Consider the following 115,343-nt stretch of genomic DNA (forward strand, 5'->3'; position numbering starts at 1 on the left):
AGGTCGTCTCGCCGCGGCGGGTGCGCTGGAAGCTCATCACGATGCCGCGGATCATCGGGAACCACATGAAGAGGGCGAAGCAGACGACCGCCCCGATCAGGAACGCGTGCCCGGTGAGGTTGTCTTTTAAGCGGCGGCCTCGTTTTGAGGGTGCTTTGGCGGCGGCGGGGCTCTGCTGCCTGGTCTTACTCGGCGCAGTCATGATCGCCAAGGAAAGCTCCTGCTTGGTCGGTGTACGGGGGCCTCGCGGCCCCCGTACACGGTGGATCAACTACCGGCGGCCTGGAGCTGGTTGACCTTGGTCTCGGCCGTCTTGAGCAGCTCGTCGATGTTGGCGTTCGGGTTGGTCAGCACGCCCGACATCGCCGAGTCGAGCACCGCGTAGATCGCCTGCGCGTTGCGCGGCTCACCCTTGATCGCGACCGGGTTCTCCTCGAAGGGCGCGAAGTTGGCCGTGTCGAGGTTGGCGTTGGCCTTACGCAGATCGAGCTCCTGCTTCTGGGCCTCGCTGCCGTTGGTGAACAGCAGCGGCTGGGGCAGGCCGACCGGGTAGTTCTGCGGCTTGGCCCGGGCGTAGTCGAACTGGCCCTTGCCCGGGGTCAGCTTCTGGTACGCCAGCCACTTCAGACCGGCCTTGACCTGGTCGTCGGTGAGGCCCTTCTTGAAGAAGTAGCCCTCGCCGCCGCCGAGCGTCGCCTTGGCCGCGCCGTCCTGGCCGGGCATCGGGCCCATGGCCCAGTCCTCGTACTTGCCCTGGAACTGGCTGACGATGGCCTGGGTCGAGTCGGGCGCGCCGATGAACATGCCGACCTTGCCGGCGCCGGCGTTGGTCAGCAGGTCGCCCCACTGGAGCAGCTGGCGGCTGCCCATGCTGTTGTCGCCGTAGCGCATGTCCTTGAGGTTCTGCAGGACCTGCTTGCCCTGGGCGTTGTTGAAGTCGGCCTTCTTGCCGTCCTCGCTCAGGACCTGGCCACCCTGCGAGTAGATCTCGGCGGTGAAGTGCCAGCCGCCGGTGTTGCCGGCGCTGTACTCGGAGAAGCCGGCGATGCCGCCGCCGAGAGCGGAGATCTTCTTGGCCGCCGTACGCACCTCGGCCCACGTCTTGGGCGGAGCCGCCGGGTCGAGGCCCGCCTTCTTGAACAGCGCCTTGTTGTAGACCAGGCCCATCGAGTAGTTCTTCACCGGCACGGCGTACAGCTTGCCGCCGTCGGTGAAGACCTCCTTGAGCGCCGGGTCGACGCTGTCCCAGGTCGGAATGGTGTCCTTGTTCGCCAGCGACGTGATCTCCATGGCCTGACCGGAGTCGAGCACCTGCGACAGGTCGGTCATATATCCGTAGAAGACGTCCGTCATCGTGCCGCCGGCCAGGCGGGCGGTGAAGTCCGGCGGGTTGTTGCACTGCTCGCCGACGCTGACGCTCTTGATGGTGATGTCGGGGTTGTCCTTCTCGAACGCCGCGACATCCGCGTTCCAGTTGGCCAGCAGCTCCTTCTGGGCGCCGACGGGCTGGCAGTCGACGGTGATCGTGGTCTTGCCGGCGGCGTCGGTCCCGGAGTCGTCGTCGCCCTTCGTGGAGCAACCCACCAGACTGCTGAGCCCCAGGCCGGTCGCGAGCGCCAGGGCCGCGACCTTCCGGTACTGCGGTGTGGACATCTGTCCATCCCTTCGGGAACGGGTGTATCCATGGCTATCGATAAGTTGCATGTGCGGGAAGTGAGTGGAGTCACTGTAACTAGGCCGACCTGTTTCGGCAAGGTTTCGATCGTTCACTGAAAAAACACGACTGCAAGACCGGCAGATGTCGAGATTGTGAGCCCAGACACTTCCGGGCACACAAAAGGGCGAGCCCTCACGGGCTCGCCCTTCTCAGTTCTCGAGTTTCAGCGCTTGGCCGGCGCCGTCGACCCCCGCACGACCAGCTCGGGCTCGAAGAGCAGCTCGTCCGGCTCGACGCCGCTGCCCTCGATCTGGTTGACCAGCAGGTCGACCGCGGCCTGCCCCATCATCTCGATCGGCTGGCGCACCGTCGTCAGCGGCGGATCGGTGCAGGTCATCAGGGCCGAATCATCGAAGCCGACCACCGACACGTCGGCCGGCACGTCGAGCCCCAGCCGGCGCGCGGCCCGGATCGACCCGAGCGCCAGCACGTCGCTCGCGCAGATCATGCCGGTCACGCCGCGCTCGATCAGCTTGGCCGCGGCCAGGCGGGCGCTCTCCATCGAGAAGTTGGTGCGCTCGACGAACCAGTCCTCACCCTCGGACCCGGCGATCTTCACCAGCGCCCCCAGCTTGCGGCGCGACGGCATGTGGTCCTCCGGCCCCATCACCATGCCCACGCGCTCGTGACCCAGGGACTTCAGATGGCCGTACGCCTGCTCGACCGCCACCGCGTCGTCGGTGGAGATGTGCGGGAAGCCCAGGTCGTTGACGCCGGCGTTGACCATGACGACGGGCATCCGCCGGTCGGTCAGCGCCTTGTAGTGCCCGTGCTCGGCCTCGGCCAGCGCATAGGACCCACCGGCGAACACCACACCGGAGACCTGGTGGTCGAGGAGCATCTCGATGTAGTCACGCTCGGGCACGCCACCGATGGTCCGGGCACACAGGGCCGGGGTGAACCCGCGCTGAGCGAGCGAGGCGGTCACCACCTCGGCCAGCGCCGGGAAGATCGGGTTCTGCAGTTCGGGCAGCACCAGCCCGACTAGCCGCCCCCGCTCCCCCCGCAGCTTGGTGGGCCGCTCATAGCCCAGGACATCGAGCGCCGTCAGCACCGACGCGCGGGTGGCCTCGGAGACGCCGCTGCGCCCGTTGAGCACCCGGCTGACGGTCGCCTCGCTGACGCCCGCCTTCTTGGCCACTTCGGCCAGACGTTTGGTCACGCCCGACAGCCTACGTCAGCAGCCTGCAATTTCTGAACGGGCGCTTGCAGATTTTTCAGCCCATGACGTCGAGAATTTCAGATCCCGTCATCGAACGAGTCGATCATGTTTCGAGATTGTTGCGCCGCGTATCGGCTTCTTCCGACGTGAAGCGGTTAAGTGATCGCTCTCCGCGACGAATGAGCAGTCATCTCTTACACCACGGTTCCATAACGCCCGTCCGCCGAAAACCAGCGCACGGCCACCTCGCCCATGCGCCACCATGGCGCGGTGACCGAGACCGCGCTCTCCTCCGACGAGATCATGCGCCGAGCCGCGAACCGGGGCGGCGAGGCCCTCGACGCCCTCCTGCCGGCCCTGGCCGACGGGCGGGTCGAGCCGGCCGAGCTCGTCCACCGCCCAAGGCTGCTGGCCGACCTCGACATCCGTTCCCGCCGGGCGTATGGGCACTCACCGGTTCTCGTCCCCGAGTCCTTTTTCCTCGACCGTCCGTCTCCGCTCACCGCCGCCCTGGCCACCATGAGCCGCGACGGCCGAGTCCGAGAGCGCGCGGTCGTCGCACTGGCCCGGCCGGGCGCCGCGGCCGTGTTCCTGTCCTTCATCGTGCTGCGTTGCGGCGATTGGGTTTCCCAGGTCCGGGAGCCCGCCCGAGTCGCCGTCGCGGAGCTCCTCGCGTCGGATCTCGCTCGTCATCTGCCCCTCGCGCTGCCCATGGCCGCCTATACAGCCGCGCGCCATCGGGGCGGCTGGGTGATGACGCGCCTGCGGCAGGCGCTCGCTGAACGCTTCGACGAGCTCGGGCGCGTCCTGGTCCGGTCGCGCGACCAGCGCGAGCGACGTCTCGCCTTCGAGGTGGGGGCCGACCTCGGGCGTTGGACCCACGACGAGCTCGTGCACTTCGCCGTGCACGCGAAGGACCCGCTCATCCGGCTGCGCGGCGTCGACGCCGTCAGCGCCACCGCCGACGTCGCCGCGCTCCGGCTCCTCGTGCGGTCGCGTTACTCCGGCGTGCGCCTCAGCGCGCTGGTGGGCCTGGCCCGGCTAAGCCTCGACGACGAGGTGGCCGCCCTCGTGGACGACCCGGCCCCATTGGTCCGGGCCTACGCTCGGAGCCGGGCCACCGACCCCGTCGCCCACTACCGCGCCGCGGTCGCCGCCGGCCCCACCCCCGCGACCGTCGCCGGCCTCGGCGAGGTGGGCCACTACGCCGACGAGGCCCGGCTGACGCCGCTGCTCTCGCACCACGACCCGCGCATCCGGGCCGCCGCCGTGCGGGCCCTGGCCGCCGTCGACAGCCTGCCCGTCCCGGCGGTCACCGCCCTTCTGCGCGACCTGTCACCGACGGTCGTCCGGGAGGCTGCGAACGCCCTGCGCGGACGCCACCTGTCCGGGGACCTCTGGCTCCTGCTCGCAGAACCCCGCGTGGAGGTGCGCCGCGGCGCCTACCGCGTGCTGACCGGGGGCGACCTCCGCACCCGGCTGCGCGCCGCCCTGCTGCTGGCTGCCGACGCCGACCCCGGCCTGGCCCGCCGCGGCCATGCCGACGCCGGCCGCTTGGTCCGCCACGGCCTGGCCGGGCTCGGCCACTACCAGCATGACCTCTCCGCCGGCGACCGCGCCGAACTGGCCGGCCTGGCCGCCCGCCTCTCCCCATACCTGGCCGACGGTGTCCGCGCCCTGCGCTGAACGCAGGGGGCCGTCGGAAGACGCCGATCACGCGGAATGACGGACGGACCGGGGCCGACGATGAGACCGTGGAGGTGCAAGGGGAGGCGCGATGACCGATGCGGATCAGCGGCTCGCCGGAGATCTGGCGAGCGCCACCGAGGCGGCGGTGCGTGCTGCGCGGGCCGCCGCCTCGGTGATCGAGCGGCTGGCCGCCGGCAGCGCCGAGATCGAGCAGGTCGTGCAGCTCATCGCCACCATAGCCAAGCAGACCAACCTTCTCGCCCTCAACGCCACCATCGAGGCCGCCCGGGCCGGCGAGGCCGGTAAGGGCTTCGCTGTCGTCGCCGGCGAGGTGCAGCAGCTGGCCAGCCAGACCGCCACCGCCACCAACCGGATCGACGCCGAGGTCGAGGGCATCCGCACCGGCACCGCGACCGCGGTCGAAGCTGTCGAGAAGACGATCGCCGAGCTGGAACGTTGCCGGAAAATGATCAGCGGTTAAATGGAGCCATGGCGAAGAAGACGACCACCGCGTGCCCGTGCGGGCGCGGCCTGCCGTACGCGGAATGCTGCGAGCCGATCCACCGGGGCGGCAAGCCGGCCACGGCCGAGGCGTTGATGCGGTCACGGTTCTCCGCTTTCGCCCGCGACGACGAGGCGTACGTGCTCAGCTCCTGGCATCCCAAGACCCGCCCGGAGCGCATCGATCCCGACCGGCACCTGCGCTGGACCGGCCTGGAGATCCTCGAGACGGAGCGGGGCGGCATGTTCGACGCCGAGGGGATCGTCGAGTTCCGGGCCCACTACACCGATCGCGGCAAGCCCGGCGACATGGTCGAGCGGAGCCGTTTCGTCCGCCACGACGGTCAGTGGGTGTACTGGGGTCCGATCCTTACCAACGGGTCACTCGCCAATGTCTGAGGTCGTGTGATTCCCTTCAGGGATGGCACCTGACCAGCGACCGATGGAGGACGGCATCGTCCGTGACTTCAAGGTCAACCTTTCGTACGGCCGCTATCTGCACCTGGACGAGATCCTCGGCGCTCAGCACCCGGTCAGCGTCCCCGAGCACCACGACGAGCTGCTGTTCATCCTGCAGCACCAGACCTCCGAGCTCTGGCTCAAGCTGGTGCTGCACGAGCTGCGCGCCGTCCAGCGCCATCTGGCCAAGGACGATCTGCGCCCGGCCCTGAAGGGCCTGGCCCGGGTCAAACACATCCAGCGCACCCTCACCGAGCAGTGGTCGGTGCTGGCCACGCTCACCCCGAGCGAATACTCCGAGTTCCGTTCCTTCCTCGGCACGTCGTCGGGCTTCCAGTCGTACCAGTACCGCGCGGTCGAGTTCATGCTCGGCAACAAGGACCGCCGCATGCTGTCGCTCTTCGACGACGACCAGACGGCCCGCGACCTGCTCGTCGAGGCCCTCGAGACCCCCAGCGTGTACGACGAGTTCCTGCGCTACCTGTCGCGTCACGGCCACGACATCCCGGCCGAGCAGCTGCACCGCGACGTCGCCGACCCGCACCACTTCGACGAGGACCTCGTGCCGGTCTTCGTGCGCATCTACAGCGACCCGGAGCGCTTCTGGGAGGCGTACGAGGCCTGCGAAGAACTTGTCGATCTGGAGGAGAACTTCCAGCTCTGGCGTTTCCGCCACCTCAAGACGGTCGAGCGCACGATCGGCTTCAAACGGGGCACGGGCGGGTCCAGCGGCGTCGATTTCCTGCGCAAGGCGCTGGATCTGACGTTCTTTCCCGAGCTGTACGCCGTACGTACCGAGATCGGAGCCACAAGTTGACCGACCCTCTCCCCCTGGACGCGGCCGACCCGCTGGCGCACTTCCGCGACCGCTTCCTCCCGGCCGACGGCCTGGCCTCCTATCTGGACGGCAACTCGCTCGGCCGGCCGCTGGCGGCCACGGCCGAGTTGATGGACGAGTTCATCCGTACGCAATGGGCGAACCGCTTGATCCAGGGTTGGACCGACGGCTGGCTGGAGTGGCCGATCACGCTGGGCGACCGCCTGGGCGCGATCGCCCTGGGCGCCGCCCCGGGCCAGGTGGTGGTGGCCGACTCGACGACGGTGCTGATCTACAAGCTGGCCCGGGCCGCGGTGGACGCCCGCCCCGGCCGCCGCCGGGTGGTGCTGGACACGGACAACTTCCCCACCGACCGGTACGTGCTGGAGGGCATAGCGGCCGAGCGTGGCCTGGAGCTGGTGTGGATTCCGACGGATCCCGTTGCCGGTGTCGAGCCGGCGCAGGTTGCGGAGGTGGTCGACGAGCGCACGGCCCTGGTCCTGTTCAGCCACGTGGCGTACCGCTCGGGCTGGCTGGCCGACATCGAGGAGATCAACCGGATCGCCCACGAGGCGGGCGCCCTGACCATGTGGGACCTGTGCCATTCGGCCGGCTCGGTGCCGATCGCCCTGGACGCGTGGGGCGTCGACCTGGCCGTGGGCTGCACGTACAAATACCTGAACGGCGGACCGGGCGCGCCCGCGTTCGCTTTCATGAGGGCCGACCTGCTCGACGAGCTCCACCAACCGATCCAGGGCTGGATGGGCCACCGGGCGTCGTTCGAGATGGGCCCGGGTTACGAGCCCGCGAAGGGTTCGAGATCCCTGCTCAGCGGCACCCCGCCCATCTTGGCCATGGTCCCGCTGCACGCCAACCTGGACGTCCTGGAGGAGGCCGGTATAGAGGCCGTACGGGAAAAGTCCCTGCTCCTGACCTCGTACGTCCTAGACCTGGCCGACGAGTGGCTGACGCCGAGGGGCGTCGAGGTGGTCAGCCCGCGTACCCCTGCCCGCCGGGGCGGCCACATCACGTTGAAGCGCCCCGGCTTCGAACAGCTCCTGGAGCCCCTCTGGTCGGCGGGAGTGATCCCCGACTACCGCCGCCCCGACGGCTTGCGCATCGGCCCGGCCCCGCTGAGCACCAGCTTCGCCGAGGTCCACCACGGCCTGTCAGTCCTGCGCGACCTCCTGTGACCCGCCCTCTGACCGCCGACTCCATCTGGTGGGCGGGCCACCTCCACATCGGAGCCGCCCTCCACCGGTGCGGCACCATGCGGCCGCCCCAAGACGGCGCCATCCCGCGCTCCGCCACGGCCCCACATCCAGACATTTACGATTTGCGCCCAGCCCCTTCTCCTTCCGATCCATCCCGCCCCACTCCATCCCGCCCCACTCCACCCCGTTCCCCCCAACCGGATATTTCGGATTTGTCGCCTGGAAGGAGCACTGGCGCGGCGCACGAAGCCGGCGCAGCACACGAAGCCGGCTCAGCACACGAACCCGGCGCAGCACACGAACCCGGCACGGCGCACGAACCCGGCGCGGCGCACAAAGCCGGCGCGGCACACAAAGCCGGCGCGGCGCACGAACCCGGCGCGGCACACAAAGCCGGCGCGGCGCACAAAGCCGGCGCGGCGCACGAAGCCGATGAGGTTCGGCGGTTGCCAGGGACGCTGTTGCCAGGGCTTGTCGACGCGCATGTGCACTCTGCGCTGGTTGATCTCGCTACGGTGCGGGCCGGGGGCATCGCCGGCGTCTGGGATCTCGGTGGTGAGCCGTCCACTGTGGCCGCCCTCGCCCAGGAATCCGAGCGTCGCAAAATGCCTCATATCCGATATGCCGGAGCGTTCCTTATCGCGCCGGGGGGCTATCCGAGCGATCGCTCATGGGCGCCCCGGGGCAGCTGGCGTGAGCTCCGCTCCCCCGCCGACGCCGTCGAGGCGGTGGCCGAGGCCAAGGCGCTCGGCGCCACGCTCGTCAAGGTCACCGCCCACGCCGGCGGGCCGCTGCTCTCGCCCGCGATCATGGCTGCCGTCGCCGAGCAGGGTCTTCCGATGGTCGTTCATGCCGAAGGGCCCGGCACCGTTCGCCTCGCCCTCGACGCCGGCGCCTCCTTTCTCGCGCACACCCCCTGGACCGAGCCGCTCGACCCCGGGCTCGCCCGTGACTGTGCCGCCCGCATGACCTGGATCAGCACCCTCGACATCCACGGCTGGGGACAACCAACCCCCGCGTCGGTCACCGCCGTCGCCAACTTGCGGCTCTTCCGGTCGTACGGAGGTCAGGTGCGCTACGGCACCGACCTCGGCAACGGTCCTCTGCCACCCGCGATCAACCCCCGGGAGGTACGCCTCCTCCAGTCGGCCGGCATGACCCCGGACGAGATCCTGTCCGCCATGGCCGGGCCCGGCCTCTCCTGGGTTCCCGGCGGGCTCGACCTCGACCCCGCCCGCTTCGCCGACTCGCTGGCCACCGCCCGGGTCCTCGACGACTCCGTACACCCTGCGGTTTTCCCCAGGTAAGACGAGGGCCGCCCTCATGGTCCGGGGGCTGCCCGATTTCTACGGTCGTTCCATGACTTCTTTCGTCACCGACCTGGTCGAACGGTTCGGCGGGCCCGGCGCGGGCCTCGCCGTCGCCTTGGAGAACCTGTTCCCGCCGATCCCCAGCGAGGTGATCCTGCCCCTGGCCGGCTTCATCGCCGGGCAAGGGCGCATGAACGTGGTCGCCGCGATCGCCTGGACCACGCTCGGCTCCGTCGTCGGGGCCGTCGCCCTCTACTCCATCGGGGCCGCGCTCGGCCGCGACCGCGTCCGGGCCGTCGCCGCCCGGCTGCCGCTGGTCAAGGTCGGTGACCTCGACCGTACGGAAGCCTGGTTCGCCCGCCACGGCGCCAAGGCCGTCTTCTTCGGACGGATGATCCCGATCTTCCGCAGTCTCGTCTCGGTGCCGGCCGGCGTCGAACGGATGCGGATGCCCACCTTCCTGCTCTGCACCACGCTCGGCAGCCTCGTCTGGAACGCCACCTTCGTGCTGGCCGGCTACGCGCTCGGCGCCAACTGGACCGCCGTCGAGTCCTATGTGGGCATCCTTCAGAACCTGGTGATCGCCGCCTGCGTCCTCCTGGTCGTCTGTTTCGCCGGCAGTCGATGGCGGCGCGGGCAGAATGGCTGACGTGGCTCTCGTCCGACTGATCCGCACCGTCACCGCCGGGGCGCTGAGCGGGGTCGTCGAGGCCCTGTTCCTCGCGGTGGCGGTGGTCTCGGGTTTTCGGCCGGCTCTTCACCCGTACGCCGGAAGGCTTGCCGATTTTGAACGCCGGCGCCTCGGCGCCGGACCGGTCCGCTTCGACGCGCGGCACGCCTTCCGGTTTCTCGCGGCGCGGCTGCTGCCGGCGGTCCTCGGCGTGCTGACCGTCGGCATGCTGCTGGTCGGCGTGGTGCTGGCCGGCATCGTGGTGCGCGCGGTGGCCACCGGCGAGATGTCGCTCGTGGAGCTGCTGGAGCAGATCCTGTTCGGCTCGGCGCTGCTGCTGCTCGACCTGCAGGCGATGGCCAGCACGGTGGCGCTGGACCGGCGGCTGCTCCGCACGCTGCTGGCCGCGGGCACCCGGGAGGAGCTGGAACAGCGCATCACCGAGCTGACGGTCAGCCGGGCCGGCGTGATCGCCGCGGTCGACGCCGAGCGCCGACGCATCGAGCGCGACCTGCACGACGGCCTCCAGCAGCGGCTGGTCGCCCTCGGCATGCTGCTGGGCCGGGCCCGGCGTTCCCCCGGCCGCGCCGCCGAGCTGCTCGCGCAGGCCCACGACGACGCCCAGCGGGCCATCGACGAGCTGCGCGAGGTGGCCTGGCGGGTCTATCCGTCCGCTTTGGAGCACGGCACCCTCGACGACGTGCTGACCATGGTGGCCCAGCGCTCCCCGGTGCCCGTCCGTGTCACGTACGACCTGGCCGAACGCCCGCCGCGCCCGATCGAGACCGTCCTGTACTTCGTGGCGTGCGAGGCCATCACGAACACGGCCAAGCACGCCGGCGCTACGGTGATCACCGTGCGGCTGACCCCGGGCGTGGAGATGGTGATCGTCGACGACGGCGTGGGCGGCGCCTCGCTCGACGGCTCCGGCCTGCGCGGCCTGGCCGACCGGGTGGCCGCGCTGGACGGCCGTTTCGAGCTCGACAGCCCGCCCGGCGGCGGCACCACGATCCGGGTCACGCTGCCGTGCGCATAGTGCTCGCCGAGGACTCCACGCTGCTGCGCGAGGGCCTGATCCGTCTCCTGGCCGACGAGGGTCACGTCGTGGTGGCCGCCGTGGCCGACGCGCCGGCGCTGATCGACGCCGTGGCCGCCGAGCAACCGGACGTGGTGATCACCGACGTCCGCATGCCGCCCACCGACACCGACGACGGACTGCGCGCGGCCCTGGAGATCCGGCGGCGCTGGCCGTCGACCGGGGTGCTGGTCCTTTCCCAGTACGTCGAGAAGCGCTACGCCTCCCAGTTGCTGGCCGACCGCTCCGACGGTGTCGGCTACGTGCTGAAGGACCGGGTGGCCCAGGTCGAGGATTTCCTGGACGCCCTGGACCGGGTCGCGGCCGGCTCGACCGCGCTCGACCCCGAGGTCGTACGGCAGCTCATGTCCCGGTCTTCGGGTCTGACCCGCCTCACCCCGCGCGAGAACGACGTCCTGCGCCTGATGGCGGCGGGCTGCACGAACGCCGCGGTGGCCGAGCGCCTGCACGTCTCGCTGAGCGCCGTCGAGAAGCACGTGAACGCCATCTTCGACAAACTCGACCTGGCCGCCGCCTCCGACTACAACCGCCGGGTCCTGGCCATCCTGCGCTACCTGGACTCGTAGGCTGACCCCATGATCGTGGTGACGGGAGCAACCGGCCGCCTCGGCGGCCGAGTGGTGCGGCGCTTGACCAACACTCCCCTGCGCCTGCTGGTGCGGGACGCCTCCCGAGCTCCGGCCGGCCACGAGGTCGCGGTAGCCACCTACGACGACGGCGAGGCCGTCCGGCGCGCGCTGACCGGCGCCGGCACGGTCCTGATGGTCTCGGCCGCCGAGACCCCCGGCCGGGTCGCCGAGCACATCGCCTTCGTCGACGCGGCGGCCGCGGCCGGCATCGGCCACCTGGTCTACATCTCGTTCGCCGGCGCCTCACCGACGGCCACATTCACCCTGGCCCGCGACCATTGGGCAACCGAGGAGCACATCCGCGAAAGCGGCCTGCCCTTCACATTCCTGCGCGACAGCCTCTACGCCGACTTCCTCCCGTTCATGGTCGGCGACGACGGCGTCATCCGCGGCCCCGCCGGCAACGGAAGGGCCGCTTTCGTGGCCCAGGACGACATCGCCGACGCCGCGGCGGCCATCCTGAACGACCCCACCGGCCACGCCGGCCACACGTACACCTTGACCGGCCCCGAATCCCTGACCATGACCGAGGCCGCCGCCGCCCTGACCGCCGCCGGCCATCCGGCCCGCTTCCACAACGAGACGATCGAGGAGGCGTACGAGTCGAGGCGCCCCTACAACGCCCCCGACTGGCAGCTCGACGCGTGGGTGAGCACGTACACCGCCATCGCCGCCGGCGAGCTGGCCGAAGTCACCACGGACATCCCCACCTTGACCGGCCACCCCGCGACTTCCCTGGCCACCCTGCTCGGCCGGCCTACTCGTACTGGTACCGACAGGAAATGATCGTGAGCTCCTTCGGCTCCACCGCGTAGATCAGGCGGTGCTCGTCGTCGATGCGACGGGACCTCAGGCCGGCGAGGTAGTTCCGGAGAATCTCGGGCTTGCCGATTCCCTGACCTTCTGGATCTCGCTTGATGTCGGCAATCAGCACGTTGATCCGCTTGAGTGTCTTGCGGTCCTGAGTCTGCCAGTAGAGATAGTCATCCCAGCCGCGGTCGGTCCAGCTGAGTTTCACTCGTCAGGACTCAGCTCGTGCTCTGTCGCCCGACCGGCCCGCCACTGCTCGACGCTCTCCGCCAGCCACTTGGCATTCGCCGGTGATCGGAGCAGGTAGTTGGTCTCCACCATCGCGTCCCAATCCTCCTTGCTCACCAGGACGGCGTTGCCACGCTTGGAAACGATCTCGATGGGGGTGTGGTCTGCGTTGACCCGCTCGATCAAGGGGAACAAGGTCTTTCGTGCCTCGCTGGCGCTGATGGCGGCGGTCACGGAGCCTCCCAGGAATTGTACTCAATACGGTACCACTCGACGTCTCACGTCACCGCTCCTCCGTGACGCGACTACAGGGCCGGCGGCCTACCGGCTCGGCCGAAAGTCGTAGAGGGGTGGGGAGGTTTCCGGCTCTGAGCGGATGTGCGGGCCGGTGGCCGTGCGGGACTCTCGAACACGATCACGGAGAGAGAGGGTCGCGATGACCATCGAGGATGACAATCTGCCCAGCCGGAGCCGGGTCGTGCTGACGGGGATCAGTTCGCGGGCCTGGGAGCATCCGGCCGACCGGGGGGCTCTCACCGCCCTGCGGGAGCTTCGCGGGTTCGATGATGTGGTTCGTGGGCTGTTCGGCATGTGGAACGAGCGGGGGTTCCGCCTGTCGTATCTGGCCGGGGCCATCCGGGTCGGTCAGGGGCAATACCCGCGGGTTCACGCGCTTTTCGGGGAGGCCGCGGCTTCGCTCGACGTCGAAGAGCTTCCCGAGGTGTACGTCAGTCAGTCGCCCATCATCACCAGCAAGGCGATCGGCATGGACCGGCCGTTCGTCGTGATCAGCACGGCGGCCGTGGAGAAGCTCGACGACGAGGAGCTCCGCACCCTGCTCGGGCGGGAGATCGGGCATGTGCGCAGCGGGCACGCCGTCTACCAGACGATCATGACCGTGCTGACCCGGTGGGTGACCAGCGTGAGCTGGCTGCCGGTCGGGGCCATCGCCCTGCGGGCGATCATCGCGGCCATGTACGAGTGGTGGCGTAAGGCCGAGCTGTCGGCCGACCGGGCGGCGCTGCTCGCGGCGCAGGATCCGGCCGCCTCTCTGCGGCTGTTCATGAAGCAGGCCGGTGGTGGCGACCTCTCCCAGATCGACACCGCGGCGTTCCTGGCGCAGGCCGCCGAGTACGAGGGCGGCGGCGACCTGCGGGACAGCATCCACAAGATCGGCATGACGGCGTTCAGCGCCGAGCCGGTTCCGGTGGCCCGGGCCGCCGAGCTGCAGAAGTGGGTCGACTCGGGCGACTACGGACGGATCCTGGGCGGCGACTACCCGCGCCGCGACGACGACCGGGACGCCTCGGTCACGGCCGACGTCAAGGCGGCGGCGGCCAGCTACCGCGACGGCTTCCGGGACTCCAGCGACCCGCTCGTCACCTTCGCCCGCAAGGCCGCCAACGGCGCCGCCGACCTGGTCGGTTCGGCCGCCCGCGGCGCCCGGGGCTGGGCGCGGGGCAGCGACAACTGAGATCGTCCGGGCGGCGGGGAATCGAGGCCGCGCCGCCCGGTCATCACAAAAGCCCGGTCAGAACAGATAGGTGGTCAGCCAGTCGACCGTCTCACGCAGGTAGTCGGCGCGCGACGAGCGGTGCAGCAGCTCATGACCTTCGTCGGGGAAGAGCAGGAACTTATGGGGTACGCCCCGGGCCGCCAGCGCCTGCACCACCTGCTCCGCCTCGATGAGCGGGACGTTGCTGTCGTTCTCGCCGTGCACGACCATCAGCGGGGTGCGCAGCCGGTCGATCCGGGTGATCGGCGACAGGTCGGCCAGCAGGTCGCGGTCGGCCACCGGGTCGCCGTACTTGGAGACGGCGGCGGCCGCGATCCACGGCTCGGTGTGCTCGTAGAACGTGGCGAAGTTCGACATGCCGCAGACGTCGATGCCGGCCTCGAACAGGTCGGGGAACCTCACCAGCGCGGCCAGGGTCAGATAGCCGCCGTACGACCGGCCCATGATGCCCAGGCGTGAGGCGACGCCCGCGCCGGTCAGGTACGTCGCGCAGGTGCGGACGTCCTCGATCGCGTCGTGGCGGAGCCCGAGGTTGTCGGCGTTGACGAAGGCGCGCCCGAAACCGGAGGAGCCGCGGACGTTGGGGGCGAAGACCGCGATGCCCCGGGCCACCAGCGACTGGAAGAGCGGCCCGTGTCCGGGCCGCTCCTGGGCTTCGGGACCGCCGTGGAACCACAGGACTGTCGGGTGCGGCCCCGGGCCGGCCGGGCGGAACAGCCAGCCGGTGAGCGTGAGCCCGTCGTGGGCGGCGAAGGTCTCGAGCGTCGGCCGGACCGCGTCGGGTGCCGCCGGTTCGGCCGAGACGGGGACGAGGCCATCGGTGGAGGAAACCCAGACTCCGTGCGGCTGCCCGGGTCCTTCCGCCGTGAAGGCCAGCGCCGAGCCGTCGTGACTCCAAGCGAGGCCGCCGACCACCGAACCGGGAAGCGGGGCCAGCCGCTGCCACGATATTTCCGTCAGATCGACCAGGGACACCTCGGACTCGCCGCCCCGCACGTTCCACAACACCGCGGCCCGCAGGCCGTCCGAGGTGATCGTGAACGACTCCGCCTCGGCGTTGGCGGAGGTGGCGATGACCTCGACCGCGCCGTCGACGACCCGGATCAGCACCGGGAACTCGCCGGTCTCGCTCCGCGCGTAGATCGTCGTGCCGTCCGGCCCGAAGACCGCCTGTTCCCCCGCCGTCACGTACGAGTCGACGCCGGTGGCCAGGTCGCGGACCGCGATGTGCCGGCTCCCGCGCGGGCCCACCCGGAGCAGCGCGCGGTCACCCGCGACGTCGAGCAGCGAGATCAGCTCGCCCGTGCCGACGACCGCCCGGTCGCCGGTGACCGGGTCGACGAGCAGGGCGGTGGTCAGGTTCTCGGTGAGCGCCAGCAGCGAGCGCCCGGGCAGCCACCGCATGTTGTCGGCCGTGTCCGCGCCGAACCCGGCCACCTGGTGCAGCTGGGAGCCGTCCGGCCGGACCAGCCACACCTCGTGCCGGGGCGCGCCGCCGGGCGCGACCGAGCAGGCCAGCCAGCCGCCGCCGGTCGACCACTGGACGGCCGCGACCGGCGCCTCGCCGGTGTCGACGAGGAACGCCAGGTCGCTGCCGACCGGCTGCACCCACACCTGCGGGCGGCCGCCGCGGTCGGAGACGTACGCGCAGTGCCGCCCGTCCGGCGACAGCGTGGGTGACCAGCTGCCGGACACTTCCGACGGGAACGGTTTCGCCAGGGGAGAGAACCCAACGGGTAGCACAGTGACGTCGACACGGTTGAGCTGACCGGTCATACGGTTCCTCCCTCGAATGGCTAGATTCCCTTGTCCTGCAACCACATCTCCAGCAGTGCGAGCTGCCACAGCTGGTTGGCCCCGAGTGTGGTGCGCGGGGTGTTCGGATCGGCCAGCAGGTGGTCGACGTACTCCTGCCGGAACAGCCCCCGTTCCCGGGCTGCTTGCGCTGTGAGCGCTTCACGTACCTTGTCGAGCATCGCTCCCTCGAGGTGCCGGATGCCCGGTACCGGGAAATATCCCTTGGTCCGGTCGATCACCTCGTCGGGCACGACCCCGCGGGCCGCCTCTTTCAGAACCCCCTTGCCACCGTGCGCCAACTTCAGAGCGGGCGGGCAGGCCGCGGCCAGCTCGACCAACTCGTGGTCCAGGAACGGTACGCGGGCTTCGAGGCCCCACGCCATAGTCATGTTGTCGACCCGTTTGACCGGATCGTCGACCAGCATCACCTGCGAGTCGAGCCGCAACGCCGCGTCGACCGCGGTGTCGGCCCCGGGCCGTCCGAAACTGGCCGCCACGAAGTCACGGCTGACGTCCGCGCCGACCAGCCAGTCCGGGTTGAGCTGCTGGGCCAGGACGCTGTGCGGACGATCGAAGAACTCTCCGGCGTACGCGTCCACAGCTCGATCGAGAGGCACGTCCGCGAGTGGCGGATACCAGCTGTAGCCGGCCAGGATCTCGTCCGCGCCCTGCCCCGATTGTACGACCTTGACCGACTTCGACACATCTTCGCTGAGCAGGTTGAACGCGACACAGTCGTGGCTCACCATCGGCTCGGACATCGCCGACACCGTCCGGTCGACCGCGGGCAGGAACCGGTCCCGGCCGATGCGGATCTGGTGGTGCTCGGTGTCGAACTGCTTGGCGATGATGTCGGAGTACGCGAACTCGTCGCCGGTCTCGCCGCCCGCGGCCTCGAAACCGATGCTGAACGTGGTCAGGCCGCGCTGACCCTGCTCGGCCAGCAGCGCCACGATGTAGCTGGAGTCGATGCCGCCCGAGAGCAGCACGCCGACCGGCACGTCGGCCACCATCCGGCGCTCGACCGCCACCTTGAGCTTCTCGTGGATCAGCTCCGGCCACTCGCCGTCGGCGATGTCCGGGCGGCGGGTGTGCGACGCCTCCCAGTAGACCCGGTCGGTCGACGACCCGTCGGCGCGGATGACGCGCACCGTGGCCGGCGGGAGTTTCCGTACACCCGAAACGATGGTCCTGGGGGCCGGCACGACAGAATGGAACGTCATGTAGTGCTGGAGCGCGACCTTGTCGATCGACTTGTCGACGTCGCCCGCGGCCAGCAGCGCCGGCAGCGTCGAGGCGAACCGCACCCGGCCCGGCTTCTCGGCCAGATAGAGCGGCTTGATCCCGAGCCGGTCGCGGGCCATCATCACGGTCCCCGAGTCGTGCTCGACGATCACGAAGGCGAACATGCCGAGGAAGCGCGTCACGCAGTCGGCGCCCCAGCGGTGGTACGCCTTGATGATCACTTCCGTGTCCGACGTGGAGAAGAACTTGTAGCCCTCGTCGATCAACGCCGACCGCAACTGCTTGTAGTTGTAGATGCAGCCGTTGAAGACCAGGGTCAGCCCGAGGTCCTCGTCGGTCATCGGCTGCCCGCCGGCCTCCGACAAGTCGATGATCTTCAGGCGGCGGTGGCCGAAGGCGACCGGCCCGCGGGCCCACAGCCCCTCGCCGTCCGGACCGCGCGACTCCAGGCACGGCAACATCCGCCGGACGGCCTCGACCTCCGCCGCCCGGCCGTCGTACCGGAGCTCACCGGCGATCCCACACATAAATTCCTCCCCTGTCGTTAGCTGAGCAGCCACGTGTCCTTGGAGCCGCCGCCCCGCGACGAGTTGACGATCATGCTGCCGGCCGGGGCCACCCGGGTCAGAGCGGCCGGGGCGACCACCGATTCGCGGCCGGTGAAGATGAAGGCGCGCAGGTCGACGTGGCGCGGCGCCAGCTGGTGGCCGTCGAAGACCGGATGCGTCGAGAGCTGCACGACCTCCTGGGCCACCCATCGGTGCGGCGCGGTGCGGATCTGACGCCGTACGGCCGAAAGATCGTCGGCCGTCGCATGGGGACCGATCACGATCCGGTCGCCGCCGTAGCCGTCCACCGGCTTGCACACCAGCTGGTCGAGCCGGTCGAGGACCTCGGCCCGCTGCTCCGGGATGCCGCACAGATAGGTCGGTACGTCGGCCAGCAGCGGCTTCTCCCCCAGGTAGTACTCGATCAGCTTGGGCACGTAGGCGTACACGGCCTTGTCGTCGCCGATGCCGTTGCCGAGCGCGTTGGCCAGCACCACGGTGTCCGCGTGCAGCGCCGTGATCAGGCTCGGGCCCAGCGGCATCCCGTCCGCGCCGGGCGAGTGCACCAGGCTGTCCTCGCCCATCCGCAGATAGATGACGTCGACCCGGCGCCGCTTGCCGTCGCGCATCCGGTAGACGAAGCCCTCGTCCACGAACAGCTCGGTGCTGCGGACCACCGGCACGCCCATCTCCTCGGCCAGCATCCGGTGCTCGAACCAGGCCGAGTCGTCCGGCCCCTGGCTCAGCACGACGACCTGGGGATCGTCGCCCGCGGCGGGCCGGGCCGACTCGATCAGCGCCCGCTTGAGCAGCGCCGGCGTGTCCTCGACCGAGATCAGACCGGGCGGCTCGGGCAGCTCCGGGAGCACGCTGTGGGTGAGGCGGCGGTTCTGCATGGCGTACGCGATCCCCGACGGCACCCGCAGGTTGTCCTCGAGGACGCACCACTCGCCGCTCTCGTTCCGTACCAGGTCGACGCCGGCGACCTGGGCGCGAACGCCCGCGTGGGCGACCAGGGCGCCGCTGGGCCGCAGCTCCGGCGACCCGTCGATCACCCACTCGGGAACCACACCGTCGCGGACGACCTCCCTGTCGCCGTACACATCCTGAATGAAGAGATCGAGAGCCCGCACCCGCTGGACCAGCCCGCCACGCAGCGCGCTCCAGTCCTCGGCCGGCACGATCCGCGGCACCAGGTCGAACGGGAACAGCCGGGTCGCCGCCTCGCCGGCCACACTGAACGTGATGCCCCGCTGGCGCTGCTCGTCGTCGCGCGCGTCCTCGCGGCGCCGCAGACCCGCCGAGCCGAGGGCTTTCAAGACATTGACCACTCCGGCGTACGCCTGCGTGGGCTCACCGTCCGCGAAAGCCTCATCGCCCGTACGGGCGTACGGGAAGAGTCCCGCCGGAACCGACTGGCCCTCCGGCCCGATGCCGGTGGCCCCGCCCCGCGTGTCGGCCACGAGCAGGTCGACCACGTCGGAGATCCGGCCGCGCCGTGTCATGGCCCGGCGCTGGCGCGCGGCCGAGCTGCCCCGGCTCAGCGCGCGCACCGACAGATCGAAGACCTGCTCCCAGTCGCCCAGCCGCTCCAGCTCGGGACGCAGCTCGCCGACCAGCCGCTCCACGGCCAGCGCGGCCGGCACCGGCTCCGGCCCTCGGCGCAGGTCGAGCAGATCGCCCTCCAGGCCGGAGCGCGCGGCCCGCCACATCGCGGCCCGGTGCAGCGGCGGCTGGGGTTTCTCATTTTCAAGGCCGGCCCGGTAGTCCTCGCGGGCGCGCAGCACCAGCGCCCGGAACAGCCCGGCCAGCAGCACGACGGTGTCCACGTCCGGGCTGGAGTCGGTGACGCGCAGCTCCACGGTCGGCACGTGAGCCGACGGGCGCACGTCGAAATAGACCATCTTGGGGTCGGTGATGGTGCCGGAGGCGATCAGGTCGGCCACGAGCTGGTCATGCTCGGCGGCCGAGTTCAGCACGCCCGGGTCGCCGGCCGTCGGCCAGCGCAGCCACACCAGCGAGCGCACGCTGGCGTACCCCGAGTCCTCACCCATCCAGTACGGCGAACTGGTCGACAACGCGAGCAGCGTGGGCAGCGCCGAGGTGACCCGCTGGGTCACGGCGACCGCCTCGTCCCGGTCCGGGACGCCCACGTGCACCTGGGCCCCGCAGATCAACTGCTCCCGGGCCAGCAGCTGGTAGTCGTCCAGCATCCGCCGATAACGCGACGTCGGCGTCACGGGGAGTGACTCCAGATCGACCAGCGGAACCGTGCCCGCCGCGACCAGGCCCAGCCCGAGCGACTCGGCGACCGTGATCGCCTCGCGCCGGCGGCCCGCGATGCCCTCGCGCAGATCGTCCAGAGTGTCGCTGACCGGGGTGTTCGTCTCGACCACGGAACGATGCAGCTCGGCCGAGAACTTCGACGGGTCGAGCTGGTCGAGCACCTCCTGCGCCCGCGGCACCAGCTCCCGGGTGACCAGGTCGACGACGTGCAGCTCTTCCTCGGCGCCGAGAGTGAGCTCCCCGGACCGGGGCGCCTCGCTCGCCGTGACGCTCAGAGATTCTGTCATGAGACCGCCTTGTTCCTAGCCCGACTTGACCCCGAGCCTCGCCATCACATGTGCCGATCCTGTTCCGTGCCCATTTCCAGCTCGCGCCGAACATCCCCCGGGCGGTGCCCTCAGGTGATGCGCACACCCTGTAACCTCGGGCCGTTCTCACACCGGGAGGTTTTGATGAGCAATGTCGTCGTGGTGACCGGCTCCGCCGGCCTGATCGGCTCCGAGTCCGTCCGGCACTTCGCCGGTCTCGGCATGGACGTGGTCGGCATCGACAACGACATGCGGCAGTACTTCTTCGGCACCGACGGCTCCACCCGGTGGAACCTCGACCGCCTGGTCAAAGAGGTCGGCGAGCGCTACACGCACCACAACATCGACATCCGCGACCGCGACGGCATCGCCGCCCTGCTGGCGCGATACGGCAAGAACATCGGCCTGGTGATCCACGCGGCCGCCCAGCCCAGCCACGACTGGGCCGCCAAGGAGCCGTTCACCGACTTCGACGTCAACGCCGGCGGCACGCTGAACATGCTCGAGGCGCTCCGGCAGCACGCACCGACCGCGCCGTTCATCTTCACGTCGACCAACAAGGTGTACGGCGACACGCCCAACCGCCTGCCGCTGGTCGAGCTCTCCTCTCGCTACGAGCTGCCTGAGGACCATACTTTTTATGACGGCATCACCGAGGAGATGTCGATCGACCAGACGCTGCACTCGGTTTTCGGCGCCTCCAAGGTCGCGGCCGACGTGATGGTCCAGGAGTACGGCCGCTACTTCGACATGCCGACGGCCATCTTCCGGGGCGGCACGCTGACCGGCCCCGGCCACTCGGCGGCGGAGCTGCACGGCTTCCTGGCGTACGTGATGCGCTGCGTCATGGAACAGCGGACGTACCACATCTACGGCTACAAGGGGAAAATGGTCCGCGACGCCATCCACTCCCACGACCTGGTCACGGCGTTCGAGGCGTTCCACAAGGCTCCGCGGGTGGCCGAGGTCTACAACATGGGCGGCGGCCGCTTCTCGAACTGCAGCCACATCGAGGCCTTCCAGATCGCCTCCGAGATCACCGGCCTCGAGGCGAAGACGGACTACGTCGACCAGGCCCGCACGGGCGACCACCAGTGGTGGATCAGCAGCACGGCCCGGTTCGAGCAGCACTACCCGGACTGGAAGCTCACGTACGACGTCCCGGCCATCCTCCGCGAGATGTACGAGGCGAACCAGGACGTCTGGAAGCCCACCGCCTGACGCGCTCACCCACAGAGCCCGCTCACCCACAGAGCCCGCTCACCCACAGAGCCCGCCCTCCCAGGGGGACCCCCGTCCAGCTCCAGTCTGACGGAAAGCGCAAGATCTCGCGGATGGCCTGTGGACGACGGCGCGCGCTGTGGATAACTCACGCGGCTGAGCGCTCCCGGGCAAGTTCCTGTGGCTTACCTGGGGGTGCTCGTGCCGTAACGGCGGGTTAACCATTCGTCGGTACATTTCCGGCATGTCCGTCTTGAAGGTAATCCGTCATGACGTGCCGGCGTCGATCGTGGTCTTTCTCATCGCGATTCCGCTGTCCCTGGGTATCGCCGCGGCCTCCGGGGCCCCGCTCCTCGCCGGCCTGGTGGCCGCCGTGGTCGGCGGGGTCGTCGTGGGGGCGCTCGGCGGGGCTCCGCTCCAGGTCAGCGGGCCCGCCGCGGGACTCACCGTGATCGTCGCGGGCACCATCGCGAACTACGGGTTCGCCGCCACCGCCGCCATCGTGGCGCTGGCCGGAGGCGTACAGGTCCTGCTCGGCCTGGCCCGTCTCGGCCGTGCCGCCCTGGCCCTCTCGCCGGCGGTGGTGCACGGCATGCTCGCCGGCATCGGGCTGGTCATCGCGCTCAGCCAGATCCATGTCGTGCTCGGCGGGGCGCCGCAGAGCGACGCCTGGCACAACCTGCGGGAACTGCCGGCCCAGATCGCCGGCATACACGGCGCCTCGGTGCTGCTCGGCCTGCTCACCATCGGGCTGCTGCTGCTCTGGCCTCGCCTCGTCCGCACGTCGCTGCTGCCCGCCGCCCTGGTCGCCGTCGTCGTCACCACCGTGGTGGCCTCGCTGATCGGCGCCGACGTGCAACGGGTCGACCTGCCCGGGAACCCGCTGTCCGAGCTGGTCCTCCCCCACTGGCCCGACGCCGGCCTCGGCGAGATCGCCCTGGCCGTGCTGACCATCGCCCTCGTGGCCAGCGTCGAGTCCCTGCTCTCGGCCGTGGCCGTCGACCGCATGCACGACGGGCCGCGAGCCGACCTCAACCGCGAACTGGTCGCCCAGGGCGCCGGCAACACCGTCTCCGGCCTGCTCGGCGGCCTGCCGATCACCGGTGTGATCGTCCGCAGCTCCACGAACGTCGGCGCCGGGGCCCGCACTCGCGCCTCGGCCATCCTGCACGGCGTGTGGGTCGCCCTCTGCGTGCTGCTGCTGGCCGGCATGCTCGAGATGATTCCGATGGCCGCTCTCGCGGCGGTGCTGGTGGTGGTCGGTCTCCGGCTGGTCAGTCTCGCTCAGATCAAGACTTATGTACGCCATCGCGAGCTGCCCACCTACCTCATCACCGCGGCCGGCGTGGTCGCCACCGACCTGCTCACCGGGGTGGCGCTGGGCCTGGCCGCCGCGGTCGTGGTGATGCTGTGGCGGGTCGCGCGCTGCGAGATCCGTACGGCCGAGCCCGGCCCCGGCGAAACGGTCGTCACGATCACCGGCACGCTCGCGTTCGTCGGCTCGGGGCGGGTCGCACGGGCCCTGTCCGCGATTCCCGCGGGCCGGTCGGTGGCGGTCGAGCTGCACCTCGACTATCTGGACCACGGCGCGTTCCAGGTCATCGACGACTGGCGCGAGGCGTACGGGAAAGCGGGCGGAACCGTCAGTGTCAGAGAGACCCACGACGGCTGGTTCCACCGGGCCACGAGCGGCCGCCTGGGCGACGGCAAGACCACGCCGCGGCGCTTCGGCTCGTGGAAGCAGTGGCAGGACCTCGACCGGCAGAAGCGCGACGCCATGGCCGCCGGCATTCAGGAGTTCGAGCGCAGCGTGGCCCCGCTCGTGCGCCCGCAGCTGGCCGGCCTGGCCCGTGACGGCCAGTCCCCGGAGCAGCTCTTCATCACGTGCGCCGACTCCCGCCTGGTCCCGAACCTGATCACCACGAGCGGGCCCGGCGACCTGTTCTGCGTACGGAACGTCGGAAATATCGTGCCACCGCACGGTAAGGGCGACGCGTCGGTCGGCGCGGCCATCGAGTTCGCCGTCGGGGCACTGAACGTCGGCAGGATCACCGTGTGCGGCCATTCCAGCTGCGGCGCCGTCCGAGCCCTGATGAGCGGGGGTTTCCCGGCCGAGAGTTCCCTGGGCCGCTGGCTGCGCCAGTCCGGCGCCGACTTCACCGACTGCGACGACGAGGAGCACTGCGTCACCGCCAACGTCGCCCAGCAGCTGGCCAACCTGCGCACCTACCCGGTCGTCCGTGAGGCCGAGGCCGCCGGCCGCCTGACCCTGACCGGCATGTACTTCGACCTGGCCGAGGCCCGCATGTACGCCGTCGACGAGTCGGGCCACGCCCGCGCCCCGGTGCCGGCCACGACCTGAAAACTGTCGTACCCGGCTGGGACCATCCCGGGATGAGGCCCTTGCTGGGCAGAGTGGCCCTGGTGGCCGGCGCGACCCGGGCCGCCGGCCGGGGCATCGCCGTGGAGCTCGGCGCGCTCGGCGCGACCGTCTACGCCACCGGCCGGAGCACTGCGGCGGCCCGGTCCGAGTTGGACCGGCCCGAGACGATCGAGCAGACCGCCGAGGCGGTCACCGCCGCCGGGGGCGATGGCATAGCGGTGCGGGTCGACCACAGCGACCCGGCCCAGGTCGCCGCCCTCGCTCGGCGGATCGAGGCCGAACAGGGCCGGCTCGACCTGCTCGTCAACGACGTGTGGGGCGGTGACATGTTCACCGAGTGGGGCCGGCCGGCCTGGGAGCACGACCTGGACAAGGGCCTCCGCCTGCTTCACCAGGGCGTCGACACCCACCTGATCACCAACCACTACGCCCTGCCGCTGCTGATCCGCCGGCCGGGCGGTCTCGTCGTGGAGATGACCGACGGAAAGGACGACGAATACCGCGGTTCGCTCTACTACGACCTGGTGAAATCGTCGGTGATCCGCGTGGCCCGGGCCCTGCACGCCGAGCTCCGCCCTCACGGCTGCGTGGCTGTGGCGGTCAGCCCGGGCTGGTTGCGTTCCGAGCGCATCCTCGACGGCTTCGGCGTCACCGAGGCGAACTGGCGAGCGGCCATCGCCCGAGATCCGCATTTCCGGGCGAGCGAGTCACCCCGTTACGTCGGCCGGGGAATCGCCGCGCTGGCCGCCGACCCCGGCGCCGCCCGGTTCGGCGGCCGGGCCCTTTCCAGCGCCGACCTGGCCGTCGAATACGACCTCACCGACGTCGACGGCAGCCGGCCCGACTTCCCGCGCTACTACCGGGAGAAGATGGCCGGCGGCCGAAGCTGACGCCGAAAAATCGGCGGTGGTCGCTGCAGTCCCCGCCTTAGTCTCACGATCGTGGACCGCCTGGATGAACAGCGTGAGTACTACCGTCAGCGTGCCCCCGAATACGACGAGTGGTGGCAGGCTCGGGGCCAGTACGCGAAATCCCCCGAGGACGAGGCGCGCTGGTTCGCCGACGTGGCCGAGGTCGAGCGGGCACTGGACGATTTCGGGCCGGCCGGAAACGTCCTCGAGCTGGCGGCGGGCACAGGGTGGTGGACACGGCGGCTGGCCCGGCACGCGCGGCAGGTGACCGCCGTGGACGCGGCCCCGGAGACGCTCGCGATCAATGAAGCCTCGGGGCATTCCGGGAACGTACGGTACGTGACCGCCGACATCTTCTCGTGGGAGCCACCGGCCGCCGCCTTCGACGTGGTCTTCTTCGGTTACTGGCTCTCGCATGTGCCCGCGGACCGGCTGTCCGGCTTCCAACAGCAGGTCACGGCCGCGCTGCGGCCGGGTGGACGGGTCTTCATGGTCGACAGCTACCGCGCCGAACGCCTTCCCGGCGACGTGCAGCAGCGTGTCCTCAACGACGGCCGGCGCTTCGAGGTGATCAAGCGGTTCTGGCAACCCGAGGAGCTCGAGGCGATCCCGGAATGGCGGCTGGCCGCGCGGGTGACGACCGGCCGGTCCATCGTCTACGGCTGGACGAACTTCTGAAGCTGCTGGTAAAGGACCTTGTCGGAGACGGCGCTGGGGATGGTGGGGCCGGCTCCCACGGGGACGACGTTGGGGCAGGTGGCGGCGTCGCCGAACAGCTGTTTCCGCAGGAGGCGTCGGCCGGTCGCCACCTCGTACAGGGAAAGGGTGTAGACGCCCCGGGCCAGCTCGTGGGTGTCGCACTTCCTGATCGGGGTGCCGTTCTTCGTCAGGGTCAGGCAGGCGACCAGCTGGGACTTCGTGGGATCGCTGGGCAGCCAGGCGTCACGGACGGGCTTGGTCAGGCTGTACGGGATGTCCAGCGCGGCCCTGATCCGATGAGACCCGCCGGTCGTCGTGTCGGTGACCCCGACGCTGATCTGGTGGGGTGCGCGGCCGGTGTACCGCGGGGACTTCGGGTAGTACAGGCCCTCGCAGACCAGGGCCAGGTCGTCGGCGCGCCTGACCGGGGAGGCGCTCGGGTGCGGGCCGGCCGGGGAGGCCGAGGCCGTGGCCGGCGGGCTGGTCCAGGTGGCGGGGAGCGCGTCGCCGCCACGGCCGCCGAGGACCTTCCCGCCGGCGATGACCGCGACCAGGACGACGGCGACGGCCGAGACCGGGATGACCCAGCGTGGCGGGTTCGCCCACATGCGTGCCGTCGCCTGCGCCGGTGGTGAGGCCGCCGCCCGGCGGCCGGCTTCGAAAGCGCCGGTCTGCCACCGCGCCCACAGGGGCTCACCGGGCGCCGCCGCCGGGGTGGCCGGCGGCGGCGCTTGCTTGTCGTCCATGCGCGTCCCGTCCTGGTTACTACCGAGTAGGACGGTGACTGTACCTAATTCAGTGACGCACGTCTCAGAACGGGGTCAGGGTGATGCCGGCCTGGCGCGGGTCGCCGTCGTGGACCAGGGACTCCTGGTTCTGCACGTCGTCGAAGGCGAACGCGTACGCCTTGCCGTCCACCATGTTCTCGTGGATCACCTTGGCGTACAGGTTGGCCGGGCTGCCCTGGTAGAAGTCGGCCGCCGTGCCGCTCGGCTGGGTGTCGAGGCGGCCCAGCGTGGTGCGGGTCAGCGCCGCGCACAGGGTGCGGGCGATCGGGCCCACGACCTGGTCGTTCGGGGCGGCCAGGGCGCCGTCGCACCCCCACACGTTGGCCGTGGAGGGCTTGGTGAACGACGCGACCGTCTTGCCCGAGGTGTCGGTGAAGTTCATGACGTTTCCGCTGGTCCGGCCGGTGAAGCGCACCGACGGCTGGTCGGTGAAGGGCACGACGGTCAAATTCTTCGAGGTGTACGCCGCCCAGGCGCCCGAGATGTAGGAGTCCAGATACGTGGGGCTCATCAGGCCCGCGTCGGCCGCCTTGCCGGGCGCCAGCACGCGCAGGACGGTGCCGTCGGCGCGGGTGACGACGCTCTTGGCGAAGTCGGGGGACGCCTTGACCGCGTTGATGACCGCCTGCCGGCCGCCGCTCTTGAGCTCGCCGGTCTTCGAGGTGACCCCGCTGCCGCCGGTGACGCTGACGATGTGCGGGACGGCGAACATGTCGACCTGCGAGCTGTTGAGCCACAGGCCGGAGTCGTTGAGGGTGAACTCGCTCCAGTCGAACAGGATGTCCTTGTTGGGGTCGCCGCCCGCCCACGGCGCCGGCTGGACCAGGCCGTCGGTGGTGAGCCGGAAGTCGAGCTTCTGCCCGAAGGACATGTAGAGCCGGCCCGACAAGTTCTTCGGGACCTTGATCGTGGTGCTGGCGCCGTTGCCGGGTCCGGTGATGGCCACGTCGGGCGCGGGCACCGGAACGGTGCCGCCCCCGGTCCAGGCGGTGAAGGCGCCGGCGCCGTTGACGTAGCCGAGCTTGCCGGTCGTCAGGTTCACGCCGAGCACGTACAGGAACACCGAGTCGCCGCGCCCGGTCTTGTTGCTGACCGTGACCGGAAGGAGGTTGCTCGCCGGGGGCACAGCCGGGACCGACGTCGGCGCGCTCGCCGAATCTCCACCCGCAGAATTCGTATTTGTCGGATTTGTCGAGGTGGTGGAGGTGGCGGAGGGAGCGGAGGTGGAGGGCGAGGTGGGGGCGGTGCCGCCGGGGACGGTGCCGTCGGGGGCAGCGTCGCCGGAGGCGGTGCCGCACGGCAGACCGTTCAACTTGCAGTTGACCGGCTTGCCGCCCGCGCCGACGAAGCCGAACGTCACCTTCGCGTCGACCGCCACGCTGCCGTTCCAGGAGCGGTTCGTGAAGGTGCGGTGGCTGCCCGACGCCGTCATGTCGGCGTCCCAGTAGCTGCCGATCGTGGCGCCGGCCGGCAGGTCGAACTCGACCTTCCACGAGGACAGGGCGGACGCGCCGGTGTTGCTGATCGTCACCTCGCTCTGCCATCCGGTGCCCCAGTCGGACACCGTCTTCACGGCGGCCGTGGGGGCGGCCGCCGAGGCGGGCAGGGCGAACCATGCCGTCGCCGTGGCCGCCACCACGGCGACGGTGGTCAGGATCAACGTTCTCGTGCGGCGCATCGTCGGACTTGCCTCCGTCATCGGGGGAATGGGGACGATGCCCATCCTGGGAAGGGGCGCCGCGATCCGCCCGTACGCCCAAGATCTTTATGGTTCCTTTAAGGGTCTTCTGCCCTTTTTTCGCGAGGCGGTTACCCGCGACGCCATTTCTGGTTGGCGCCGCCCGTGCAGTCCCAGAGGATCAGCCGGGCGCCGTCGTTCGCGTTCCAGGCGTCGATGTCCACGCACTTGTTGGCCTGCGGATTGACCAGGTCACCGGCGGCCGACAGGACGAACTGCTGTGCCGCGTTGCCGCTGCAGTTGGCGATCTGGATGACCGCCCCGTTCGCGGTCGAGCCCCACGCGACGTCGAGGCACTTGTTGTTCGACGTCTGGAGGGTGCCGTTCACGAAGTTCCACTTCTGGGCGCCGGTGCCGTTGCAGCCCCACATCTGCACCGGCACGCCGTCCGAGAAGTTCGAGTTCGGCACGTCGACGCACTTGTTGTTGAGACTGCTGATCAGCGAGGACCCGGAACTGCCGCCGGTGGTGGTCAGCGACAACCCGTACACCGAAAGAATCTCGTTGACCGGCTGGAACCACATGGTGCCGCCGCTGGAGCAGTTGCCCGTTCCGCCCGACGTGACGCCCTGGGCCTGGTTGCCCGAGATCCACGAACCGCCGGAGTCGCCCGGCTCGGCACACGCGTTGCTGCGGGCCAGACCGGAGACCGCGCCCTGGGAGTACACGATCGTCTCGTCGCGGTCGAGGATCGTGCCGCAACGCCAGCCGGTGGTACGCCCGGAGCGGCAGACCGAGCTGCCGATGGCCGCCTCCTGCGAGCCGGCCACGGTCACGTTGCCGCCCGAGTAGTTGTTGACCCACGGCTGCGAGGTCCAGTTCCCGTTCGTCCGGATCCAGGCGTAGTCGTTGCCCGGGAAGGACGAGCCGGCGAAGGTGCCCTGGGCGACGTTGTTGTAGCCGAGCGTCGGGCTGCCCGTGCCGCCGCAGTGACCGGCGCTGACGAAGCCGCCGGCCACGGCGAAGCCGACCGAGCAGAGCGTGTTGCCGTTGATCACGTACTGGTCGCCGCCCCGGGTGTCGTAGAGGGGCTTCGGCTGCTCGGCTTCGACGATCGTGACACTGCCGGCGCCACTGCCGGCGGCGAATTTCGAGGCGGCCGAGGAGGCGCCGGGCGCGGCCATCACGACGACCCGGTTGGCGGCCGTGTCGACGTACCACCCGCGGACGACCGACGGCCGGGCCGAGGAGGCGTGCCGGTCCAGGGCGGCGCGCGAGGAGGACAGGTCAGCGGCGCTGCGGGACACGAGCGCCGGGTTCGCGCCCTCCGCCCGTACGGCCGAATAGGCGGAAGAATCGGTCACCGCGACCGTCAGACGGTCCGAACCGGCCGGAATCCAGGCACCGGCGAAGGCGGAACCGAGGCGGGTCCTCAGGCGGCGCTCGATCACCGGCGCCGCGGCCTCCGTGCGCAACCGGACCGCGATCTGGGCGTCGGTGAGCTTCAGATCCCGCTTCATCGCGGCCACCATGTCCGGCGGCAGGTTCGGGTCGTCGGCGGGCGCGGCCTGGGCCGGCACGGGGGTGAGCAGCGTGATCGCCGAGGCGGCCACGGCGAGCCAGCGTTTACGCATAGCAGGCTTCCTTTCGCATGGGGATAGATCGGAGGCTGTCTATGCATGACAACGCTGTCAAGAAACAATGAAGAAACCTGCCCGTATGAACCACGTGGCCTCCGTCGCCTCCTCTCGCCGACTCCGCCCCGGTCGTGCAAGGCTGTGTTCTTCAGGAGTCGTTCGCAGCAGACGGGGTGTACGGGCAAATGGGCATGGTCAAGGTGGTCGGCCTGGTGCTGCACCCGCGGCGCGACTGCGGCTCCGCGATCGACGCGATCACGCGATGGGCACAGCGGCGCGACGTCACCGTGCTGGGGCTGCACGAGGAGATCGACCGGATCGACTGCCAGGCCGAGGCGGTGAGCCCCGAGGAGATGGTCGAGCGGGCCGGTCTGCTGGTCAGCCTGGGCGGCGACGGCACCATGCTGCGCACCATGCGGCTGGTCGAGGGGCGCAAGACGCCCGTCCTGGGGGTGAACGTCGGCCGGCTCGGCTTCCTGGCCGAGGTCGACCTGCCCGATCTGCCCGAGGCGCTCTCCGCGATCGACGAGCACCGGTTCACCATCGAGTCGCGCACCGCGGTGCGCACGGTGCTGCCCGACGGCAAGGCCGTATCGGCCTTCAACGACATCGCCATGGTCCGGGTGCCCGGCGACGGCCTGGCCGCGATCGGCATCTCGGTCGAGGGCAAGAACTTCGTCAATTACGCGGCCGACGCCGTCATCGTCTCCACGCCGACCGGCTCCACGGCGTACAGCTTCTCGGCCGGCGGCCCGATCGTCTCGCCGAACGTCGAGGGGCTGATCGTCACCGCCGCCGCCGCGCACTCCTCGTTCAACCGCCCGCTGATGCTCGCCCTCACCGAGCGGCTCGAGCTCGACGTGCTGGCCACCAGCGGCCGCCTGGCCATCGAGGTCGACGGCATCATCGAGGGCTACGCCCGCCCCGACGACCGGCTGGCCATCGAGCCCGTCCCGTCCGCGGCCAACGTCATCCGCCTCGGCGGCACCTCGTTCTACGAGCGGGCCCGGCGCAAGCTGCGGGTCGAGGGCAGCGCCCAGGTCGGCGTGCCCGACTCGGCCGACGCCGTCGTGGTCGACAGCTTCGAGCGCCAGCGCTACGAGGTGCTGCTCGGCGGCGAGGTGGCCGGCGTGCTCAACTACCGCCGCCACGGCGACAAGATCGAGCTGATGCACACCGAGATCGAGCAGTCGTTCTCCGGGCGCGGGCTGGCCAGCCGGCTCGCCTCGGCCGCGCTCGAGGACGCCCGCGGCCGCGCCACCCCGGTGGTCGTCTCCTGCCCCTTCGTCATCGGATATCTGGACCGCCACCCCGAATACGCCGACCTGCTTAGCCAGAGCTGAGGTACCGACTCATGGGCCATCCCACGATCCTCACCGTCGACGACGACCCCTCGGTCTCCCGGGCCATCGCCCGCGACCTGCGCCGCCGTTACGGCGACCGCTACCGGATCCTGCGCGCCTCGTCGGCCTCCGACGCCCTCGACGCGCTCAAGGAGCTCAAGCTGCGCGGCGGGCGGGTCGCCGTGATGCTCGCCGACTACCGGATGCCGCAGATCAACGGCATCGAGTTCCTGGAGCAGGCGATGGACCTGTTCCCGAACGCCCGGCGGGCCCTGCTGACCGCGTACGCCGACACGGACGCCGCCATCTCGGCCATCAACGTCGTCGACGTCGACCACTACCTGCTCAAGCCGTGGGATCCGCCGGAGGAGAAGCTCTACCCGGTGATCGACGCCCTGCTCGACGCGTGGCAGGCCACCGGCGACCGCGAGATCGAGGACATCCGGGTCGTCGGCCACCGCTGGAGCGAGCCGTCCTATCAGATCCGCGACTTCCTGGCCCGCAACCTGGTGCCGTACAAGTGGTACGGCGCCGACGAGGCCGAGGGCCGCCGCCTGCTCGAGGCGGCCGGGGTCGGCCCCGAGGCCATCCCGCTGGTGGTGACGACCGACGGCCGGGCCCTGGCCCAGCCCAGCACCACCGAGGTGGCCGAGGCGGCCGGCCTGTCCACCGCGCCCAACCGCGACTTCTACGACCTGATCATCGTGGGCGGCGGTCCGGCCGGGCTCGGCGCCGCGGTCTACGGCGCCTCCGAGGGCCTGCGGACCCTGATGGTCGAGCGCTCGGCCGTCGGCGGCCAGGCCGGCCAGAGCTCCCGCATCGAGAACTACCTGGGCTTCCCCGACGGCATCTCGGGCGCCCAGCTCACCGATCGGGCCCGGCGGCAGGCCGGCAAGTTCGAGGCCGAGGTGCTCAACACCCGCGAGGTCACCGGCCTGCGCGCCGACGGCTCGGCCCGCACCCTGACCTTCGCCGACGGCGGCGAGGTGTCGGCCCACTCGATAGTGCTCGCCACCGGTGTCGCCTATCGCCCGCTGGTGGCCGACGGCATCGCCGACTTCACCGGCTCCGGCGTCTACTACGGCTCGGCCTCGACCGAGGGCCCGTCCTGCGCCGGCACCGACGTCTACATCGTGGGCGGGGCCAACTCGGCCGGTCAGGCCGCGCTCTTCTTTTCCCGGTACGCCCGGACGGTCACCCTGCTCGTGCGCGGCGACTCGCTCGAGGCGTCGATGTCGTACTACCTGATCCAGCAGCTCAACCAGGTCGAGAACATCCGGGTGCGCACCCGCTGCGAGGTGATCGGCGCCCAGGGCAACGGCCATCTCCAGGCGATCACGATCTGCGACAGCAAAGAGGGCATGAGCACCACCGTCGAGTGCGGCTACCTGTTCGTCTTCATCGGCGCCGAGCCGCGCACCGACTGGCTCGGCACGGCCGTCGCCCGTGATGAGAAGGGCTTCGTCTACACCGGGCCCGACCTGCTCTCAAATGGGTCCCGCCCGAAGGGATGGGATCGGGACCGCGATCCGTTCTACCTGGAGTGCAGTGTTCCCGGCATCTTCGCCGCCGGCGACGTCCGGGCCAACTCGGTCAAGCGGGTGGCCTCGGCGGTCGGCGAGGGCGCGATGGCCGTCACGCTGGTCCATCGCTACCTGGAGGCGCAGTGAGATGACCGAACCCCTTCTCGTGCCCTGCGATCCCGGCGCCCTGTCGCCGGACGAGCTCCGCACCCTCTTCCTGTTCGAGAAGCTGACCGGCGAGCAGCTTCAGTGGATCGCCGATCACGGCTGCACCATGCACATGCCCGCGGGCGGCGTGGTGATCCAGGAGGGCGATCCCGCCGAGAAGTTCTTCATGCTGCTCAGCGGCACCATCGCGCTCAGCCGCAAGGTCGGCCAGGACGACGTGCAGACCTCCCGTACGGAGCAGCGCGGCGTGTACATGGGCGCCACCAACGCCTACCTGCGCGACGACGGCGTCCCCCGCCGCTACATGGCGAGCATGCGGGCCCTCGACGACTCGGACTTCTTCGTGATGAGCGCCGAGGACTTCGGCCACATCATGCGCGAGTGGTTCCCGATGGCCGTACACCTGCTCGAGGGTCTGACCCTGGGCATGCGCAGCTCCCAGGCGGCCATCAGCGAGCGGCAGCGGCTGACCGCGCTCGGCGCGCTCTCGGCCGGCCTCATGCACGAGCTGAACAACCCGGCCGCGGCCGCCTCCCGGGCCACCGCCTCGCTGCGCCAGCGGGTGGCGGGCATGCGCCACAAACTGGGCATGCTGGCCGCCGGCAAGGTGCCGCCGGACCGCCTGGTGGAGCTGGTCGCGCTCCAGGAGGACGTGATCGAGCGGGCCGCGAAGGCGCCCGTGCTGACCGCCATGCAGGTGGCCGACCGCGAGGACGAGCTCGGCGACTGGATGGACGAGCGCAACGTGACCGGCGCCTGGGATCTGGCCGCGGTCTTCGCCCAGGGCGGCCTCGACCTCGACTGCCTCAACGACATGGAGGCCCGGGTCGGCTCGCCCGAGCTGCTTGACCAGGCCATCCACTGGATCGGCTACGCGCTCGAGACCGAGCAGCTGATGACCGACATCGAGGACGCCACGAGCCGGGTGTCGTCGCTGGTGGCCTCGGCCAAGCAGTATTCACAGATGGACCGGGCGGCCCACCAGTGGATCGACGTGCACACCGGCCTCGACAGCACCCTGGTCATGCTCACCCACAAGATCGGCACGGGCGTCAAGGTCATCAAGGAGTACGACCGTACGCTCCCGCAGATCCCGGCCCACCCGGCCGAGCTCAACCAGGTCTGGACCAACCTGATCGACAACGCGGTGCAGGCCATGAACGGCGCCGGCACCCTGACGATCAAGACCTACCGCGAGGACGACCACGTGATCGTCGCGGTCGGCGACACCGGCCCGGGGGTGCCCGACGAGCTGAAGAAGCGGGTCTTCGAGCCGTTCTTCACCACGAAGCCGGTCGGTGAGGGAACGGGCCTGGGCCTGGACATCTCGTACCGCATCGTGGTGAACGGCCACGGCGGCGACATCAAGCTCGACTCGAAGCCGGGCGACACGAAGTTCAAGGTGCGGCTCCCGCTGAACGAGCCCGCCTCCGCTTAACTCGGATAGCGCAGGCCGTTGACGGTCAGATCGATGATCGTGGCGGCCTGCGCCTCCAGACCGGCCGCGTCGTTGGCCAGGCTGATGCCGCTCAGCGCGTTGGCCAGCACGGCCGCCTCGACCCGCGAGGCGAAGATCCCGTCCCGGTAGCCGGCGTCGAGGAACTTCTGCAGGGCGGCGTAGACCTCGTCGTGCGAGGCGGCGAGCCCTTCGGCGTCGGTGGCTTTGACGACGGCTTTGAGCGCCAGCGCGATGCCCGGCTTTCCTTGCGTGTTGCCGATGAACCGCCTCATCCAGGCCTTCAGCGCCTCATCGGCCGGCAGGGCGGCCAGCAGCTCGCCGGCGCCGGCGCACAGTCGCCCGATCTCGTGCAGATAGGCCCCCGTGATCAGCGCTTCCCGAGTCGGAAAGTGCCGATAGAGCGTGGCGATGCCGACATTCGCGCGCCGAGCCACCTCATCCAGCGCGATCTCGACCCCACGCTCCCCGAAGACCTCGACAGCGGCGGCGATGACCGCCTCCCGCTTACGGCGAGCATCCGCCCGCATCGGCTTCTCTTGCGTCACTCTCGCCCCCTTCCCGCCCGGCACTGGCTGAGACGGCTCTCAGGCAATCTTGCGAATCGGAGGAATCCTCCATATCTTAGGTGGAGTAATCCTCCACTTACCCTAGCAGGCAGGTTGCGATGTCTTTGCTGTCGGAATTTCTCCGTCGCCCGTGGGAAGTCGGCGCCGTCGCGCCGAGCGGGGCCGCCCTCTCCGAACTGGCCGTCGCGCCGATCCCCAGCACGGGCGACCCGGTCGTGGTGGAGCTCGGTCCCGGCACCGGGCCGTTCACCGAGGCGATCCAGCGCCGCCTGGGCGGCCGTGGGCGGCACCTGGCCATCGAGATCAACCCGCGCCTGGCCGAGCAGCTGGCCGCCCGCCATCCCAAAGTCGAAGTGATCACGGCCGACGCCGCCGCTCTGCCCGACCTGCTGGCCGAGCGGGGCCTGGCCGGCGCCGACGTGATCGTCAGCGGGCTGCCCTGGGCCGCCTTCGCCCCCGACCGTCAGCGCGACATCCTGGCCTCCGCCGTCCAGGCCCTCGCCCCGGGCGGCGCGTTCACCACGTTCGCCTACGTCCACCTGCGCTGGGCGGCCCCGGCCCGCCGCCTGCGGGGCGCGCTCGATAGCTGGTTCGACGAGGTCCTGCTCGGCCGCACCGTGTGGGCCAACCTGCCACCGGCCCTCGTCTACTACTGCCGCCGCCCGGCGCTCGCCCCGGTCGTCCGCTCCGCGCCCCCGGCCCGGCGCCGCTGCCGCCAGCTGGCCCCGATCGGCATCTGACGGCCGCGCCGCTCCACCAGGCCGCGCCGCGCCCATCAGGCCGCACCACGCCCACCAGCCCGAGCCGAACCCGACGGCCCGAGCCGAATCCGACGGCCAAGCCGAGCCCACCAGCGGAACCCGGCCGCCGATCGAGCCGGGCCAGCCGGCGGTGCGGGTCAGCGTCAGAGGAGGCCGCGGACGTAGGCGGCCTGGCCCGCGTGCTGGGCGTCGTCGTCGTAGACGCTCACCAGGCGTACGCCCAAAGTCACCGGAGGGTCCCAGCGCTCGTCGACCACCCGGTCGAGGTCGGCCTCGGAGAGGCCGGCGAGATAGCCGATCGTCCGCTCGTGCACCGCCGTGTAGTAGTCCACCAAGGTCTGTACGCTCTCCGGCGCCACCGCGGCCACCTGCACCGCGTCGTGGCCGTAGCCCGTGTCCTCCGCGTCCTTGAGACCGAAGCGCGGGGCCCAGTCGCCCGTGGCGTAGATCTGGCCGGCGCCCATCACCTCGGCCACGTGGTCGTCCTGGACGCGGGTGAGGTGCCAGATCAGCCAGCCGATCGAGTTGGCCTCCCCGGCCGGACGATGGCGCAACTGCTCGGGGGTGAGGCCGTCGACCGCCGTGTGCACGAGCTCGGGCAGGCGCCCGAAAGCCTCGGTGAGGATGTCCTTGGCGTCCATCTACTCTCCCTGTGAGGTGGAGGTGTCGCCCTGCTGCTGCGGGGCCTGACCGTCCTGCTGAGTCTCCCCGTCCTGGGGCTGCTCGTCAGCGGGGGCCGGCGCCTCGGTCGTGGGCGCGTCGGTCGTCGGGGTGTCCGTGGGCTCCTCCGTGGACCCGTCGGCCGGCGCCGGCGACTCGGTGGGGGTGCTTGTCTCCGACTGTTCCGGCGCCGGCGACTCCTGGTCCTTCTGATCCGGCGACTCGGAGGGCGACGACGACGCCGTCGGCGCCGGTGCCTCATCCGACTTGTCAGATTTGTCGGAGTGGGTCGAGCGGAGCGGGATGCCGATGGTCGAGCTCGAACTGGCCTTGTTCTGCACCACGTCGGCGGCGCTCCGGCCGGCGATCACCTCGAAGGCGGTCAGCGAACCGATCGCCAGCACGAAGAACGCGCCCGCGATCATGGCCACCCGCTGCCAGCGGATCTTCGGCGGCGGGCCCGACGGGCTCTCCTCGGCCGCGGCGGCGACCTCGGGCGTGCCTATCGCGGCCGGGGCCGTCACGAAGCTCGACTTGATCTTCTCGGTGCCCCGGTTGAGCCAGCGCTGGTAGAGCTCCGTTCCCACGGAGCCGACGATGCTGGCCACGGCGGCCCCGATCAGGGTGCCGGCCACGCCCAGGAACGATCCCAGGAAAGCCGCGGAGACCGCGGCCAGCGTGCCGGCGATGGTCTTGGTGACGTCGATGCCGGGCCGGTGGCCCGGTGCGTGCTCAGTCATATCCTCCTCAGTCCGTCTCTCTCCTGCTTTGTCAGGTCTTCGCCTTTACCTCTCGGCCGATCGCTAAACCCCGGCGCTCGGCGATCACCTGACGGAGCGGACGGACCACGATGCCTTCCTCGGCCATCCGCAAGCGCGCCAGCCTGCGCGTACGCAGGATGCCGGCGAGACCGACCGCGATGAATACGTACTGCACCGACATGGCGATTTTGAAGTCGGCGATGTCATAGTTCGCGGACCCGCCGGTGCGGGCGTCCAGGATCAACCCGATCAGCTCGATCGAGAGCAGCGAGGCAACGAAGCCGCCCACGTTCACCACGCCGGTCGCCGTGCCGAGGCGGTGCGGCGGGTTGAACGTACGGGCGTAGTCGAATCCGATCATCGAACCCGGGCCGCCGATGCCCAGCGCCAGCACGAGCAGCACCAGCACGGCCATCGGCGCGTGCCCCGGCCAGGCCAGCACCAGACCCCAGCCGGCCGCGTTCACGAAGACGATGCCGAGCACCAGGTTGGACCGGCGCAGCGGGTAACGCTGCACCAGCACCCCCAGCAGGGGTCCGGCCGCCATCCCGACCAGCACGAACAGCGTGAGCAGGGCGCTCGCCGTCTCGCGGGCCAGGCCCTGACCGGCGATCAGGAACGGAAAGCCCCACATGAGGGCGAACACCGTGCCGGTGAACTGGGTCGTGAAGTGCGTCCATAGCCCGAGCCGGGTCCCCGGGTGCCGCCAGGCGCTGCTCAGGTCGGCCCGCAGCTGACCGAGGGTGAGCGCCTCACCGCTGTTTATCTTGCGTTCGGGGGTGTCGTGCAGGGCCGCGAAGGCGACCACCGCGACGAACAGGCCCAGCCCGGCCGCCGACAGGAACGCCGTGGCCCAGCCCGGACCGGCCAGCAGGGCGGCCAGCGGCACGGCCGAGAGCACCTGCCCCGCCTGCCCGACGATGCCGGTGAGCTGGGTGACCACCGGCACCCGCTTGGCCGGGAACCACTGCGGCACCAGCCGCAGCACGCTGATGAAGGTCATCGCGTCGCCCGCGCCGACCAGGACGCGGGCCGTGATGGCTCCGCCCACGCTGTCGGTGGTGGCCATCAGGGCCTGGCCGGCCGCCATCAGCACGCCGCCGGTGACGATCAGCCGCAGCGAGCCGAAGCGGTCGAGCAGCAGTCCGACCGGCACCTGGAGGCCGGCGTAGACGAGAAGCTGGAGCACGGCGAACGAGGCGAGCGCGCCCGCGCCGATGTGGAAGCGGTCCTGCGCGTCGAGGCCGGCGACACCGAGCGACGTACGGTTGAGGACCGCGAGAACGTACGCGGCGAGGCCGACGGCCCACACCGCCCAGGCCCGGGCTCCGGGACGCAGGGCCATGGTCCGCCTTTCATTCGCTACCTTGCACGTACGTCATCAAGACAACTCCGCTCCAGCCGCATCGACAACGTGTGACCCGTCACTAGCAGCACGAACGTCAAATGCATTTCCAGCATTCGGTCCTTCTGTGAGCACTATTACGGGGCGGAAGAATTGGTGTCCCGGGCAACTTGTCACTAGTCATGCACTCTCCTGGTGATCTCCTGCCCGCCGGCCGCAGGCTCCGGATCGTTCTCGTTCTCGGATTCCTGTCCGCGCTCGGGCCGCTGACCATCGACATGTACCTCCCGTCCCTGCCGACGATCACCACCGACCTGCACACGACCGAGGCCGCCGTGCAGCTCACGCTCACCGGCACCCTGCTCGGCCTGGCGCTCGGGCAGCTGGTCGTGGGCCCGCTCTCCGATGCCATCGGCCGCCGCATGCCGCTGCTGGCCGGCGTCGCCGTGCACATCCTGGCCTCGGTGCTCTGCGTGATCGCGCCCAACCTGGCCGTCCTCGGCACGCTGCGCGTCCTGCAGGGTCTGGGCGCCGCGGCCGCCGCCGTCATCGGCATGGCGATCGTGCGCGACCTGTTCACCGGCCTGGCCGCGGCCAAGCTCTTCTCCCGCCTGATGCTGGTGATCGGCGTCGCGCCGATCCTGGCACCGACGATCGGCGGCACGGTCCTCAACTGGACCTCGTGGCGCGGCGTCTTCGTCGTGCTCACCCTGGCCGGCGCGGCCATCATGACGGCCACCGCGCTGGTGCTGCCCGAGACCCTGCCCGTCGAGCGCCGCCGCAACGGCGGCCTGACCGGCACGCTGCGCGACTACGGACGGCTGTTCACCGACCGGGCGTACGTCGGCCTCATCCTTGTCGCCGGGCTCGCGTTCTCCGCGCTGTTCGCCTACGTGAGCGGCTCCTCCTTCGTGGAGCGCTGTAAAGTGCACAGGTTCGCTTAACAACCAAGGCAGTAGCTTTCTGGGTGGATGAGCAGCGAAAACACAGCTGGCCCCTGCCGAGTTTGCCACTGAGGCCGCCGTGGCGAGCGCTACCGCGTCAGTCGTCGCCCCACTCGGATGGCCTCCAACCGTCCAGGTACTTGTCGGCGAGTTCGATCGTTGGCTTGAGGTCGTCGTCCGCGATGGCGCGGAGCGCATCGACGGCTTCCTTGACAGCTGGTTCACCGCCGAACACTTCTACGAGGGCGTCCCAGCGCAATCGCACTGATTTGTGAACCGCCCGTGCGCCCATCTGCTGCATGCGGACGAGGGATTGCGCATCAAGCAGTAGCGAACGAGTGAGCTGGGTATCCTGCGGGTCCACATGCACAGCCTCCCCGTCTCCCCCGAAGAACTTGGGTGAGTAAAGGAGTCGGAGCAGGTTCTTCTCACCGGCGAGCTCGCTGGACGGCGCCGCGGCCAGCTGCTCTCGGAACTGTTTCTCAAGCCCCGTCGCGTCGGCCTCTGTGACTAGGCGGTGGCCGGCGCCCTCTCGGTGGCCGACGATGGTGATGAGCTCGAACCTGGACGCGAAGGACGGCACCTCGTTCAAAATCTGACCGGCTGCCTCCATCACCGAATCAGGCGATTCGAGTCGGCGTAGGAGGCGTAGGACGACGCGCAACACGACCAGTCTGGCATCAACAAAGGTCATCATGCCGCGTGGCCGTTCCGGCATATCGGGCAAGAGGTTCAGCAGAACTCGTGATGCTGGCACGACTGCGTCTGTCGGGAATTCGGTTTCGAACGCTTCAAGGGCGTTAACGACATCCTCAAGTTCGCTGATTTCGCAGGTGCGGAGCAGAGCGTTCAGTGCAGTCTCGTCATCGAGCACGGCGAATGCCTTCTCGGCGTTGCTGAAAGCGCGCATGCTGTCGTTGCTGACCTGTTCGAGGTAGAGCGCGAGCACGTCTGGGTGGGCGACTCGACGTGCCCTGAGCCAGCTGGGCTGCCACGACGAGTCATACGTGTTGGAACCTATATGCCGCCGCGCGGCCGGGAAAACTCGTTCGATGAGGGCTTTGACTACGTCGGGCTTGCGGCTACCCGCTGCCACGATGGCCTCGATCTGCTCTTTCAAACGAGAGTCCTCGTATCGCTGGTCGAAGCTTGCTGACGCCGCGGCGGTCAGTCCGTCGCGGCCTGCCACGATCAGCTGGAAGAGGTCAGGGAGAAAGACTCTGACGGCCTCGAGCGCCAGTACGTCCACGAGCTCAACCTGGTTGCCTAGCGTGTGGGATGTAGCGCGAACCGCGGCGCAGTATCGGGCGACGTCGCGCATGTTGTTCACGAGTGGCCTGACGATCTCCATGAGCACGTCCGGCCAGGCATGTTCGTTGAACCTCTCCGGTATGTCCAGATCGGCTAGGGCATCCTGGAGTGACTCGCCCAACAGCCGCAGCAGAACAGAGTTTGGGACCGACGGCACGTCGATGCCGAGTTGGACGATCTTCTCCAGATAGGCGCGGCCATCGAATCCGGATTGGGTCAGAGCGACCTCTACACGGGTGCGGTCGAAGGCGAGGACGTAGACCACGTTCGGGAAGCTCGCTGTGAGCCGCACGAGCTTGAAGATGTCACGGATCTCAGTTGACTCAAGCCGGTCGATGTCATCGATGATGACAACGATGGGCTGGTCGAGCTCCGCGAGCTGGGCGGATAGCTTGTGGCGTTGCTCAGCGATACTGCCCTTACGCTTCTCCTGATACTCCGTGATGGCCTTCGTGGCACCCCTGAACCGGGCGAACCATGCTCCGACAACGGGCAGCGCTTCGAGAGGGCTGAGGAGGTCGGCGTAGGTGTTCACCGACTCAGCGATGGCCGCCACTCTTGGTTCTTTCAAGCGCATCTGAGCGGCCAGCTCGCGGAAGAATGTCTGGACCAGCTCGTTGGTGCCCGAGAACATCCAGGGGTTGAACTCGATGATCGGCACAGCCGGCTCCCGGCGGAGGGCTTCGCTGATCATGTTGACAATCGAGGTTTTGCCCGATCCCCACGGGCCGATGATCCCAACGACGTATCCCGCGGATGCGTCGACGGCGCGGATGCCGTCCGCGACGTTCGCCGCGCCCATGCTGCGCTGGAGTAGATCTCGTTCGGCGCGATCGATCGGATTGTCGTTGAGACTCACCATAGGTTCACTGTGCCAGCGGGCCCCGACAGTCCTCCGACGACACACGCTGCCACTTCGCGAATTTCACTCAGTTCCCCAGCACGCTGACGCCGGCCGTACACATCTCACGGTGGTTGAGAGGCTTGAGTCGCATGGTTGTGAACCTTTTGCCAAACGGGCCAGGGCGGTCAATCGACCAATCGATGGACCGCCCTGCAAAACAGCATTAGTGCGCGACGGAGACGACAGCATCCAGCTTCTGGACTGGGAGGCGGTGCGGTTGGACGACGAGGAAGCAGACGAGGGTAGCGGCGAGCATGCCGCCGAAGACCACGATGGCCATAGCAACGGCTCCAACGCCGAGGATGCCGACCAGGGGTGCGGCCAGGGCGCCGACGCCGAACTGCACGGCACCGAGCAGGGCGGCGGCGGTGCCGGCCGCCTCACCGTGGCGGGACAGCGCGAGGGCGGGGGCGTTCGGCATGGCGAGCCCGACCATGGCCAGGACCAGCCAGAGCGGGATCAGGATGCCAGCCAGACCACCGGTCTCGGTCACGGCGAGGAGGAGCAAGACGAGGCCGAAGCCGAGCCCAGCGACGAGGGAGGCGGCCAGGATTTGCTGGGGTGTCCACCGGCGTAGCAACCGCACGTTGAACTGGGTGGCGCCGATCAGGCCGACCGCGCCGCCGGCGAAGACGAACGCGAACTGTTGTTCGCTGAGGCCGAAGTCGTCCTGCAGAACATAAGAAGAGCCACTGACGTAGGCGAACAAGGCCGCCATCGCCAGGCCGGCGACCAGGATCAGGCCGACGTATACCCGGTCGCTGAACAGACGGCCGTAGTCGCGGATGGTGCCGGCGATGCCGCCGTTGCGGCGGCGTTCGGCAGCCAAGGTCTCGGGCAGCACGATCGCGGTGGCTGTCATGATCGCGGCGGCGGCGAGGGTGAGCACGACGAACACGCCACGCCACGAGGTGAACTGCAGGGTTTGCCCGCCGATGGTCGGGGCGAGGATCGGCGCGACGCCGACCACGAGCATGAGCCGGGAGAACAGCCGTGCGGCGGCGAACCCGGAGAACAGGTCACGGACGATCGCCATCGCCACCACCGCGGCGGCGGCCGCGCCGAGGCCTTGCAGCACCCGCAGCGTGCCGAGGATCGCCAGGTTGGGTGCGATCACGCACAGCAGGGAGGCGATCAGGTGGACGCCGACGCCGGCGAGCAGCGGAACCTTCCGTCCAACCGCGTCGGACAGAGGGCCGATCAGCAACTGTCCGAGGGCGAGGCCGACCAGGGTGCCGGTCAGGGTGAGCTGGACGGCGGCGGCGGTGGCGCCGAAGTCGTCGGTGATGGTTGGCAGGGCAGGCAGGTACATGTCGATGGTGAGCGGACCGAGCGCGGTCAGGAAACCGAGCACGAGAACAATCCGGAAACGCCGGCCCGAGGGCAGCAGCTCTCCAGGAGAGAGGTCGTCTTCGGGCGGGGTTACAGTGCGAGTTTCGGCCACAACTGCGACAAGCCGCCGGGCGCCCCGGATCTTCCGCCTGAAGCCCGGTTGGTAATAACGGTCACAAGACCGGGATTTAGCCTCCTAGCAGCTGATATTCCGCTTGCGCTCGTGCCGCGTAACCGGTCGTCTCGCGCTGTCGAACGCTCCGCTGTTAGGGCGCAAGGTCGATCTCAGGCTGAGCCCACCTTCCGACCGGCTGGATCTTGCCCGGCGCGTACGGGCCGGGCATGACGAGCACGTGGTGCAGCACGGCGGCCAGGGCGTCGCGGTGCTCTGCCGGTGGCAGCTGGTCCCAGTCGGCTTGCAGCCGTATGAGTGCCTGGTCGAGGTTATCGGCGGCGGCTGGTTGCTGTTCGAGGACGGCGACCGCACGCTGGCCGAGGTGCTGGATCGCGGCTTCGATCTCGTCTTTGATCGCCCGGAACTCGGTGCGGGTGATGTCGCCGTCGGTGTAGACGTCGGTCAGCCGGTACCGCTCCTGCCTGAGCCGCTCGATCTGCGCGTCGAGGTCCTCCACCGTTTTCGCGGCGTCGCGGTAGACGGTCAGCGCACTGTTCTGCTGGGTGATCAGCCACGCGCGTACGGCAGTCATCGCCCGCCGGTTCGAAATCGAGTTGAACGCGTGGGCCCGTTGGTCTCGAGCGCGGGGACACACCCACGAGTGGGTCTTGTTCCGGCCCGCGCGTGTGGTGACCATCCGGGTACCGCATCCGTCGAACCCGCAGCGCAGCAGCCCGGACAACGGATACGTCACCGCCGCGGCCCATACGGCCACCGCAGGCCGGGCGGAACGGCGTTGCTGGTATCGCTGCCACAGGGCGAGGTCGATGATCGGCTCGTGCACTCCGATCCGCCAGGCGAACGCGGCGATACCCCGGCGCGCGTCCGTGCTCGTGCCCGGGTCGGCGCGTTCACGGATGAGGCCGGCAGCGAATCCGGTGTCCATCATCCGCGCCAGCGACTGGCCGGTCCACAGGTTGCCGGCGACGGTGCGCAAGCCGGTCTCGTTCCATCGCTGGGCGAGGGCCCGGTGAGACACCCCGTCGGCGTAGCAGGTGTAGGCGTCGAACAGGTGCACCACCGCGGTTGGGTCGATCTCGTACCGGCCGTTGCGGTAGTGGTAGCCCCAGCGCGGGCCGCCGGTGTGCGGCAGACCGGCCCGGCGGCGCCGCTCATGGACTTCCTTCCAGCCGTCCGCGATCAGATCTGATTGCAGCTCAGCGATCGACAGCAACTCATCGCGGGTGAACCGGCCGAACCCGCCGCGTTGATCGACGTCCTCCGTCACGGCCCGCACGACACCACCGGCCGTCTCGACCCGGTCCAGGTAGACCAGACTGTCACGCAGGTTGCGGCCCCACCGCGACCACTTCCAAAGCAGCACACACGACCACCGCCCCGCCGAGACACCATCGACGATGGCATCGACCCGGCGGTTCGGAACACCCGGCCGGACACGTCGAGCTCGACGACCGTGGTCCCGTGTCGGGCCGCGTACTGCTCGATCGCGTAGCGCTCAGCTCGGGCGACAGCAACCCATCGCCACGACCACGGACATCTGATACCCGCACGTAGCCGAGCGCCGCCGTCATGTCGTCGACGGGATAGCATTCGTGTTTTTTGGGCTGCTCAGCGCCGGCAACAACGGCAGCGGCTTCAAGACACTCGAGTCGATGCATCGGGCCCGTCTTCAGCTTAAGAAGGGTAAACCAACAGAGCCCGTGATCGCGGTGCGTAGCGACATCAGGATTCCGGCTGATCCCGTGGCCAGGTCGGTTGAGAGACGGAGTAGACGCCGGCCTGGGAAGATCAGCTGATTTTCTCGCCACAGGGCATGTCGGCCGAGCCAGGCGATATTTTGTTTCAGAGATTCCGGGCTGGGCTTGCCGCTTCTTGCGCGAGCGGACAGGTAGTAGATCATACCTGCGCGCCCTTCGAAGAGACCTGGTGCGAAGGTGAATTCGACGTCGCAAATCCGGTCGGTCATATCGAGGATGCCTTGCAAACGGGCGTCGGTGCGGTGGTGAAGGTATCGCTGAGCGACCAGCGCTAGTCCGATGGTGCCTTCCGCGAGGTAGGGCAATAGTCGGCCGGCGCCGTCGGGCAAGGCCATCAGGCCGTGCTGATACTGGGCGAGATCCACATCTTGGTGAAGAGCCTTGACTGCCGTGTCCAGCCACCGCTCGTCTGCGGTTCGCTCGTACATGTGGGTGAAAAGAAGTGCCGTTCCGGCGCCTCCGGCCATGAGGCCGGCGCGGCGTGGGGAGATTCTGTCTTGCTCGAAGCCGTCGCGTAGTCGGTGAGCGATCTGCGTTCCTCGGCGTCGGAAGTCGTCGTCGTTGTGGATGTCGGAGAAGTGTAGGAGATTCAGCGCGATGCCGCTCAGTCCGTTGCTGAAAGCGGGGCTTCGGACCGTATCATCGGTTGCGGCGTGGCTTTTCATGAGCGTGTACGCGTGTTCGGTCTGGCCGAGCTCCTGCATCGCCCAGGCGACGCCGTGTATCCCGTCGATGAGTCCTCGTGCCGGCCCGTTCGGTTCGGTGGACCGGGCGTGCAGCCAGTTGAGGTGTACGGGGTCGATTTGCCGGCCGAGGGTTTGTAGTACCCACAGCACGCCGGCGGCGCCGTGGGCCAGGTTGATCTGGCCCATCCCGGTGAATTGCCGGGGGTCTCCGGGGAAGAGTCTGTCGGTGCGGTGTGGGGTGGCGGCGGCGAGGATGCCGTCGGCGATGGAACCGAAGGCCCGGTGCCAGGCGGTTACCGAAGCGTCCATGCTGGGCCAGCGATGCCTCGTGTCCGGGTTTGAGGACACCGTTCCGTTGAGCGGCGAGCCGCCCGAAGCCCGGCGAAGCAACGCGATGGTGTCCTGGGTGAATGTGGCGGGCAACGGGAATCGCTGCTCGATGATTTTCGTCAGGTCATCGAGGCGGCTCGCATCCATGCTGATGAGGTCATGATAGGGAAGAAACAAATAGATTCGCAGCATCGCGAGGGCATATTCGTCGACTTCTCGTCCATGTTTCACGTTGGAGGATGTAAATCCTGGCGCGCCCAAGGCTACCGGTGTCGAATCCTCTGTCGCCTGCGACACCTCGAAGTCCACGAGCACGATCCGGCCGTTGGGCTGGACGATGATGTTGTTTGGGTGCAGGTCTGCGTAGACGATGCCCATATCATGCAGGCGGGACAGTAGATTCGTGACTTGCGTAATGACATCAAGGGCCCACGTCGTGTATTGACGGATTACTTCAGACGAGGGATGGTGCCGGGCTAGGGGGTAGCGAGCGGTGAATTCTTCATCGAGAGTTCTGCCGTCGATGTGCTCTTCGATCAAGAAATGGTGTTCCCAGGCGGTGCGATACTCGATCAGCTTCGGTCCGATGTCGTGCCCGTTGATTTTGGTGAGTGTCGCTTGTTCTGCGAGGAGACGTTCGACCGCGTCCTTTCCGGACCGGTCGAGGCCTGCGTACGGACGGGCTTCTCGGAGCACGACGGAGCGTCCGTTGCGCTGGTCCGTGGCGCGGTATAACCCTCCACCGTTCGAGAATTGTAAGGCTTTGTCGACCGTGAACGGAAATTCGACTTCAGCCTCGGGCTGCCCTATTGCCGCTGCGATGAAGTTGGGCACGTGGACCCAGTCGGGGACTCGGAATTGGACGCCACGTTCGTCCGGGACAAGACTTCCATTCGGGTGCTCGATGGCGGGAACATGGTCGCCGGATTCATCGATGCACCAGCGTTCGACGAAACCTCCGTATCTGAGGTAGAGCGGGCCGTTGCGCCAGCGAAGGTCGCTGAGGATGTACGGCCCTCGGGCGCCATCGAGGGTGTCGCCGAGTTCGTGGAGCAGGTTCTCGAGTACCTCTTCGCTGCTGGGGTAGATGGCGACGAGTTTTCCGCTCGATCGCCGGTCCGCGTACTTGGCGTTCATATGGAAAGCAACGCGCGGGCTTCGGGCGTACTTGAATGCTATGCCGCGCGGGATGCAGTGGTCCCATACTTTTTCTATGGTTAACGGCGCGTCTTCCATCGTGGCGGATACATGCACTTTCCACCCTTGTTTGCTGAGCGGGATATTTAAGGGCCGAAGCACGGCCCACGGTCCTTGCGCGTGCCGAGTCCAGCCTTCAGGTGTCGAACGGGCGACCGGGTGGTATGCGGGCTCCTCGGCATCGCCCCTCAACGGATCTTCGTAAAACTCGAGACCCGGAAACGCATAAAACTCGGGACGATCCGTCATGTCAACCTCTGTTCTGTGCAGTGCAGTGAAGGCGTTTCAGCTAGCACGACGGGGCGATGCAGAAGTTCCGCATCGCCCCGCCTTTCGCGCGGAGGGTGGCATTCTTACCCAAGATCGACGTTGATCATGGGTATCTCTTGCCGCATCAGTGAATGATGCTGCTGACCCAGCTGTTCCGCACGGACTTCGGCTCCTCCATGATGGTCTGGAGTGACAAGATGCGATTCATGACTGCTCCTTTCTCAATGAGGGGCGGGACACGCACGACGCTGCGGCATCCCTATCAACGACGACGACGCGCGCCCGCGGAAGTTCACTCTGCGATGGCATGGCGTCGGCACCGACCGCGCCTTGCAAGCCATTTAAGCGGCGGATATCAGCGGTAGAGGCGGTTTGCTGCTGTGTTGCCCTGTCGTTGCCGGCCCGTCATCACATATGCGGAGAGGGCAGAACTGCCAGTCCTGTCGGCAGTACGACAGAGCCGAGCTATCTGGCGGCATTCGTGATGTGCGCCGCGGTCCGCCGAGGTCAGAAATCAGCCGCGACATTTCGGTGAACTTGAGCGACCTTATCGCGTCGACTCCTATTGAGACCTAGGAAAGGACTGCCAATGCGACGTAACAGAAGAACCACGCAGGCGCACCACGGCGGAGCCGCGACGGTAGCTGTACGGGAAGAGGCCGAGCACGACAGGTCGCGGCCGGCGCCGCCTGGTGGCGAGCGGGACGATCAACCGTCGCGTCCGCCACGCGCTTCGACGTCAGCTAACGCCGTTGGCGGGTTTGTCAACAGAGGGCGCCGAGAATCGGCCTTTTACTACTGGCATGAGGTCAATATCCGGCGTGGTACCAACATCTGAGCTGCATGGCACGCCAGCCTGCGCATGGCGATTCGAGCGGTACGTCAGCGGCCGGGTGGCGGCGACCCGTCGCGCTAGTCGGCATGGCCGGCGTACGGCAGAAGTGGACGCTGGAGCCGTCGTACCGCCTCGACGACAGTCGCGCGTTGCGTTTCCAGGACGGGGCCGGAGCTCGGCGGCCAGGCCGAGACCACGGCGGCGATGATGGTCAGCAAGGCGGCGGGAGGCATGCGCTCGTCGGGCGGAATAGTTGCTTCAATGGCGGCGTGCTTCGCTTCGGTGGAAGCGATTTCTTCCGCGGTTACGGTGGGGCCTTCGAGTTGGCGCCACAATGCGAGCCGTCGTCGTTCCGGATGTGCCACGAGGTAGTCGAAGAGCCGTCCGGCGTAGCCCGGAAGGTCGCCCGGGGTGATGGGGACTGTGTCGACGAGCTGGACAAGCGAGTCGTGGATCACTCTCTCGAAGAGTTGCTCCTTGCCTCCGAAGTAGGCGTAGATCATCCGTTTGTTGATGCCCGCTCGCTCGGCGATGTGGTCGATGCGGGTCGCACCGAAGCCGTGTTCGACGAACTCCGCGGTCGCTGCTTCCAGCAGCTTCGCCTTGGTGCGCTCGGGATCCCTGACCATGCCGCCAGCATAAGTAACGGCATCGTTATTGACGTCAGCGCACCCGGATTCTAAAGTAACGCCACCGTTACTAACGGAACCGTTACTTACTGGAAGGACATCATGAGCAAGGTTTGGTTCATCACCGGCACCTCGCGAGGCTTCGGGCGGCAGTGGGCCGAGGCCGCCCTGGAGCGGGGCGATCGTGTGGCCGCAACGGCTCGGGACATCGATACGCTGCGCCCGCTCGCTGCGCGGTTCGGCGACCGCGTCCTACCGATTGCCTTGGATGTCACTGATCGCAACGCCGTGTTTGCCGTGGTCGCGAAGGCGCAGGAGCGTTGGGGCGCGCTCGATGTCGTCGTCAACAACGCGGGCTACGGGCTCTTCGGCATGGTCGAGGAAGTCGATGAAGCGCAGGCGCGCGCCCAGATGGAGGTGAACTTCTTCGGCGCGCTGTGGGTAACGCAGGCGGTGTTGCCCGTCATGAGATCGCAGCGTTCCGGCCACATTATCCAGGTCTCCTCGGTCGCTGGTGTCTTCTCGCTGCCCGGCCAAGGTCTCTACCACGCGTCCAAGTTCGCGCTCGAGGGCCTCAGCGGCAGTCTCGCCATGGAGGTCAGAGACTTCGGCATCGCCGTCACCCTGCTTGAGCCCGTTGGCTACGCGACCGACTGGATGGGTTCCTCCGCCGTCCACTCGGCCGAGTTGTCCGAGTACGGCGATTTCCGGGCGGGCATGCTGCGGCCGTCCGCCAAGCGAGGTGACCCGGCGGCCACCAAAGAGGCGATCCTGACGATCGTGGACGCGGACACTCCACCGCTGCGCGTCTTCTTCGGCGCTGCGGCCCTACCGCTGATGCGCCGTGACTACGAGAACCGCATCGCCGAGTGGGAGCGCTGGGACCACGTCGCGAAGGCTGCCGCCGGCGCGTAAGGCGGTCATCGTTCATGCCGGCCGCCGGGCGCGCGCCAGGCGCGTTCCTGCGGCCGGCAGCGAACTTTTTCCGCTGCCATGCATCAAGCAAGTGCACAAGCCGCGCGCTGTAGGCGTCGGCACGAACCGGGAGACCCGCATGAGCATGATCTTCACACCGTCGGACGGCAGCGATCACAGGATCGTGCACACACAGGTGGTTGCGTGAGCACTCCATCGGATCGAACCGCAGTCGTCATCGGCGCCTCCATGGCCGGGCTGATGGCTGCGCAGGCGCTGCACTCGTCGTTCGACCACGTCGTCGTACTCGATCGGGACTCGCTGCCCGACGAACCGGTGCCGCGGCACAGCGTCCCGCAGAGCGCTCAAGTGCACGGTCTCCTGGCTCGCGGCAAGATCGAACTCGATCGACTCTTCGCCGGTCTCAGCGACGAGCTGTCGCAGCTGGGGGCGCCGAACTTCGACATTCAAGATGATCTGCAATGGTGGGTCGACGGTCGCCCCCTGATGAAGGCGCTTTCTGGGGTGAGTGCTCTGGGTGTCAGCCGGCCCCTGCTCGAGGTGGCGATCCGCCGCCGCGTTCGAGGGCTGCCGAACCTTGAGGTCCTGCCCGAGCATGTCGCGCTGGAACTGCTGACGACTGCCGACAACCGGCGGGTGACCGGGGTCCGGGCTTCGAGCGGTGACGGGATGACCACAACGTTCAACGATGTCGATCTGGTGGTGGACGCATCGGGTCGCAGCTCGCGCAGCCGGCATTGGCTGCGAGCCATGGGGTACCCCGAGGTCGAACAGGAGACTGTCGAAAGCCAGGTCACGTACGTGTCCAGGCGGTACCGGCGCGAGCCGGATCAGCTCGACGGCTGGACCGGTATCGCCGCCTCGGTGCACCCGGGCACCGATCGCAGCGGCTTCGCCCTGGCCCAGGAGGACGACTCCTGGATCGTCGGAATCACCGGCTGGTTCGGCATCGTGCCACCGACCGACGACGAGGGCATGGCCGCCTACGCTGACACGCTTGTCAGCCCTGCTCTTGCTGCGTTGATCCGCACTGCCACGCCTCTCGGTGAGCCCCGCAAGATGCGATTCCCGTCCAGCACACGACTGCGCTTCGACCGGCTGGCGCGAGTCCCGCAAGGACTTGTGATCATCGGCGATGCGATGTGTTCGTTCAACCCGGTCTACGCGCAGGGCATCACCGTGGCTGCATTGCAGGCCATCGCCTTGCGTCAGCTCGCGCAGACCGCTGACGACGACGTCAGCGAGCGTTACTTCGCCGAGACAGTCGGCGTCGTTGATCAACCGTGGACGACGATGCTCTCCAGCGATCTACGCTTCCCACAGGCGATCGGCGATCGGTCGATGCTGGACCCCGTCCGCGGCGCCTACATGGCCCGGCTGCGCGCGGCCGCCGCCGAGGACGCGAAGCTAGCAACCGCGTTCCTTCGTGTGGCCCACATGATCGATCCGCTGAGCGCACTCACCGCCCCGGAGGCCGCCGCCCGCGTTCCCCGCTGAGACCGGGATGCGGGGCTCGGCACGACGTCGGTCCTCGCCGGCCGGTGAACACCTGCGCATCGCCGCCGTCGACATTGATGTGGGCAAAAAGATATCGCTGGTCGTCTCCCGCGTCATTGAAACGGGACTCATCATTCTCGGCATCTCCATCATTCTTTCCGACACCAACAAGATGGACGATCCGCTGTTCTGGTGGGACAACCTCGCCGTGATCTATCTGCTGATTCGCATCACACGGTTGCGGCGCAGCAAAAGCGCCGAGCGTACCGAGTGGTTGGATCACGGACTGGGCGGGCCAGCCGGCCTGATCTTCACCGTGTTCACCAGCGTGGTCGGTATTCTCGCAGGCCTGTCCATCGCGATGGCTGAAGACCCTGCGGTCAGATACGACCTGTCGTTCACCGGCCTGCCGACGGTCTTGTTTGCGTGGGCAATCCTGCACTTCGGGTATGCGGAGCGTTACGCCAGGACGTACTACTCGCGGACCTCGGGTCGACCTCTGTCATTCCCGGAGACGGATAGACCGACCTTCATCGATTTTGCATACTTCTCGTTCACACTGGGCACCACATTCTCGGTTTCTGACGTCGACACACTGACTTCCAAGATTCGCCTGCAGATCCTGTCCCACTCCATTCTCAGCTTCATTTACAACACGGCAACCATCGGCATTGCGGTAAGCGTCATAACAGGCTGACAATCCTGGACGTCAGCCGTGCTCAACATCCGTTCCCGGCTCCGTGGAAACTGAACTCGCTGCCACGCCTCACGTCGTCTTAGGTATGGTCTTGGAAGCGGTCATTGTTGGCGCCGGCGCGGCTGGTCTCGCCTCGGCCCGGGAGCTGCAACGGGTCGGCGCGGATTTCGCTGTGCTCGACGCCGCAGAATCACTTGGGCAGTCCTGGCAGCGCCGTTACGACGTATTGAAACTGTTCACCCCAGCGCGCGACTGCGCCCTTCCGGGGATGGCCTTGCCATGTCCTTCGGGCTCGTACCCGAGTAAGAATGACATGGCCCGCTACCTCGCGGCCTATGCCCAGCGGTTCGCTATCGCCGTGCGTACCCGGGCGACGGTGCTGCGGCACGAGACCGTCGCCGGTATGCACGTCCTGGAAACCACGGCGGGACCGGTCACCGCCCGGAACCTGATCGTCGCCACCGGCACCTGTCACTACCCGTCGCTGCCCGACTTCGCCGCGAAAGTGACACCGGCGGTTCACCAGGTGCACTCGGCTCGATATCAAAGGCCGAGCGATCTGCCCGCAGGGCCTGTCCTTGTTGTTGGGGCGGGCGCGACCGGCGCCGACATCGCACAGCAGCTTGCGGCCGACCGTGACACCTGGTTGGCGGGCGCGTCCACCGGTCACGTTCCCTCGTCCATCGTCCGCAATCGGCTGGTCCGATCGGGAATCTATCGCCTACCGGTTCCGGGCGGCGCAATCGGCCGGACGCTCGTGGACCGTTGGGGACGACACGGAGGGCCGCTCATCTGGCAGAAAGAGCAAGATCTGCTCGACCGCGGTGTGCGCCGAGTGCCAAAAGTCGTAGGCACCGACCGCGTCGGCTGGCCACTACTCGCTGACGGGCGCACTCTTCGCGTCGCGGCGATCGTCTGGTGCACCGGGTTCGACGAGCGGATTCCCTGGCTCTCACGTGCGGTGCTCGATGTGGAGGGCCGTCCACGGCACCGCCGGGGGATCTCCACGCAAGCCCGTGGACTGGCGTACGTTGGCCGGCGGTGGCAGCGGGCCTGGAACTCGGGGTTCCTGGGCGGCATGGCGGGAGACGGCAAGCACGTCGTACGCGCGTTGCTGAGCTGCTGACCTCGCACGCGTCCACGCCAGCTGGTCCGGCCTGCCCCGTCCCTCAGTCGTGCGGGGCCGGGGCAGGTCCGCGCTGTGCCGCGCGGCGCTCTTATGCGTCGGGCATGGCGGTATAGATCACCCTGAAATCACCTCACCGCTCGTTGATTTCCAGGGCAACCCGTACCGCGGACTCGATCGCGCCTTCGATCCAGGAATGCTTGAGTGAGGTGTGTTCCCCCGCGAAGTGCAGCACACCCTCGGTCTGAGAGATCACCGGATGGTGCTCGGTGAACTGGCCCGGGGCGAAGACCGCAGCCTCACCGAAAGCGTAGTCATCCCGCGACCAGCTTTGGGTGGCGCCGCGACCGGTCCAGAACGCCTCGATCCGGTCACCGTGCAGGTCCTGAAGACCGCGCAGGGCGTAGGCGTACCGGTCGTGATCGTCCATCGAGTCCCAGCGCCGGGCATCGTCCGCCCAGGTGTAGCTGGCGAGCACGACGCCACCGGGGCTTCCAGGAACAGGGCGCGACGGGTAGTAGACGAATCGGTTGGGGTTGTCGGTCACCGAACCGCCGCCGAAGATCTGATCGCCCTCGCCGGGACCGTACTGGTCGTACAGGCCCGGCCGTTGAGCCTCGAGCTCTCGCTTCCAGTCGTCCTCGCTGAATTCCCACCATCGCCGCGTGAACTCGAGCAGGACCTTGGTGGCGGAGTCGTAGTGCAGTTCGATGATGGCTCGTCGCTTCGGGTACGGCAGGAGCGGTTCGATGGTGACGTGCCGCAACGAGGAGAACGGCACGGTGATGACGGCGACATCGCCCTCGAAGCGCTGTTCAGTGCCGCCGTCCTCCGTCTTCGCAGTGATCACGACGTGCTGTGCCGCCGCGTCCTGGTGGATGGCGGTCACCCGCCGGTCGAACGAGATGCTGTCGGCCAGCAGCGGCTCGAACGCGTACGGCAGATGCCAACTGCCGCCCTCGAGCTCCCAGAACCTGGCACCCGGGTTGATCATCGAGCGAGCCAGGAAGCTGTGGATGAAGGCCAGGGGCAGGCGGGACGTGATGTTTTCCAGCGTGCCGATCGCGTCGACCGCGCCGACCCCGAGGCCGGCGATCTGCGTGAGGAATTGGCTCATCGACAGGTGGTCCATGTCGTAGATCAGTCGAGCCCAGCCCTGGACGCGCTCCTCGATCGGCAGGTCCTCGCGGCCGTCCGCCGTGCGGCGGGAGTAGTAGTCGTGGGCGGTCGCGAGCGCGAGGTCGTAACTGTCACTGGCGGTCCGCAGCAGGGGCACGCCGAGGCTGAAGCTTTCGTTGATCGGCCGCGGGTCAGCGGCGTAGTCGGCCCGTCGCAACTTGATGCCGTTCACATCGATCCAGGTCCGGCCGGCGGGAGCACCTGTCGCCGGATCGACGTCGACGTTGCGGAACGGACGACGGCGCAGGCCGAACTTGTCGATCAGCGACAAGCTGAGGACATGGTTGTCCGGGATGCGCATGGCGCCGGCCTCGGCGTACTGGGCTGGATCCTGGAACGGGGAGATCATTCCGCGGTCGGGGTCGTTGCGGAAGGTTTTGATCCGGCCGCCGATCCGCTTGGTGTTGGCCTCGATGAGGCGGACGTCATGACCCGCCTGTTTGAGCAGGTGCCCGGCGGTAAGCCCGGCGATGCCTGCTCCGACGATGAGCACTCGCAAGGGCCGGCCGGTTTGCGGCAGCCCGTCGTCGATGAGGACGCGACGGTATCGCTCGACCAAATCCGTGCCGTCGTCCGCGACCAGCAGGAGGTCGCGGGCCAGGCTGACGCAAATTTGCCAGCGGGCGTGGTCGATGCCCTCAGGAAACTTCATCGTTTTGAATGCTCCTTACATGATGGGCCGGGCGCAGGGTCTGTCACCGTCAAGCGCCAAAAGGACGGCCGAAGTGCGGCAGCGCGCGGCAGCGGTGTCGGGCATTCGGCTCGGTCGAGCGTCAGCGGAACCGACAGGTGGCGAACCCGTGATGCAGCCGTCGAGGAACAACACGACGTCGACCACATCGGGGCTCTACTTTGGACGACGTGAGACGCCCTCCCGAGTTCCGACGCAGAATGTCGCCCAAGCGGGCTTGGCCCCCGACGGGTCCCAATCGGAGGCCGAATTGTCGAGGACAGTCGGTAGAGCCGTGCAGCAGCACCGGCCTTCGTCGCACGGCCCGTGGATGCGCAGGGGCAGGCCAACGGCACTCCGGCTGGATGGTGGTGACAGCGGTCTGCGTGCCGGCCATAGCCGCAACCTCGTGAGTGGTCGCCGGCGAAAGTCGAGGACGTGGCCGGGAGGTCGCTGGTCGCATTCGCAGGTCGCCATATGTAGAGCCGTGCCACAGCGATTACCAGCGTGGACACGATTACCAGAGCGACTCTTCAAAACCGGCTCATAACCGTGGAGACGGGTGGCATCGCGGCCACGGGCAGGGTGAAGAAGCGCAGAATTTCCGTCTCGGGAGCGAACTTCGCGTCCTCCTGCTCGATCTAGCTAGAGAGACCCCGGCTCGGCAGAGAGACCGCCGGTGTAACCCCGATCGGAAGGACCTGCGCAGTGATGGGCCGAGGCACACCGCCATCGACAAGAGGCCGCGTAACGGACAAAGCCTATCGCTACATCGAGAAGTCGGACACGCTGATGGTTCTGTGGATCATTGGAGGAGTGACCGTGGGCAGCGTGGCACGCACCTTCGCCTGGTGGCTCTCCGATCGTGTGGGCTCGGCTCGGCGCCGCGATTGATTGGCACTGGCTTGCCGGGCCCGGCGGGGCCCGGCCCCGCGCTTGCCAGCCGAAACGTCTGCTCTGCGATCAATCCATCTCTTGCTCGACCAAGAGCGTGCCCTCCGGCATGCGCTGCTGGCAACACAGGAAGCACAAGAGGTCGAAGATCTCTGACGGACGGACCGACAAAGTGGCGGCCTCAGCCAGGCCGACGCCGCTGGAGCGCTCGTATGGCAGATCGCTCGACACGATGCAGGTAGGCGCCGTCCTTACGATGAAGGCCTGCCCATCCATGTGGACGAGCATTCGGGAGACGGTGGGATGCCCGACGAGGAACTGCACCATCAGTGGTTGGTCGGAGCGGGGACGCACGGGCCACAGGTCAACTTCGCAGGCCATGTGGCCGAATCGGGCGTCCAGCTCTGCGCTGTGCAGAAGTCGGCGTAGGTCGTCGGTTGCTTCGACTTTCTCCTCAACCGTCCTGACGGCACTGCTGCCCCACCGAATGAACAGAGGAAGCTTCACTTCAGGACCTCGTTGTCAGGCAGGTGGCTGGACGATGGCTTCGTTTAAGTCGACGGCCGGCAGCTTCGAAAGTTCTCTCAACGTCGTTCCCATGACTGAACCGGGACGAGCGTTTTGAACGGAGGTCTAATTGGATAAGTTCGCCCCGGTCCGGGCGTGACGCGAGGTTATCGGCCTCGTGAACGGCAAGTAGGCAAGCCGCGGAGGAGACAACAATGACCGACGCGGGCGGCCACAGCGATGAGCTGCGGTTTGAGCTTCTGGGTCCTCTGCGCGTCCGCCGTGGCGAGGAAGACGTCGACCTCGGGCCCCGCCAGCAGCAGGCCGTACTGGCGCTGCTGCTAGCTCGCGCCAACGATCCCGTTTCACCCTCGGAACTGGCTGCCATGTTGTGGCCGAACGATCCCCCGGGCAGCGCCGCCAACATCGTTCACCGTTACGTCAGCAAACTGCGCCGGCTGCTAGAACCGGGTCTGCCGGCGCGGTCCGTCGGCCGTTGGATTGTCCGGCGCGCGACCGGTTACAGCTTCAGCGCCGAGACGCAGCATCTCGACCTTCTGAGGTTCCGCGACCTGACCGCATCAGCTCGACGTTGCGCCGGTGACCCGGCCGAGGTGCTGTCACATTTGGTTGAAGCCCTGCAGTTGTGGCGCGGGCCAGCCGCAGCAGGGCTGGAATCACTGCTCGAGGCGCAGCCGTTGTTCGTCGCCCTGGCCGAAGAATGCCTCAATGCCGCCGTCGATGCCGCTGATGCCGCTATGGCGGCAGGCGAGCCGCGCAGGGCACTTCCCGCCGTACGCTCGGCCGCCGAGCGGAATCCGTGGGACGAGCACATCCATGCACGCCTGCTTCTCCTACTCGCTGCCGCCGGTAAGCAGGCCGACGCCATCTCCGTCTATCAGGGCTTGCGCCGGCGGCTCGCCGACGACCTCGGCATCGATCCCGGCCCGCAACTCGCCCAGGTCTACGAGCAAGTTCTCAGACAGGACGCAACGGCGGAAACCATGGGCCCCGCGCCGCAGCCACCACCTCCCGCTGAACTCCCGCCCCGTTTGCCCCGCTTCGTCGGCCGGCACGATGCGACCGCGAAGGCGTTACGCTACCTGCAGAAGAAGCAACAACAGCAGCGTCTGCCGATTCTGGTGGTGCAGGGACCGGCTGGTATCGGGAAGACCGCCTTCGGCAATCACATCGCGCACCTCATCGCGTCGAGATTTCCCGACGGCCAGCTGTATGCCGCCATGGGCCCTCGAGGCTCAGAGGACGGGTCACTGTTGCGTCGCTTCGTGCAGGCGTTGTCGTGGTCAAGCGCACCCGCCGGCAGTGTTGCTGCGCTGACGGGCGCCTACCGCACCCTTACGTCGGATCGGAAGCTCCTGCTGTTCTTCGACGACGTCCGCGACAACGACGAACTGGCGCACCTGCTCCCGAGCTCACCGAACTGCGCCGTGATCATCACCAGCAGACACAACATGACAGCGTTCGTCGCGGCGACCGGCGCCGCCGTCGTGACACTGGGCGAGCTACCCGTGGACGAAACGCAGCAAATGCTGGTGTCACGAGCGGAGGGTCCATGGTCCCGCGACACCGCTCTAGTGGCCGCGATCGCCGACGCATGCTCAGGGCTGCCCGTAGCCATCGCTGCCGTGGCCGCGCGCATCGCCGGAGGCCCGGATTTCGCCGCGGAGTCGATTCGGGCGGAGCTGATCGACGGGACGAAGCCCTTAGATCTGTTCGGCACCGGGGCGAGGCCCAACGACGTGCGAGCTGCCCTGGCAGAGGCTTATGAGGGCCTGAGCGCCGGAGCGGCGCGCCTGTTCGCACTCTGGCCGGCCGCACCGAAATCTGATCTGCCGATCCGCTTGTGTGCCAGCTTCGCCGGACTACCTCTCGAAAGCACCCGCATACTTCTCCACGAAATGTGCCGGACCGGCCTACTGCGTGAACAACGACCCGGTCGATTCGAAATGTCAAGGATCGTTCACTCATACGCACTGGAGTGCGCCAAGGGAGACGGGGCGGAAAAGGAACAGGACGAAGCGATCCACCGACTCCTTGACCATCTATACCAAACCGCATCAGCGGCAAACAGGAATATCCATTCGCAACAACCTACAGAAGACCCTGCTCCGCCTCTCCCCGGCGTAATTCCTGAGCATGTCGACGATTCCAGAACCGCGATAGAATGGTTCTCCGCCGAACTTCGCACCATTGTCGCCGCAGTAAGACTGGCGGCCGCTAACCAGCTGGGCGGGGTTACATGGAAATTGCCACTGGCAGCGTATCAGTACTGCCAGCGCGATGGACGTTACGACGAGTGGCGAGAATTGTCTGAACTCGCCCTCGAGGCGACGATCCACGCCGGGGACGGCTTAGCAGAGGCGTTCGTGCGACGCTGCCTATCGGGCGCCTATCTTTTCCTCGGCCGCAGTGCCGACGGCGAGGAGGAGCTGTACCGGGCTGGCGCATACTTCGAACGCGAGGGGCGAACGTTCGAACTCGCTTTGGTAAAGACGAATCTTGCGACAGTAGCCTCAAGCAGCGGCCGCCTGAGCGAAGCCTTGAGCTACGAGCAGGCCGCAGCCGACCTTTTCCGCGATGCGGGCCATCTCAAAGGGCTGGCAGGCGCCTTCTGGGGCATGGGGGATGTCAGCCTGAGAATGGGACGCCTCGAAGAGGCCCGTCGCTTCTGTGACCAAGCGATGGAAATCTACGAGAGGCTCCGTGACCCAGACGGTCAAGGCGTATGTTGGCTGCTGAACGCAGTGACGCGCGAAGTCAAGGGCGAGTACCGGGAAGCCGAACACTGCCTGCAAAGAGCCATCCCGCACTTCGAGACCGCCGGCAGCCGAGACAATTTGATCGAAGCTCACATCCGGCTCGGTTTCGCCGCCTTAGCTCAAGGCAAGCGTCCCGTAACCCGCAAATCACTAGAGGAAGCACTTGCTCTCCTCGATCTAGATAAGTCAGTGACACAGCTCCCGACAACTGACTAGTGAGCGCCCTCCCGCCCATCTGACAGCCACGTTGCCGTTCCACCTCACCACACACCGTCGCCTAAATTCAATTACCGGGTCGCCCGCTCTATGCGCGAGTGTTCGCCAGCACCTCTTCGAGGCCGGCCGAACATTGCAACGGGTATCCACGCTCAACTCCCCTCGCAGCAAATAATTCATAACCCTGAGAACAGCTTCGATCACATACAGCTTGCGTCCCCTCCTGGTTGCGCAATCACCAGCAGCCGCGGGAGTTTGAGCCAGCCCGCTGGAACCGTTCAGATCCAGGTACATACATGGTCAAGAATGAGTCCCGACTACCAGACTAACGTGGTCGCCGGAACGTTCATCACCGGAAACCAGCGGCAAATATCCGGCCTTAACAGCAGCCCCGGCCTCTCACCAAACCGGAGCTCATCGCCTATCAGGCCACTCTCCAAATTTCGGTCCGAGGATATCGCCTCGACCGGCTCTGCCGCCATTGCTAGCTCTGGGAAGGTGTCACCAGCATGACTAACAACGCCGTTGCTATGGCCGACCAGCACGCACCAACGCTGGGCGGCCTGTCGTCCCACAGCGTGTCCGCTAGTGACAGCATCGAACGTTTGACACGACTGCACACCGAGCACGCTCGGTCTCTTCAGCGATTTCTTGTCAGCCTCACCGGCGACAGGTCCACCGCAGAGGACATGCTGCAGGAGACCATGTTGCGAGCCTGGCGTCACATTGAATCGGTACCCACCGAGCCGGAAAACGCCCGACGCTGGCTGTTCGTCGTCGCCCGGCGTCTGACCATCGACATCAGGCGCATGCGACAGTCCAGGCCGATCGAGGTCAGCTTGGCCGAGGCCTTCGACGCCACCGCCGAGGACTCCATCGGCATGGCCATGGCTGCATACGACGTCTGCTACGCCTACACCAACCTCAGCGACATGCAGCAGCACATCCTCGCGGAACTGCACTTTCGGGGTTCCACCCTGGAAGAAGCCGCCTCACGCCTCGGGCTTCCCGTCGGAACCGTCAAGTCCCGCGCCCACTACGCACTCCGGTCGCTCCACGAAATCTTGAACCAGTGCCGTGACACGAAGCCGGCCGAACGGCCGGTGTGACCGGCGCCATGCCAGACCCAGCGAACTCCCCCGTACCTGACTGCATCTCGCTAGCGGACCGTCGACCCAAGGAGTAGACCGTGACCACCGAAACCCCAGACTCTCTGTCGCCAGGCACGCACACCGTCACGATCGGCGGAATTCCTCAGCGCTACCACGTGTACGGCTCCGGTCCTGTGTGCCTGGTGCACCCGGGAGGCCCAGGTTTTCATTGGGAGTACCTCCGTATGCCGCTCGTCGAGCAGAACATGACGACGGTGTACATCGAGCCGATCGGCACCGGAGCCTCGGGGCAGCTGCCCTCGCACCCTAACGGCTACACCCGTGAACAGTATGCGCAGGCAATCGACGGGATCCTCGACCATCTCAACGTCGGCCGAGTGCACCTTCTCGGGCACTCACACGGCGCCTTCGTGGCCCAGTACTACGCCGCGTCTCGCGGACCCCGGCTCGCCGGAGTCGTCCTTTACGAAAGCGCCGTCGCAGTCGGCCTCGACCACTACACCGAGGCCGCCAAGAACCTGGACGACTTCGCCGGGCGTCACGCCGGCGACCCCCGGCTCGACGACGTGATGAACGCGTGGCAAGACATCCCCTCCATCAAAGACAACACGGCGTTCACGAGCGTGGCGCGTCGTCTGTTCCCCGCCTACCTGGCCGACTACTGGGCCCACGAGACACGTTATGATCCCATCCGGTCAGCGGTCAGCGGCTCCTACATCTCCGGCCTGGACGACTGCCTGGCGCCCGAGACCATCGACGACCGGACCCTGCTTCCGTCGATCACCGTCCCGACGCTGGTCATCGTAGGGCGCGAGGACTTCATCTGCGGGCCCCGCTGGGCCACGGAAATCCACGCGCTTGTTCCCGGCTCGACGCTCGAGGTGATGGAGCACAGCGGCCACTTCGCCCACTTCGAGGAGCCGGAGGCTTTCGTCGAAGTCGTCTCGTCGTTCGTCAAGGGCACCACGCCGGACGGCGCATGACCGAGGCGTCGGCATGGCGCCGCCCATCTCACAAGGGCCGGACGGCGCCATCCGGGGTCGTAGAGGAGGCACGGTCGGCATCGGTGTACCAGTCCCTTGCCAGCTGGCAGAACGGCGCCCACGCCTTGGCACTTCTGCACGCGGCGCTGCGACGCGGATATCTCCACTTTCTGACCGACCCCCGATCAGCCACCGAGGTGGCCCAGTTCGCCGGCTACCCGGCTGACGATCTGCTCACGGCGTTTGTGGCACACGGCATCGTCGTCCGCGAGAACGACAGCTACCGCCTCGATCCGGGGCTGGCGGCAGGCCTTTCCCCAAAAACAGGGGTACGCCTAGACGCCAAGATCGAAGGTGCCGTCCTCACGGCGCGGCAGATATCGGAGGCGGTCCGCACCGGATCGGTGTCCCCGGACGGCACGGACAGCTTGGTGTCAGCCAGGTCGGTAGCGTTCAATCCCAGTGACGCCGCGCGCCTTGCCGTGGGGAAAGTCCTCAACGCCGTTCCGGAGATGCGTGACGCGATTGCCCACGGGCGGCTGCTCGATGTCGGCAGCGGCGTCGGCGGTTTCGTTCTCACAGCAGCCACGCTGCTGCACGACATGCGAGCGACCGCCTTGGAGGTAGTTCCCCAGGTCGCCGCCGCTGCTGTGAGGCGGGCGCAGACGCTCGGCGTGGCCGATCGCGTCGATATACGGGCAGTGGACGCCCGGAACTTCGAAGCACCGGCGCGCTACGACGCGGCCTTTTGGGCCCAGCCGCTCTTTCCGGAGCCGGTTCGGCCCGCCGTCCTCGCCATGATGCTGCGCAACCTGCGCCCCGGCGGCGTACTTCTTGTTCAACAGTTGTACGCCGCGCCTGCTCGGGATGTCGACCAGGGCGCTTACGCCCTGCTCCGCTTGGTCAACCACGCACAGGGCGTGCCCTTCGATCGGCCGCTGCTGGACTTGGTGCAGGAGTGCGAGGCCGCCGGCTTCGCGCTCGTCCGCACGATGCAGATCGACGTTGGAAGACTGGCGCTATTCCGCCGCCCCGCCACCGAATCGCATCGGCACGAATCCGTCTGAATCTGCATCACATTTTCGCCGCCTCACCGCCGAGTCGACGGCATTGTCCGGTATTAGCTCTTGTTGAGCGCTTTATTCATGCGCAAGGCAGCTCGGCTCAATTTTGGCGCAACCTACGTCATCTGACGCAATCGCTTTCGAGCTGAGATGCCTATCGTCATTCGTGAGAGGTCGCCTTCCCTTTCGCCGACATGGCGCGATCCCTCTCGCCTGTTCACCCACAACTCCCACAAAGAGTGCCGCTTTCCGGCGGCCCAAGAAGAAAGAAAGTTACATGATGATTCCTCGGCTACTGCGCCCGGCCGCACTCGCGACGTGCGCTATCGTCACCGCGGGCCTGCTCGGCGTCACTGGCCCCTCAGCCTCGGCCGGCTCCCACGAGAGCAAGCCGCGCCAGAAGCCTACCGTGGTTCTCGTGCACGGAGGCTTCGCCGACGCAACGGTGAGCTGGAACGACGTGGTGAAGAGCCTGCAGCGCAAGGGCTACCCGGTGGTTGCACCAGCCAACCCGCTGCGTGGTCTGCCGACCGACGTGCCCTACCTGCGCAGCGTGCTCAACAGCATTAAGGGCCCGATCGTGCTGGTTGGCCACTCGTACGGCGGCGCTGTCATCACCAACGCGGCCGCCGGCGACAGCGACGTGAAGGCACTCGTCTACATCGCCGCGTTCGTGCCGGACGTCGGTGAGGCACTGGGCGAGCTGATCCAGAAGTACCCCGGAAGCGAGATTCAGGCCGCCTTGAACGAGGTGCCGTTCCCGCAGGCCGATGGCACCACGGGCACCGACCTCTACCTGCAGCCGGACAAGCTTCGCTCCGTCTTTGCGGCAGACCTGCCGACTGCGGACACCGCAGCCCTGGCTGCAACGCAGCGGCCGTTCAGCGCCTCATCGTTCACCGACCGGACCACGGCCGCGGCCTGGCGAACCATTCCTTCCTGGGGTCTGGTCGCCACGCAGGACAAGGCCATCCCGGCCGATCTCGAGCGGTTCGAGTATCGGCGTGCGCACGCTCGCAAGGTTGTGGAAGTCAAGGCTTCGCACGTGGCGATGGTGAGTCATCCCGAGCTGGTGACCAGCTTGATCGTCGACGCTGCCAAGGCGACGGCCTGATAGACGGAAGTTACCGTCGATCAGTGCATCGGGACGGGCTGAGCCGGGAGCTTATGCGCCGGCTCAGCCCGTCCCGGCGTGCGTTCGACGGGATCAGTGGCGGCTATCGTGCCGGCGCAGGTAGGACCGTACCGTCGCCACGTACGCCCGTTCTTCCTCAAGCATGGCGAAGTGAGCGCTGCGAGCGAACTCGACGCGCTCGGCGTGGGGAATCCTGCCCTCGAGAACGTCAGTGCATTGCACCTCGAACTCGTCGTACCGTCCTCGGGTGAGCAGGATCGGCAGATGCAGCTCTCGTAGCCGGGCCGTCCTGTTCCAGGTGGCCAGGCTGCCGGTGATGGAGAACTCGTTGGGACCATTCATCGTTGCGTAGACCTGGTTGCCGTCGACGTTGGCCATGCTGCGCAACAGCGCATCGGGCACCTCTTTCTGACGGAACAGGAAGTTGTCGTAGAAGACCTGCACCGCGGCCAGATATGCCGGTGCGGTGAACTCGCTGCGCGCCTCGTAGTAGTCGAGCGTCTTCTGCACGTCGCGTGGCAGGCGCGCCCGCAGCCGCCGTGTGCCGGCGACGAACTCCTGGGCGCTTCCGGAGGTGCTGGCGAGTACCCCGCTGACAACGCCGCGAGAACGACGCAGCAGGTAGTCGATCGCCAGCCAACCACCCCACGAATGCCCGTACAGGTGGATCTGGTTGAGACCGAGAGCTTTACGCACGGCGATGAGTTCCGCGACGAAACGCTCCACGGTCCATAGGACAGGGTTGTTCGGCTTGTCGGACTTCCCGCAGCCGAGCTGGTCGTAGAAGATCACCTGACGGTCATTGCCCAGCGCGGCGAGCGGCTCGAGATAATCGTGTCCGGCGCCTGGGCCACCGTGCAGCAGGAGCAGTGGCACTCCAGGGCCGGAGCCGACCACGTTGGCCCAGACCCGGCCGCCGGGCACATCGATGAAGCGCTCTCCCGGTTCGAGCGGGCACCGATCGGCGGCCTCCGCGGCGGCCGGGCCGGCACCGGCCGCCGCAGCCGTGACGATGCCGGCCGCAGCCAAGCTGAGACCGCCCTTCAGCAAGGTTCGACGCTCGGTCGATGTCTTCTGCGTTGTTGTCACGACATTCTCCTGGCTGTAGTGGTTACACGGGGAAGTGACGCCGTTTACGCGGATGGGCATACCGGTTTCCGGGGCCAATCCCTCTCGTTTTAGACGACGGTGGAAGCGATCGCTGGTTCACCTTTCAATGGGCTGCTCTACATGCCGCCGCGCCGGCTGCTGACGATTCCGGCGTGACGAATGTCACCGCAGCGCGGCTTGAATGCATCCGTCGTCGTAAGTATCGGCCCGCTTTATGTCATCGCCGGAATAGAAAACACCGTCTGGAATCCGAGCAGGTTCAGCTTGTCCTGTTTCCGGCCCGTCGCGCGGGTCCGCAGGGCACATTGTCCGGCAGCGGTCGCGTCCTCTGAGGTCCAGAAATCGCAGCCATTCATACCCCTTTGCGAGAGAAGAACCTTCCCTGGACAGCCGAGCAGCTGGAACGCCCACGCGGCGGACCGCGCTTGGGCGGTACGGCGTGTGGTCTCGCGACAATCGCGCACCGGCGCAGGAGCTGGCGGGCGTCGTTGCCGGAATGCGGTGAGTTCCGTCGGCGCCGGTTCCTGTGGGTGCAAAGCCAGGAGATAGTGCGGCGACCTTGCCTGCCCGGCATGCAGCACTCGCGAAAGGCAGGCCGCGCGACCGTAGGCGCCGCGAGCCGCCGCTCGAGGCCGAGCGGCGGCTGGCATAATCACGCGTTGCTGGCGGCGTTTACTGTGCGGCTACCGGTGTAGGTGCCGTGGTCACCGGGTGAAACAGCGTCAGCCGACGAACGCGGCCCTGCTGCAACGCGTACATCCACACAACGCTCGGCGGGCAGTGCTGTGGGTCGTACGACGGATTGATGAGGTCGGCCTCCCACAGCAGCACGTCATTGCTACCGACGACGCTGCGCAATCGCTGGCGGACGCCGGCCGACAAGTCACCGTCCATGGCCCGCACGGCGTAATCGCGGTCGCCGCGGACCGTGCCTCCTGCGACGAGCTCCGCGTCTGGCAACCATCGGTCTCGGACGAATTCCTTGAACTGACCGCGCATAGCGGCGGAAAGAACGTCTCGCGCGTCGCTCCACCGAGCGGTGGCGGCCGCGTTGGCGTCGCTGTGCGCCGCCCCTGCCGTTGCCCGGAGCCGACTGGCGAGCGAGCGTCTGGCATGGCTGAGGCGGCTGCGAACGGTACCGACCGGGATGCCGCACAATGCCGCAATCTGTTCGTACGCGGTGACGCCCGTGAAGTAGCGCAGAACCGTCACTAGTCGATCCGGCTCGGACAACCCTTCGATGGCATGCCATACCCAGTCCTGCAGCGCAGCATCCTCCAGCACTTGCTGCGGGTCCGCGATCTCAGCCGGTAGAAGCTTCCACTGTTCGTCGTCGAGCAAGGCTGGGCGGGTCCCGCGCACCTTCATGCGGCAGGCGTTACGGACGATGGCCCGCAGCCACGGCCCGACCGCCGTCGGGTCGCGTACGTCACCGATGCGCGGCACCGCCTGGACCATGGCGTCCTGCACGGCGTCCTCGGCGTCAGGACCGTGGCCCAGTAGAGTCAAGGCCACAGCGCGCATGCTCGCCTCGTGCCGCATGAGCAGCAGGCCAAGGGCTCCAGCGTCTCCGGCCTGGGCGCCTCGTACGAGTTCGGTGTCGGTCGGCTCACCGTCCATGGCTGCCTGCAACCTTCCTGGTTCTGCGCAACGGCAACGGCGTGGGCTCCGTTGCAGATCCAGGCTAGGTTCAGGAGGGTTTGCCGTATTCAGTCAAATGACTTGGTTATGGCGGCGCCGCCCGAGCGACGAGGGTGACCTAGTTCTTAGCCGGGAAGCATCGCCTCGCATACCGCTTTGGCGAACTCCTCGGGTTGTTCGATGTGCGCGAAGTGACCGCTGCGCTCAAACACCACTAGGCGCGACCCCTTGATTTCGTTGTGCAACATGACGGCGAAACGCGGGCTGCAGATAAAGTCATAGCGTCCGACGAGGATCACCGTCGGCACATCGATGGTTCCGAGCTTGCCACGCACGTCGAAAAACTCCTGTGCGGGTGCCCGTCTCGGATCGAGGGTGGCCTTGACGCCCGCCTGCATGGGGGCGTACTCGGAGCGGCGTGACCAAAAATCGGCGAAATAGATCGGTACGGAGTCGCGCAGCGCCGTGCTGTATGCCACGTCGTCGGTGGCGGCATCGAGCCTGGAAAATGCTGCGGGCAACTCGGCCGCCTCGGGCTGATCCGGGTAGCGGCGAAGATAAGCCTGCACGTTCGCGGCGTTGTCCTCGTCGAACTCGGGTCCGGTGGTCGGTGACGTGTCGTACAGGACGAGTCCGGCCAGCCGGTCGGGGAAATCCAAGGCGTAGCGTTGCGCGACGAAGCCGCCGTGGGAATGACCAAGGACGAAGGGCCGGCGGACACCCAGGTGCTCGGCCACCGCTGCGACGAATCGAGCGTAGGTGCTGGTGGTGTAGCCGTGGGGGTCAGAGAGCCGGCCTGATGCACCAGAGCCCACGGGTTCCAGATACACCATGGTGAAATGTTTCTCCAGCTCGGGTGCGCGCAGATAGCCGTAGGCAATTCCCGGGCCGCCGGAATGGGCGATCATCACTGGCCCTTGACCGTGAACGTGGTAGACCTGACGCACGTCATCGACAAGAAACGCGTATGTTCCCGATTCGACGACCGCGCTGTCGCTTGTGGAAGTCATCAGTAGTTCTCCTGGCGCATATCTATCTGGAGCAATGCGTACCGACGTGGCCTTACTAGACGCCAATCGGTCGACGAGCCGTTTCACTTTCGTACGGGGAGGGCGGCGCCCCAGACGGGGGACGAATGGGGCGCCGCCCGCGAAGGCGCATCCTGCACGGGGGCACGCACGATGCGCTTGGTCAGGGATCAGGCGTCAGCCGGGTCGCTGGTCCAGCGCCAGTTCTGCCGCTCGTAGAGCACGCGCAGGCCGGCGCGGCGCAGATTGTCCAGAGAGGTGTTCTTCTCGCCCGGCGTCGGCAGGCCGGTCTCAGCGACCACCCACGTACAGCCTGCTTGCCGCGCGGCGTGTGCTCGCGCCGCGATCAGAGCACTTTGAGCGCCGCGGCCTCGATATTGCGGCAGCGTAGCGCCGGTGTTGATCGAGGCGGTATCACCGTGCACCAGCAGGTTGCCGCCCGCAACCATGGTGTCGCCATCCCACGCGGCGAAGGCGTGAAAGGCCGGGTTGCTGACACTGTTAGCGATCATCTCGGACAGCGCCGTTCCGGGGGCGCCGAACCCTGCCAGGATCACCTCGCCCCACTCGGCGGCGTCCCGGGGTTCGACGCGGCCGATTCGAAGGTCGGTGGTCGCGGCCTGGACCTCGCCGACTTCGCATCCCAGCTTCACGAACGAGCCTTCTGCGGACAGGCCCTTGTCGGCCGCCAGCGTTGTGAACGAGGAAGGCAACAGTTGCGGCGCGAACTGCAGGACCGCCGTCGTCGCGTTGCACTTGCGGTAGAAGGTGAGGATCTCGTCGATCAGGTCAGGCGTGACTTCCGACCCGAAACCGAGCGCTTTGCTCCAGTACGAGATCGGGTCGTTGCGCATATGAAGCAAGACCCCACCGGCCAGTCTGGCCGGTGTCACGCCGAGAGATTCGGGTGCGCTGGCCCCGTACTGGTACATGAATTCGGCTTCGGCAGACTCAGTTCCGTGATGCATGTAGTTCAGATGCAGCAGAAGCCTCGAAAGTTCGCTCCGTCGCCTCAGTTTCCACCGCTCCGTCGTGACTCGGATTCATGGCGGTCGGCGCCGGTAATGCACCGCGGCCGCACCTCGAGTCAGGTGCGGCCGCGGTGGTGTGGCGGAGTTACTGATTGTGGGCGGCGCGGGTGATGAGTGCGGCAACCGCGTCCGGCCGGGATTCGTAGATCGCGTGGCTGCCGGGTACCTCGGCGACGACGCTGCCGGCGCGCTCGGCCATGGCCCGCTGGGCGGGCGGCGGAATCATCTTGTCGTCGGTGGCGACCAGGTACCAGCTGGGCTTGGCACGCCAGGCGGGTTCGGTCACCGGACCGGCGAGAGCGTCGACACCCCAGGGCACCTGGGAGTCTGCGAGGAAGGCGGCACGCCCGGCAGGCACATCGCCGGCGAACGAGTCGTGGAACTTCTCGCGGTCCAGGAACAGGAATCCGTCGACCGGCGGCAGGATCGGCGGGACCGGAGCGCCCGGCGGCGGGTCGGCGATCAGGGTGTTGACCGACTCACCCTTGTCCGGGGCGAACGCGGCGATGTAGACGAGCGCAGCCACGTTGTCGTGGGTGCCGGCCTCACTGATGACGGCGCCGCCGTACGAGTGCCCGACCAGCACGGTCGGACCGTCCTGGCGTGCCAGGATCTGCCGCGTCGCCGCGGCGTCGCCGGCCAGTGACAGGGTCGGGTTCTGCACGATGCTGACGTTGAAGCCGTCGGCGGTCAGATGTTCGTACACCGCCTGCCAGCCCGCGCCGTCGACGAATCCGCCGTGCACCAACACGACGTTGCGAATCACATTATGGTCGGACACCATGTCCTCCTTCGTAGGTGGTTTCACCAGGTTAGACATCGTGGCTGATTCGCCGATTCGGTCAAATGACTTGGTTTAGCGGAAGGACCGTTATCCACGACCGACACAAGTGGGCAAAAGCGTTTCTAGCGGGTGACCGGAACGAGGATGAACGCTCATCTACGTCAAATGACCGAAGCCACCGTGCGCCTTTCCTCGTACGGTATGCAGGGGAAGTAGACGATCAATGCGGTCGTGCTTGAAATTGCGGCGCTCAAGGTCCGTATACGGGCCGCACGGGTGGGACCGCGGCTGGCGAGGTGCTGTCGACCACCTCGCCAGCCGCCAATGCGCTACCTCGCGGCGCGGCACGTCACCGCGAAGTGGCATCTGCCGGGTCTACCGACCCGACACTTCGATGGACGGAGCGGACAGCCGGCCGTCAACCCGGACGACAGAGCGGCATCGAGCCGGCTGGGACCGGCCGTCCTACCAGTCGCTGACGGCGATCGGCACGCCGATGAGCGAGCCGTACTCGGTCCAGGAACCGTCGTAGTTCTTCACGTTCTGCTGGCCGAGCAGCTCCTTGAGCACGAACCACGTGTGCGACGAGCGCTCGCCGATGCGGCAGTAGGCGATGGTGTCCTTGCTGCCCTCGAGGCCGGCCTCACCGTAGATCTTGGTGAGCTCCTCGTCGGACTTGAAGGTGCCGTCCTCGTTGGCCGCCTTGCTCCACGGCACGCTGATCGCGGTCGGGATGTGGCCGCCGCGCTGCGACTGCTCCTGCGGCAGGTGGGCCGGCGCGAGCAGGCGGCCGGCGAACTCGTCGGGGCTGCGCACGTCGACCAGGTTCTTCACGCCGATGGCCTGCACGACCTCGTCGCGGAAGGCGCGGATCGACAGGTCGGGGGCGGAGGCGGTGTAGGTGGTCTTCTCCCGGACCGGCACGTCCTTGGTGTACGGGCGAGCGTCGAGCTCCCACTTCTTGCGGCCGCCGTCGAGCAGCTTGACCTGGCGGTGGCCGTAGAGCTTGAAAGTCCAGTAGGCGGACGCGGCGAACCAGTTGTTGTTGCCGCCGTACAGAACCACGACGTCGTCGTTGGAGATGCCCCGCTCGGACAGCAGCGCGCCGAACTGCTCTTGGTCGACGAAGTCGCGGCGGACCGGGTCCTGCAGGTCCTTCTTCCAGTCGATCTTGATGGCGCCGGGGATGTGGCCGCCGTCGTAGGCGGTGGTGTCCTCGTCGACCTCGACGAAGACGATGCCCGGGGTGTCGAGGTTCTGCTCGGCCCAGTCGGCCGAAACGAGTGCGGTGTCGCGACTCATCAGTTCACTCCGTTGAATCCGACGAGTCCGCTGATGCGGTCATCGGAGAGGTAGGCGACGTCGTAGCCGGCGGAGGCCGGCACCGACGGGGTGGCCGCCAAGGACCAGCCGAACAGCACCGCCTCCGGGTGGACGCCGATGATGCCGGTCAGCGTGAACCGCGCACCGTCGTACCCGGAGTGGAACGCCTCGACCAGAGCGTTGATTGCCTCGAAGCCGCTGACCTGGTGTACCCGCGGGTCCTGATAGGTTGCGTCAGGCGTGAAGGTCGAAGGAAACGTCGCTTTTCGGATCTGTTCGTCCCGCTCATTCCAGAATGAAATGTATTGTTCGAGCAAAGCCTCAGCTTGGTGAGCCATGCCTTTCCCCTTTCTTTTGTTCCCTACTAAGGTCGACGAAGTCAGGCAGCCAAGGTTCACGGAACTGGCGGACGCCGGCTCGAACGTGAGCCTCGTCAAGTTCCGCGGTACCTACGTCATCTGACGTAATGCCTGCTCCGGTGGAGGGCCTACCGTGGGGCCAGCCTGCGAAAGAGGGCGTGGGCGGCGGCCCGTCGTGGACTGAGCTGGCCCGGTTTGGTTGAGTGTCACGGAGGTCGGAGCGAGCCTGAGGTGACACCCTTGCACTGCGAAAGCGTCAGGTCTGAAGACTCGGCTGCCCTACCGGCTGGGGCCATGGATGATCTAGAAATCGTGATGACGAGCCGAATCGGGGAGGGGTGGCAGCATGAGCATCAACGGGTTCCTGTCTCTCGTTGGCCGGGAAAAGGAGCTCGTTGCTATTGCCGAGTTTGTTCGTCAAGCCCGATCATCGGGCGGCTTGTTGTACGTCTACGGCGATGCTGGGTTAGGGAAGAGCGCCCTGCTCAATACTGCGGCGCGGGAGGCAAGCGCGGTCGGGCTCCGCGTTTTGCAGGCGATCGGCGTGGCGTCGGAGCGCGATGTTCACTTCGCCGGTCTGCACCAGGTGATCCACTCGCTTGCCGCCTTCCTCCCCGATCTCTCCCAGCGCCATCAGGGCGCCCTGAGCGTCGTGTTCGGTGTCGGAGCCGGCCCAGTGACGCCGGTGACGGTCATCGCTGAAGCCACTCTGGCACTTGTTCGGCACGCGGCCGCTAGCCGGCCACTGCTGATCGTCATAGACGAGTTCCCGCTGCTCGATCAAAGTAGCGTGTCTGTCCTGCGGAACCTGCCGCTGGACGGCAGCGGCGTGGGCATGCTGCTGGCGGGCTCGGCCGAGCAGCTACAGCAGCTTGCGGACGGCACGCTGAGGTATGAATTGCTGCCGTTGGCGGCGGAGGCAGCCGCAGAACTGCTTGCCCGCAACTTTCCTATGCTCGCGCCCCCGACACGCCTACGAGTGCTTGCCGAGTCGGCCGGCAATCCGTTGGCCTTGCTGGAATTGCCGACAGCGCTGTCCTCCGCCCAGCTGTCGGGCATAGATCCTTTGCCGGATTTCTTCCTGCTGACACCACGGCTGCGATCCGCCTTCGTGCCTAGAGTGGCGGCTCTTGCGCCCTCGACACGGCGGCTGCTGCTGATAGCGGCACTCGAAGGCAGCGGCGATATGGTTCTGCTCCGGTCCGCGTTTGGCGATCAGTCCTTCCGCGAGGACCTGCGCCGGGCCGAGGACGCTCGGCTTGTTGATATCGACGCCATCACCGGCAGGCTGGTATTCCATCATCCGCTGACACGCTCAGCGGTGGCGGAGCTGGCTACCGACGGAGAGCACCGCCGGGAGCATGAGATTCTCGCCCGCCACCTGATCGGGAATCCGGAGCGGCACGTCTGGCACTTGGCGCGCGCCACAGCCGAGCCGGACGAGGAGGTAGCCGTCGCGCTCGAGCAGATGGCACATCGACGAAGGCGGAGCGGTGATGTTGCCGGCGCGGTCACGGCGTTGACTCGGGCGGCGACCCTGAGCCCTGGCCCGGCAGATCGCAAGAGGCGCCTTGCTGGCGCCGCGTATTTGGGTGCAGACGTCACCGGACGGCTACTCGAAGTGCCTCGGCTTCTGGATGCCGCACACGATGATTCTCCGGCCGAGCCGATTCCGTTGGCGACCGCCGTGGCCATCGCCCATCACATGCTGCTCAGCGGTGAGGGCGATGTCGACAGCGCTTACCGGGTACTCATCGGCGCGGTTGAGCGGTACACCGGCGACGAGTCGATGTCGCGCGAGGTACTGGTAGAGGGTCTGTACACCTTGGTGTGGATCTGTTTCTTCGCCGGACGTGAAGAGCTGTGGGAGCCGTTCGAAGAAGCCTTCACGCGACTTACGGATCTGGCGCCCGAGTCGCTGTCGCTGCTTAAGGCGTGCTTCGGTGATCCAGTTCGCCAGGCCCTGCCAATGCTGGATCGCCTTGATCGGGCCGTATCACGCCTCACCGCCGCAACCGATCCGGTGGAGGTGATCCGGATCAGCATGGCTAGCGGATACGTCGACCGGTTGCTCGGTTGCCGGGCTGCTCTGCAGCGCGTGTTCGAGCAAGGACGCGACGGAAACAACATCACCCTGCAGATTCACGCGTCAAACCTGCTCAGTCGCTACGCCTACGAGGTGGGCGATTGGGATGAGGTCGTTCATCTGGCCGAGACCGCGCTGCACCTCAGCGAGCAGTTCGGGTACCGGCTGCTTGCCTTGACCTTCCGCCATCGATTGGCGCTGGTGGCCGCGGCGCAAGGCCGGCACGAGCTGGCCGAGAAACTCGCGAATGAGATCCTGCAGTTCGCGGCGCCACGCCGTATCCAGATCTTCACTACGTTGGGCGCTCAAATAAAGATTCTTGCAGCGCTGGGCCGTGGCGAGGCGGAGGAGGCGTACCTTCAAGCCACATCGATCATCCGCGCCGGGACGTTGCCCGGCCACAACGCCACGGTTGTCTGGATGCTGCTGGATGTGGCCGAGGCGGCGGTTCGTGCCGACCGCCGCGATGAAGCGCTAGCGCTGGCCGACGCGCTACGTCAGGCCGAGGTGGCCGCGCTGTCGTCGCGGCTCGCGCTGGTCACTTTTGGCGTGGCCGGGATGGCTGCGGCCGACGGGCAGTACGCGACGTGGTTCGAGCAGGCGTTGAGCGTCCCTGGTGCTGAGGTATGGGCGTTCGATCGTGCCCGGATCCAACTGCACTACGGCGAGCGGCTGCGGCGGGCGAAGGTGACCGTCGCGGCTCGGCAGAACCTCACCGCGGCGCTGGGAACCTTCCAACGGCTTGGCGCCACACCATGGGAGAACCGGACCCGCTCCGAGTTGCGTGCGTCAGGCTTGGCCGATGACAATACGGATCTGGCGATACTCGCCGATCTCACGCCGCAGCAACGCGAGATAGTCCTGCTGGCCGCGTCTGGCCTGACCAACAAGCAGATCGGTGAGCGGCTGCGCTTGTCACCGCGGACGGTAGGCTCCCACCTCTATCAGGCATTTCCCAAGCTCGGGGTCACCTCTCGAGCGGCGTTGCGCGATGCGGTGAGACGAGATATGGACGAATGACCACGCCGGTAAGACCGGTTGAGCTCAGGATTCCCCCGTCTGCCAGATTGCGTCTGCTCGTGAGGGGGAACGCCGCGCTCGATCAGCAAGGTAGCGTGCGAGCTGTGAGTGCGTTCGAAGACCCGGCTGCGACATGGTCCCGGCGCACAGGTGATAAGCCGGCCGGCACCGCCGCCCTGGTGGGCCGCGACAACGAAATTAAGGTGTTGGAACGGTTCATCTCCCGCTTGGCCGCTGATGGCGGCGCGCTGCTGCTCCATGGTGAGGCGGGTGTAGGCAAGACGGCGTTGCTGGACGCAGCCGAGCAAAAGGTCCTGCTTCAGGGCCATCAGGTCATCCGGACCGTCGGCATCGAGTTCGAGGCGGAGGAAGCCTACGCGGGCCTGCTGCGGGTGCTGACGCCGGCGCTGTCCAGCCTGTCCGAGTTGAACCCCGCGCATCAGCGCATTCTGAGTACTGCGTTGGGCCTTGATGGCGGTCCGCCTCCCGAACGCCTGGCCGTGTCCACGGCAGCCTTGTCGCTGCTGAGCCATGGCCGCGGCGACGCACCAATGCTCATCATCGTCGACGACTTGCCGTGGCTCGACCGAGTCAGCGCCGCTGTTCTCGCCTTCGTGGCGCGGCGCCTGGCAGGCAGCCACATCGGCTTCCTGGGCGCTTCGCGAACCGGCGAGGCGAGCTATTTCGACTTCAGCGGAATCGACACGCTGGAGGTGACGGCGCTTGATCCCGCCTCGGCCGCCGGGCTGATCGACAGCCGCTATCCGCGGCTTGCTCCCCGAGCTCGTCAGGAGCTGCTCGATCAGGCCGCCGGCAATCCGCTGGCTCTGCTGGAGCTTCCCGCCTCGACACAAAACCAGCAACACCCGGCATTCAACGCCCCGCACGCGGTGACACCGATGACCGATCGTCTACAGAATCTGTTCGCTGCCCGCGTCAAAGCCCTGCCGGATAGCGCCCGCCGTGTCCTTCTGCTCGCCGCACTCGACGCTACCGGGGACTGGTCCGTACTTGCGGGGGCATCAGGCATGCGTGAACCACTGGACGAGCTGGCAACAGCTGAGCAGGCGCATCTGATACGCGTCGACCGGGGCATGCGGCGGGTGAACTTCCGTCACCCTCTCACCCGGTCGGCGGTCGTTGCCATGGCCGGCCCGCAAGCGCGGCGCCAGGCGCATACCGAGCTGGCAGCCCAGCTACAGCATCAGCCCGATCGGTACGCGTGGCACCTCGCCGAAGCCGCCACCGAGCCCGACGAGCGGGTTGCGGAGCTGCTCGAGCGCGCGGCTGAGCGCGTGCAGCGTCGCGGCGATGCCGTCGGCGCCGTCGCGGCGCTGCTGCGGTCCGCCGACCTGACTCCCCACGAACGCGACCGCACGCGCCGGCTCGCGCTCGCCGCGTATGTCGGCGCGGAGATCACTGGCGACGTCAGCCACGTTCCCGAGTTGCTGGCGACCGTGCAACCCGGAGCCTCGCAAGGCGCAGCTCCTTTGACGTTGGCCGTCGCCGCATCGGCGTACCTGCTCAACGGCGAAGGCGACGTCAATGCCGCACATCGGGTGCTACTAGGGGCCATCGAGAATCGCAACAACCACGACTTCGGCGATCCCGCTCTGGAAGAAGCCCTCTGGTATCTCATCGCCATCTGCGCCTTCAGCGGCAGAGCAAAACCCTGGGATGCCTTGAACGCCATGGTGGCCCAGTTCCGGCCGGAGCCACCGCGCTACCTGACGGTGATTGCGAAGACCTTCGGCAACCCCGCGCACGAGGCGCTGCCGGTTCTCGGAGAGCTGGACGACATGCTGGCACAGCTGAGCCACGAGTCGGATCCCGCTCACGTCGCCAGGGTCGGCATCGCCTCCGCATACGTCGACCGGCTGGTGGCATGTCGCGGACCACTGCAGCGGGTACTCGACCACGGCCGCGACGGCGGAGCCGTCACCTCGCAGCTGCAGGTCGCAGTCCTGGTCGGTGAGGACTACTTCTTCGGAGGACAGTGGGACGAGGTGGTCGAGAACTGCGAAGAGGCGGTCCGGGTCGGCCGCTCGCACGGCTATCCCCTGCTGACATGGACCATGATGCACCAGCGGGCGCTGGTCGACGCGGCACGCGGCAATTCGGGACCGGCTCGTGAGGTCATCGACGGCATGACGGGGTGGGCGGCCCCGCGAGGAGTGGATCTACTCGTCCAATACGCCCACGGCATCGAGCTGCTGCTCGCGCTGGGGCAGGAGGATTATCAAAAGGCGTGGGAGAACGCTTGCCGACTCACCTCCCCAGGGGAGCTCGCGCACTACGTCCCCTACGTGCTCTGGAGCCTGTTGGACTACCTCGAGGCGGGAGTGCGCGCTAACCGGAGTGCGGAGGTCGCACGTCACGTCGCGACCCTGCGGCGAATGAACATTCCCGCCATCTCACCTCGGCTTGCCATGGTCACCGCTGCGGCCGAAGGAATGGTCGCCACGAACGACACCTTCGCCGACGCCTTCGACGCGGCACTGGCTGTGCCCGAGGCGACCCGGTGGCCGTTCGAACTCGCCCGGATCCAACTGTTCTACGGCGAGCGTCTACGCCATGCGCGCGCCACGGTGGAGGCCCGTCGGCACCTCAACGCCGCCCTGGACACGTTTCAGCGTTTGGACGCACGGCCGTGGACGACCCGGGCCGGCAACGAGCTACGCGCCACCGGCCGGGTTCCTAGCAAGCGCCCAACAGCAGACTTGACCAAGCTCACGCCTCAGCAACGCGAAATTGCTCTGCTGGCCGCGGCAGGGCTGACCAACAAGCAAATCGCGGAGCGGCTGTTTTTGTCACCGCGGACGGTGGGCACGCATCTGTATCAGATCTTCCCCAAGCTGGGTGTCGTCTCGCGCGCTGGACTCCGCGACGCGCTCAACGATCAGAGCCCTTAGCGGCTCAGGCGGTCTATGGCCGACGTGTTCAGCGGAGCCGGCGCGCTGACTCGGCGACACGCGCTTGAGCCTCCTGGCGGTCGACCAGGACGATCTCGCGGCCGCAGACCACCCTCTTGCCGGCGACCCACACATCCGATACCGCGCGTGATCCGCCCGCCCACACGACGTTGGCGATCAATTGGCCGTCCGGCGCGTCCAAGCCGGTAGCGAAAGCAGGAACGTCCACGTCGAGGTGGATGAGATCCGCCCACCGTCCGCTCTCCAAGACTCCGATGTCATCGCGTCCCAGCGCGGCGGCACCACCGCTGGTGGCCAGTAGGAGAGCCTGGGCCGCGGTGATGGCGGCGGCGTCACGATGGAGGCTTCGCGCGAACAGAGCTGCGATGCGCGCCTCACCGAGGAGGTCGAGAAGGTCGTTGCTCGCCGGTCCGTCGGTGCCCAGTCCCACCGCGACGCCAGCCTCCAGCAGGTCGACGAGGGGCATCACACCAGAGGCGAGCTTGGCGTTGGAGGTAGGGCAATGCGCTACCCCGATGCGGTGTCGCGCATAGATGCTGATGTCGTCGGCATCCACGTGAACGGAGTGAGCGAGCAGAAGCCGGTTGTCGGTCAGCCCCAGTCCGGCCAAGAGACGGGGTACCGATCCGTGCCGGGCACGTATGTGCTCGTCTTCGGCCGCTGACTCGGCGACGTGCAGGTGGATGAGGGCGCCTCGGCGGCGCGCTTCCTGCCCGATCTCCACCAGAGCGGCCGCGGGCAGCAGGTATGCCGAGTGGGGACCGTAGGCCATCTCGACTCTGAGGTGCTCGCCGTAGCGTAAACCTTGGGCATCGATGGCCGCATTGACGTCTTCGACCATCGTCTGCCATGTTGCGGCCGGCAGGCCGTCCATGATTGCCGGTGCCAACACGGCCCGGCTGCCGGCCCGAAGTACGGCCTGGGCTTGCGCATCGGCGTGAAAGTACATCTCGGTGCTGGTGGTTATGCCGTGCTGCAGCATCTCGACGGCTCCCAGCACGGTGCCGCGGAAGACGTCCTCGGCTGTCATCCGCGCTTCGGCGGGAAACATGGCCTCGCGAAGCCAGCGTTGGAGAGGCAGGTCGCCCCCGATGCCACGTAACAATGACATCGCACTGTGCGCGTGCGTGTTGACCATCCCCGGCATGAGGATCCCCGTCAGATGATGCTCGGGGCCGGTCGCGGTCGGCGCTTGCGCCGCGGCGCCGACATAGTCGATACGGCCGGCATCGTCGACGTCGACTACAGCGTCACGCAACACGGTGCAGGACTCGTCGCAGAGCAGGGCAACCGGCGCCCGGAAGCGGGTGGTCATGCGCGTGCACCGGCATTCGTCACGAGTGCTGCCGGATTGGGAAGTGCACCACCGAAGCGTCGATCCCGGTCGGCGTAGAGCTCGCAGGCTTGTCGGAGGTGATGGCGGTCAAAGTCCGGCCAGAGGACGTCCATGAAGATCAGTTCGGCGTATGCCGACTGCCACAGCAGGAAATTCGACGTGCGAAGCTCGCCCGATGGGCGCAGGAAGAGATCAACGTCGGGCACCTCCGGGTGATAGAGATAGCGCCGGAACGTCTTCTCGGTGATCCGGGCGGCGTCGATCTTTCCCGAAGCCACCTCCCGGGCGATTGCCGAAGCCGCGTCAACGATCTCCGCTTGTCCGCCGTAGTTGACACAGAACTGCAGCGTCAGAGTTCTGTTGTGCCGCGACATTTGCTCGGCCGTGCGTAGCTCTGCCTGAACGCTTCGCCACAGCCGGCCGGCTCGTCCCGCCCACACGACGCGCACCCCACGGTCGATCAACTCGTCGCGACGGCGGCGGACGACGTCGCGATTGAGGTTCATCAGGAAGCGCACCTCGTCGGGTGATCGCCGCCAGTTCTCGGTGGAGAAGGCGAACGCCGACAGGTAGGGGATGCCGAGCTCGATCGCGCCGTCGATGGCTTCCATGAGCGCGTGCTCGCCTTGGGCGTGCCCCTTGCTGCGGGGCATGCCGCGATCCTTCGCCCATCGGCCGTTGCCGTCCATGACCACGGCGACGTGCTGCGGTACCGCTTCGCGCGGTAGGTCGCGTGGTGGCGTGGCCGAGGCCTGCGGCCCGGACGTTGTGCGGTTGAACCTCATGTGCTGTGCTCCTGATGGTTGCTGGTCGCGCGATCGGCCACGTCGCGCAGTCAAAGAGGCGGGCGTATGCCGCCGCCCTCTAGGTCGACGAGGCGGCGCGCCGAAAGTTCTCGCCTGAGCCCTCGAGATGTTCGCGCCAGCAACCAGGCGCTCCCCCGCAAAAACGGTGCGCGTGACGGAAAGACCGACCTCGCCCTGCGGCCCACACTTGAGTGGCCGGGCAGACGGCTCGGCGAGAGGCGCCGGACAGTAGGCAACCGGCGTTGCCCGCGATCCGGTCAGATGGGACGACTGACGTGAAGTATCAAGTGGACTACCGTGGCCGCACGGCCCTGATCACGGGAGCATCCGCTGGGATCGGCGCCGCTTTCGCGCGAGGGCTGGCCGCCCGTGGCTGCGACGTCGTGCTGGTGGCCCGCCGGGAGGACCGGCTCAAGGCACTCGCCGCGGAAGTTGAGCAGAACAACGCCGTGACCGCTACCGTGGTCGCCGCCGACCTGAGCGCGAACGACGCGCCGGCGAGGATCTTCCACGAGGTTCAGGCGCAGGGTATCCAGACCGACATCCTCGTCAACAACGCCGGCTTCGGTATCTACGGGCGTTTCGAAACGTTCGACCCGGCGCGCGACCTGGACCTGGTCATGGTCAATGTGGCTGCCTATGTCGGCATGACGCACCAGTTCTTGCCCGGCATGATCGAGCGGGGCGACGGCGTGGTCATCAACGTTTCGTCGGCGGCAGCGTTCCAGGCGTTGCCCTACCAGATCACCTACGCCGCGTCGAAAGCGTTCGTGCAGTCGTTCAGTGATGGTCTTTGGGCGGAAAATCAGGGCTCGGGGGTACGCGTGGTCTCCTGCGCGCCGGCCGCGACCGACACGGAGTACTTCGAGGTCATCGGCAACGATGAGGAGGCGCGTTTCGGACCGAAGCGCCCGCCGGAAGGTGTAGTGGCCGACACTCTCCGAGCCCTGGACCGTGGCCGCATGTACACCGTCGTCGGCGCCCCGTGGAAGGTGATGGCGAACGTACCGCGGCTGCTGCCGCGGACCACGTACGCCAAGATCTGCGAACGGATGACCCGCCCCCGCAGGGCGGCAGCCTAGACCTGCTCCTGCTGAGCTGTCACGGTGACGGTTCCACTCTTGCCGATCCGCGCGGATCGGCAAGGGTAGAAAATTCATAGGATCGTCGCATCTCTCGCGGAGTCATGCCGAATTCCTGGCGGAAGGCCGTCGAGAACATCGAATGTGTGGCGAAGCCGCACGAATGAGCGATGTGCGCAACGCTTGCCGTCGCCCATTCAGGGCTGCGTATCCGTGATCGCGCCAAACTCAGACGTTCCTGTCGGATGAGTTCACGAGAGGTAGTGTTGGCAGCGGCTAGGACCTTCTGGATGTACCGAACGGACCAGCCCAGCGCAATGGCGATCTGGTTGACATCGAGACCACTCTCATGAGCATGCGTACGCACGTATTCGCGGATCGATCGCTCGACTGCAGCGTGGTGGCCCGCGAAGGCCGTATCGGCACCCCCCTCGGCCGCGATGCAGACCAAATCGAGGAGACTGTCGACTGACGCCTCGAATTCACGGTGGTTCAGATGCTGGCGCTGTTCGAACAAGGTCCACGCCATCTGCCGGACTAGCACCCCGATGCCAGTTGACCCATTCATGAGGTGGGAACCTGCTGCCGTCATGGTATTGCGCCGCGCGATCTCGTCCTGGGGGACGATCAACGATATCGATCCGAAATCGGCGCCATGCCAAAATTGAATCGGTTTGTCGATCTCACACAACGCAACAATTCCAGGGGCCAGAGAACCCGTGTCGCCGTTCTGCGTCGCCTCCGCTCCTCCTTTGAAAGGCACGATGAGCTCGCAGGTCCCTCGCGGATCTACCCGGATATGCCGCGCGTCCCGAACAACGCCTTCTTCGCGTCCGGAGCACCACACGAGCCCGTATGTACGGGTTTTTTGCCATTGGAGCTGTCCCGTTGTGAGACCGCAGGAGCCAGACGACACCATTCGTGTCGCGCCGTGAAGATCCTGGAAAGCCGTATCCCAGTTCGGCTCGGCGATGCCATCGTCGAGAGCACCCACGACATACATAAGAATGAGTCTACGCGCCGCCGCCATGATGCCAGCCACTTACGCGCTGAGGCCGTTGTCTCATAAACCTGTCAAACGGTGCGGCGGGCTCGGTAGCTATCGGCTCCAGCACATCACGATGCCCACTCTGGCGATCGCGGGTCGACATAGCCGGTCGTGTCGATGTCGAGGCCGGCGTGTAGGCGGGACCGTCAGGAACCGGACAGATTCTGATGTTCTTCGCATACGAGCGAACCAGATGCCCCCTCGCCGCATCGTGCATCTAACTGTTCGCTTCGGGAAGGCATCGATCACCGTGACCAGGCGCACCACCACAGCGGCTTACACACCACGATCCGCGACGACCGATGCAGAGCCCGTGACCGACGCCGCCGAACGTCTCGGGCAGCTTCACGTCGAACATGCCCGGTCCCTTATGCGTTTCCTGATCAGCCTTGTCAACGGCGACAAGCAGGCTGCGGAAGACCTCTTCCAGGAGACGATGCTTCGCGCTTGGCGCCACATCGGGTCGGTGCCAACAGACTCCGAACGAGCGCGACGATGGTTGTTCGTCGTTGCCCGCCGCGTCACCATCGACGCCGTGCGCATGCGCCAGGCCAGGCCAAACGAGGTGAGCCTCGCCGAGGCCAGTGAGGTTTACGCCCCTGACGATGCCATCGGCATGGCGCTGGCCGCCCACGCGGTCTGCCACGCCTATGTCCAGCTCACCGAGAACCAGCAAACCCTGCTCGCCGAGCTGCACTTTCGCGGGAACAGCATCGATGAGGTAGCGCGGCGGCTCGGCATCGCTGTCGGCACAGTGAAGTCCCGGGCGCATTACGCGCTTCGCACCATCCACGTCACCCTCGCAGCAGAGGTCTGAGGACGCCGACGCCGCGATGCCGCCGGGTGCGGCGGCGTCATCCGCCGGACGAAACGAGAGCTGATGAGAAACGAGCCTTCCGATCACCCTGGAACGGGACGTGGGTACCGCGATGACCGCATCCCGACCGTCTCAATAAACGCGGCATTCAAGGCGGACTCACCGCGCCTGCTGGCCGCGTTGCTTGTGCAGGGCCCGATTCACCGCGTCGAGTTGGCCAACGGACTGCACGCATGGATGGTGCTGACCTACCAGCAAGCCCGTGAAGCGCTGACCATGTCGGCGTTGTCCAAAGATCCGTCGCCGGCACAGGATGCTCTGGCCGCGCTCGGCTACACGGCCCATCTACGCGGCGCCGGTTTCGGCGGCAGCATGCTGGAGTCCGATCCGCCGGCACACGCTCGGCTACGCGAACCGGTGGCATCCGCCTTCAGCCCTCGCCGGAGCCGCGAGCTGGCGTCGCGCATCCAGGTGATCACCGACGATCTGCTCGACACCATGGCAGCACATTCCGAGATCGACTTGGTCGAGGCTTTCTGCGGGCCTCTGCCGGTGGCAGTGATCTGTGAGCTTCTGGGCGTGCCCGAACATGGCAGGGCGAACTTCCGCTCTTGGACCTCTGCCGCCTTCGGCACACCGTCGGCCCGCCAGCGGGCGGGAATGCTCAACATCAACCGCCACCTCGCTGCCCTGCTCGAGCACAAGCGGGAACAACCTGCCGACGACCTGCTGTCAACCCTTGCGGCCTCGGGACGCTCCCCAGACGGCTTGTCCGACAGCGAACAACTGGCCACGGCCATGCTGCTGGTGACTGCCGGGCACGACACCACCGTGAACCTGATCAGCAACATGATGCTGGGCCTGCTTCGGCATCCCGAGCAAGCTGATCTTCTGCGCGCACGCCCCGACCTGATGCCCGGCGCCGTCGAGGAGTTACTGCGCCACGATCCGCCGGTCGAATACACCACCTACCGCTATGCGGCGAAGGACCTTCTCCTGGCTGGCCGGTGGATCCGGCGAGGTGACATCGTGATCGTCATGCTGGGCTCAGCGGGCCGGGATACGCCTCAACACGAGGGCGGGCGGGCCGATGCGCTCGACGTCAGCCGCCGGGAGCCGCGGCACTTGGCGTTCGGGCACGGCATCCACCATTGCCTGGGAGCGCCCTTAGCGCGCCTCGAGGCGAGGATCGCGGTTGGCTCCCTTCTACGGCGATTCCCGGAGCTACGACTTGCTGTGCCGCTGGACCAATTGGCGTGGATCGGGTCAGGCCGGATGCGCGGGCCTCTCCGCCTGCCCGTGCGCCTCGCCCCATAGGCCGATCCACGGATTGCGGCCGGCATCGTTCGCCGGGATCACGAGTTTCAACGATTAACTACGGCACATTGATGCTTAGGTTAGGCTGCCCTAACCTGACATAGCGACAAACAAATAACCATGTCAAGGAAAGAGGACGGTACCGTGCGTGACCTTTCAGTTCTGATATCCGGAGCGAGCGTGGCCGGCCCGACACTCGCGTTCTGGCTGAGCCGGTACGGAGCGACGGTGACAGTCGTCGAACGAGCCCCGCAGCTGCGATCCGGTGGCCAGATCATCGACCTTCGGGGAGTCGGCAGGGAAGTCGCCCGCCGGATGGGATTGCTCGAAGACATGAGGGCCGAGCGCACGAAAACCGACGGACTACGGGTGATCAACGACGACAACGACGTACTGGCCACGATCCCCGTCGACGGCTTCCACGGCGACGGGCCCATCGCGGAGCTCGAAATCGGGCGGGGAGCCCTGTCGCGCATCATCTACGACGCCGCCCGCGATGACGTCGAATACCTGTTCGGCGATCGCATCAGCTCGCTCACCCAGGACACGAACAAAGTGCATGTCTCTTTCGAACGCGAAGCCGCACGTTCGTTCGACCTCGTGATCGCCGCGGACGGTTTGCACTCTGGCACCCGAGCGATGATGTTCGGGCCCGAGAAGCCCTTTCTTCGGCATCTCGGCTCGTACATCGGGCTGTGGACCGTGCGCAACGATCTAGGTCTGCAAGACATCGCGCAGCTGTACGGCGAACCCGGCCGTTCTCTGATGCTGCGCTCGGTTGCCCACAACACCCGCGCGCTCGCGGCCTTCACCTTCAACGCGGACCCGTTGGACTACGACTACCGCAACACTGACCTGCAGAAGAACATCATCCGATCCCGCATGGCGGACATGGGCTGGGAGGCCGCCCGAGCAGCGCAGCAGCTCGACGAGACGCCCGACTTCTATTTCGACTCGTTCTCACAGATGGTGCTGGGAAGTTGGTCGCGTGGACGGGTAGGGCTGGTCGGCGACGCGGCCTACTGCGCGTCACCCCTGTCCGGACATGGCGCAACCATCTCGCTGGTCGGCGCTTACGTTCTCGCCGGCGAACTGGCGCAGTGCGGTGGTGATATCCCGGCCGGCCTTGCGGCCTACGAACGACGGCTACGCCCTTGGATCAACCAGGTGCAAGCCCTCGGGCGTACGCAGGGAGCACGAATGATGACTCCGCACAGCGCCTTCGGGATCTGGGCCCGTAACCGTGCCGCCCAAATGACCGAGCTCCTGCCGCAGCCCCTACGCTCGAGCCTTCTGCGTCCGCAGATCAAGGTGTCCAACGGCTTCAGCCTGCCGCAGTACCCGGTCGCATCGGATGCCGGCGCTTGGACGTGACGGTTGAGCCAGTACGGATAGCGGCCGAGAAGTGCGCGCAGTAGGCCAGAATTTCTCCCTGCGCCACTATGCACATGTGAACTGAGTCCACGTCTGCGTGACGTGAAACCCCATTGCCTGATACATCGGCTTGCCGGACGCGCTGGAAAGCAGGTACGCCGTCCCGGCGCCTCCTGCGAACCCGTCCTCGAGTACTCGCGACGTAATCGCCCGGCCCAGCCCGCGTCGGCGCAACGTTGGGACCACACCGATGTTGTAGATCCCGACCATGTCACCACTGCTCACGCCGAGGCCCGTGGCCACCGGGCGGCCCGACCCGTGCGCGAGATAACCGGTAAAGCCTCCGGCATCAAGCACATCGCCGCTGGCCAGCAGGTCAAAGGCATCTCCCGCCGTTTCGAAGCTCGTCGCGAGGGTCTCGGCATAGATCGTGCCGAGTTCCGCGCCGATCGGGTGTACCCGCTCACGGTGCACACGATCGGCGTCGAGCAGCGCGTCGCCTGCGGCGCACGTCATCACCTCGATCGCGTGGCGGCGGTCGGCGCCGCGGCGGACGGCCAGGTCGGCGACAGCGCCGGCTGTTTCGACCGGCACGATGATTGACCAGGGCCGACCGAATGCGACCACCTCACCCACGACGCGGTCCAGAGAACTCAAATCGGGTTCGCCGGCAAAGCTGTAAGCCGCGTTGAGCGGCGCAAGCGGTGCGCCGGTGACGAACGCCCCGACATCCGCTTCTCGGGTGTACCACCCGCCCGGCACGTGACCAGCAAGTTGCCGCATGGCGTCGGACCAGGCGTTGCCGACCTGGCCGGACGCAGGCGCATCAAATGTCCCCACGTATGGACGACGCGGCGGAACCAAGTAAGTTCAGGACTCCAGCGCGGCCGCCACGCGCGCCATCAGCGCCGGCTCGGTGAGCTCCTGCGGCGGTTGCATCCCTTGCATGACCCGTAGGAACGCGGCCGCGACACTCGGGTCCTTCGACGCAGCCGCGCGCAGCCGGGCGATCGGGTCGCTCAGTGGTTCGTACCCGCCCAGGAACTGCCGGTCGAGGGAACCGGCGATCTGCCAGGCATCAGCGATGATCGCGGCCGACTCGGCGAGAAACCGCGCGCTGAAGGGGGTACCGTCAGGCCTGCCGAGGAGATCACGCAGCCGTAGCGCCTGCAGAGCGGCGACAGTGACCCCTTGGCCGTAGGTGGGATTCAGCGAGCAGATCGCATCGCCGATCGGCAATAAACCCGCAGGGTAGCGTTCCGCTTGGTCAAATCGCCGCCACCTCTCGACGGGAAAACGCATGAGCTGCGGCCGGCCCAGTGCGACGCCGTAGCGCGCCAGGTCGTACAGCGTATTGCCAGCAAATCTGCGGCAGACCGCCAAGAAGTCGTTCTCGTCCACGGGCGGGGCTGCACCAGCCGCCGCGATCACGAGGGAGCAGCGATCCTTCCCCTGCGCCAAGACGCAACCGCCATACGGCATGCCGGGATGGTTGAGCACGACAGTGCCGAGCCGGCCACCGATGTCGTGACCACTTCGCCGGTACGACCTTGTCACATACGTGAGATTGACACGGAGAGTAACGGTCGGTGGTGGCGGGTAGCCGAGTTCGGTAAGCCAGCGCGGCGCGAGTGTGGCCCGGCCCGAGGCGTCGACGACGAGTTCCGCATCCGTCAGCTCCTTGACACCGCCCGGGGCGAGGAGGCGGACGCCGGTCACGCGGCGATTGTCAGCGGTAGTCAGCAAACCATCTACCAAGGAGCCGGGCACGATCTCCACGCCCGGCATGCGGGCGACCCGTGCTCGGATGGTGTGCTCCACAAGAGGATGGCTACCGACCAACGCAAGAAGCCCGCTCGGCTGGCGGGGCAACACTGCACCATCGACGATCCATTGCGCGTCCTGCATGACGTCTCCGACAGCCGCGCCCGCCGTGACCAGCTCCTTCGTCAGACCGGGAAGTAGTTCCTCTAGTGCCGCCACACCACGGCTGAGCACCATGTTCGCCTGCCTGCTCTGCGGCACGGCATGGCGAGGGCGCGGACCGCTGGGTAGGGCGTCTCGGTCAAGCAGTACCACGCGGTCGAAATGTTCGGCCAAGACCCGAGTAGCAAGGAGTCCGGCGATCGAGCCGCCGATGACGTAGGCGACACCCGATCTGTTCATGCAGTTGATCCGATCTTGCGGGCGACGGTGAGGCGCGGGCTGATGCGACGGGGCGTGGCCCTCTATGAGGAGAGACGAACAGCCGCCCGCAGTGTTCACCTGCCGCCGGAAATGAACCCATACGTCAGGGCATGGGGTCACCTCAACTCTCTTCAAGCGCAATTCATCGCTCAGCCGGTTGAACGTTCTTGCACGTCAACCGTCCGCATAAAAGAGGGCTATCTACTGGCGAGTAATGAATAGGGACGGTCTTGGTGGTGGCGGCGTCGATGGTGCGGACATTGGCCGGTGTCCTGGGTGCAGACGGACGGATCTTCACGGCACGGGCCGCGATGCTGCCGTACGACCGCGACTCCCTGGCGGAGACGATCGGCGGCCTTTGGCGGTTCATGGCTCTGGTGGATGCCCAGCATCCGCCAGATTTCCTCTTTGCCGCTCGCGTCGAGGCCCGCTGGGTGGAGGAGATCAGGATCGGCGCGCTCGATCTGCCGCTGGTCGACGTAACGGAGCGTGGCGGCGAGCCGCCGACCATCGGCCGTCTATGCCTCTTTGACCCGGCAAGCCTTCAGATACACGTGTATTCCAGGACCATCTACCGATGGTGTCATGACCAGAGCATCGATATCGACGTGCAGTTGTGAACACCCTGCAATCCGCCAGCCTCGCCGCGCCGGATGCCCACTAACCTCGCCGCCGCGGCCCCCGACGAACACTGCTGACCCGCCGGATTGCCCGCCGCGCCGACAGATCCCCTGCTGCCTTGAGCAACGGGTCCGGCCATCAAGGGTTCAGCCTTGGTTCGCGGATCCGCGAACCATCGGTGGTCCGTCCCGTCGTCCTCAAAGGAGGGAGCGTGCCTCAGCACGCTCATGTAGGACCATCAAAGGAGAACCATGTCGGGTGGAAAGCATGTGCCGTCGACTGGCAGGAACTGGGTCACAACTTTCCGAGCCAGCACCGCGATCGTGGCCGCAGTCGTGATCGCTCTCTCGGCGAGCTCACTCATCGCCACCGGCAGTGCCAACGCGGCGCAACAGCGCCCCGCAGTGTCACACGACACCACCATCCCCAACCTCGGCCTGGTGCGTCAGCAGATCCAGGTGTACTACGGCGACAAAGGAGATCACGTCCCCGCACCCGACTCCGCATACGCGGCGGACGTCGCTCGTGTCCAGCACGAGCTGTACAGCTGGCTGTCCAGGAACACCTCGGTGCAGCGCCGGGCGCTGGTTCTCGACGTCGACGACACTGTTCTGAGCAGCTACACCTACGGCGCGACACATGAGTTCGGCGGATACAGCTCAACGGGTCCGTTCCTCGACTACGTGCTGGGCAAGCGGCTCACCGCGGTGTTCGGCATGACGACGTTGACCAAGTGGGCCGCCGACCATGGGTACGCGATCTTCTACATCACAGGACGCCCCACCGAAGCACGGGACATCACCCTGCAGAACCTCGCCGAGCAGGGCTACAACGCCCCGACGGAGTTGTTCACCAAACCGGGCACGGCCAATCTCCCGCCGTACTTGCCATGTGCCGCGTCCTGCTCGACGATCCAATACAAGGCCGGCACACGAGCGCACCTTAAGTCGCTGGGCTACGACATCGTCGCCAATGTGGGCGACCAGCTCTCTGACCTTGACGGCGGCCACGCCCGGCGGTCATTCAAGGTGCCCAACCCGATGTACTACCTACCGTAGGGTCGCTAGCCGGTCATACAACGACCGGGATTGCACCACCGGGCGTCGCGGCCCCGGAACGTGAGGTCTGGACCACACATCTCCGCACGTCAACGACTCACGGAAGCCCGTGAACGCCATCGCAATACATAGAAGATGATGGATGTCGATCTCCGATCGTGGCCTCGCACGTCCTTCCCCTTTTGCGTGACGCGTTGCCGCTCGCGGGCGACAAAATGGTGCCGGCCTCTCCTTTGAACTGTGCGGATATGCGTGCCGAGGCATAGTGTCTCCCGAAAAGGTCATCAGAGCTATTTACCCCGAACCAACTGAGTAATCCACGTCTTTCTAGGTAGAGGTGTAAGCCCTCGCCTACAACAAGACTCGGCCTGCCACGCGGCGGCCTATCGCATGAATGAGGAGCAGAAATGAGTAAGCTAAATATCCGGAAGTCCTGGTGGCGAAGCGGAGTCCAGCACCGGGCGCCGGGGGCTAAGACGGTCGCTGCGATCATTCTGTCACTTTGCATGGTGACGGCGGCTACGGCTTCCCCTGCCATGGCTTCCCCTGTTTCCGCCACCGCCTGTTCCGGGCGGATAGTTTTTGACGGAGCGCAGGTCGAGTTCGACAATTGCCCCGGACAAGGTGTTGGTTGGCTGTGGATCGTAGGTACTCCCAATTACGGTTCAAGCGCCTGGACCACCGTCCACGTCAAATTCGTTGAAGGCGGCACAGCCTCGCTGGAGGCCAATGCCGGCTACTCAGCGAAAAACGATTGGGGTAAACACATCAAGACGCTTCTAGTGTGTAACACCTGGTATGTCGGTAAAGCCTGTACCCAGGAGAAAACCGTATGGTAGCGTCCGTGGCTGCTCCCAGGCGCTGAGATCGCACCCAATCATAAGCCGCCGCCCAACTGGACCACCACGGCACCACAGCGGCCTTAACGGCAGCTGCTCACCGAAACGTCGCAGCGTATCCCTCTCACGCGAATCGGACCTGTGGACCCAAATGCCGGACGCCGCGACGGGGAAGCTCTCATCGGCCGCCCTGGCCGCACTGATGCCCGCCACCTGATCCGGGCGGTAGAAATTGCGATCCATCTACGAATCGACGCGCCTCTAAGGTGTGCCCGCCGCGACCTGTTCAGCGGCGGGCATCTCCTTGTTAGCACGGCGGCTGCCACAATTGCACACATGGTTCAGCTGTTTCCCAAAGACCATCTGACCCACGCCATGCCTGCTAACCATCGCGAATGTAGACTAAACGCCGCCACGATACCGAACCAGGCAGGACCATTGGCCCTATCGCACTTACTCGCCAACACCGGGCAGGGTGAGTTGCTAACTGAAGCGCATTGATCGCAGGCCGGGATTTACCCAGATTTCGCTCTTGTTACTGCGGCTCGATCCTGACCACGGCTCCATGGGCTAGCCAGGGTCAGACGACGCCTACTGTGTAACTTGACACCGACTCACCTGCCGGCCAACACGAAAGTTCATCTCTTTGTAGCGAACTAGCCGACGCAGCAGCCGTCGGCAGAGATAGGGCGGAAGTTGATGTCTTGCCCAGAAGCCGACGGAACCGGTACATCGTAGAGGCAGGTAGAGAAATGGGATTCATCTCCTTAACGAGAGCATTGGGAGTCGCGACGGCAGTATTTTCCGTGGCGATGTGTCCGGCGCAGCCTGCCCTCGCCGCGGCATCGGTGAGGTACCACAACACGGAGGCACAGGTTGACAACAGCCCGGGAGCTGGAAGCTCATGGGTCTGGGTGTATGCCGGGTACGAGTATTCCGCGACCGGCGGATCCATTCAGTATGAGTTGACGAACGGCCACAAAGGGTCGCTGTGGGTAAATATTGGTAAGAGTTCATCCAAGGATCCGGGCAGTGATATCAAGAGGTTCCGGGCCTGCACCGACTATTACGTCGATGGCTACTCTTTCACGGCCTGCTCCGACTGGGCTTCCTTCAGCTGATTCAGCGACACGGACGGCGGATACGTGCAAGCCGTACGCCGTCGGCACGACGCACGACGCACGACGCGAAGCTGATACTGCCAGCCATTAAGAAGGCGTCGCCCGCGACGCCACTCGCGAACGAAACTGGCGCGGTCCGGTATCAACCGGACCGCGCCAGTTTCAGATTTCCGATGGTCAGACGAGAGTCGCGCTCAGGTTGATCTCGGCACCCGACGAGAGCAGTCGAGAGATCGGGCAGTTGGTCTTTGTATCCTCGGCGATCTTCTGGAAGGTGGAGTCATCGACGCCGGGGACGACCCCAGTGGTCTCCAAATCAATACGGGTCACCGAAAACCCTGCCTCAGTCTGATTCAGCTGAACTTTGGCCGTTGTCTCCACCGAGGTCGCAGTAAATCCCGCTTCCTGCAGTCCGAGCGAAAGGGCCATCGAGAAGCAGCCGGCGTGCGCAGCACCGATCAACTCCTCCGGATTGGTGCCTTCACCCTCCTCGAATCGCGATTTGAAGGAGTAGCCGCCGCGTAGGCCGCCGCCCGTCTCGATAGTGCCTGCACCATCGGTAAGGTTCCCATTCCAGCGGGCCGAAGCCGTTCTGATTGACATGGCAAAATCGTACAACTTTCGAAATTCAAGCCGCCCCATACCCTGGCTCCGAACGTACATTTTCCGCACGCTGGCGGCACGTCGGAGTGGGCTGTGCCGCGCTCTCCAGCGGAGACGACGTCGTTCCTATCAGGAGAATAGCGATTTTCCGGACAACCATTAATGCCCAGATCTGGACTTGCACCCAAGCCGTCTACAACGATTCCGGAGGTCGCGAGTTCGACTCTGTTACGATCATCATGGTCACTAATTCAGCCGCCAGCCTGGGGCCGAACCCACGCTGAGACGACGAACGTTCTGCCTGGTACTCCAACGGCGCTTCGTGATCTATCCGGTGGCGAGGTATTGGCGGTAGTGGGAACGGCCGGGCGGTCGCTTGGACTTTCCGCCGCCAGAGTGAGGCTCGCAGGGTCTTGGCGGGGTCGCCGGTCACGACGTTGACTAGGTGTTCTGCCCTGAGAGGTTGGGCAACCGGCTGGCGGGTGGTCCGCCGATCGCGGTGTGGTGGCGATGGACTCTTCTATGTCTGTCAAGTGGTCGGCGTAAGGGTGTTGGGCTCGGTGTGGAGCCTTGAGTTCCCCCCGGTTTGGTGGAGCTTCTCAAACATGATCGACTGATCATGGGGAGGAAGCATCCGTGGCAGCACCGAAGAAGTACCCCGACGAGCTCAGGGCGCGTGCTGTGCGCCTGTATCGCGAGTCGGACCCGAAACCGACGATCCGGCGGCTGGCCGGGCAGCTGAACGTGCATCACGAGGCGCTGCGTAACTGGATCCGCCAGGCGAAAGCCGACGCCGGTGAACGGCATGACCGGCCGACGAGCGAGTTAGCCGAGGAGAACCGGCGATTGGCCAAAGAGAACGCCGAGCTGCGCCGGGCCAACGAGATCCTCAAAGCCGCGAGCGCGTATTTCGCGGCGGAGCTGTGCGCCATGTAGCGCTGACTGATCGAGGAGGGTGAGAGACCTTTCCACCGGGTCGTCGCAGCGGCGGCGCCGGCCGGGGGCGCGGAGCGGACGACGGGAGCGAGCGCCGGGCGGCGGCAGCCGCGAACAGAAGGCTGACTCGCGCGAGAGTGGCGCTCGAACTCACCGACATTGATCTCGTCGGTCACCCCGAAGCGGCTCCGAAACTCGCCCACAAACGGCTCCGGTTCTCGCCGGCACAATCACCCTGGGCAAGCGGTCATCAAAGACTCGCCACCAGCCGCTGATCTCGGCGATGTCGGAGCTAGCGGCGCCGGTAAGCCATGTGAAGGGTCTATGGGTGCCCAGCCAGTGGAGTCCGCGGATGATCCGTGCGTCGGCCATGACCCGTGAGAGCACTGCGGCGGAGGCAGGGACCGCTTGCTGCGCCGCCGTACCGTCCCCAGGCCGGACAGCAGAACGTCCTGATCCGCGTTTCCGCAGTTCAGGCCCAGCTAGGTTTGTGCGCTCGAAGGGACTTAGGCCCTTCCTTCTGGTCCGTAGCTCGGTTGCAGGTGAATTGCTCTGACCTCTTCGTCGTCGTGATCGTTAAATATCTGCAGCCTCAAACCGGACCGGTCTGCGACCGAAGGTGGGTGGGACGGAGCGGCAGGGGTCGTTCTCGGAAAGGACGATGAATGTTCGGCGCGCGTAGCACCCAGACGGTCTCGAAGCTGCACGAGGAACTCAGCGAGGCGGGCACCGATGTGCAGACTGTAACCGAGATCGTGCGTGCGATGGAGAAGGCAGCCTCGCCGGAGCAGGCAATCGGTGCCGCTCTGCGGTTGGTGCGTGAACGTTTCGGCTGGCAGTACAGCTCGTATTGGCAGCTGGACAACACCACGCGCACGCTGCGTTTTGCCCAGGAGAGCGGCTCGGTCAACGACGAGTTCCGCACGGTGACGCTGCGGGCAACCTTCGCCGAGGGAGTGGGCCTGTCCGGCCGGGCCTGGCGCAGCCGTGACCTGGTCTTCGTGCCTAACCTCGCCGACGTCAGTGACTGCATGCGCGCGCCGGCCGCGACCCGGGCCGGTGTGCGAAGCGGAATCTGCTTCCCGATCATCGAGAACGGTGCCGTCGTGGGCACCATGGATTTCTTCGCCACGACCGAGATGCAGCCCTCGGACAACCGGCTGGCAGTCCTGCGAGCGATCGGCGTGCTGGTCTCGGGCACGCTGATGCGCCTGCGTGAGGCGGTCAAGCAGGAAAAAGCCGCGCAGGACACCGACGCTGTGTCCACCGTCATCCGCCAGATGACCCAGGCCACCAGCCGCGACCAGGCGCTGCGCTCAGCGCTGGAGACCATCCGTAAGGAGTTCGACTGGCAGTACGGCTCCTTCTGGCATCTGGACGAGCAGGCCCAAGTTCTGCGCTTCGCCCTGGAGTCAGGCGACGCCGGCGCGGAGTTCCGGCAAGTCACGATGTCCGCGTCCTTCGCCCGCGGGGTGGGCCTGTCCGGCCGCGCGTGGGACCGCGGCGACCTGGTTTTTGTCGAGGACCTCGGCGAGCTGACCGACTGCGTACGGCGCCCAGCCGCCCAAGCTGCCGGCGTCAAGTCCGGGGTGTGCCTGCCCATCAAAGTCGGCGGCCGGATCGTAGGCACCATGGATTTCTTCGCCACCCGGACGCTGATCATGTACTCGGGCCGGGAAAGCGCGCTGCGAAACACCGCGTTCCTCGTCGGGCAGGCACTGGAACGGTTCGTCTCCGCTGAGCAGCTGCACAGCGCCGGCCGGGAGCTGCTGGACTCGATCGGCGAGGTGGAACGCAACGTCAACTCGGCTTCGGCGGTGGCCGTCCGCGGCGAGCAGCTGGCTATGCAGGCTAACGAGCAGGTGGCGGCTCTAGGACGGGCCAGCGCCGAGATCAGTAGTGTGGTCCAGGACATCCAAAGCATCGCGGCGCAGACCAAGCTGCTGGCGCTCAACGCCACGATCGAGGCGGCCAGGGCGGGCGAGTCCGGTAAAGGATTCGCCGTCGTCGCCGGCGAGGTCAAGGAGCTGTCCACCGAAACCGAACGTGCCACCGATGAGGTCAGCGCCAAGGTGAGCGCGATCCAGACCGCAGTCGAGGCCGTCACCGCGTCGCTGGCTCAGATTCACACCGCTGTAGAGGAAATTAACCAGACCCAGCACCTGATCGGCGGGGTCCTGCAGGACCAGGTTGCCGTCACCGACGCCATTCTCACCTGAGTCATGGATACCGCCAGTGTCAGGCCAGCGGTGAGTCCACGCTGATCGCGGGCAGGTTATTCGCCCCGTCCGGCGCCGGGGAAGGGCGCTGAGTGCGCCGGAGAAGAACCCTTGGCGGAGGCGACGCCGCGCAGCGTGTCGTGCTCGGCGGGGGTCTCGATGTCTTCGGCGATCAACTGCGCGCCGGTCTTGGCGGCGAACATGGTCAGCGACCGTGGCAAAGCGCCGGACCTGGTCACCGCCAAGGTCCCGGACCAGGCAAATATCGGTTCGATATGGTCGGGCGGAGTTCGACGATGTGGCTGAGGCCGGCGAACCCGGCACCGGCGTCGTCAACGAGGATCTGCACGCCGTGCTTCCTCAGCATCCGGATGGCCCTGGATCGGCAGGGTGTAGTCGCTGCTGTGACCGATGTTCGGTGTCATCACTCACGGGGCCCATCTCGCTGGACCTCGGTCCGGCGTGCCGGGTCAAAAACACCGCTGCCGGCATAGTCCCGATGGATCGCCCGTAGCGGCGTTGACTTGCAGGCACGGGTGGTAGCTGGCGGGTCATGGCCCGCTGGGCACGTGGGTTTCTCGTACGGAGGCAAGTTTTTGTAGGAGGTCGCCGGCGGTGAAGGGTTTTTCGATGAAGCTGATGTCGTCGTCGACGACGTGGGCGGTGGCGAGTAAGCCGTTGCTGTAGCCGGACATGTAGAGCACGGGCAGCCCGGGGCGTTTGGTGGTGAGCAGTTCGGCGAGGTGACGTCCTGACATGCCGGGCATGATGACGTCGGTGAGCAGCAGGTCGCAGTGGTGCTGGTCGAACAGGTCCAGTGCTTCGGCGCCGTTGGCGGCGGCTCTGACGTGGTATCCGGCGCCAGTCAGAATGCGGGTGATCACGCGCGCGAGAGCGATCTCGTCTTCGACGAGCAGGATGGTTTGACCGTCACCGTGTTGTGCGGCTGCGGCTGCGGCTGCGGGTTCGGCCGGTTTGCCGGTGGGCGTGGTGGCTAGGGGCAGGTAGACGCGGAATGTGGTGCCGATGCCTGGTTCGGAGTAGAGGTTGATGCTGCCGCCGGCGTCGGTGACGATGCCGTACACGGTGGCGAGCCCGAGGCCGGTGCCTTGGCCCTGCGGTTTGGTGGTGAAGAAGGGCTCGAAGATGCGGCTCATGACGTCGGCTGGCATGCCTTCGCCGGTGTCGCTGACGATCAGGCGTGCGTAGATGCCAGCGGGTAGCGGTGGTTGCATGTTGGTCTCGGTGCCGTCGAGGGTTGCGGTGTCGGCCTCCATGACGAGGGTGCCGCCGGTGGGCATGGCGTCGCGGGCGTTGATGGCCAGGTTCAGCAGCACCTGTTGCAGTTGCCCCGGGTCGGCGTGCACGGTCAGCGGTTCGGCCGATGGTTTGCTGATCAGCTGGATGTGGGTGCCGAGGGTGCGGGTGAGCATGGTCTCGGCTTCGGCGAGGGCGGTGTTGAGCTCGACGTCCTGCGGCTGGACGGTGTCGCCGCGGGTGAAGGTCAGTAGTTGGCGGGTGAGGTTGGTGGCGCGGTCCGCGGCGGTGCGCACCGCGCGCAGGTCGGCTTGGACTTCCGCGTCGCCGGCGGTCTGCTCGAGGGCGAAGTCGGTGTAGTTGGCGATGATGGCGAGGAGATTGTTGAAGTCGTGGGCGACCCCGCCGGCGAGCCGGCCGAGGCTTTCCATGCGCAGTGCCTGGTTCGTGCGTTCCTGCACGGCCTGCTGGCGTTCGGCGGCCTCCTTGGCGGCGGTGATGTCGCGGGCGACCGCGGACACGCCGATCACTGTGCCGGTGTGGTCCTCGATGGGGGTGACGGTCAGCGACACGTCGACCGGTGTGCCGTCCTTACGTAGCCGCCTGGCCTCGTAGCTCAGGCCCCGTTCGCGGCGGCGCAGCCGAGCCAGGACCTCCTGCTGTTTACCGAGGCCGGGGCCTTCGGTGAACATGGTGGCGGGCTTGCCGATGACTTCGTCGGCGGTGTAGCCGAAGATCCGGTGTGCGCCGCTGTTCCACGCGGTGACAATCCCTTCGGGAGTCAATCCGACGATCGCGTCGTCGCTGTGCTCGACCACGGTCGCCAGCATCGCTCGGTGCGCCTCGGCGCTCTCCCGGGCAGCTCGTTCCCGCTCGTCGGCTTCCTGCAGGCGGCGCTGGCCCCACGGGTCGACGTAGATGGCGCCCTTGCCGAGCAGCACGCCGTAGCTACGGCGCAAACTCCAGTAGTAGACGCCCACGGCTGCGGTGAACAGGTCCCATAGCGCTGACGTCCACGACCAGTGCGGCGAGACGGCGTCCATGCCGTGCGACAACGTCGGCTGTACTGCCATCCGGTACGCCATCACCGCGTGTAAGCCATGCCCCACGGTACAGCTGAAGAAGATCAGCGCCGTTGCCGTGGCCAGCTTGTTGGTCCGCAACTGCCCGGCCTTGGCCACCGGCACCACGATCGCCACCATGATGGACGCATACGCCACCATGATCACCAGATTGCACAGCAGGAAGAGCTGATCCGCCACGATCTACTCATCGGAGCGTTTCCCACGCGCCTGAGTCGTTCATGCCATCGGGCCAAGGCCCAACCGTAGGATCCCGCGTACCGCGGGACGTAGATCAGGGGCATCTGGCCGTGGCCGAGGAGGCTCGAGCGCCCGAGCGGACCCCGGGCCGATGCTGCTGATCGATTTTGTAGACCAGGGTGGTCGAGCAGGTCTTGGTGGCCGCCTCGGACGCGGCCAGAGTCACTCGTGCCTCGAAGGCCGAACCCGGTCCCAATTCGCAGGCCGCGGCGCATCTGGCGTCGCTTTCCAACGACCTGCGGAAGCTGGTCGGCGTCGGCCACAGCTGACCACCATTGCATTTCGGCTTCGCCGGTAGGCCCCGAGTTTGGCCGTTATGGGCGGGTCAGGGGCACTGGCTGGGTTCTTGACCTGGCTCATGGCCCGAGGTGAGGGCCTTGTCCAGGCAGGCGAGCAACTCTGCCGGCTTGAACGGTTTACGCAGGATAGCGGTGGCTTGGGCGGCGGCCGGCCGGGCGTCGCCGGGAAGCAGGCTGCCGCTGACGAAGATGACCGGAAGGTCAGCAGTGGTGGGGTCGGCGCGGATCGCTTGGCACAGTTGAACACCGGACATGCGGGGCATGTCGATGTCACTGACGACTACGTCTGGCTGAACTTGACGTACCAGTTCGAGGGCGGCTTGTCCGTCGGGTGCCTCTTCGACGGTATGCCCGGCCCGGCGTAGCAGCCGAACGGTGATCATCCTGATGTCGTCGTCGTCTTCCGCAACCACTACTGCTGCCACTCGTAGCCCCATTCTCGGCGATGCCGCCGACGTTACGGCGCGTCAGCGGCCCGTCGAGCGCTCCATCGTTCAGCCGAGCCGTGTTCCCCCGAACGGACTATCCCATCGGACGGAAACTGCAACGTGCGGCGGTGTGGTGCGCAGGTGCACGCGACCGCTCGGCAGTCGTCCCGAGCTCGGCGGTCCGCAGACGTCCAAACGGCGTACCTGATCCCCACATGTCCGGCCTGATCAGCTCCTGTCCGGGCACTGACGATCAGCGCGGCAGGCGGATCAGGATGGTGGTTCCGGGCTGGTGCTGCGGCAGCAGCCGGATGCTGCCGTGATGACGTTCGATGATGGCCCGGCTGATCGCCAAACTCAGGCCGGCCCCGGGGATGCGCTGTTCGCGGGTGCGGCTGGAGCGGTAGAAGCGATTGAACAGCTGGGGCTGTTCCGGTGCGGGAATACCGATGCCGGTGTCGGCCACGGTCAGCTCCACGGCGTCGGGCATCTCAGCCAGGGTGACGTCGATATGCCCGCCGGGCGTCGTGTGCAGCAGGGCGTTGGACAGCAGAGCGTCGACGACCTGCCGTAGCCGGGCCTCGTCGGCGAGAACGACACTTTTTCGGCGATCGGCACGTGAGTGTCTGGCCGTCACGCTCGGCTTCGCCGGCTATCCGGGCGACGGCGTCGCGGGTCAGGGCGGCCAGGTCACTCGGCTGGCAGGTGATGGTGGCGTGGCCGTTGTCGAGCGCGGCCAGGTCGAGCAGCTCATCGACGATCCGCCGTAGCTGATCGCTGTTGCGTTGCACGACTCGAACGAGGTCGCGGCCCTCGGTGTCGAAGTCGTCGCTGTCAAGTTCGAGCAGCAGGTCGGTGTAGGCGGAGATCGACGTCAGCGGGGTGCGCATCTCGTGGCCCATCAACGCCAGATATTCCTCTTTACTCGAAAGCAGTGCCAGCTGCAGTTCCTGCGCTCGGCGGCGTTCCAGGAACTGCCCGATCTGCGCGACGGGGCCCCGCAACAGCTTGACCAGCAGGTCCTGCGGCTCCTGCACGACGTCGGTGGACAGCACAAGCACGGCCAGGGTGTGTTCACCGCTGGCGACCGGCACCGCCAGCGCTGTGCGCCGGCCCGGCTGATCACCGGCGCCGGTCGCCGGCGTCACCGCCTCCCGGCTGACGTCATGAGCCCACACCGGCTGCCCGCTCTGCCATGCCTGCCCAGCCAGGCGAAGGCCGTACGGCAGCTGCTCGGCCTGCGGCTCTGAGCTGTCACCGTCGGCATCGTAGACCGCTGCCAGGCGCGGCACATCGGCGTCGTCGTCGATCAACCACAGCTGGGCGTGCCGCCAGCCGAGGCCGTCGACGAGGGCTTCGAGCACGTGCGCGGCCGCGTCTGGCACGGATGCATCACCGGCGAGCACCCTCGACACTTTCAGCTCGCACTCGTGCAGACGTTCGACGCGGCGCCGTTCGGTGACGTCGCGGGCGACGACCACCGCGCCCCGAACGCTCCCGTCCTGGCCGAGGATCGGCTGCGCGTCGGTCAGCAACGTGCGCCTCGGCAGGCCCGGCTGCTCAGCACTGACCTCAACATCGCGTAACCGTTCCCCGCGTAGGGCGCGCAGCAGGGGAACCTCGTCTGGCGCCAGCGGCTGCCCGGTGCCGGCCGTCAATAGCCGTTGTCGCGCCCAGGCCCGCAAGTCACCGTCGTCAGGAAAGTCGCCGGACAGCTGGCGAATCATCGGGTTGGTCACGACCAGCCGCCCGCTGGCGTCGACCGCGGCGACACCGACCTGCAAACTGTCCAGCAGGGCGTCGAGGAACCGGCGTGAATGCTCAGCGGCCTGTGTGGCGTGTTGCTGCTCGACGAACGCCGCGCAGGCTCGCGCGCCTTCGTCAACGCCGGACAGCTGTGCCGCCTGCCACCTGCGGGCCTTCAGGTCCAGTACCGCGCAGACCCCGACGACCACGTCATTACGGTCACGGATCGGGAATCCCGCATACGAACGGAACCCGGCTTCGCGTACCGGCGCTTGCGGCGGCACCCGTACGTCGGTATCGATATCGTCGACGATCAATGGGCACTGCCCGGCGAACACGGCACCGGCCAGCGTCGAGGACACCGGAACACGTCGCGAAGAATCCCAGCCCTCCGGTAAACCCACTCCAGCGGCCAGCCGCAGATGGTCACCGTCGACCACATGAATCATCGCGGTCGGGACGCCGGCCGCTCGAGCGGTCACGGCGGCCAGCGCGTCGGCGGCGTCCTGCGTCAGCCCACCCGCGCCCAGCTCCATGACCTCGACCGCTTCACCGTGCACCACAGGAGCACCCGCATCGGCAACACATGAAGGTCGTCCGGCATGGCTCACCAGCAGAGCCTACGAGCACCAGCCACCGCGCACCGGCGAAACGCAACAGGCGCCCGCACCGGTGCCGGCCAGCGGTTGGGCCGGACTGTCGAGCGCGAATCGATCCCTATGTGCGTCCGAGGTTTCTTGCTGTGGTGCAAGGGTCGCGGGTACGGCGATAATCAGTCCCGTGCCGGCATGACGGACGGCCGGCATGGCATGCAAGAGTCAATGACGGTGCCGCCGATTTACGGTGCTCGGGTACTGCTGCGCGATACGTTCACCGAGCGGTCGCTGACCCGTTGCCGATCAACCAACCTGGCGGTTGGGGTCTGTGACTGGCGCACCATCTGACCGGGTCGCTGCTGCTGACCTGCCGTCCGGACGGCGTCACCGCCACTGTCAGCGCCTGTCTCGCCGCACCACCAGGTGCGCTCGCACGGCAGTCACTCCCACGCACGATCAAGGACAGCGCCCGTCCGCCGTTGTGAACCCGTTGGGTGGGCTCCGCCCCTTGCCTGGCCAGCCGCAATCCCGGCATTCGCTACCGCGGCTCGACCGTCGGACAGGCCCACGTCGGTAGTAGATCGGTAAGCGCCTTGCCCTGACGGCCGTCATGCCACCGAACATGGGCATGGCCGGATCCGTCCGGCGTCCCGGCGGTGATCGAGCCCCGCCGGTCGCGTGAACTGGCGCCGGGTCGCATCTTACGGCCGGGCCATCGTCGACCGGCATGCCGGTCCTCAGTTCGCCGTTTCCCGTTTCCGTGCGAGCCCGTCCGCTTGCTGACATCGCTTGGTCGTTGACGCGTCTGACCGCAAGCTGTCGCCTGCCGCAGGGAAGGTGTGGTCGCGGCTCATCGGGATCGGGAATCCGCCGAACAAACCGGTGGGATGGAAGCGGCGTCGAGGTAGCGAGTCTCGGCGCGCGGGCGGTATGGGAGTGGCGGATGGGTTTCCGGTTGTCGGTGATGCGAACGTTCGCATTCGCCGCCGCGTATCTGGTGGCGACGTACGCCGGGCGGCTGACCGTCATGGACGAGACGAACCTGAGCCTGGTCTGGCCCGCAGCCGGAGTTTCCGCTATCTGGTTCCTGGCGCAGTACCGGTCGCGGTGGCGGCTGCTCGACGTGGCGGCGCTGGCAGCGGTCACCCTGGTCATCAACACGGCTACTGGGGCGCCGATGGTGCTGGCGTTGTGGTTCGTGGTGGCCAACACGGTGCAGGCTGGGGTATTCGCCTGGCTGTTCTCCCGCTGGCTGCCGCATCTGTCTGGCGGTGGCAAGCGGTCGTTGACTCGGGTGAGCGATCTGTGGCGGCTGATCGTGGTCGCGTTCGTGGGGACCGCGTGCGGGGCGGCGATCGGCCCGACCGGGGTGTGGGTGGTCAACGGCGTCTACTCCTGGCCGGCTACCGCGGTCTGGCTTACCCGTAACACGGTCAGCATTCTGCTGATCGGCGCTGCCGGCATCCGGTTGGGCTACCTGGTGCAGACCTGGATCAGCGGTGATCGTGGCCTGCGGGCGGGGTGGTCGGCGCTGCCGGTAGGCCGGCGCTGGGAGTATGCCGCCGTCCTGCTCGCCTCAGCCGCGACGTACACGGCGGTGTTCGGCCCCGACCACGGATTACCGCTCGCCTTCACGGTGATCGCGTTGACGGTCTGGGCCGGGACTCGGCTGCACACCACCTTCGTGGTCCTGCACGACCTGGTGTTCGGCTCGGTCGCGGTGCTGTTCACCCTGCACGGCAGCGGGGTGTTCGCCGTCATCGACTCGCACCCGGTACGGGCCCTGGTCGCGCAGGCGTTCGTCGGGATGATCGCCGTGGTAGGGCTCGCGCTGGCCCTGGGCCGCGACGAACGGACCGCCCTGGTCGAGCAGCAACAGGCCACCCAACTGGCCAGCGACCGGCAGGCCAAAATGCTGACCACCATCGTCGACTCGATGACCGAAGGCCTCGCCGTCATCGACGAGCAAGGCCGCTTCCTGCTGCGTAACCCGGCCGTGCGACGGCTGGTCGGCGGGCAGGCCAGCAGCAGCGGGCAGATGGCCAAGCCGGACTTCTACGGCCTGTTCCACCCCGACGGCCGGCCACTGGCCCCGGAGGAGATGCCGTACCGGCGAGCGCTGGCCGGCACCGATGTGCGCGGCATGGACGTTCTCATCCGCAACCCTACAGTGCCAGAGGGCCGAATCTTGAGCGTGAGCTCCACCGCACTGCCCGCCGACGACAACGGCCACCGCTACGCCGTCAGCATCTACCACGACGTCACCGCCGAACGCCGCCACCGCGGCGAGCTCGCCTCCTTCGCCGGCGCCGTCGCCCACGACCTGCTCAACCCGCTGACCACCATCGAAGGCTGGACCGAAACCCTGTCCGACACGCTCGGCGCCACCTCCGAGCATCCCGGCCCGGCCGGGGCCGACGCGGTGCAGCGCATCGGCCGGGCCGCCGCCCGCATGCGCAACATGATCAACGACCTGCTCGACTACACCACCGTCCGCGACGCCGCCCTCGCCCCGACAGTCGTCGACCTCGGCGGCGTGGTCAACGACATCGCCATCGCCCGCATCGACCAAGCACAAAGCGCCGGCACCCCGGTGCCCACCTTCACCATCGGCGAACTGCACCCCGTCTACGCCGACCCCGTCCTGACCCGCCAACTCCTCGAAAACCTGATCAGCAACGCGATCAAATACACCGCCGCCGGCGTGACCCCCCACATCAGCATCAGCACCACCGAAACAGACCGGCAGATCACCGTCGTCACGGGCGACAACGGCATCGGTATCCCCGACGGCCAGCACGATCTGATCTTCGGCAACTTCCACCGCGCCCACCACGGCGCCGGGTACACCGGCACCGGCCTCGGCCTGGGCATCTGCCAACGCATCGTCGAACGCCACGGCGGCACCATCCACGCCACCGACAACCCCACCGGCCAGGGCTCACGATTCACCTTCACGCTGCCCGCCGACGCCGCGAGCGCACCAGCACTCGACGCGCCGCAGCCGCCCGACGAAACCACCGACTCCAGGGCCGTCCCGTCTGATATCACCGAGTCAGGTGCCGCCGGATCGGTTACAGAGGCTGCGCCGGCACCGTCGGCAGCCGTGTTCGAACACATCTCGCATCTGGTGTTGGACTTTCTGGCCGAGCAGATGCCGCTGGCGTTCTGGGCGGTCACCCGCGTCGAGAACGGCCGCCAAACCTACCTGTACCTCGACGCCGACAACGGCTACGGCCTGCGCCAAGGCGGCAGCCACCCCTGGGAGGACAGCTTCTGCATCCACATGGCCGCCGGGCACGCCCCGACCGTGGCCCGTGACGCGCAAGCCGTCCCGGTCTACGCCGCCGCGGGTGTCAACACGGCCATCGACATCGGCACCTACGCCGGTGCGGTGATCAGCGAACCCGACGGCACCCTGTTCGGCGCCATCTGCGGCCTCGACCCTCAGACGCACACCAACGACCCCCGCATGGCCGCCGCCGAACCGCTGCTGGCCCTGCTCGGTCAGGTCCTGACCGCCGCCCTGGCCGCCGACCGCGTGCAGGACCGCTCCACCAATGCCCTGCTGCGCGAGCAACTCAGTGCCGAGACTGACGCGCTGACCGGGCTGCCGAACCGGCGCGCCTGGCAACGCCTCGTCGACCAAGCCCAGCAGCAGCTCGAGCGCCTCGCCGACCCGGCCGTGGTCGCGATGCTCGATCTGGACAAGCTGAAGGTGATCAACGACAGCCAAGGGCACGCCGCCGGCGACGCCTACATCATCACGGCCGCCACCGCGGCCAGGCGCGCGCTGCGCGACACCGACGTGATCGCCCGGCTCGGCGGCGACGAGTTCGCCATCCTGCTGCCGAAATGCACCGAAGCCGGCGCGCACGCCGTCATCGACCGCGTCTACCAAGAACTCGAAGCAGCCGGCGTCGAAGGCTCCATCGGCTGGGCCGGTGTCAGCGTGGCCGACGGCTACACCACCGCCATCGACCAGGCCGACGCCGCCATGTACGCGACCAAGCAACACCGCCGTCAACACCGCGACCAGCAACTCACCGGCCCGCACACCGCCGGATGACAGCGCCGCGAGCTCAGGCTCCGCGGGCGGCGACAAGCCGGCCAACCCGTCGGCCCGGATCTTCCGGCTGAAACGGCTTCACGACGTAGTCGTCGGCGCCGACGGTGAAGCCCAGCGACACATCGATGTCACGGCCACGACTGGTCAGCAGCAGCACCGGGATCCGCGACGTACGCGCCAAACCCTGCAACTGCTGGCACACGCTCAACCCGTCCACACCGGGCAGGCCGATATCCAGCACGACCACGTCCGGCTGCCGGCTTTGCGTCATCGTCAGCGCGGCGGTCCCGTTGCCGGCCACCACGGTACGGTAGCCGGCAGCCTCGAGCTTGAACACCACCAAGGTCGCGGACATCGTCGTCATCCTCGGCCACCAACACCGTCGCCGCGTTCTTAGGCGCCGCTGCCGGAAGCGCAACAGGTGCAGTGCCGGCGGCCCGCCGTCGCTGTAGCTGGCCCGGCCCAATCACCGTCATGGGAGCCTCCGAAGGTCGCAGGGGGCGGCAAGGGTCCGCAGCGGCGCATGGCGACGGGCGGACCCGCCGGTGTGTTTGGCATTGATCAAGGACGTGGCCGTCGAACGAGGCTTCTATTGGGTAGCGACCTCGACGGTGTACCGCATCGCGACATGGAGAAGTTCTTCACCGCGTCGGCGTCGTCGAACAGCCGCTGATGTGTGGGGAGGTGCCGTTCGCAGGCGGCGGTCTCCATCGGGCCGAAGGCCGTCTGCGCCGCGGCCGGGACGGTCGTCGTCCTGATAGCTCCTTGGCGGCGCTGGGGTGACGGCAGGTCCTGGCGCGGTTGCTGAAGGCGTCGGGGCGAGCGCTGACGTTGGGCGGGGCAGGTATGCGGGGTGCCGGCCTGCCCGGGGTTCAGGAACGCAGGTCGCGGTGGCGGTAGCCGCCCAGGCCGATGATGGTCAGCACGGCCGCTGCGGCGATCATGATCGTCGCAGCGGTGAGGTTGGGGCCGGTCAGCGGCACCGGTGCCAGATGGGCGAACGGGGAGATGTCTTTGGCCCAGCCTGGTGCGGCGGTGCTCTCGGCGATGACGAGCAGCAGGAACCCGCCGACGCTGGGCAGGGAGCCGAGGAGCCCGGTCAGGCGTGGCAACCAGCCGGCGGCGAAGACTGCCGCGCCGAGGCTGAGCAGCACGATCGGCAGGACGTTCCAGACACCGCGCAGTGCCGCGCCGACGGCGAGTTGCCCGCTCATGGCGGTAACACCGGCCCAAGTGAGCAGGCCGGCACCGGTGACCAGGATGGCTGCGGCCGTGGCGGTGACGGCGGTTTCGGCGCCCAGCAGCCGGATGCGGGTGACGGGGCCGCTCGCGAGCGGGGTCAGCCGGCGGTCGGTTTCGGCAGTGACCAACTCTGCGATGCGGACCGCGGTGAAGACCCCGGCGGGCATGGCGAGCAGCGCGAACAGGGTGGCGGTGAACCCCGTGGTGCTGCCGAGAGCGTCGAAGCCGGCCTGTGCGGCTTGGCCGGCCAGGGCGGGGTTGTCGCGCAGGAATTCGGTGACCGACACCGCCGTCAACCCGATCAGCAGGTAGTAGGCGCCGATGCCGATCATCCAACCGGTCAGCGGCCGCAACACCCTGCGGACGGCGAAAGTCTCCACGCTGGCCAGCAGACGTGTACGTGGGCGCCGCCCGGCGGCGGGCGCGAGCAGACCGCCCTGAACGTCACGCCGGCAGGCGGCGGCCAGTGCTGCGGCGGTGATCAGAGCGGTAGCCGTCGCCAGCAGCGCCAAGGGCAGGACACGGTTGTGGACGTAGGGGCTGCTGAGCGCGAGCAGCCCGAACGGTGACAGCCAGTGCAGCCAGCTGAGGGCGGCGACGCCGTCGCCGATCATGCGGGTCAGCAGGCTGACACCCACCACCGCGACCGCCGTGCCGGTCGCCGGGGAACGGGCAGGAAAGACTTGAGCGGTCAGCGTGGCGACCGCAGCGAAGAACATGCCGAGCAGCCCGGTGCCGGCGCCGTGGATGATCGCCCCGGTCGGCGGGGTGCCTGCTATCAGCAGGACAGCCGTGATGGTGGTCGCGGTGGCGGCCGCGACCACCATCACGGCAGCTAGGTGGCGGATCACCGCGTCGCGCAGCGGCAGGCGACCGGACAGCAGCACATCCCAGCGGCCGGCGTCCTCCTCGCCACGGGTGATCCGGGTGACGGCCAGGACCGACCAGATCCCCAGCAGGACGGCGAAGACGGTGCCGATCCGCCAGACTGTGAAACCGCCTGCGGTGTCCAGACCCATGGGCGCGCCGAACAGCGTACGGATCGCCGGGTTCGCGGCCAGCGACTGAAGACCGCGGGCCGCCGCCGGGTCTGCGATCACCTGCGCATAGCTGGCAGCCACCACGGCCGTCATACCAGCAGCCAGGCCGGTGACGATCAGGCCGCCGCGCCGGACCTGCCGTACCGCCAGCCACCAGACGGCGCGGCCCGGCGCCGGGTCGGTGACGATGCTGACAGTGGTCGATGCGGGCAGGGCGTTGGTTTTCACCGGGACGCCTCCTGCCGGCCGTAGTAGTCGAGGAAAATCTCCTCCAGGCTCGGTTCCCGCACCGCCAAGGCGGTGACCTCGACGGCGGCGAGCGCCTGTAGCGCCGGGGCCGGTGTTCCGGTGAGGGTGAACCGCAGATGACCGTCCCCGGCGGGTTGAACCGCGCTGATCCCGGCGATCGAGGTCAGGTCGGGTGCGGAGCCGGTGTAGGAGATCGTCACCTCGGAACGGTGCAAGCCTCGAAGCTCGGCGATCGTGGACACCTCGACCAAGTGGCCGGCGCGCAGGATCCCGACCCGGTCGCAGACAGCGTCGACCTCGGCCAACTGATGGGAGCTCAGAAATACCGTCTGCCCGCGGTTGCGGGCGTCTCGGACAGCGTTGCGGAACTGCTGTTCCATCAGCGGGTCCAGGCCGCTGGTCGGCTCGTCGAGCACCAGCAGCGGAGCCCGCGTGGCGAACGCGGCGATCAGCGCGACCTTCTGCCGATTGCCCGTGGAGTAGGTCCGGGCAGGTTTCGATGGGTCAAGGGCGAACCGTTCGACGAGTTCGTCGCGGTAGGTGATGTCGGTGCCGGGCCCGGTCTGGGCCTGCAGGTGCAGGACTTCGGCGCCGCTCAGTTGGGGCCACAAAGCCACATCGGCCGGCACGTAGGCCAGGTGCCGGTGCGCTTGGGCCACGTCGGCGGCGTTGACGCCGAACACCTCGGCCCGCCCGGTGCTCGGCCGGGCCAGGCCGAGCAGCAGCCGGATGGTGGTGGACTTGCCGGCGCCGTTGGGGCCGAGGAACCCGAACACCTCACCCGGCACAACATCCAGATCCAGGGCGTCGAGGGCGGTAAGGCGGCCGTAACGTTTCGTCAGCTGGACGGCGCGCAGCGCGGGAACGGTCATCGCGGGATGCCTTCCGTGTCGGGGCGTGATTCAATGACCGCCGACCAGACTTCCCGGCACACCTACAGCTCACCGTACGCCTGTCCCGCCCTGGGTGGGAAGGCCCTGCGGGTCAGCGGCGTACGGGGTCGTCGTCCCACACGTCGGGAATGCCGTCGGCGTCAGCGTCGACCGCCTCCGCCGCACACTGCTGCCGGTAATGGCGGTTGCGGCCGCGTAGCACCACCATGGCCAGCAGCGCCGAGATCAAGGATCCGACGAGGATGCCGATGCGGGCGTGTTCGTCCTTCTCACTGCCGACGCCGAACGCGAGCTCGCCGATCAGCAACGACACGGTGAACCCGATCCCCGCCAGCAGCGCCAGACCGAACACATCCCACCAGCTCACCCCCTCGCCGAGGGTCGCGCGGGTGAACCGTTGCACCAACCACGTCGACCCGAGCACGCCGACGCATTTACCGACCACCAACCCGAGGACGATTCCAATGGTGACCGGGTCGCGTAGCGTCTCGCCGAGCCCGCCGGCACCGGCGACGGACACTCCGGCGGCGAAAAAGGCGAAGACCGGCACCGCGAACCCGGCCGAGACCGGCCGCCACCGGTGTTCGAAGTGCTCCGCCAGACCGTGCCCGTCGCCGGGGAGGCGGCGGATCACTGGCACCATGAAGCCGAGCAGCACCCCCGCGACCGTGGCGTGCACCCCGGAGGCGTGCACCAGCGCCCACGTCGCCGCGGCCAGAGGCAGCAGCAGCCACCAGGAGCGGACCCGCCGCTGCACCAGCATCGCGAACAACCCCAATGGCGCCAGGGCGGCGACCAATGGCAGCAGGCTCAGGGAACTGGTGTAGAACACCGCGATGATCAGAATCGCGAGCAGATCGTCGACCACCGCGAGAGTGAGCAGAAAGGTGCGCAACGCAGCAGGCAGATGCGTGGAGATCACGGCCAGCACGGCGAGCGCGAACGCGATGTCGGTAGCGGTCGGCACCGCCCAGCCCCGCAACGACCCGCCCGTCATACCGCCGTTGACCGCCACATAAATCAGCGCCGGTACGGCCATGCCACCGACCGCGGCAGCGACGGGCAGCACCGCGCGTCGCGGATCACGCAGGTCCCCGGCCACGAACTCGCGTTTGAGCTCGAGACCGGCGACGAAGAAGAAGATCGCCAGCAGCCCGTCCGCGGCCCACTGCGCCAACGTCAGATCGAGGTGCAGCGCATGCGGGCCAACCTTGAATGCGACCAGGTCCTCATAACCCGACGACCACGGCGAGTTCGCCCAGATGAGCGCCAGCACCGCGGCGGCGAGCAGCAGCGCCCCGCCGACGGTCTCGGTGCGCAGGATGTCGCCGATCCTACTGACCTCCGGCCAGCTACCCCGGCCGAACAGATGACGGTGAGGAGGCGGTGTCGAGATCACAGGAGCTCCTTACGGAAAGACGGGCACGGCGAAGACATCGCCGACCAGGCTTCCCGGCACACCTGACTCAGAACCTACCGTGCCGCGCCAATCACGGCAGCGATTGACCTCACCTGCCACCCGAGGTTTACCGACGGCCGAGCACTTCCTGCTCCAGCAAGTCGACCGCGGCCTCGGCCCCGTTCTCAGCGCGGACGTTCTCGCCCAATCGGCGTGCCGCGTCGCTCACCGTCGGGTCGCTGACGGCGCGGCGGATCGCGGCGGCCAGCGCGGGCACGGTCAGGCGAGCCTGGGCGATCGGTGCCTGAGCGACACCGAGCCGGCGGCAAACACACCGCGAACCACGGCCATCCGCAACGCCTGCCCGACCTCCCCGGCGGCGGCCGCCGGATCTGGGCCGGCCATGCTACCGAAACCGACGAAGACCAGCGGCTCACCGCCGTCTGCCACAGGCAGCTCGCGCTCCGGGTGCGAACGTCCGCGAGGACCCGATCGAGGCTCGCGCTCCTCAATGAGAGGAGCGGATGTTGCCGGAGTCGGCTCGATCCCGCAGCCGGCCACGCAGGAGCCCTAACGCAACGCCGTACAAGGGCAAACCGGCGAAGTACAGATGCGACGGCGTCGCATCGAACAGATAGCTCATAGTGAGCAGCGCCATGGCGTAGACGCATCCGACGCCGACGAGGATTCCCCACAGGACGCGCGATCGAGTCACACGCCTCAGTCTATGCGCATACTGCTTCCCGCTGCGCCGATCGATTTCCGTGAGCGTCGATGGCCGTGTCGTCTGTCCCCTCCGCTCTCGCAGCCAGGCTTTGAACCTCTGCTGTCGGCTGACTGCGACACGTACGCCCGGTGTCCAGGACGTCCGGTGGCGCCGCCCGGGGGTGACCGCGCTGACTTCACCGGTGCTCCACCGCAGCCGGGGATGCAGATACGGCCGCCGTCCACCGAGGTCTCGCCATATCCCTCCAACGGGCGAACCCCGAGCCTGACTCCTTACGCCACCTCAAGAAAGCGAACCGTCGGCGGCGTTCTTGTTGATCAATGATGGCGAGTGGGCGACATAGATGACCTGGTCGGCGTGGACGCGGTCGTCGGGTACCGCGAATTTCTCCAGTGCCCGTACCAGGTCCCGCTGGCTGGAGTTCGACAGGTAGGCGTCGTGTTCGTCCATGAGCAGGAGCTCGTCGCGGTCCTCGGCCGGTCGGTGGGCTTTGAGCGGGACGAAAGTGAGCGAGTGGATCGAGCTCAAGGCGTTACTGCACTACAGCCAGCCGCGATATTTGAATGCTCGGTGCAGAGCCACGCCGGAGGCGACCATGAGCAGCAGCGCGAACGGGTAGCCGAGCATCCAGTGCAGTTCGGGAATGTGGTCGAAGTTCATCCCGTACACCGCGGCGACCAGCGAGGGCGCGAAGAAGATGGCCGCCCACCCGGAGATCTTTTTGACCTCCTCGTTCTGGGCGTAGCTGGCTTCGGTGAGCTTCTGCACTTCTTCGTTCTGCGCCTGTGCGGTCGCGGTGGCCTGAATCGTCAGGATGCTCTGGTAGAACTCGATGACTCCTTGGAGGTACTCGCGTTCGCCGTCGGCCAGTCGCCGTACCCGCACGAACTGGTCCTCGGTGTCGGTGACGAACTCCCGGTCGTCGGCGGGCAGGCCCGCCAGCGAGGTCATGCGGGCGTAGATCGCCCCGCTGAGCGCGGCCATCGTGCGTACGGCCAGCAGACCGTGCCGGGCCTGGAACAGCTCGGTCAAGAACGCCTCCGGCTCGCTCACCTTGCCGCCGGTGACCTGCTGCTCGAGACGCCACACGTCCGCGGTGATGTGCTCGATGTACTCCTCCTGGTTGCGGGCCATCGCCGCCACGATCGCGTGCGACAACGCGAACGGCGACGCCGGTTGTGAGCGCCCCTTGGCGATGCGGCCGAGCGCCGAAGCGGTCTCGCGGTGGGCCGCCTCCCGGCTGACCGCCGGGTTGTTGGGCCCGTGCACCGTGACCAGGTAGTTGTGCCCGATGAATTGGTCGAGCTCCAGGTAGTGCACGTGCCCGCGCGCGCCCCGTTCCGGTGCGTGCAGCACCACGAACACGTGGTTCTCGTACGCGTGCATCTTCGGCACCCGGTTGCGCTCGAGGCAGTCCTTGACCGCCAGCGGGTGGAACCCGAACACCTCCGAGAGCACCTGACCGGTGTGCGGGGTGCCGGCGTCGAGGTCGACCCAGACGAACCCGTCGGTGCGGGTGAGCAGCCTCCCGATGTCCTGCGGATCGTGCTTCTCGATGCCCTCGGCGGTGATCATGTGAACGTCCACGCGGTCAGCATGCGGCATAGCGGCTGTCGCGTCCTTACCGGCCCGGGTTGGCTGGCGGGCCGCGTCAACACGTCATCAACGTCGAAGCCTCCCGCATATTCAGGCCGTCAACAATCCTGGGCGCGCTCGCTCAGCGCAGCTGTGATGACGGTTTCCGGCCGTACTGCAGCCGTTACCGACGTCGATGTATTGCAGCTCGGGAATGAGCTGGCGGGCGCTGGGGCGGGCGACGTTGTCCAGCAGGTCGTCGGCGTACCAGCCGGCGCGGCCGCAGCCGGCCTGGATTGGCCACGGCCACACCCGTGCGGGGTCGGCTGTGATGGTGATGGCGCGGGTGGTGCGGTACTGGGCGGAGGAGGCAGTGCGTCGCCGGGCATCGCGGCGGCGACCTCCGCCGGCGTCGCGCCGAAGTGCGATGCCCGCGGCACGGCAGCGGCGCTGTGAGGAACTGCGATGACGTCGCGCAATTGGCAAGCCAGATCGGCCGCGGGGGTGTCCAGCGAACGCTTGCCGGGCGGGTGTCGGGCATCAGAGGTCACCGCCGGGTTGTCCGCCGGCTGCAGTCCGGGCGAGCCGGTCGCGATAGCGGGTCAGGGCGAGCTCGGTTGAACCTGCTCCCGGGCGGGCTCAAGCCGGCCGGTTCCGGGCCGCTTCTCTTCCCGTGAGAGTCCCGGCGCAGTGCCATTGGATCCGGGGCAGGACCGCGCGGACATGCCCAAGGTGCTTAGAGGAAGCGTTTGATGAAAGTGAGCGCGGTGTCGCAGACCTCGCGCCAGCCGTGGTCGATGGTCAAGGAGTGTCCGCGGCCGGGGATCTCGATGATCTCGGTGTGGCCCGGGTTGTTCTTCTGCTGTTTGTAGGAGGCGTTGGCGATGGCCCAGGGCACGGTGTGGTCCTTCTCACCGGAGATGATCAATAGTGGGCCGCGGTCGGGGTTGCCGGTGTCGACTTTGACCTCGGTCCACGGGTTCAGGTTGGCGGTGGCGGCCTGGAACAGCGGCTCGCCCGAAGCGGGCACTGCGAACGTCTCGTACAGTGGCCGCGCTTCGTCTTCACTGACGGCGTTGGCGAAGCCGTACCGAAATTGGTCGTAGGTCAGCGGTACCGCGCGGTGGTAGTTGGCCGGGTTACCGATCACGACGCGGGCCACGCGGAGCGCGGAGATGGGCTGGGGCAGCACGCCGCGGAACGGGGCCGGGTCGATCGCCACCGATGCGGCGGACAGGCCTCGGCCGGCGCTGATCTGGGTGAGCAGGCCGCCGAAGGAGTGGCCGATGATCGCGGGTTTGCGGTCGAGTTTGCCGATGAGGTCGCAGAAGTGGTCGGCGACCTGGCCGACGCTCTTGTTGGCGAACACCTCGGGATGGGCGTTGGCTTGCTCGACGGTGTCCGGGTCGTCCGGCCAGCCGGGCACGATCGGCGCGTATCCGGCGGCGAAGACGTCGGCCCAGCGCTGCCAGCTGCTGGGCAGTAGCCACAGGCCATGGATGAACAGCACCGGCGGCTTTCCGCTGGCGTTGGCGGCCTCGATCTGGGCCAGGTCGCTCTGCATGCTCATGTCGATTTTCCCCTGTAGCGGTGGTGGGCGGGAGCAGATTAGGCAGCGGACGGACGCAGGGAGTTGGCGTGGGCGCACAGTTCATGACCGTCCGGGACCGGTTCCGGTGAGCCGTTGTGCGCGGGCGCACCCCGTGTCACCGTGATGGCGTGCAGCCGACGCTCGATACCCGCGCGCTGGCCCCACCCGAGCGTGCGGAGGCGATCCGTTCGCTGGTGTGGGGCAACGTCGTACGAGTCGAGATCGACCATCATGTGCCGGCGCCGGACATGGTGGTCTCGCTGACGCTGGGCAACTGCGGTGATCTGGGCGTTTGCGCGACCCGGGCAACGGCGACCACAGTTCGCCGTACGCCCAAGTTGGCACGCGAGGACACCGAACCGATGGTGTTCCTCAGCCTGCAACGCTCCGGCTGCAGCATCGTCGTGCAGCATGGCCGCGAAGCGGTACTCGGGCCCGGCGATTTCGCCGTCTACGACACCGCATCGCCGTACAGCCTGCTGTTCGCCGCTGGCATCGATGCCACCTTCTTCCGCCTTCCCCGCTCGGCCCTCGCCCTGCCCGATAACTCGGTCCGCGACATCTCAGCCGTCCGCATCGGCAGCACCAACCCGCTGGCGGGACTGACCTCGCAGTATCTGGCTCGTCTCGCCGACGATCCGGTCATCCTCAGCGGCGGATACGGCCCGGCTGCCGCGACGGCGACCATTGAACTGATCCGGGCCGCACTGACGGTGCAGCTCGGCAACGATCAGCTCAGCCGTGACCCGCTCGGCAACAGTCTCGCGTCCCGTGTCCTCGCCGACATGCGATCTCACCTCGCCGACCCGGAGCTGTCACCGGCGGCCGTCGCCTCCCGGCACCACATCTCCGTGCGCTACCTGCACCGCATCCTGCAACGCGAGAACATCCGCTTCGGTGAATGGGTGCGCCACAATCGACTGGAAAGGGCTCGCCGCGACCTCGCCGTCTCCGGCCACAGTGACACCCCGGTGGCCGTCATCGCTCGGCGCTGGGGCTTCACCGACGCCGGCCACTTCAGCCGGGCTTTCCGCGCCGCCTACGGCCTGAGCCCACGCGAATGGCGCTCCACCCACCAACAAGCCGACGCCCCGGCCAGCGGCCCGCAACGATGCGACTCCTGCTTCCTCGCCGGAACCGGCCGGCTCGCTATCCGCCGGGGGACGCCGTCTCAGTTGTGACACTGAACGTGGTCGCCAGCGGCTACCGACGGTTTGTGCGCACCTCGCGGATGACGCCGTGACACTCATTTCGGCCATCTTCCCGCCGATTTCCTTCCCGTGAGCCTTGCTGGCTCGCCAGGTGGCTGGCGTTGATCAGGAGAGATGCGGATGCGTTCCACCGCTGGTGCGACACCGTTGCCGCTCCTGGGCGAGGTGGCCCGCCCGATCGTGGTGGTCGATGTCGATACTCGTATCGAGCGGGTCGAGACGGTGCTGCGTGACGACCCGGCGGTCACTGCGGTGCTGGCGGTCGCCGGCGACGACGTCTTCCTGATCGATCGCGCCTACCTCGACGCGGTGCTGACCGGCCGGCTCGGTTTCGGGCGGGCACTGCTGCACCGCAGTACCCTTCGCGCACACCTGCCACCACCGGCACTCGTGCTGCCGTCGACGATGACCTGGGACGACGCCGCCCGGGCGGCGCTCGCCCGGCCGACCGGCCGCAAGGGGATCCCCGTCGTGGTCGCCTTCGACGACAGCCGGCTGGGCGTCGCCCCGGTCGGCCCGCTCGTCGACTTCCTCAGCGCCCGCACCCTCGGGCACGCCCACGGCGACGCCCTGGTCCAACAGGTCGCCACCGCACTCGATGGCGCCTGCGTACCCGGCACCGCGTTCCGGCTCGGCGGCGACGAGTTCGTCGTCCTGTTCAACCACATCGACGACCTCCCGGGCCGCGCCCGCCGCACCACGACGGCCGAACGCTTCACCGACGCCGCCCGCGCGGGAGTTCGTCGCGCAGTTCGATGTCGTCGCGGATATCGAGGTCGGCTCGCCGGTCAGCGGCCGCGCGGTCGTGGCCGATGCCGGCCATGGCGGGTGACGCCCTCGGAGATGAGCGGAGCGGCCTCCTTGGGCAGGTAGCCGAGACAAGCCCACTCGGCGGCATCAGTCTGCGGGGTGCCGGCCAGGATCCATTCCATGGCCAGTTCGGGGCTGTTGAGGTGAGGGGCGTGGGTGCGCAGGTGCTCGGCGTAGGCCGACCACTGCGCCAGCGTGATGTCCTGGGCGGCGAGCAACGGGCGACGCTGGGACCGATCCCGGCGGCGAGCCACGCCGCGGCCTCAACGGCAGGCATCGACATGTCGGAGAAATCGCGGGCTGCGCGAGGATATGTCATCGCTGGCGCGTCAGGGCGGTGTGCGCCCAGCCGGCGCAGCTCTGTCCGCATCTCGGTGAGGTAAGCCGGCAGCTGTTGAAGCAGGCCCATCACCGGTTGCCTCTCGGCGGACGGGCGGTGCGATCTTCCGCGATGAAGGGCTGCGGGCCTTGTGCCGTTGTGATCGGGTCGGCGTAGATGTCCGGGCCGTAGGCGGCGGCCTGATCGCGCAGAAAATCGGAGATCCACTGGTTAGCGGCCGCGAGCGGGTCCTGTCCCTGCTCGTAGGAGTAGATCACGACGTACGACATCATCTGGTTGTAGAAGCAGTCGTCGGTGGTGCGGCCGGACCGCCACGCCGCGGCCGCGTTCGCGAGGTGGGGCATGGCGTCGAGGAGCGCCTGCACACCGGCGCGTGCCTGCTCCCTGGTGAGGTCGACGGCGCCCATCGTGATGCGCAGGCGGCTGCCCTCTGAGGCGTACGGGATGTCGAACTGCAGCCAGCCCCAGAGCTCCAATGTCAGCATGACGGCCAGGCTAACCCGCTGCGGCATCAAGTTCTCCCCTGCCCGCCGGCCTACGCCGTCCGGCGACGGCAGTCCCCAAGGGACGGCCGAATTGCATGCCGTCGAACGGGAGGCACCGGGCGGGCGGGAACGCCGGACGCCCTTGCTCGACTCCGCCAGGATTCTGATTGGCGGCGATCACCGAGCATCTGACCGCGTCGACCGCTCCTACCGGCAACGCGCCGTATGCGTTCGGGCATCATCACCGGTAGGCGCGCCGCCCCTCAAGCTGCAGCTTGACTAGTCACAGGAATACCTGTCACACAGCTACCCCCGGTGGATCAGGTGCGCGAACGGCCCGATATCCTGGGTCG

The 115,343-nt window shown here is 67.3% G+C and carries 96 protein-coding genes (1 of these 96 running past the window's edge); 45 read left to right on the forward strand and 51 right to left on the reverse strand.

The genetic code is table 11. From position 1 onward, the window contains the following. From ACFY36_RS19890 to ACFY36_RS19900, 3 genes are all read right to left on the reverse strand, one after another. Positions 1-211, reverse strand: the 5' end (the start) of a protein-coding gene (locus ACFY36_RS19890; RefSeq protein ID WP_499747440.1) for a carbohydrate ABC transporter permease. Its footprint begins 731 nt before the window's first position; the window shows 211 of its 942 coding nt (coding positions 1-211); the start codon lies at positions 209-211; the stop codon falls past the left edge of the window. 56 nt (positions 212-267) lie between these two features. Continuing rightward, positions 268-1,653, reverse strand: a complete 1,386-nt coding sequence (locus ACFY36_RS19895; protein ID WP_499747441.1) for an ABC transporter substrate-binding protein — start codon at positions 1,651-1,653, stop codon at positions 268-270. Between the two features lie 227 nt (positions 1,654-1,880). After that, entirely contained in the window at positions 1,881-2,879 is a 999-nt protein-coding gene (locus ACFY36_RS19900; RefSeq protein ID WP_499747442.1) for a LacI family DNA-binding transcriptional regulator, read from the reverse strand. A gap of 270 nt (positions 2,880-3,149) precedes the next feature. Here ACFY36_RS19900 and ACFY36_RS19905 point away from each other — a divergent pair, with 270 nt between their 5' ends. The 5 genes from ACFY36_RS19905 (at position 3,150) to kynU (ending at position 7,538) form a co-directional block, all read left to right on the forward strand. Further along, on the forward strand, positions 3,150-4,565 hold the full coding sequence (locus ACFY36_RS19905; protein ID WP_499747443.1) for a HEAT repeat domain-containing protein: 1,416 nt from the start codon (positions 3,150-3,152) through the stop codon (positions 4,563-4,565). Between the two features lie 91 nt (positions 4,566-4,656). Continuing rightward, positions 4,657-5,049 (forward strand): methyl-accepting chemotaxis protein, encoded by a 393-nt coding sequence (locus tag ACFY36_RS19910; protein ID WP_499747444.1) that lies wholly within the window; start codon positions 4,657-4,659, stop codon positions 5,047-5,049. An 8-nt stretch (positions 5,050-5,057) separates the two neighbouring features. Beyond that, a complete protein-coding gene (locus tag ACFY36_RS19915) occupies positions 5,058-5,468 on the forward strand; it encodes a YchJ family protein (protein WP_499747445.1) in 411 nt (136 codons plus the stop codon). A 43-nt stretch (positions 5,469-5,511) separates the two neighbouring features. After that, complete coding sequence (locus ACFY36_RS19920; protein WP_499747446.1) at positions 5,512-6,345, forward strand: tryptophan 2,3-dioxygenase; 834 nt, start codon at positions 5,512-5,514, stop codon at positions 6,343-6,345. Beyond that, the gene (gene kynU, locus ACFY36_RS19925; protein WP_499747447.1) at positions 6,342-7,538 is read left to right on the forward strand and encodes a kynureninase; all 1,197 of its coding nucleotides are present in this window, start codon (positions 6,342-6,344) and stop codon (positions 7,536-7,538) included. Before ACFY36_RS19920 ends, kynU begins: the two co-directional genes overlap by 4 nt. Before the next feature lie 293 nt (positions 7,539-7,831). On the opposite strand, the gene ACFY36_RS19930 is transcribed toward kynU, so the two are convergent. Further along, complete coding sequence (locus tag ACFY36_RS19930) at positions 7,832-8,044, reverse strand: hypothetical protein (protein ID WP_499747448.1); 213 nt, start codon at positions 8,042-8,044, stop codon at positions 7,832-7,834. A 120-nt stretch (positions 8,045-8,164) separates the two neighbouring features. Between ACFY36_RS19930 and ACFY36_RS19935 the strand changes: the two genes are divergently transcribed. The 5 genes from ACFY36_RS19935 to ACFY36_RS19955 are packed head-to-tail and all read left to right on the forward strand — an operon-like array spanning position 8,165 to position 12,050. After that, positions 8,165-8,866, forward strand: coding sequence for a hypothetical protein (locus ACFY36_RS19935; protein ID WP_499747449.1), 702 nt, complete (start codon positions 8,165-8,167; stop codon positions 8,864-8,866). Between the two features lie 16 nt (positions 8,867-8,882). Then, positions 8,883-9,518, forward strand: a complete 636-nt coding sequence (locus ACFY36_RS19940) for a DedA family protein (RefSeq protein WP_499747450.1) — start codon at positions 8,883-8,885, stop codon at positions 9,516-9,518. Between the two features lies 1 nt (position 9,519). Beyond that, a complete protein-coding gene (locus ACFY36_RS19945; protein ID WP_499747451.1) occupies positions 9,520-10,575 on the forward strand; it encodes a sensor histidine kinase in 1,056 nt (351 codons plus the stop codon). Beyond that, positions 10,566-11,201 carry a response regulator gene (locus ACFY36_RS19950; protein ID WP_499747452.1) on the forward strand — a complete coding sequence of 212 codons (636 nt, stop codon included), beginning with the start codon at positions 10,566-10,568 and terminating at the stop codon, positions 11,199-11,201. Before ACFY36_RS19945 ends, ACFY36_RS19950 begins: the two co-directional genes overlap by 10 nt. A 9-nt stretch (positions 11,202-11,210) precedes the next feature. After that, positions 11,211-12,050 (forward strand): NmrA family NAD(P)-binding protein, encoded by an 840-nt coding sequence (locus tag ACFY36_RS19955; RefSeq protein WP_499747453.1) that lies wholly within the window; start codon positions 11,211-11,213, stop codon positions 12,048-12,050. Here the strand turns inward: ACFY36_RS19955 and ACFY36_RS19960 are convergent. Together ACFY36_RS19960 and ACFY36_RS19965 are read right to left on the reverse strand one after the other, a co-directional pair. Beyond that, a complete protein-coding gene (locus ACFY36_RS19960; protein ID WP_499747454.1) occupies positions 12,022-12,282 on the reverse strand; it encodes a Txe/YoeB family addiction module toxin in 261 nt (86 codons plus the stop codon). The two genes, ACFY36_RS19955 and ACFY36_RS19960, sit on opposite strands and share 29 nt — an antisense overlap. Beyond that, a complete protein-coding gene (locus tag ACFY36_RS19965) occupies positions 12,279-12,536 on the reverse strand; it encodes a type II toxin-antitoxin system Phd/YefM family antitoxin (protein WP_499747455.1) in 258 nt (85 codons plus the stop codon). The genes ACFY36_RS19960 and ACFY36_RS19965 overlap by 4 nt, the downstream gene beginning before the upstream one ends. 202 nt (positions 12,537-12,738) lie before the next feature. Between ACFY36_RS19965 and ACFY36_RS19970 the strand changes: the two genes are divergently transcribed. Further along, the gene (locus ACFY36_RS19970) at positions 12,739-13,776 is read left to right on the forward strand and encodes a M48 family metallopeptidase (RefSeq protein WP_499747456.1); all 1,038 of its coding nucleotides are present in this window, start codon (positions 12,739-12,741) and stop codon (positions 13,774-13,776) included. A gap of 57 nt (positions 13,777-13,833) precedes the next feature. Here the strand turns inward: ACFY36_RS19970 and ACFY36_RS19975 are convergent, their stop codons facing one another. From ACFY36_RS19975 to ACFY36_RS19985, 3 genes are read right to left on the reverse strand one after another with little or no spacing between them, the layout of a single operon-like run. Then, the gene (locus ACFY36_RS19975) at positions 13,834-15,594 is read right to left on the reverse strand and encodes a S9 family peptidase (RefSeq protein ID WP_499747457.1); all 1,761 of its coding nucleotides are present in this window, start codon (positions 15,592-15,594) and stop codon (positions 13,834-13,836) included. Between the two features lie 20 nt (positions 15,595-15,614). Next, entirely contained in the window at positions 15,615-17,387 is a 1,773-nt protein-coding gene (locus ACFY36_RS19980) for an N-acetylglutaminylglutamine amidotransferase (protein WP_499747458.1), read from the reverse strand. Positions 17,388-17,404: 17 nt separating this feature from the next. Further along, complete coding sequence (locus tag ACFY36_RS19985; protein ID WP_499747459.1) at positions 17,405-19,981, reverse strand: glutamate--cysteine ligase; 2,577 nt, start codon at positions 19,979-19,981, stop codon at positions 17,405-17,407. A gap of 165 nt (positions 19,982-20,146) precedes the next feature. On the opposite strand from ACFY36_RS19985, the gene ACFY36_RS19990 reads away from it, so the two are divergent. From ACFY36_RS19990 to ACFY36_RS20005, 4 genes are all read left to right on the forward strand, one after another. Continuing rightward, positions 20,147-21,223 (forward strand): NAD-dependent epimerase/dehydratase family protein, encoded by a 1,077-nt coding sequence (locus ACFY36_RS19990; protein ID WP_499747460.1) that lies wholly within the window; start codon positions 20,147-20,149, stop codon positions 21,221-21,223. Between the two features lie 244 nt (positions 21,224-21,467). After that, positions 21,468-23,585 carry a SulP family inorganic anion transporter gene (locus tag ACFY36_RS19995; protein WP_499747461.1) on the forward strand — a complete coding sequence of 706 codons (2,118 nt, stop codon included), beginning with the start codon at positions 21,468-21,470 and terminating at the stop codon, positions 23,583-23,585. 32 nt (positions 23,586-23,617) lie between these two features. Next, entirely contained in the window at positions 23,618-24,496 is an 879-nt protein-coding gene (locus tag ACFY36_RS20000; protein ID WP_499747462.1) for an SDR family oxidoreductase, read from the forward strand. 51 nt (positions 24,497-24,547) lie between these two features. Next, on the forward strand, positions 24,548-25,195 hold the full coding sequence (locus ACFY36_RS20005) for a class I SAM-dependent methyltransferase (protein ID WP_499747463.1): 648 nt from the start codon (positions 24,548-24,550) through the stop codon (positions 25,193-25,195). Here ACFY36_RS20005 and ACFY36_RS20010 read toward each other — a convergent pair. From ACFY36_RS20010 to ACFY36_RS20020, 3 genes are all read right to left on the reverse strand, one after another. Beyond that, entirely contained in the window at positions 25,174-25,962 is a 789-nt protein-coding gene (locus ACFY36_RS20010; protein ID WP_499747464.1) for a hypothetical protein, read from the reverse strand. The genes ACFY36_RS20005 and ACFY36_RS20010 overlap by 22 nt on opposite strands. A gap of 64 nt (positions 25,963-26,026) precedes the next feature. Beyond that, on the reverse strand, positions 26,027-27,703 hold the full coding sequence (locus ACFY36_RS20015; protein WP_499747465.1) for a beta-1,3-glucanase family protein: 1,677 nt from the start codon (positions 27,701-27,703) through the stop codon (positions 26,027-26,029). 110 nt (positions 27,704-27,813) lie between these two features. Beyond that, complete coding sequence (locus ACFY36_RS20020; protein WP_499747466.1) at positions 27,814-29,316, reverse strand: ricin-type beta-trefoil lectin domain protein; 1,503 nt, start codon at positions 29,314-29,316, stop codon at positions 27,814-27,816. 176 nt (positions 29,317-29,492) lie between these two features. Here ACFY36_RS20020 and ACFY36_RS20025 point away from each other — a divergent pair, with 176 nt between their 5' ends. From ACFY36_RS20025 to ACFY36_RS20035, 3 genes are read left to right on the forward strand one after another with little or no spacing between them, the layout of a single operon-like run. After that, complete coding sequence (locus ACFY36_RS20025; RefSeq protein WP_499747467.1) at positions 29,493-30,662, forward strand: NAD(+)/NADH kinase; 1,170 nt, start codon at positions 29,493-29,495, stop codon at positions 30,660-30,662. Positions 30,663-30,673: 11 nt separating this feature from the next. Next, positions 30,674-32,332, forward strand: coding sequence for an NAD(P)/FAD-dependent oxidoreductase (locus tag ACFY36_RS20030; RefSeq protein ID WP_499747468.1), 1,659 nt, complete (start codon positions 30,674-30,676; stop codon positions 32,330-32,332). A 1-nt stretch (position 32,333) separates the two neighbouring features. Further along, positions 32,334-33,791, forward strand: coding sequence for an ATP-binding protein (locus ACFY36_RS20035; RefSeq protein ID WP_499747469.1), 1,458 nt, complete (start codon positions 32,334-32,336; stop codon positions 33,789-33,791). Here ACFY36_RS20035 and ACFY36_RS20040 read toward each other — a convergent pair. Next, complete coding sequence (locus ACFY36_RS20040) at positions 33,788-34,357, reverse strand: TetR/AcrR family transcriptional regulator (RefSeq protein WP_499747470.1); 570 nt, start codon at positions 34,355-34,357, stop codon at positions 33,788-33,790. The two genes, ACFY36_RS20035 and ACFY36_RS20040, sit on opposite strands and share 4 nt — an antisense overlap. A gap of 119 nt (positions 34,358-34,476) precedes the next feature. Here ACFY36_RS20040 and ACFY36_RS20045 point away from each other — a divergent pair, with 119 nt between their 5' ends. Then, the gene (locus ACFY36_RS20045; protein ID WP_499747471.1) at positions 34,477-35,118 is read left to right on the forward strand and encodes a class I SAM-dependent methyltransferase; all 642 of its coding nucleotides are present in this window, start codon (positions 34,477-34,479) and stop codon (positions 35,116-35,118) included. Between the two features lie 164 nt (positions 35,119-35,282). On the opposite strand, the gene ACFY36_RS20050 is transcribed toward ACFY36_RS20045, so the two are convergent. From ACFY36_RS20050 to ACFY36_RS20060, 3 genes are read right to left on the reverse strand one after another with little or no spacing between them, the layout of a single operon-like run. Further along, complete coding sequence (locus ACFY36_RS20050; protein WP_499747472.1) at positions 35,283-35,780, reverse strand: mycothiol transferase; 498 nt, start codon at positions 35,778-35,780, stop codon at positions 35,283-35,285. Continuing rightward, positions 35,781-36,539, reverse strand: coding sequence for a hypothetical protein (locus tag ACFY36_RS20055; RefSeq protein WP_499747473.1), 759 nt, complete (start codon positions 36,537-36,539; stop codon positions 35,781-35,783). 31 nt (positions 36,540-36,570) lie between these two features. Then, the gene (locus tag ACFY36_RS20060) at positions 36,571-37,905 is read right to left on the reverse strand and encodes an MFS transporter (RefSeq protein WP_499747474.1); all 1,335 of its coding nucleotides are present in this window, start codon (positions 37,903-37,905) and stop codon (positions 36,571-36,573) included. Positions 37,906-38,087: 182 nt separating this feature from the next. Here ACFY36_RS20060 and ACFY36_RS20065 point away from each other — a divergent pair, with 182 nt between their 5' ends. Beyond that, a complete protein-coding gene (locus tag ACFY36_RS20065) occupies positions 38,088-38,849 on the forward strand; it encodes a Bcr/CflA family efflux MFS transporter (protein WP_499747475.1) in 762 nt (253 codons plus the stop codon). A 97-nt stretch (positions 38,850-38,946) separates the two neighbouring features. On the opposite strand, the gene ACFY36_RS20070 is transcribed toward ACFY36_RS20065, so the two are convergent. The 5 genes from ACFY36_RS20070 to ACFY36_RS20090 form a co-directional block, all read right to left on the reverse strand. Further along, positions 38,947-41,022, reverse strand: a complete 2,076-nt coding sequence (locus tag ACFY36_RS20070) for a KAP family P-loop NTPase fold protein (protein ID WP_499747476.1) — start codon at positions 41,020-41,022, stop codon at positions 38,947-38,949. A gap of 205 nt (positions 41,023-41,227) precedes the next feature. After that, positions 41,228-42,508, reverse strand: a complete 1,281-nt coding sequence (locus tag ACFY36_RS20075; protein WP_499747477.1) for a multidrug effflux MFS transporter — start codon at positions 42,506-42,508, stop codon at positions 41,228-41,230. Between the two features lie 154 nt (positions 42,509-42,662). After that, positions 42,663-43,931, reverse strand: a complete 1,269-nt coding sequence (locus tag ACFY36_RS20080; RefSeq protein WP_499747566.1) for a recombinase family protein — start codon at positions 43,929-43,931, stop codon at positions 42,663-42,665. A 270-nt stretch (positions 43,932-44,201) separates the two neighbouring features. Then, a complete protein-coding gene (lanKC, locus tag ACFY36_RS20085) occupies positions 44,202-46,751 on the reverse strand; it encodes a class III lanthionine synthetase LanKC (protein WP_499747478.1) in 2,550 nt (849 codons plus the stop codon). Positions 46,752-47,684: 933 nt separating this feature from the next. Beyond that, positions 47,685-48,236, reverse strand: coding sequence for a TetR/AcrR family transcriptional regulator (locus ACFY36_RS20090; RefSeq protein WP_499747479.1), 552 nt, complete (start codon positions 48,234-48,236; stop codon positions 47,685-47,687). Positions 48,237-48,338: 102 nt separating this feature from the next. Here ACFY36_RS20090 and ACFY36_RS20095 point away from each other — a divergent pair, with 102 nt between their 5' ends. The 4 genes from ACFY36_RS20095 (at position 48,339) to ACFY36_RS20110 (ending at position 52,492) form a co-directional block, all read left to right on the forward strand. After that, positions 48,339-49,151, forward strand: coding sequence for an SDR family oxidoreductase (locus tag ACFY36_RS20095; protein WP_499747480.1), 813 nt, complete (start codon positions 48,339-48,341; stop codon positions 49,149-49,151). A gap of 204 nt (positions 49,152-49,355) precedes the next feature. Further along, a complete protein-coding gene (locus ACFY36_RS20100) occupies positions 49,356-50,669 on the forward strand; it encodes an FAD-dependent oxidoreductase (RefSeq protein WP_499747481.1) in 1,314 nt (437 codons plus the stop codon). A gap of 7 nt (positions 50,670-50,676) precedes the next feature. Further along, on the forward strand, positions 50,677-51,366 hold the full coding sequence (locus tag ACFY36_RS20105; protein ID WP_499747482.1) for a DUF1345 domain-containing protein: 690 nt from the start codon (positions 50,677-50,679) through the stop codon (positions 51,364-51,366). A gap of 91 nt (positions 51,367-51,457) precedes the next feature. Next, positions 51,458-52,492, forward strand: coding sequence for a flavin-containing monooxygenase (locus ACFY36_RS20110; protein ID WP_499747483.1), 1,035 nt, complete (start codon positions 51,458-51,460; stop codon positions 52,490-52,492). A gap of 133 nt (positions 52,493-52,625) precedes the next feature. On the opposite strand, the gene ACFY36_RS20115 is transcribed toward ACFY36_RS20110, so the two are convergent. Together ACFY36_RS20115 and ACFY36_RS20120 are read right to left on the reverse strand one after the other, a co-directional pair. Next, a complete protein-coding gene (locus tag ACFY36_RS20115) occupies positions 52,626-54,323 on the reverse strand; it encodes a flavin monoamine oxidase family protein (RefSeq protein ID WP_499747484.1) in 1,698 nt (565 codons plus the stop codon). A 981-nt stretch (positions 54,324-55,304) separates the two neighbouring features. Next, positions 55,305-55,742 carry a hypothetical protein gene (locus ACFY36_RS20120; RefSeq protein WP_499747485.1) on the reverse strand — a complete coding sequence of 146 codons (438 nt, stop codon included), beginning with the start codon at positions 55,740-55,742 and terminating at the stop codon, positions 55,305-55,307. Positions 55,743-55,957: 215 nt separating this feature from the next. Between ACFY36_RS20120 and ACFY36_RS20125 the strand changes: the two genes are divergently transcribed. From ACFY36_RS20125 to ACFY36_RS20145, 5 genes are all read left to right on the forward strand, one after another. Beyond that, positions 55,958-58,738: an AfsR/SARP family transcriptional regulator gene (locus ACFY36_RS20125; protein WP_499747486.1), complete on the forward strand. Its 2,781-nt coding sequence runs from the start codon at positions 55,958-55,960 to the stop codon at positions 58,736-58,738. Between the two features lie 509 nt (positions 58,739-59,247). Then, entirely contained in the window at positions 59,248-59,847 is a 600-nt protein-coding gene (locus ACFY36_RS20130) for a sigma-70 family RNA polymerase sigma factor (protein ID WP_499747487.1), read from the forward strand. Between the two features lie 80 nt (positions 59,848-59,927). After that, entirely contained in the window at positions 59,928-60,833 is a 906-nt protein-coding gene (locus ACFY36_RS20135; RefSeq protein WP_499747488.1) for an alpha/beta fold hydrolase, read from the forward strand. Positions 60,834-60,916: 83 nt separating this feature from the next. Further along, positions 60,917-61,900: an SAM-dependent methyltransferase gene (locus ACFY36_RS20140; protein ID WP_499747489.1), complete on the forward strand. Its 984-nt coding sequence runs from the start codon at positions 60,917-60,919 to the stop codon at positions 61,898-61,900. A gap of 274 nt (positions 61,901-62,174) precedes the next feature. Continuing rightward, a complete protein-coding gene (locus ACFY36_RS20145) occupies positions 62,175-63,011 on the forward strand; it encodes an alpha/beta hydrolase (RefSeq protein ID WP_499747490.1) in 837 nt (278 codons plus the stop codon). 93 nt (positions 63,012-63,104) lie between these two features. Here ACFY36_RS20145 and ACFY36_RS20150 read toward each other — a convergent pair whose 3' ends face one another. From ACFY36_RS20150 to ACFY36_RS20180, 7 genes are all read right to left on the reverse strand, one after another. Continuing rightward, entirely contained in the window at positions 63,105-64,121 is a 1,017-nt protein-coding gene (locus ACFY36_RS20150; protein WP_499747491.1) for a proline iminopeptidase-family hydrolase, read from the reverse strand. Positions 64,122-64,814: 693 nt separating this feature from the next. Then, entirely contained in the window at positions 64,815-65,762 is a 948-nt protein-coding gene (locus ACFY36_RS20155) for an RNA polymerase sigma factor (protein ID WP_499747492.1), read from the reverse strand. 146 nt (positions 65,763-65,908) lie between these two features. Then, positions 65,909-66,793, reverse strand: coding sequence for an alpha/beta fold hydrolase (locus tag ACFY36_RS20160; protein WP_499747493.1), 885 nt, complete (start codon positions 66,791-66,793; stop codon positions 65,909-65,911). Between the two features lie 188 nt (positions 66,794-66,981). Further along, positions 66,982-67,743: a GNAT family N-acetyltransferase gene (locus ACFY36_RS20165; RefSeq protein ID WP_499747494.1), complete on the reverse strand. Its 762-nt coding sequence runs from the start codon at positions 67,741-67,743 to the stop codon at positions 66,982-66,984. 184 nt (positions 67,744-67,927) lie between these two features. Then, a complete protein-coding gene (locus ACFY36_RS20170) occupies positions 67,928-68,662 on the reverse strand; it encodes an alpha/beta fold hydrolase (RefSeq protein ID WP_499747495.1) in 735 nt (244 codons plus the stop codon). A gap of 429 nt (positions 68,663-69,091) precedes the next feature. Beyond that, complete coding sequence (locus ACFY36_RS20175) at positions 69,092-69,928, reverse strand: sulfurtransferase (protein WP_499747496.1); 837 nt, start codon at positions 69,926-69,928, stop codon at positions 69,092-69,094. After that, a complete protein-coding gene (locus ACFY36_RS20180; RefSeq protein ID WP_499747497.1) occupies positions 69,928-70,386 on the reverse strand; it encodes a nuclear transport factor 2 family protein in 459 nt (152 codons plus the stop codon). Before ACFY36_RS20180 ends, ACFY36_RS20175 begins: the two co-directional genes overlap by 1 nt. Before the next feature lie 268 nt (positions 70,387-70,654). Between ACFY36_RS20180 and ACFY36_RS20185 the strand changes: the two genes are divergently transcribed. Both ACFY36_RS20185 and ACFY36_RS20190 read left to right on the forward strand, forming a co-directional pair. Continuing rightward, on the forward strand, positions 70,655-73,414 hold the full coding sequence (locus tag ACFY36_RS20185) for a helix-turn-helix transcriptional regulator (protein WP_499747498.1): 2,760 nt from the start codon (positions 70,655-70,657) through the stop codon (positions 73,412-73,414). Positions 73,415-73,518: 104 nt separating this feature from the next. Continuing rightward, complete coding sequence (locus ACFY36_RS20190; RefSeq protein WP_499747499.1) at positions 73,519-76,326, forward strand: helix-turn-helix transcriptional regulator; 2,808 nt, start codon at positions 73,519-73,521, stop codon at positions 76,324-76,326. Between the two features lie 28 nt (positions 76,327-76,354). Here the strand turns inward: ACFY36_RS20190 and ACFY36_RS20195 are convergent, their stop codons facing one another. Both ACFY36_RS20195 and ACFY36_RS20200 read right to left on the reverse strand, forming a co-directional pair. Next, positions 76,355-77,662, reverse strand: coding sequence for an amidohydrolase family protein (locus ACFY36_RS20195; RefSeq protein ID WP_499747500.1), 1,308 nt, complete (start codon positions 77,660-77,662; stop codon positions 76,355-76,357). Further along, positions 77,659-78,468: an isoprenyl transferase gene (locus ACFY36_RS20200; RefSeq protein ID WP_499747501.1), complete on the reverse strand. Its 810-nt coding sequence runs from the start codon at positions 78,466-78,468 to the stop codon at positions 77,659-77,661. The genes ACFY36_RS20195 and ACFY36_RS20200 overlap by 4 nt, the downstream gene beginning before the upstream one ends. 296 nt (positions 78,469-78,764) lie before the next feature. On the opposite strand from ACFY36_RS20200, the gene ACFY36_RS20205 reads away from it, so the two are divergent. Continuing rightward, complete coding sequence (locus ACFY36_RS20205; RefSeq protein ID WP_499747502.1) at positions 78,765-79,571, forward strand: SDR family NAD(P)-dependent oxidoreductase; 807 nt, start codon at positions 78,765-78,767, stop codon at positions 79,569-79,571. A gap of 19 nt (positions 79,572-79,590) precedes the next feature. On the opposite strand, the gene ACFY36_RS20210 is transcribed toward ACFY36_RS20205, so the two are convergent. After that, entirely contained in the window at positions 79,591-80,574 is a 984-nt protein-coding gene (locus ACFY36_RS20210; RefSeq protein ID WP_499747503.1) for an AraC family transcriptional regulator, read from the reverse strand. Positions 80,575-80,932: 358 nt separating this feature from the next. Between ACFY36_RS20210 and ACFY36_RS20215 the strand changes: the two genes are divergently transcribed. The 3 genes from ACFY36_RS20215 (at position 80,933) to ACFY36_RS20225 (ending at position 84,127) form a co-directional block, all read left to right on the forward strand. Further along, positions 80,933-81,436 carry a sigma-70 family RNA polymerase sigma factor gene (locus tag ACFY36_RS20215; RefSeq protein ID WP_499747504.1) on the forward strand — a complete coding sequence of 168 codons (504 nt, stop codon included), beginning with the start codon at positions 80,933-80,935 and terminating at the stop codon, positions 81,434-81,436. Positions 81,437-81,499: 63 nt separating this feature from the next. Further along, positions 81,500-82,753 carry a cytochrome P450 family protein gene (locus ACFY36_RS20220; protein WP_499747505.1) on the forward strand — a complete coding sequence of 418 codons (1,254 nt, stop codon included), beginning with the start codon at positions 81,500-81,502 and terminating at the stop codon, positions 82,751-82,753. A gap of 120 nt (positions 82,754-82,873) precedes the next feature. Continuing rightward, positions 82,874-84,127 (forward strand): FAD-dependent monooxygenase, encoded by a 1,254-nt coding sequence (locus tag ACFY36_RS20225; protein ID WP_499747506.1) that lies wholly within the window; start codon positions 82,874-82,876, stop codon positions 84,125-84,127. A gap of 66 nt (positions 84,128-84,193) precedes the next feature. Here ACFY36_RS20225 and ACFY36_RS20230 read toward each other — a convergent pair whose 3' ends face one another. Both ACFY36_RS20230 and ACFY36_RS20235 read right to left on the reverse strand, forming a co-directional pair. Then, positions 84,194-84,967: a GNAT family N-acetyltransferase gene (locus ACFY36_RS20230; RefSeq protein ID WP_499747507.1), complete on the reverse strand. Its 774-nt coding sequence runs from the start codon at positions 84,965-84,967 to the stop codon at positions 84,194-84,196. 30 nt (positions 84,968-84,997) lie between these two features. After that, positions 84,998-86,293 (reverse strand): NAD(P)/FAD-dependent oxidoreductase, encoded by a 1,296-nt coding sequence (locus tag ACFY36_RS20235; protein ID WP_499747508.1) that lies wholly within the window; start codon positions 86,291-86,293, stop codon positions 84,998-85,000. Positions 86,294-86,550: 257 nt separating this feature from the next. Here ACFY36_RS20235 and ACFY36_RS20240 point away from each other — a divergent pair, with 257 nt between their 5' ends. The 3 genes from ACFY36_RS20240 to ACFY36_RS20250 all read left to right on the forward strand — a co-directional run bounded on the left by ACFY36_RS20240 (position 86,551) and on the right by ACFY36_RS20250 (position 88,832). Beyond that, entirely contained in the window at positions 86,551-86,934 is a 384-nt protein-coding gene (locus ACFY36_RS20240; protein WP_499747509.1) for a hypothetical protein, read from the forward strand. 324 nt (positions 86,935-87,258) lie between these two features. Beyond that, complete coding sequence (locus ACFY36_RS20245; protein WP_499747510.1) at positions 87,259-87,993, forward strand: HAD family acid phosphatase; 735 nt, start codon at positions 87,259-87,261, stop codon at positions 87,991-87,993. A 407-nt stretch (positions 87,994-88,400) separates the two neighbouring features. Then, positions 88,401-88,832, forward strand: coding sequence for a hypothetical protein (locus ACFY36_RS20250; RefSeq protein ID WP_499747511.1), 432 nt, complete (start codon positions 88,401-88,403; stop codon positions 88,830-88,832). Between the two features lie 1,298 nt (positions 88,833-90,130). Here the strand turns inward: ACFY36_RS20250 and ACFY36_RS20255 are convergent. Then, positions 90,131-90,556 (reverse strand): OsmC family protein, encoded by a 426-nt coding sequence (locus ACFY36_RS20255; RefSeq protein ID WP_499747512.1) that lies wholly within the window; start codon positions 90,554-90,556, stop codon positions 90,131-90,133. Positions 90,557-91,192: 636 nt separating this feature from the next. Between ACFY36_RS20255 and ACFY36_RS20260 the strand changes: the two genes are divergently transcribed. Both ACFY36_RS20260 and ACFY36_RS20265 read left to right on the forward strand, forming a co-directional pair. Then, a complete protein-coding gene (locus tag ACFY36_RS20260; RefSeq protein WP_499747513.1) occupies positions 91,193-91,492 on the forward strand; it encodes a transposase in 300 nt (99 codons plus the stop codon). 665 nt (positions 91,493-92,157) lie between these two features. Beyond that, the gene (locus ACFY36_RS20265) at positions 92,158-93,711 is read left to right on the forward strand and encodes a GAF domain-containing protein (protein ID WP_499747514.1); all 1,554 of its coding nucleotides are present in this window, start codon (positions 92,158-92,160) and stop codon (positions 93,709-93,711) included. 56 nt (positions 93,712-93,767) lie between these two features. Here the strand turns inward: ACFY36_RS20265 and ACFY36_RS20270 are convergent, their stop codons facing one another. Then, a complete protein-coding gene (locus tag ACFY36_RS20270; RefSeq protein WP_499747515.1) occupies positions 93,768-93,914 on the reverse strand; it encodes a hypothetical protein in 147 nt (48 codons plus the stop codon). Between the two features lie 348 nt (positions 93,915-94,262). Beyond that, a complete protein-coding gene (locus tag ACFY36_RS20275) occupies positions 94,263-96,230 on the reverse strand; it encodes a PAS domain S-box protein (RefSeq protein ID WP_499747516.1) in 1,968 nt (655 codons plus the stop codon). A gap of 179 nt (positions 96,231-96,409) precedes the next feature. Here ACFY36_RS20275 and ACFY36_RS20280 point away from each other — a divergent pair, with 179 nt between their 5' ends. Further along, complete coding sequence (locus tag ACFY36_RS20280; protein WP_499747517.1) at positions 96,410-96,559, forward strand: hypothetical protein; 150 nt, start codon at positions 96,410-96,412, stop codon at positions 96,557-96,559. A 56-nt stretch (positions 96,560-96,615) separates the two neighbouring features. On the opposite strand, the gene ACFY36_RS20285 is transcribed toward ACFY36_RS20280, so the two are convergent. The 3 genes from ACFY36_RS20285 to ACFY36_RS20295 all read right to left on the reverse strand — a co-directional run bounded on the left by ACFY36_RS20285 (position 96,616) and on the right by ACFY36_RS20295 (position 99,374). Next, positions 96,616-97,014 carry a response regulator gene (locus ACFY36_RS20285; protein WP_499747518.1) on the reverse strand — a complete coding sequence of 133 codons (399 nt, stop codon included), beginning with the start codon at positions 97,012-97,014 and terminating at the stop codon, positions 96,616-96,618. A 256-nt stretch (positions 97,015-97,270) separates the two neighbouring features. After that, on the reverse strand, positions 97,271-97,570 hold the full coding sequence (locus ACFY36_RS20290) for a sensor histidine kinase (protein ID WP_499747567.1): 300 nt from the start codon (positions 97,568-97,570) through the stop codon (positions 97,271-97,273). Then, entirely contained in the window at positions 97,509-99,374 is a 1,866-nt protein-coding gene (locus ACFY36_RS20295; RefSeq protein ID WP_499747519.1) for a GAF domain-containing protein, read from the reverse strand. Before ACFY36_RS20295 ends, ACFY36_RS20290 begins: the two co-directional genes overlap by 62 nt. A 177-nt stretch (positions 99,375-99,551) precedes the next feature. On the opposite strand from ACFY36_RS20295, the gene ACFY36_RS20300 reads away from it, so the two are divergent. Both ACFY36_RS20300 and ACFY36_RS20305 read left to right on the forward strand, forming a co-directional pair. Further along, positions 99,552-99,707, forward strand: a complete 156-nt coding sequence (locus tag ACFY36_RS20300) for a hypothetical protein (RefSeq protein WP_499747520.1) — start codon at positions 99,552-99,554, stop codon at positions 99,705-99,707. Positions 99,708-100,323: 616 nt separating this feature from the next. Next, entirely contained in the window at positions 100,324-103,428 is a 3,105-nt protein-coding gene (locus ACFY36_RS20305) for a diguanylate cyclase domain-containing protein (protein ID WP_499747521.1), read from the forward strand. Between the two features lie 13 nt (positions 103,429-103,441). Here the strand turns inward: ACFY36_RS20305 and ACFY36_RS20310 are convergent, their stop codons facing one another. From ACFY36_RS20310 to ACFY36_RS20350, 9 genes are all read right to left on the reverse strand, one after another. Further along, positions 103,442-103,792 carry a response regulator gene (locus ACFY36_RS20310; RefSeq protein ID WP_499747522.1) on the reverse strand — a complete coding sequence of 117 codons (351 nt, stop codon included), beginning with the start codon at positions 103,790-103,792 and terminating at the stop codon, positions 103,442-103,444. A 508-nt stretch (positions 103,793-104,300) separates the two neighbouring features. Then, positions 104,301-105,938, reverse strand: a complete 1,638-nt coding sequence (locus ACFY36_RS20315) for an ABC transporter permease (RefSeq protein ID WP_499747523.1) — start codon at positions 105,936-105,938, stop codon at positions 104,301-104,303. Beyond that, a complete protein-coding gene (locus tag ACFY36_RS20320; protein WP_499747524.1) occupies positions 105,935-106,831 on the reverse strand; it encodes an ABC transporter ATP-binding protein in 897 nt (298 codons plus the stop codon). The genes ACFY36_RS20315 and ACFY36_RS20320 overlap by 4 nt, the downstream gene beginning before the upstream one ends. A gap of 112 nt (positions 106,832-106,943) precedes the next feature. Beyond that, entirely contained in the window at positions 106,944-108,248 is a 1,305-nt protein-coding gene (nhaA, locus tag ACFY36_RS20325) for a Na+/H+ antiporter NhaA (RefSeq protein ID WP_499747568.1), read from the reverse strand. A 130-nt stretch (positions 108,249-108,378) separates the two neighbouring features. Beyond that, entirely contained in the window at positions 108,379-108,528 is a 150-nt protein-coding gene (locus ACFY36_RS20330) for a hypothetical protein (protein ID WP_499747525.1), read from the reverse strand. 231 nt (positions 108,529-108,759) lie between these two features. Then, positions 108,760-108,966 carry a hypothetical protein gene (locus ACFY36_RS20335; RefSeq protein ID WP_499747526.1) on the reverse strand — a complete coding sequence of 69 codons (207 nt, stop codon included), beginning with the start codon at positions 108,964-108,966 and terminating at the stop codon, positions 108,760-108,762. Positions 108,967-109,260: 294 nt separating this feature from the next. Then, positions 109,261-109,506 carry a hypothetical protein gene (locus ACFY36_RS20340; RefSeq protein ID WP_499747527.1) on the reverse strand — a complete coding sequence of 82 codons (246 nt, stop codon included), beginning with the start codon at positions 109,504-109,506 and terminating at the stop codon, positions 109,261-109,263. 12 nt (positions 109,507-109,518) lie between these two features. Then, positions 109,519-110,565 (reverse strand): magnesium transporter CorA family protein, encoded by a 1,047-nt coding sequence (locus tag ACFY36_RS20345; RefSeq protein WP_499747528.1) that lies wholly within the window; start codon positions 110,563-110,565, stop codon positions 109,519-109,521. Between the two features lie 724 nt (positions 110,566-111,289). Next, the gene (locus tag ACFY36_RS20350; RefSeq protein ID WP_499747529.1) at positions 111,290-112,123 is read right to left on the reverse strand and encodes an alpha/beta hydrolase; all 834 of its coding nucleotides are present in this window, start codon (positions 112,121-112,123) and stop codon (positions 111,290-111,292) included. A gap of 149 nt (positions 112,124-112,272) precedes the next feature. On the opposite strand from ACFY36_RS20350, the gene ACFY36_RS20355 reads away from it, so the two are divergent. Both ACFY36_RS20355 and ACFY36_RS20360 read left to right on the forward strand, forming a co-directional pair. Continuing rightward, positions 112,273-113,325, forward strand: a complete 1,053-nt coding sequence (locus tag ACFY36_RS20355; protein WP_499747530.1) for a helix-turn-helix domain-containing protein — start codon at positions 112,273-112,275, stop codon at positions 113,323-113,325. A 150-nt stretch (positions 113,326-113,475) separates the two neighbouring features. Continuing rightward, positions 113,476-114,228, forward strand: coding sequence for a diguanylate cyclase domain-containing protein (locus tag ACFY36_RS20360; RefSeq protein WP_499747531.1), 753 nt, complete (start codon positions 113,476-113,478; stop codon positions 114,226-114,228). A gap of 345 nt (positions 114,229-114,573) precedes the next feature. On the opposite strand, the gene ACFY36_RS20365 is transcribed toward ACFY36_RS20360, so the two are convergent. Beyond that, positions 114,574-115,017, reverse strand: a complete 444-nt coding sequence (locus ACFY36_RS20365) for a hypothetical protein (protein ID WP_499747532.1) — start codon at positions 115,015-115,017, stop codon at positions 114,574-114,576. Positions 115,018-115,343 lie beyond the last annotated feature (326 nt).

The organism is Actinoplanes sp. NPDC000266 (assembly GCF_042899005.1).
Taxonomy (GTDB): domain Bacteria; phylum Actinomycetota; class Actinomycetes; order Mycobacteriales; family Micromonosporaceae; genus Actinoplanes.

Excerpts from the sequence above, each read along its gene's own strand:
- ACFY36_RS20195 (WP_499747500.1), bottom strand. The coding sequence starts at position 77,662 with ATGACCACCCGCTTCCGGGCGCCGGTTGCCCTGCTCTGCGACGAGTCC.
- ACFY36_RS20255 (WP_499747512.1), bottom strand. The coding sequence starts at position 90,556 with ATGTCAATCAGAACGGCTTCGGCCCGCTGGAATGGGAACCTTACCGAT.
- ACFY36_RS20170 (WP_499747495.1), bottom strand. The coding sequence starts at position 68,662 with ATGTCTAACCTGGTGAAACCACCTACGAAGGAGGACATGGTGTCCGAC.
- ACFY36_RS20055 (WP_499747473.1), bottom strand. The coding sequence starts at position 36,539 with ATGACTGAGCACGCACCGGGCCACCGGCCCGGCATCGACGTCACCAAG.
- ACFY36_RS20175 (WP_499747496.1), bottom strand. The coding sequence starts at position 69,928 with ATGAGTCGCGACACCGCACTCGTTTCGGCCGACTGGGCCGAGCAGAAC.
- ACFY36_RS20320 (WP_499747524.1), bottom strand. The coding sequence starts at position 106,831 with ATGACCGTTCCCGCGCTGCGCGCCGTCCAGCTGACGAAACGTTACGGC.
- ACFY36_RS20220 (WP_499747505.1), top strand. The coding sequence starts at position 81,500 with ATGAGAAACGAGCCTTCCGATCACCCTGGAACGGGACGTGGGTACCGC.
- ACFY36_RS20160 (WP_499747493.1), bottom strand. The coding sequence starts at position 66,793 with ATGACTTCCACAAGCGACAGCGCGGTCGTCGAATCGGGAACATACGCG.
- ACFY36_RS20360 (WP_499747531.1), top strand. The coding sequence starts at position 113,476 with ATGCGTTCCACCGCTGGTGCGACACCGTTGCCGCTCCTGGGCGAGGTG.
- ACFY36_RS20090 (WP_499747479.1), bottom strand. The coding sequence starts at position 48,236 with ATGGTCAGGGATCCCGAGCGCACCAAGGCGAAGCTGCTGGAAGCAGCG.
- ACFY36_RS20155 (WP_499747492.1), bottom strand. The coding sequence starts at position 65,762 with ATGGACGGTGAGCCGACCGACACCGAACTCGTACGAGGCGCCCAGGCC.
- ACFY36_RS20030 (WP_499747468.1), top strand. The coding sequence starts at position 30,674 with ATGGGCCATCCCACGATCCTCACCGTCGACGACGACCCCTCGGTCTCC.
- ACFY36_RS20050 (WP_499747472.1), bottom strand. The coding sequence starts at position 35,780 with ATGGACGCCAAGGACATCCTCACCGAGGCTTTCGGGCGCCTGCCCGAG.
- ACFY36_RS20015 (WP_499747465.1), bottom strand. The coding sequence starts at position 27,703 with ATGACGGAGGCAAGTCCGACGATGCGCCGCACGAGAACGTTGATCCTG.
- ACFY36_RS20020 (WP_499747466.1), bottom strand. The coding sequence starts at position 29,316 with ATGCGTAAACGCTGGCTCGCCGTGGCCGCCTCGGCGATCACGCTGCTC.
- ACFY36_RS19935 (WP_499747449.1), top strand. The coding sequence starts at position 8,165 with ATGCCTCATATCCGATATGCCGGAGCGTTCCTTATCGCGCCGGGGGGC.
- ACFY36_RS20060 (WP_499747474.1), bottom strand. The coding sequence starts at position 37,905 with ATGGCCCTGCGTCCCGGAGCCCGGGCCTGGGCGGTGTGGGCCGTCGGC.
- ACFY36_RS20350 (WP_499747529.1), bottom strand. The coding sequence starts at position 112,123 with ATGAGCATGCAGAGCGACCTGGCCCAGATCGAGGCCGCCAACGCCAGC.
- ACFY36_RS20185 (WP_499747498.1), top strand. The coding sequence starts at position 70,655 with ATGAGCATCAACGGGTTCCTGTCTCTCGTTGGCCGGGAAAAGGAGCTC.
- ACFY36_RS20250 (WP_499747511.1), top strand. The coding sequence starts at position 88,401 with ATGAGTAAGCTAAATATCCGGAAGTCCTGGTGGCGAAGCGGAGTCCAG.
- lanKC (WP_499747478.1), bottom strand. The coding sequence starts at position 46,751 with ATGACGGATCGTCCCGAGTTTTATGCGTTTCCGGGTCTCGAGTTTTAC.
- ACFY36_RS20105 (WP_499747482.1), top strand. The coding sequence starts at position 50,677 with ATGCGGGGCTCGGCACGACGTCGGTCCTCGCCGGCCGGTGAACACCTG.
- ACFY36_RS20010 (WP_499747464.1), bottom strand. The coding sequence starts at position 25,962 with ATGGACGACAAGCAAGCGCCGCCGCCGGCCACCCCGGCGGCGGCGCCC.
- ACFY36_RS20270 (WP_499747515.1), bottom strand. The coding sequence starts at position 93,914 with ATGTTCGCCGCCAAGACCGGCGCGCAGTTGATCGCCGAAGACATCGAG.
- ACFY36_RS20265 (WP_499747514.1), top strand. The coding sequence starts at position 92,158 with ATGTTCGGCGCGCGTAGCACCCAGACGGTCTCGAAGCTGCACGAGGAA.
- ACFY36_RS20365 (WP_499747532.1), bottom strand. The coding sequence starts at position 115,017 with ATGCCGCAGCGGGTTAGCCTGGCCGTCATGCTGACATTGGAGCTCTGG.
- ACFY36_RS20095 (WP_499747480.1), top strand. The coding sequence starts at position 48,339 with ATGAGCAAGGTTTGGTTCATCACCGGCACCTCGCGAGGCTTCGGGCGG.
- ACFY36_RS20235 (WP_499747508.1), bottom strand. The coding sequence starts at position 86,293 with ATGAACAGATCGGGTGTCGCCTACGTCATCGGCGGCTCGATCGCCGGA.
- ACFY36_RS20310 (WP_499747522.1), bottom strand. The coding sequence starts at position 103,792 with ATGACGACGATGTCCGCGACCTTGGTGGTGTTCAAGCTCGAGGCTGCC.
- ACFY36_RS20130 (WP_499747487.1), top strand. The coding sequence starts at position 59,248 with ATGACTAACAACGCCGTTGCTATGGCCGACCAGCACGCACCAACGCTG.
- ACFY36_RS20305 (WP_499747521.1), top strand. The coding sequence starts at position 100,324 with ATGCGAACGTTCGCATTCGCCGCCGCGTATCTGGTGGCGACGTACGCC.
- ACFY36_RS19990 (WP_499747460.1), top strand. The coding sequence starts at position 20,147 with ATGAGCAATGTCGTCGTGGTGACCGGCTCCGCCGGCCTGATCGGCTCC.
- ACFY36_RS20225 (WP_499747506.1), top strand. The coding sequence starts at position 82,874 with ATGTCAAGGAAAGAGGACGGTACCGTGCGTGACCTTTCAGTTCTGATA.
- ACFY36_RS19895 (WP_499747441.1), bottom strand. The coding sequence starts at position 1,653 with ATGTCCACACCGCAGTACCGGAAGGTCGCGGCCCTGGCGCTCGCGACC.
- ACFY36_RS19985 (WP_499747459.1), bottom strand. The coding sequence starts at position 19,981 with ATGACAGAATCTCTGAGCGTCACGGCGAGCGAGGCGCCCCGGTCCGGG.
- ACFY36_RS20115 (WP_499747484.1), bottom strand. The coding sequence starts at position 54,323 with ATGAAGTTTCCTGAGGGCATCGACCACGCCCGCTGGCAAATTTGCGTC.
- ACFY36_RS19920 (WP_499747446.1), top strand. The coding sequence starts at position 5,512 with ATGGAGGACGGCATCGTCCGTGACTTCAAGGTCAACCTTTCGTACGGC.
- ACFY36_RS20065 (WP_499747475.1), top strand. The coding sequence starts at position 38,088 with ATGCACTCTCCTGGTGATCTCCTGCCCGCCGGCCGCAGGCTCCGGATC.
- ACFY36_RS20145 (WP_499747490.1), top strand. The coding sequence starts at position 62,175 with ATGATGATTCCTCGGCTACTGCGCCCGGCCGCACTCGCGACGTGCGCT.
- ACFY36_RS20000 (WP_499747462.1), top strand. The coding sequence starts at position 23,618 with ATGAGGCCCTTGCTGGGCAGAGTGGCCCTGGTGGCCGGCGCGACCCGG.
- ACFY36_RS20035 (WP_499747469.1), top strand. The coding sequence starts at position 32,334 with ATGACCGAACCCCTTCTCGTGCCCTGCGATCCCGGCGCCCTGTCGCCG.
- ACFY36_RS19940 (WP_499747450.1), top strand. The coding sequence starts at position 8,883 with ATGGTCCGGGGGCTGCCCGATTTCTACGGTCGTTCCATGACTTCTTTC.
- ACFY36_RS19955 (WP_499747453.1), top strand. The coding sequence starts at position 11,211 with ATGATCGTGGTGACGGGAGCAACCGGCCGCCTCGGCGGCCGAGTGGTG.
- ACFY36_RS20165 (WP_499747494.1), bottom strand. The coding sequence starts at position 67,743 with ATGTACCAGTACGGGGCCAGCGCACCCGAATCTCTCGGCGTGACACCG.
- ACFY36_RS19915 (WP_499747445.1), top strand. The coding sequence starts at position 5,058 with ATGGCGAAGAAGACGACCACCGCGTGCCCGTGCGGGCGCGGCCTGCCG.
- ACFY36_RS19910 (WP_499747444.1), top strand. The coding sequence starts at position 4,657 with ATGACCGATGCGGATCAGCGGCTCGCCGGAGATCTGGCGAGCGCCACC.
- ACFY36_RS19970 (WP_499747456.1), top strand. The coding sequence starts at position 12,739 with ATGACCATCGAGGATGACAATCTGCCCAGCCGGAGCCGGGTCGTGCTG.
- ACFY36_RS19980 (WP_499747458.1), bottom strand. The coding sequence starts at position 17,387 with ATGTGTGGGATCGCCGGTGAGCTCCGGTACGACGGCCGGGCGGCGGAG.
- ACFY36_RS20210 (WP_499747503.1), bottom strand. The coding sequence starts at position 80,574 with ATGTATGTCGTGGGTGCTCTCGACGATGGCATCGCCGAGCCGAACTGG.
- ACFY36_RS19930 (WP_499747448.1), bottom strand. The coding sequence starts at position 8,044 with ATGCGCGTCGACAAGCCCTGGCAACAGCGTCCCTGGCAACCGCCGAAC.
- ACFY36_RS19975 (WP_499747457.1), bottom strand. The coding sequence starts at position 15,594 with ATGACCGGTCAGCTCAACCGTGTCGACGTCACTGTGCTACCCGTTGGG.
- ACFY36_RS20045 (WP_499747471.1), top strand. The coding sequence starts at position 34,477 with ATGTCTTTGCTGTCGGAATTTCTCCGTCGCCCGTGGGAAGTCGGCGCC.
- ACFY36_RS20125 (WP_499747486.1), top strand. The coding sequence starts at position 55,958 with ATGACCGACGCGGGCGGCCACAGCGATGAGCTGCGGTTTGAGCTTCTG.
- ACFY36_RS19995 (WP_499747461.1), top strand. The coding sequence starts at position 21,468 with ATGTCCGTCTTGAAGGTAATCCGTCATGACGTGCCGGCGTCGATCGTG.
- ACFY36_RS20300 (WP_499747520.1), top strand. The coding sequence starts at position 99,552 with ATGACGGACGGCCGGCATGGCATGCAAGAGTCAATGACGGTGCCGCCG.
- ACFY36_RS20200 (WP_499747501.1), bottom strand. The coding sequence starts at position 78,468 with ATGAGGTTCAACCGCACAACGTCCGGGCCGCAGGCCTCGGCCACGCCA.
- ACFY36_RS20070 (WP_499747476.1), bottom strand. The coding sequence starts at position 41,022 with ATGGTGAGTCTCAACGACAATCCGATCGATCGCGCCGAACGAGATCTA.